The following is a 115343-nucleotide window of genomic DNA, read 5'->3' on the forward strand; positions in this document are numbered from 1 at the left end:
CCGCTGGTGGCGAAAAAGAAACGCCGCCAGCGCACAAAAGCTGCTCCCGATGCCGGCGAGCCGCAAATCATCCCGGCTGTACAGCTGGATGCTTCAACCTGACCGCAAGGTTCAGGCCAATACTATGGAGATAACTCTGTCATGAGCGATAAGAAAACCACTATAGAAGCAGAAAAAGCCGGCCTTAGTCGCCGTGGCTTTCTCGGTGCGACAGCCGTAACAGGAGCAACCCTGGCAGCTGGCGCTGCCACCATGGGCGGTACCGTGATGACACGTGAATCCTGGGCGGCAGCCGTCAAGGAATCACAGCTGAAAACTCATGTCGGCCCGGGTGAACTGGACGAATACTACGGCTTCTGGAGTGGCGGTCACTCCGGTGAAGTCCGCGTCCTAGGTGTTCCGTCCATGCGTGAGCTGATGCGCATTCCGGTGTTCAACACCTGTTCCGCCACCGGCTGGGGCCTGACCAACGAGTCCCGCGAAGTGCTGGGCGACAGCGTCAAGTTCCTCAACGGTGACGCGCACCACCCGCACATCTCCATGACCGATGGCAAATACGACGGCAAATACCTGTTCATCAACGACAAAGCCAACAGCCGCGTTGCCCGTATTCGTCTGGACATCATGAAGTGTGACAAGATCACCACCATTCCGAACGTCCAGTCCATCCACGGTCTGCGCCTGCAAAAGGTACCGCACACCAAGTATGTCTTCTGCAACGCGGAATTCATCATTCCCCAGCCCAACGACGGTTCCGTCAACTTCGAGAACTGGGACAAGTCCGAGAAGTTCACCATGTTCAACGCGGTTGACGCCGAGACCATGGAAGTGGCCTGGCAGGTGATCGTTGACGGCAACCTGGACAACTGTGACATGTGCTACACCGGCAAGTACGCAGCGTCCACCTGCTACAACTCCGAAGGCGCCACCGACCTGGCCGGCCAGATGCGTAACGAACGTGACTGGGTCACCGTGTTCAACATTCCGCGCATCGAGGAAGAGATCAAGAAAGGCAACTTCACCACCATCGGTGACTCCAAGGTGCCGGTGGTTGACGGCCGCAAGAAGGACGGCAAGAACGCCCGCGTAACCCGCTACGTTCCGGTTCCGAAGAACCCGCACGGCCTGAACACCTCGCCAGACGGCAAGTACTTCATTGCCAACGGCAAACTGTCTCCGACCTGCTCCATCATCGCCATCGACAAGCTGGAAGACCTGTTCAACGACAAGTTCGCTGACGAGCGTGAAGTGATCGTGGGCGAGCCGGAGCTGGGCCTTGGTCCACTGCATACCACCTTTGACGGCCGCGGCAATGGTTATACCACGCTGTTCATCGACAGCCAGGTGGTCAAGTGGAACATCGAGGAAGCCATCCGTTTCTACAACGGCGAGAAGGTCAACTACATCAAGCAGAAGCTGGATGTACACTACCAGCCCGGCCACAACCACGCCTCCCTGACCGAGTCCAGCGAAGCTGACGGCAAGTGGCTGGTGGTACTGAGCAAGTTCTCCAAGGACCGCTTCCTGCCGGTTGGCCCGCTGCACCCCGAGAACGACCAGCTGATCGACATCTCCGGCGACGAAATGAAGCTGGTGCATGACGGCCCGACCTTTGCCGAGCCGCACGACTGCATCATGGCCCGCCGTGACCAGATCCAGACCAAAAAAGTCTGGGATCGCAATGACCCCTACTTCGCCACCACCCGTGCCATTGCCGAAAAAGACGGCATTGACCTGATGAAGGACAACAAGGTCATCCGCGACGGCAAGAAAGTCCGTGTCTACATGACCTCCGCCGCCCCGACCTTCAACCTCACCGAGTTTGAAGTCAATCAGGGCGACGAAGTGACCGTATTCGTTACCAACCTCGACATGATCGAAGACGTAACCCACGGTTTCTGCATGGTCAACCATGGCGTGAGCATGGAAATCAGCCCGCAGCAGACGTCCTCCATCACCTTTGTGGCGGACAAGCCCGGCATGTTCTGGTACTACTGCAACTGGTTCTGCCATGCCCTGCACATGGAAATGGCCGGTCGCATGTATGTAAAACCTGCCAACTGAGTGTAAACTCCAAAACGGCCTGCCCACGGGCGGGCCGTTTTCATGATTGTATCCATACCATAAGGCTGTACATGAACATAAAGTTGGCTGTTTTTAGCGTAGTGTTGGCGTGTTCAGTACCGGTCCTCGCCAGCGAAACTCCCGACTCCCTCAGCAACTTGAACCTGCATGCCATCCAGGCACCGCCGGATGCCGATGCAACCCTGCAATCAGTCACCACACTGCCATTGCAGCAGGTCAGCGATACCCACTGGCGCTTGCCGGCCGGTCGCTATACCGGAAATTTCGTACTCGACGTTCCTATCCGCCTGACCTGTGATGAAGGTGCGGTCCTGGATGGCAACGGCGAGAAAAACACCCTCAATCTCCGCGCCGCCGATGCCACGCTGGAAGGCTGCCGCCTGGAGAACTGGGGCAAAAACCTGACCAACATGAATGCCGGCATCTTTATCGAGCGTACCGCCGAGCGGGTACAGGTGCTGGGCAACTCCCTGCAGGGCCCCGGCTTTGGCGTGTGGGTGGATGCCACACCGCATGTCAGCGTGATTGGCAACAAGGTGCAGGGCGACAACAGCCTGCGCACCCAGGACCGTGGCAACGGCCTGCATTTCTTCGCTGTACGCTATGCCACCATCAAGGACAACGAAGTCTGGCACGTGCGTGATGGCATCTATATCGACGCTTCCAACGACAACGTGATCGACGGCAACCGCCTGCGTGACATGCGCTACGGTATCCACTACATGTTTTCCAACCGCAACCAGGTCATCAACAACGAAACCCGCCGTACCCGTACCGGCTATGCGCTGATGCAGAGCCGCCAGCTGACCGTCCTGAACAACTATTCCGATCACGACGAGAACTACGGCATCCTGATGAACTATGTCACCTACTCGACCCTGCAAGACAACTTTGTCACTGCAGTGCAGGCCGGAGTTGGCGACGGCATCCATATCTCCGGTGGCGAAGGCAAGGGGCTGTTCATCTACAACTCGCTGTTCAATACCGTTTCCGGCAACCACTTCGAGAACAGTGCGCTGGGTATCAACCTGACCGCCGGCTCGGAAGACAACAAGATTTATGACAACAGTTTTGTCAGCAACCAGCAGCAGGTGAAGTACGTGGCTCTGCGCTACCAGGAATGGTCCCACGAAGGGCGGGGCAACTTCTGGAGTGACTACCTGGGCTGGGACCGCAATGACGACGGCATCGGTGATGTGCCCTACGAGCCCAACGACAACGTGGACCGCCTGCTCTGGACCTATCCGCAGGTACGCCTGCTGATGCACAGTCCCGGCATCGAGGTGCTGCGCTGGGTGCAGAGGGCCTTTCCTGTGGTCAAATATCCCGGCGTCCAGGACAGTCATCCACTGATGCGGCCCGTAAAAATCATGCAAGTCCGGCCAGAAGGAAAACATTAATGTCAGCGGTAGTAGAGCTCAACAAGGTATGCCAGCACTATGGCAAATTTCAGGTGCTGCACGATATCAGCTGGAATCTGCAGCCAGGCGAGATCATGGGGTTGTTCGGCCATAACGGTGCCGGCAAGACCACCACGGTACGTCTGATTCTCGGCCTGATCCGTCACAGCGGCGGCGAGCTGAAGGTGCTGGGCGGGCAGGCACAGGATGCCAAAATCCGCCAGCAGATCGGTTTTCTGCCGGAAAACGTGATGTTCTATCCGCAGCTGACCGGGCTGGAAACCCTGCAGCACTTTGCCCGCCTCAAGGGTGCCAGCATGGCACAGGTGGAACAGCTGCTGGAGCAGGTCGGCCTGACTGCCGCCAGCCGCCAACGGGTCAAGGCATATTCCAAGGGCATGCGCCAGCGTCTCGGCCTGGCGCAGGCGTTGCTGGGCAACCCGAAACTGCTGATCATGGATGAGCCGACAGTCGGGCTGGACCCGATTGCCACCCAGTCGCTGTACCGGCTGATGGAAAAGCTGCGCAATGAAGGCACCAGCATCATCATCTGTTCGCACGTGCTGCCCGGTGTCGAGTCCTATATCGACAAGGCGGTGGTCATGGCGCGTGGCCATCTTGAAGTGGCCGGCAACCTGTACGAATTGCGCGAGCATGCCGGTTTGCCGGTGCGCCTGCGCGTGCGCGGCCTGGCCGGGCGCGAGATTAGCCACCCGGCGATCGACAGCCGCAGTACGCTGCACGACGGCTGGGAAGAGCTGGCGGTGCGGCCGGATGCCCGTCTTGAGGTGGTCGGCCAGTTGTTGCAGCAGCAGCCGCTGGACCTGGAAGTACGGCCTCCCTCGCTGGAAGACCTGTATTGTTATTACACGGAAAAAGCCGGTGCCGTGGGTGTGGCAGGAGTACAACAATGAGACAGATTTTCAATATTGCCCGCAAGGAGTTCAGTGACGGCCTGCGCAACCGCTGGATGCTGGCGATCAGTCTGCTGTTTGCGGTGCTGGCAGTCGGCATTGCCTGGTTTGGCGCGGCGGCTTCTGGGCAGGTCGGCTTCACCTCGATTCCTGCCACCATTGCCAGCCTGGCCAGCCTGGCCACCTTCCTGATGCCGCTGATCGCCCTGTTACTGGCCTACGACGCAATTGTCGGGGAAGAAGAGGGTGGTACCCTGATGCTGCTGCTGACCTATCCGCTGAGCCGCAGTCAGTTGCTGACCGGCAAGTTTCTCGGTCATGGCATGATCCTGGGCCTGTCCACCCTGCTTGGTTTTGGCAGTGCGGCGGTGGCGATTGCGGTACTGGTGCCGGATGTTTCCATCAGTTTGCTGGTCTCGGCATTTGTCCGCTTCATCCTCTCATCGACTCTGCTGGGGCTGGTGTTTCTGGCCTTTGCCTACGTACTGAGCAGCCGGGCCACGGAAAAATCGACCGCAGCGGGCCTTGCGCTGGGCGTCTGGTTCCTGTTTGTGCTGGTGTTCGATCTGGCGTTGCTGACCATTCTGGTGGTCAGTGAGGGCAAGATCAGCCCGGAACTGCTGCCCTGGCTGCTGCTGCTCAACCCGGCGGATATCTATCGGCTGATCAACCTGGCCGGCTTCGAGGCAGGGGCCCAGGGGCTGGGCGTGATGTCGCTGGCCGGTGACTTGCCGATGGGGCTGACTGCGCTCTGGCTGTGCCTGCTGGTCTGGCTGGGCGTGATTCTGGGCTGGGCCCATCTGGCCTTTGCCAAGCGGGTTGGATGATGCAAACGGCCCCGGGTCCGCATTACCGGGGCCGTGCCACGTAAAACGCAGGCACTGCCTGTGCTGTCTATCACTGACACACCAAAGGAACACAAGCCATGTTGAAACTGAAAAAAACCGGCCTGAACTGGCTGCTGGCCGTGGCTGCTGCCGTCATGCTGACTGCCTGCAGCGATGAGCCGAAAAAAGAGATCAATACCGACCCGGTCGCTTTTCATTCCGGTGACGAGTGCCATGTGTGTGGCATGCTGATCACCGAGTGGCCCGGCTCCAAGGGCCAGAGCATCAACACGCAAAATGGCGAAACACACAAATTCTGCTCCACGGTAGACATGTTCAGCTGGCTGCTGCAGCCCGAGAACAAGACCCTGCAGGCAAAGATCTATGTGCATGACATGGCAAAGACCCACTGGGACCAGCCGGAAGACGAACACCTGATGGATGCACGTGAAGCTTGGTATGTGGTTGGCAGCGGCCTGATGGGCGCCATGGGGCCGTCCATCGCTTCCTATAGCGACCGTGCCGCCGCCGACAAGCTGGCGGAAGAAACCGGTGGCCGTGTGCTGGCCTATGGCGAAATCGGCCTGGAAGTGCTGCAGGAAATCGCCCGTGCCGGTCACGAGCATGCCGCCGAAATGGGCGAGATGCTGCAGCACCAGATGCACGGCGGTGACGATCATGCCGAGCCGGAGCACGGCTCCCATGGCGAGGCTGACCATGAGGATGAGCATGATGACCACTCAGCTGGTGAGCATGCAGAGCACTAAGTAACAAGCAACAAAAAACGCCACGCTGGCAGCCCGGGTTGTCAGCGTGGCGTTTTTTTGTGTGTATGTAGGTACGAATTTATTCGTACATGAAATGGATGCGCTGGAGTTGTGCGAATGAATTCGCACCTACATACCCTGCGCGAAGGCTTAACCGACACACGCTTGTAGGTTCGAATTTATTCGAACACATCAGGTATGTCCTGGCAGGCTATTGTTTGTGTGCGAATGAGTTCGCACCTACAGTTGTGGTTAATACAGCCTGGCGATTAGCGCCGGTACGGCGGTTTCGACACGAAGGATGCGCGGACCGAGCTGCACCGGCGCAAAATCTGCCTTGCGCAGCAACTCGACTTCATAGGGAATCCAGCCGCCTTCGGGGCCAATGGCCAGAGTGAGCGGCTGTTCGCCCAGCGCACGCGGGCATTCGGGATGTTCGCCGGGGTGCGCCACCAGTTTGAGGTTGGCGGCCGCCAGTGCCGGCAGACGATCCTCGACAAAGGGCTTGAAACGCTTCTCCAGTATCACCTCGGGCAACACCGTATCACAGGCTTGCTCCAGCCCGAGCAGCAGTTGCTCGCGGATGCTGTCTTCCTGTAGCCAGGGTGTTTGCCAGAAGCTCTTTTCCACCCGGAAGCTGTTGACCAGCACCAGGCGTTGCACGCCCATGGCGGCGATGGTTTGCAGGGTGCGCTTGAGCATCTTCGGGCGCGGTAGTGCCAGCACCAGTGTCAGCGGCAATTTGGCGGGCGGGGGCTGATCTAGCAGCAGGGTCAGATGTGCCTGGTGGCTGTCCAGCTGCTGCACCGTGGCCTGGCCCATCAGGCCGCCCAGCAGCCCGGCACGCAATTGCTGGCCGGGCTCGACCCGCTGCACCTGCAGCATGTGTTGCAGACGGCGGTCTTCGACAACGGCGCTACCGTCTGCGCGCAGGTCATCAGGAGAGAGCAGCAGCAGGTTCACTATGGGTTAGTCGCGGGAGGCCGGCAGGTCGCTGTGGTCGTCGGCGAGCTGCTCTTCGGCGTCTTCCCGCTCGGTCCGGGCGTCGCGCTCTTTTTGCACCATGTTGCTGAAGATCAGCCCCAGCTCAAACAGGAACCACATGGGAATGGCCAGCAGGGTCTGCGAGAAGATGTCCGGTGGTGTCAGGATCATCCCCACCACAAAGCAGCCGAAAATCACATAAGGACGGCTTTTACGCAGGTTTTCAACGCTGACCACGCCGGCCCAGACCAGCAGGAAGGTTGCCACAGGGATCTCGAAAGCGACGCCGAAGGCGAAGAAAATGGTCAGGACAAAGTCCAGGTACTGGTTGATGTCGGTCATCATGTCGACACCTTCCGGCGTCACGGCGGAGAAGAAACCGAACATGATGGGGAAGACGACAAAATAGGCAAAGGCCATGCCGCCGTAGAACAGCAGTACGCTGGAAGCGAGCAACGGCAACGCGATGCGTCTTTCATGCTGGTACAGGCCGGGTGCAATGAAGCCCCAGATCTGCGCCAGAATGTAGGGTACCGCCGCGAACAGGGAAATCACCAGCGTCAGCTTGAACGGGGTCAGGAAGGGCGTGGCAACACCGGTGGCAATCATGCTGGCACCGGCCGGCAGCTGTGCCCGCAGCGGGGCTGCGACCAGTGCGTAGATTTCCTGGGAGAAATAGAACAGGCAGGCAAAAATGACCAGTACCGCGATGACGCAGCGCAACAGGCGGGTGCGCAGCTCGGTCAGGTGGGCAATCAGCGGCATTGAGCCGTCTTGGGATGCAGGTGAATTCATTGCTGCTGTTTGTCTTGCTCAATGGAGGCAGGCTCGGGTTTGGAGTCGACGCCGTTTTTCTGCTCGGTGTCGGACACTGCCGGGCTGTTCAGGATGGAAGTGGTTTCGCGCAGCTTCTGTTCAAAATCCGCGCCGACACTGGTGGCTTGCTTGAGGGTGTCTTCCAGCAGTTTGCGCTCCTTGGCCAGGATTTCCTCGTTGCGTAGCTGCAGCTTGATCTGGTCGGCACCGATCTCGCGCTCGACCTCCTCGCGGACGCTGTTGATGCCGCGTTTGACACGGCCCAGCAGCAATCCGATGGTTCGCGCAGCGGTCGGCAGACGTTCCGGCCCGATCACGATCAGGGCCACCAGGCCGACCATCAGCAGCTCGGAAAAACCAATGTCAAACATGGACCCGGTCAGCCTTTGTTGTTGTCTTCGACCTTGTGCGCTTCCGCTTCATAGGTCTGGCCGCCGCTTTCCTTGGTTACCGATGGCTTGTCGTCGTCGGTTTCCATTGCCTTGCGGAAGCCCTTGATCGCGCCGCCAAGGTCGCCACCAATGTTTTTCAGGCGTTTGGTGCCGAACAGCATCACCACGATCAGAAGGACGATCAACAACTGCCAAATGCTAATACCCATAATGTTTTCCTGTAGTAGTCAGAATCAGTCTTGCTTGCGTGATGCTTTTTCCACATGCCCGGAAACACCGAAACGGCGCTCCAGCTCGTCAATCACGGCCTGTGGATGCACATCCAGTGCGGAAAGCATAATCATACTATGAAACCACAGGTCAGCGGTTTCATAAATCAGGTCATCAGTGTTACCTGATGTTTGCGCATCCTTGGCGGCAAGAATGGTTTCGGTGGCCTCTTCGCCGACCTTTTCCAGAATCTTGTTCAACCCTTTGTGATACAGGCTGGCCACATAGGAACTATCGGCAGATGCCTGCTTGCGTTGGGCCAGGACTTGCGCAATGCGCTCAAGAGTATCGGTAGTCATGCACCAGTGCCTTGATAAATGTCAGTGGGATCTTTCAGGACCTGCTCGACGGCTTGCCACTGGCCGTCCTGCAGGCTGCGGTAAAAGCAGCTTTGCCGGCCGGTATGGCAGGCAATGCCGCCGAGCTGTTCGACCAGCAGCACGATGGCGTCACCGTCGCAGTCCAGTTGTATGTCATGCAGTTTCTGGATGTGGCCGGACTCCTCGCCCTTGCGCCACAGCTTCTGGCGCGAACGCGACCAGTAGATGGCACGGCCTTCGGCCACACTCAGGCGCAGGGATTCAGCATTCATCCAGGCCATCATCAGCACGCGGCCGCTCCGGTGATCCTGGGCGATGGCCGGTACCAGCCCGTCGGTGGTCCACTTGATTTCGTCTAGCCAGTTGTCGTTCATGCAGGCTCCTTACTTGCGGGCTATCAGGTACAGGCCGGCAACCAGTGCCAATGCGGCGGGCCAGGCTTCGCTGTTCAGGGCCACGCCCTGATGCAGGGCAGCGAGTACCAGGGCGCCGCCGAGCAGCCAGTCGTTGCGGTTCTTGCGCGGCCGGGGTGCTTTGGGTGCCTCAAGCCGCTGCTGCAATGTAGTGGCCAGATGGGGCAGCTTCTCGATCTGCTGTTGCAGCTGGCCGGCAATGTGCTTCGGGGTGTAACGCTGGCGCATCCAGCGTTCCAGATAGGGCTTGGCGGTGCTCCACAGGTCCAGATCGGGATACAGCTGACGGCCGAGGCCCTCGATGTTGAGCAGGGTCTTTTGCAGCAGCACCAGCTGAGGCTGCACTTCCATGTTGAAACGGCGGGCAGTCTGGAACAGGCGCAGCAGCAAAAGGCCAAAGGAGATGTCTTTCAGCGGCTTCTCGAAGATCGGCTCGCATACGGTACGGATTGCCGCTTCCAGCTCGTTGACCCTGGTGGTGGAAGGCACCCAGCCGGAGTCGATGTGCAGCTGGGCCACCTTGCGGTAGTCACGCTGGAAGAAGGCCAGCAGGTTGCGAGCCAGATAGTCCTGGTCTTCATTGGTCAGGCTGCCGACGATGCCGCAGTCGATGGCGATGTATTGCGGGTCCCAGGGCGTTTTGGTGCTGACGAAAATGTTGCCCGGGTGCATGTCGGCATGGAAGAAACTGTCACGGAACACCTGGGTGAAGAAGATCTCGACGCCGCGTTCGGCGAGTTTTTTCAGGTCGGTGTTCTGGTCGCGCAGGGTATCCAGCTCGGTGACCTGGATACCGTAGATGCGCTCCATCACCAGCACCTTTTCACGGCACAGATCCCAGTGGATCTTTGGCACATACAGCAGCGGCGAGTCGGCAAAGTTGCGGCCCAGCTGGTTGCAGTTGGCAGCTTCACGCAGCAGGTCGAGCTCGTCGTAGATGGTTTTTTCGTAGTCGGTGACCACTTCCACCGGGCGCAGGCGGCGGGCGTCGGCAGACAGCCGCTCGGCAATGCGCGCCAGCAGGAACAGCCAGGCGATGTCCTGGGCGATCACCGGTCTGAGGCCGGGGCGAATGACCTTGATCACCACGTCTTCGCCGGTTTTCAGGCGGGCGGCATGTACCTGGGCAATCGAGGCCGAGGCCAGTGGCTGCTCGTCAAACCAGGCGAAATGCTGTTCGACCGGGCCACCCAGCTCCGCCTCGATGCGGGCGCGGGCTTCGGCGGGCGGAAAGGGCGGCACGTTATCCTGCAACTTGGCCAGTTCGTCGGCCATGTCGGGTGGCAGCAGGTCGCGACGGGTAGAGAGGATCTGGCCAAACTTGACGAAGACCGGGCCCAGGTCTTCCAGCGCCAGGCGTACCGCTTCGCCACGGGGCTGGCGGGTCATGTCGTTGCGCAGCCAGCGCCAGGGCAGCAGGCGTTGCCAGATGGCCAGATACCAGGGCAGGTTCAGGGCAAACAGGTAGTCGTCGAGGCGGTAACGGATGATCACGCGCAGAATGTTGAACAGGCGGCGCACGGCAAGGAATTTCATTCGGAATCAGGCTCCAGCTGGCGGCGGACCAGTGCGGCACGCGCTTCGAGGCGGTCCAGTTGCAGTTTCAGACGGTCCAGCTCGGTAAAGCGGCTTTCGGCTTCATTGTTGCCGACCAGCAGGCGGGTTTCTTCGGCGAGCCAGTCCTGCAGGCGCTGTTGCAGGCTGGCCAGATTGGCGGCGCTCCACTGGCCACGCTGGCGCAGGTGGCTGCCGATCAGGCCGGCAGCGACCGGGCCGAACCACTGTTGCAGACGGAATTCCCAGTCGATGTCCATGTTCTGCATGATGTCGGCCAGCTCGACCAGCAGCGCGTTGCTGCCCTCGATGCTGACACCGGGCTGATACAGGGCGGCGGCCTTGTCGGCAGTGGTTGCCAGCTGCCACAGCTCGGCGCAGGTGGCGCTCAAAGTGCAATCGGCCGGTGCCTGCCATTCGCGGGCCAGTTGCAGGCCGTCCCGATGCAGGATGACAAACAGCGTAAAAGCGGGCTCACGCGCGTGAACGGCCAGTACCTGCCCGCTCAGCGCACGGATGCGTTTCAGGCTGGGCGGGTCGAGTTCGAGCAGGGCGTTGATGCCGCTATCGGCGCCGGCCAGCAACAGTTGGGTGAGCATCAGGGCTTGATGCCCCGGTGCAGGGCGACAATGCCACCGGTCATGTTGTGGTAGGTGACACCAGCAAAACCGGCGGCTTCCATCATCGCCTTGAGGGTTTCCTGGTCCGGGTGCATGCGGATCGACTCGGCCAGGTAGCGGTAGCTGTCGGCGTCGTTGGTGATCAGCTTGCCGGCCAGCGGCATGAAGTTGAACGAGTAGGTGTCGTACAGTTTGGACAGCAGCGGGTTGCCGGGCTTGGAGAACTCAAGGATCAGCAGGCGGCCACCGGGCTTGAGTACACGCAGCATGGACTCGATGGCGCGGTCTTTATGGGTGACGTTGCGCAGGCCGAAGGCGATGGTGACTACGTCAAAGTGGTTGTCGGGGAAGGGCAGACACTCGGCGTCGGCCTGCACGAAGCGCACGTTGCCGGCTACACCCTTGTCCAGCAGTCGGTCGCGGCCGACCTTGAGCATGGAGTCGTTGATGTCGGCCAGCACCACCTGGCCTTCCGGCCCGACCAGGCTGGAGAACTTGCGGCTCAGGTCGCCGGTACCGCCAGCGATGTCCAGTACCTGGTTGCCACGACGCACGCCGGACAGTTCGATGGTCTGACGCTTCCACAGGCGATGCATGCCGCCCGAAAGCACGTCGTTCATCAGGTCGTAGCGCGAGGCCACGGAGTGGAAAACTTCGGCGACTTTTTCCGCTTTGCGGCTTTCCTCGACGGTCTGGTAACCGAAATGGGTGGTGGAGTCCTGGCGTGTATCGTTCATGTTCCTGCACCTTTGCGAAATTGGTGCACATTCTACTGCCACGGGCCGTCTTTGTCTTGCCCGGGCATGACGCAGGTCAGGCTTAGAGCATTATCTTGACGGCCGACTGGCTGGGGTCGCGAAACTGGTTGGCGTTGCGCAGCTGCTCCAGATAATCCTGCCACAGCTCCTGCTGTCGGCTGCCCAGCCGGTACAGATAGTCCCAGGTGTAGAGGCCGCTGTCGTGACCGTCGTCGAAGGACAGCTTGAGAGCATAGTTGCCGGCGGCTTCGACATTGGTCAGACGTACGAACTGCTTACCGGTCTGCAATACGGGGTTGCCGTGACCCTGCACTTCGGCCGAGGGCGACAGCACGCGCAGAAACTCGGCAGGCAGGGCGAACTCTTCGCCGCTGGCGTAACCCAGCTCCAGTTGCTGGTCGGTGATGTTGAGGCGGATCTTGTTGGGGATTTTCATCATGCGGGTCCAAGGTCTGCAAGCGGGTGACGGGACACCATGATAATCAAAATGATCTGCTTTGTTTGCCTTCATCAGGCAGGTGTCGAAATGGCTTCACTTTTCAAGGTCAGTCAGGCATGCCTATACGAGATTTCCAGCCGTGCGAAGAAACAATGACCGGGACAGCCTGATAGTGACTGGAATGTTAAAGGGGTCAGGTACATTTGCAAGCGTACCTGACCCTTTAGCCGGGTGTGCGAATGAATTCGCACCTACAACGGGTGAATAAAGCGGTATGGCTTACAGGATGTAGCGTGACAGGTCTTCGTCCTTGGCCAGTTCGCCCAGGTGCTGGTCGACATAGGCGGCGTCGATGTCGATGCGGCCTGTGCTGTTTTCGCCGGCATTGAAGGACAGCTCTTCCAGCAGGCGCTCGAGCAAGGTATGCAGGCGGCGGGCGCCGATGTTCTCGGTCTTTTCGTTGACCTGCCAGGCGATCTCGGCGATGCGCTGGATGCCGTCATCGGTGAAGTGGATGTCCTGGCCTTCGGTGGCCAGCAGCGCCACGTATTGCTCGGTCAGCGATGCATGGGGTTCCTTGAGGATGCGCTGGAAGTCCTCCGGCGTCAGGGCCTTCAGCTCGACACGGATGGGCAGGCGGCCTTGCAGCTCGGGTACCAGATCGCTGGGCTTGCTCAGGTGGAAGGCGCCGGAGGCGACAAACAGGATATGGTCGGTCTTGACCGTACCCAGCTTGGTGTTGACGGTGCAGCCTTCGATCAGTGGCAGCAGGTCACGCTGGACTCCCTCGCGGGAGACATCGGCACCGCCAACGTTGCCGCGCTTGGCGATTTTGTCGATCTCGTCAATGAACACAATGCCGTTTTGCTCGACCGCTTCCAGGGCTCGGGCCTTGAGTTCTTCCTCGTTGACCATGCGTGCGGCTTCCTCGTCGCGGATCTGCTTGAGGGCATCGGCGACGCGCATCTTGCGGGTTTTCTTGCGGTCCTTGTGCATGCCGGAAAACAGGTTTTGCAGCTGGCTGGTCATTTCTTCCATGCCGGGCGGTGCCATGATTTCCACGCCCATTGGCGCTTCGGCCACTTCGATGTCGATTTCCTTGTCGTCCAGCTGGCCTTCGCGCAGACGTTTGCGGAACAGCTGGCGGGTGGCGTTGTCCGCACCACGGGCCTCTTCTTCGAAGCCGCTGCGGGCGGCTGGCAGCAGGGCGTCGAGGATGCGTTCTTCGGCGGCGTCTTCAGCGCGGTGACGCAGTTTCTGCATTTCCTGTTCGCGCAGCATTTTGATGGCTGCATCAGCAAGGTCGCGGATGATGGATTCGACATCGCGGCCGACGTAGCCGACTTCGGTAAATTTGGTTGCTTCGACCTTGATGAAGGGGGCGTTGGCCAGACGGGCCAGGCGACGGGCGATTTCGGTCTTGCCGACGCCGGTCGGGCCGATCATCAGGATGTTTTTCGGGGTGACTTCGGCGCGCAGCTCGGCGGGCAGCTGCATGCGCCGCCAGCGGTTGCGCAGGGCGATGGCGACGGCGCGCTTGGCTTCGTCCTGGCCGATGATGTGGCGGTTGAGTTCGTGAACGATTTCACGGGGTGTCATGGACATGGGGAGTCTCCGTTGACTGGTTTTGCCGGAAGATGTTGGTGTCGGCAGTGGCGGGTAACAGGTTCCGCAGGGTCGCTGCAAGTACGTCCCTGTAAGCTCCATGCCGCCATCCATGGCGGCAAAGCCCTGCTTCACCTGTCACCCGCCGCTGCTGCTGACTCCGCAGTAGTGTTCGGGTCTGCATCTGTCCGGCAGATAAAAAGCTATAAGCGTGCAGGACAGGACTTAAACGTCGCTGTCCTGCTCTTCGATGGTCAGGTTCTGGTTGGTGAACACGCAGATCGAGCCGGCGATGTTGAGGGCTTTTTCGGTGATCTCACGGGCGCTCAGTTCGGTGTTTTCCAGCAGGGCCAGGGCGGCCGCCTGGGCAAAGGCGCCGCCGGAGCCCATGGCGATCAGGCCGTGTTCCGGTTCGACCACGTCGCCGGTGCCGGTGATGATCAGCGAAGCGTCCTTGTTGGCGACTGCCAGCATGGCTTCCAGCCGGCTCAGGCTGCGGTCGGTGCGCCACTCTTTGGCCAGTTCGACGGCGGCACGCACCAGATGGCCCTGGTGCTTTTCCAGCTGGCCTTCAAAACGCTCGAACAGGGTGAAGGCATCGGCGGTGGCACCGGCAAAGCCGGCCAGAACTTCGCCGTGATAGAGGCGGCGGACCTTTTTGGCGTTGCCTTTCATGACGGTATTGCCCAGGGACACCTGGCCATCGCCGCCCATGGCGACCTTGCCGTTGCGGCGAATGGATACGATTGTAGTCAAGGGAGTGTCTCCAGCAGGATTGACAGTATCAGCAGGAGTTGGGGGCGGGGCAGGCGAAGTTCAAGGGCTGGCCGGGGGATTAAGCCTTTCTCGAAGTGATTATCGCATCAGGCCGGCAATCATGATGGTTGCCGGCCTGGTGCGTGAAAAGATGTGGGTACGGCCTGCTGATTGCACAAGGCCGGCAGTGTAGAAGGCTATATCCGTGCCTTGCGTTGCTGCAGCAGCAGATTGTTGAAGCCGCTTTGTGACAGCTGGGTCTGCGCCTGGTTGAGCTGTTCGCGGCTGGCGAACGGCCCGACCAGTACCCGGTACCAGGTCTTGTTGGCTACCTGTCCCGGTTCGATGTGGACATTCTGGCCGGTCAGCAGCAGCCGGGCACGTACCGCTTCGGCTTTTTCCCGCTCGGGAAAGGAGCCCGCCTGCAGGTAGAACTGGGTCACCTCCTTGCGTGGCGGTGCCGGTGGCGGTTGCTTGCCATCCAGCAGCGCCTGGGCGCGGGCGGCTTCGGCCTGGCGTTTGGCTTCAACCTCCCTGGCGCTGGGCGGCGGCGGTGCTTTTTCCGGCAGGGCGTCGGGTGGAACGATCACCTCGGACTCCGGCAGCAGGGTATAGAATTCGTACTTCGGCTTGTTGGCTGCCGGCTCGCTGGCAGGCTTGCCTGGTGGTTGGCTGGTTGCCGGTTTGGTGGCGGCAGGCTTGGCGGTTTCACGCTTGACGTTGTCCTTGCCAGGTTCCAGCTTGAGCAGCGACATCACAAAAACGCCCAGAACCAGCCCACAGACAATCCATACCAGTGGATGCACCGGTTTGCGGACAGGCTCCTGATAGCGGGTGGCTCCCCGCTTCGGCGGGGCGGCTTTTTTGCGTGCTGCCATGGTTACATGCGCTCCAGGGTGTTGATGCCCAGCAGGCCGAGTCCGGTTTGCAGGGTGCGGCCACTGAGGGCGGCCAGACGCAGGCGGCTGTCACGGATGTCAGCCTGTTCGGCCGACAGCACCGGGCACTGTTCGTAGAAACTGGAAAATAGGCCGGCCAGCTCATACAGGTAGGTACACAAGATGTGCGGTGTGCCCTTGTCGGCCAGGTTGCCCAGCACTTCGCCAAAGCGGGCCAGGGCTGCGGCCAGATCCTGCTCGGCCGGATGTTGCAGCTGGATGCAGCCGCCCAGGCTGTCGTGCATTGAGGTCTCCAGGCGACGGAAAATGCTGGCCACGCGGGTATAGGCATACAGCATGTAGGGTGCGGTATTGCCTTCGAAGCTGAGCATCTGGTCGAAGTTGAAGCTGTAATCGCTGGCGCGATGCTTGCTGAGGTCGGCGTACTTGACGGCACCAATGCCGACGGTGCGGGCAATGTCCTGCAACTCGCTCTCGTCCAGTTCCGGGTTCTTTTCTTTGACCAGGCTGTAGGCGCGTTGTTCGGCTTCGTTGAGCAGGTCGACCAGTTTTACCGTGCCGCCGTCACGGGTCTTGAAGGGGCGGCCATCGGCGCCGTTCATGGTGCCAAAGCCCATATGCTCCAGCTGCATGTCCTCGCTGGCAAAACCGGCCAGCCGGGCAGCGGCAAATACCATCTGGAAGTGCAGGGCCTGGCGCTGATCGACAAAGTACAGCACACGATCCGCCTTGAGCTGGCCGTGACGGTAGCGGATGGCGGCCAGGTCGGTGGTGGCGTACAGGTAGCCGCCATCGGCTTTGCGCACGATCAGTGGCAGTGGTTCGTTTTCGCTGTTCTTGAACTGGTCCATGAAGACGCACTGGGCACCCTGGTCTTCGGTGAGCAGGTTTTTATCCTGCAGTGCGTCAATCACATTGGCCAGGTCGTCGTTGTAGGCGCTTTCGCCGTGCACGTCATCCATGCCCAGTTTTACGCCAAGGCGGTCATACACTTGCTGACAGTGGCTCAGGGAGATGTCATTGAAGCTGCGCCACAGCCGCAGGCATTCGGCGTCGCCGGCCTGCAGGCTGACCACCAGCTCGCGGGCACGGTTGGCGAAGGTCTCGCTCTCGTCAAAACGCTGTTTGGCAGCGCGATAGAATTCTTCAAGGTCGGCCAGCCCCTGTTGCTGTGCGTCGGGGTTTTCTTCCAGAAAGGCCAGCAACATGCCGAACTGGGTACCCCAGTCGCCAACATGGTTCTGGCGGATCACGTCATGGCCGAGAAACTCCAGCACCCGTGCCACGGCATCGCCGATGATGGTGGAGCGCAGGTGCCCGACATGCATTTCCTTGGCCAGATTGGGCGAGGACAGGTCGACCACTACCCTTTGTGCGGTAGCGGCCACGGGTAGCCCGAGCCGGTCGCCAGCCAGTGCGGCATCCAGGCGGCGGGCCAGGGCGGCATGGTTCTGGTAGAAATTGAGAAAGCCGGGACCGGCGATTTCGACCTGGCTGACCTGTTCGTCCTGCGGCAGGGCGGCAAGGATTTTCTCGGCCAGGTCGCGGGGTTTCATGCCGGCGGGTTTGGCCAGCATCATGGCGATGTTGCTGGCAAAGTCACCATGGGTCTTGTCGCGGGCGTTCTCCACCTGGATATTTGGTTGCAGGCCGGCGGGCAGGCTGCCGTCGGTGACAAGTTGCTGCAGGGCGGATTGAACAAGCTGGCGAATGTGGTCTTTCATGGAGGTTCCGGATGTAAAACAGGCAAAAATAGTCGGGTATTATCGGCTTTTGTCCGGCGTGGCTCAAGGGGCGGCATTGGCAGGGCAGGCGGGCCGGATACCATTGGTTATTGTGCGAATAAATTCGCATCTACAAGAGGGGCGCCTGTGATCGCACTATTTTTTGTGCGCACCCTTGGGCAGCTGGACGGTGACGCTTTCCGAGTAGGTATCGTGCCAGGTGGCCTTGTTTTTGCTCCACAGCTGCCACCAGAAACCCAGCCCCAGGCACAGCCAGGAAAAGATCGAGATGATAAAGCGCAGCAGTGCCTGGGTCAGGCTGATGCGGCTACCGTCGGCGTTCTGTACGCGGATGTTCCATGCCTGCATGCCCAGGGTTTGGCCGCTGTGGGTCCAGAATTTGGCAAAGAAGGCAAACAGGCTGAGCAGCACCAGGCTGGACAGGACAGGGTCGTGGTCCATGGCGCCGCCTTCAGCCATGGCCTTGAGTTGTTCCGCGCCGTAAATCAGGCGTAGCAGGCCCTGCTGGTAAATCCAGGTCACCACCATGATCAGCGCCATGCACAGCATGAAGTCGTAGAAAATCGCGGCAAAACGGCGGATCAGGCCGGCCCTGGGAAACTGGCCTTGCGGCTGTAGCATGGGTCTGGACATGGCAACCTCGTAACGGAAAGCGGTCAAATTCTAGCCGCTTGGCAGAAAAATACCCAGCCCCAACGAAAAAAGCCCCTGCAGCTGGTGAACTGCAGGGGCTTGTTCGCGACAGGGGGATCAGCTGATGGCCTGAACCTTGTCTGCCTGCATGCCTTTCTGGCCTTCAACCGCTTCGAAAGTGACCTGCTGGCCTTCTTTCAGGGTTTTGAAGCCGTCGCCTTCGATGGCGCGGAAGTGAACGAACAGGTCAGGGCCGTTTTCCTGGGTGATGAAGCCGAAGCCTTTTTCATCGTTGAACCATTTGACGGTACCGGTCTGGCGTGTGGACATAACGTGGATCCTTTGTATCTGAAATGAAAACCTGCGCCAAAAGCGCTTTGCTACTGGTTGCAGATGAAGCAGTCGAGCCGGAACGGCCTTGCACGTGCTCTGTGCGCCGGGGTACGGGCATCCGGGGTGACGGCAGCGGGTATGTTGCCTCCCGGAAAGCGGCTCTGGTAAGTGCAGCAAAAGCCGGGCTATCACAAAAATGCTTGTTTAGCCGGTGCGCCAGGTCTTGATTCAACAGCGACCCATGCAAACTCAGTGGGCAACCACTCTACGTGATGGGCGGAGCAAAACCAAGATTGCGCTTTGCGACCAAGGGCTAATGGGGAGGGTTAAAAAAGATGCCTTTTGATGCAAATCAAGAACCGTCGGGCAAACAAAAAGGCACCGAAGTGCCTTTTTGGAGCGGGGTTATTTGGCCCGGCGTATTTCCCGGGGCAGGCTTTCTTCGGCGTCCTTGAGCTGACGCTGGATTTCCCTGTCGGCCTGGGTGCGGGCCGGTGGCAACTCCAGGCGGTTATCTTTACCCAGCAGGCCGAAGCTGGCCTTGTTGAGCCAGGAGCGTGACGCCGGCTCTTTGTAGTTGGGGTTGAAGTTGTCTTCCCTGGCCAGTTTTTTGCTGCGTTTTTTGCCGCGCTTGGTCAGGCTGGCGTGCTCAGGATAGTTGGCCTGCAGGGTGGCCAGGCTGTCATCGGCCAGTTCGTCCAGCCCCAGAATGCGGTAGCTCTGGACCATGATGGCCAGACCGTCGGGTACGGCCGGAGTGCCCTGGAAGTTTTCGACGATGTAACGGCCACGGTTGAGGGCCGCGACATAGGCTTTGCGCTTGATGTAATAGCGGGCGGCGTGCACCTCATAGTCGGCCAGCAGGTTGCGGGCGTAGATCATGCGCTGCCTGGCATCGGGTGCGTACTGGCTGTTGGGATAGCGCTGGATGAGGCGGGCGAATTCGTTGTAGGAGTCGCGGGTGGCGCCGGGATCACGCTGGGTCATGTCCAGCGGCAGGAAGCGGGCAAGGATGCCACGGTCCTGTTCGAATGCTGACAATCCCCGCATGTAGTAGGCGTAATCGGCATTTTCATGCTGCGGGTGCAGGCGGATGAAGCGGTCGGCAGTGGCGTTGACCGCTTCGTAATCACGGTTCTTGTAATGGGCGTACATCAGTTCCAGCTGTGACTGTTCGGCATAGCGGCCAAACGGATAGCGTGATTCGAGCGCCTGCAGCTTGCGGATGGCGGATGAGAAGTTGTTCTTGTTCAGGTCGGTCTGGGCTTGCTCATAGAGCTCGCGTTCGCTGAGGTTTTCTTCGACAACCTTCTTGCCGGAGCAAGCGGCCAGGACAGTAAAAAGAGCCAGAAAAAGCAGGTGCTGTACGCGCATGGTTCGGTTTCGCCTAAATCAAGAAGCGGGCTGGCGGTTGTCTGTCAGGAAGGACAGGCAAAAGTCCGCCTGACTGCAGCAGTTTGACAGCCGCCCTGTTATAGTTGCTCCCCCGCAAGCGTTGCGGGAAATGTGTGCATTTAACCATAACCTGCACGTGGAAACCAAAGGATTCGCAACCGGAGCGCGCATGATATCGGCACAGGCCGGTTACCGGTGCTGTGCGGCCGCCCAGGAAACAGAAATTTTATGTCGACAGTAACAGAACAGATTGAACTTGATGCCGTGGTACCGGACGAGCTGGGCGGCCAGCGGCTGGACCAGGTGGCGGCGCAGGTGTTTGCCGATTTTTCCCGTTCGCGGCTGACCGGCTGGATCAAGGATGGCAGCCTGACCGTGGATGGCGGGCAGTTGCGCCCGCGTGACGCCGTATACAGCGGGGCACGGCTGCGCCTGCAGGCCACGCAGGAAGCCCAGGGCGAATGGCTGGCGCAGGATATCGAGCTGGATGTGATCCATGAAGACGAGCACCTGCTGCTGATCAACAAACCCGCCGGGCTGGTGGTACATCCGGCTGCCGGGCATGCCAGCGGTACGCTGCTCAATGCCTTGCTGCACCATGCACCACAGCTGCGCGAGGTGCCGCGTGCCGGAATCGTTCACCGGCTGGACAAGGACACCAGCGGCATCCTGATGGTGGCCAAGACCCTGCAGGCGCATACCCGGCTGGTGGAACAGTTGCAGGCGCGAACGGTAGGCCGTACCTATGAGGCGCTGGTCTGTGGTGTGGTCACCTCGGGCGGTACCATTGATGCGCCGATTGGCCGGCATCCGCAGCAGCGCCAGAAAATGGCGGTCAATGAAGGCGGTAAGCAGGCCGTCAGCCATTTCCGCGTGGTACAGCGCTTTCGCAGCTATACCCATGTGCGGGTGCAGCTGGAAACGGGCCGTACCCACCAGATTCGTGTGCACATGGCCCATGCCGGTTTTCCGCTGGTGGGTGACCCGCTGTATGGCGGGCGTTTCCGCATTCCGCCGGCGGCCAGCCCGACACTGGTGGAGGCGCTGAAGACTTTTCCGCGCCAGGCACTGCACGCCTGGAAGCTGGAGCTGGACCACCCGGCCACCGGCGAGCGCCGCAGCTGGCAGGTGGATCGCCCCGAGGACATGGACTGGCTGCTGCATCTGCTGGAAGAAGACGCACAGGACTTTGGTGCATGAGGCTGCCGCATGACTGGCTTGAGCCGGGCTGGCCGGCTCCGGCCCGAGTGCGGGCCTGTTCGACGACCCGCAGTGCGGGCGACAGCCAGCCGCCATTTGATCGCTTCAATCTGGGTGATCATGTTGGTGATGACCCGCTGCAGGTGCAGGCCAACCGCAGCTGGCTGGCGCAGCAGCTGAATTGCAGCCCGGCCTGGCTGGAGCAGGTGCATGGTGTGGCGGTGGTCGAGGCGCGGCCCGCTGTGGTGGCCACTGCCGATGCCTGCTGGAGCCGTACACCGGGCGTGGCCTGCACGATCATGACCGCAGATTGCCTGCCGGTGTTGCTGGCTGCCCGCGATGGCAGCTGTGTGGCAGCCGTGCATGCCGGCTGGCGCAGCCTGGCGGGTGGAGTACTGGAAAATACGCTGGCCGCCATGGCGGTGCCGCCGGATGCGGTGCTGGCCTGGCTGGGGCCGGCCATCGGGCCGGAGGTCTACGAGGTCGGTCCCGAAGTGCGTGATGCCTTTGTTGTCCGGCATGCGGCTGCTGAAGCTGCCTTTGTGCCCTCGGGCCGAGCCGGACACTGGCTGGCGGACTTGTACCGTCTGGCCCGTATCCGTCTGGCCGCTGCCGGAGTGCAGGCCGTGTATGGTGGCGGGTTTTGCACCCTGACGGATGAGCGTTTCTACTCCTATCGCGGTGATGCGGTGACCGGGCGGCAGGCCAGCCTGATCTGGTTGCAGGATGAGTGAGGGGCTGCGTTTGCAACGCCGGAATGGATCAGAAGGATGCAGGTTAGAACTTGTAACCCAGACCCAGCATGTACACGACGGGTTTGACGTCCAGCTTGACCTTGGCTGTCTGAGTGCCATCAAGAGCATCAACGCGGGCCTTGGTGCTCATGTCGATGTAACGGACCTGGCCGTTGAGCATCAGGTTGTCGGTCAGCATGTAGTCGGCACCGACCTGTGCTGCCCAGCCCCAGGTGTTCTGTACGCGCATGGCGCTGTAACCGCCGGATTTGTTGGCTTTTTCATTGAAGAACAGGGTGCGGTTGACGCCAAGGCCGACATAGGGCTGGAAGGCGGATGCCTTGTTCATCGGGTAGTAGACGGCGCTCAGGGTTGGTGGCAGGGCTTTAAACTTACCCAACTTGGAGTCTAACCCCATACCCTGTAAAGTTCCTTTTTGCTTGGCGGTCAGCTCAAAGGGGCTCGCGGCCAGCAGTTCGATACCGATGTGGTCGGTGACCATGTAGGCGAAGTTCAGGCCCAGCTGGGTGTCGTTGTTGAGAGTGGCTTTTGTTCCCGGAATTTTTTGGTTGCCGCTGAGCGGGTTTACCTTGATCTTTGAAGAACTTTCATTGGTGCTCAGATGAATCGCACCGGCACGAACGATGATGTCACCGGCCTGGTGGGCGAAAGCGGCGGGAGTGGCTGCGGCGGTGGCCAGCAGGGTGGTAGCGATAAGGGTCTTGCGCATTGTTATGCTCCATAACGGGATAAGACAGGGGTTGAACCAGTAGTTGTGCGCAATCATATTCCCTGCTTTTCAAAGGTTATTGACTCACGTCAATTACCATGCTCACTACGTGGGCATTTCTGCCCTGTTCAGGAACCCATATCAACTTTTACGGCAGCTTTATGTGTCGAAAACGAGTAGAATTCACACATATCCTGTTTTTATGCTGAGGTCATCATGTCTTCACGTACCACCCTGAGTCGTTTTCTGATTGAACAAACCCGTGCCCACCAGACACCTGCCGAGCTGCGCTTCCTGATTGAAGTAGTGGGACGGGCCTGCAAGGTCATCAACTACCATATTGGCAAGGGTGAACTGGGCGGGGCGCTGGGCAATCAGGGTACCGAAAACGTCCAGGGCGAAATGCAGAAGAAGCTGGACGTGATTTCCAACGAGATCCTGCTGGAAGCCAACGAGTGGGGCGGGCACCTGGCCGGCATGGCGTCGGAAGAAATGGAAAAGCCCTACCAGATTCCCGGCTGTTTTCCCAAGGGTTCCTACCTGCTTGTGTTTGACCCGCTGGACGGCTCCAGCAACATTGACATCAACGTCTCCGTGGGCACCATTTTTTCCGTACTGAGCTGTCCCGAGCGTGCCGATATCTGCGGCATCCTCGAGGACGAAGACTTCCTGCAGCCGGGCGTCAAGCAGGTTGCTGCCGGCTACGCCATCTACGGCCCGCAGACCATGCTGGTGCTGACCCTGGGCAATGGCGTCAAGGGCTTTACGCTGGACAGCGAGATGGGCTCGTTCGTGTTGACTCATGACAACATGACCATTCCCGAGGCATCGGCGGAGTTTGGCATCAACATGTCCAACATGCGCCACTGGGAAGAGCCGGTACAACGCTATGTCAACGAAATGCTGGCCGGCAAGGAAGGCCCGCTGGGCAAGGATTACAACATGCGCTGGACGGCTTCCATGGTGGCTGACATTCACCGCATTCTGGTGCGTGGCGGCGTCTTCATGTATCCATGGGACCGGCGCATGGACAAGGACAAGGGCAAGCTGCGCCTGATGTACGAAGCCAACCCGATGGCCATGATCGTCGAGCAGGCTGGCGGTGCCGCCACCAATGGCCGGATCCGCATCATGGACGTGCGCCCGGAAAAACTGCACGAGCGTGTCCCCGTGTTCATGGGCTCGAAGCAGGAAGTCGAGCGCATCACCAAGTACCACAAAGAAAAGGCCTGATTCTTTTTTGCAGTTTTCAAACACCCGGCGTACGCCGGGTGTTTGCTTTGGGCGCATGCCTGCGGTTGTGCGCGGCATGCATGAACGGGCAACGCAAAATTTTCAGCAAGTATTGGCAACAAGGCAGGGTGATTGATGAAGGTGTTGATTCAGCGGGTATCTGCGGCACGGGTCGAGGTGGCCGGGGAAACCGTTGGCGAGATCGGGCAAGGCGTGCTGGCGCTGGTCGGCCTTGAGCCGGAAGATGGCCGGTCGCAGCTGGAAAAAATGCTCAACAAGCTGCTCAATTATCGTATTTTTGCCGACAGCGAGGGGCGCATGAACTGCTCGCTCCGGGATATCAATGGCGGCTTGCTGCTGGTGTCCCAGTTTACGCTGGCGGCTGATACACGCAGTGGCCTGCGGCCGGGCTTCTCCACGGCGGCTGCGCCACAGTTGGCGGAGCAGCTGTTCGGGCAGTTTGTTGCCATGGCGCAAGAGGCCTGGCCACAGGTGGCAACCGGCAGTTTTGGTGCCGACATGCAGGTTAGCCTGACCAATGACGGGCCGGTGACCTTTTTGTTGCAGGTTTGACGTGGGTTGGCTTTGTGCGAATGAATTCGCACCTACGATTTAGGCGGAGCTTGGCGCTGGCCTTGTAGGTTCGAATTTATTCGAACTTTTTGCTGCAGGTTTAACGTGGTTTTGCCGGGTGCTGTTTGTGCGAATGAATTCGCACGTGTGGCGGGGTTGGCTTTGTGCGAATGAATTCGCATCTACGCTGGAGCCGTGCCTGGTTTTTATGCGATAAAATTTACGTCGGCGGCGGAACCGGGTTTGATGCTGGGCTGTAGGTTCGAATTTATTCGAACACCCCGTGGCGGCCGCGGAAATACGCTTGGCAGAATGCGCGCGACAAGTCGCATCCGGCAGCGGGATTTGCTATAATCCCGCCTCTTTTTTGCTTGTCAAGCCTTTGTCGACCCTGTCCCCATGAAGTTCTTTGTCAAACCCTTTGCTGAAATCACCATCAAGAGCCGTCCGGTGCGCCGCCAGTTCATACTGCAGCTGGGCCGCAACATCCGTAACGTGCTCAAGGATCTGGACCCTGAAATCCGCACGTCTGGCGAGTGGGACAATATTGATGTGGTCAGCAGCCTGACCGACCCGGCACTGCAGCAACAACTGGTCGAACGCATGCGTCACCTGCCCGGCATTGCCCACTTTTATCAGGTGCTGGACTTCGACCTGCCTGACAGCATGCAGGACATTGCCGATCGCTGCGCCGAGCACTATGCGCCGCTGCTCAAGGACAAGGAATTTGCCGTGCGCTGCAAGCGGGTGGGCAAACATGAATTCACCTCGATGGACGTCGAGCGCGAAGTCGGCAGCCTGCTGCGTCAGCAGTGTGGCGCTGCCGGTATCAGGTTGAACCGGCCGGATGTCGAGGTGCGGCTGGAAATCCGCCATCGCCGTCTGCTGGTCGAGTTCAACCGCCAGGAAGGGTTGGGCGGCTATCCGCTGGGCTCGATCGAGCAGGCACTGGTACTGATGTCCGGCGGCTTTGACTCCACCGTTGCCGCCTACCAGCTGATGCGCCGTGGCCTGCTGACTCATTTCTGCTTCTTTAATCTGGGTGGCCGTGCCCACGAGTTGGGCGTGATGGAAGTGGCGCAGTTTTTGTGGCAGAAATTTGGCCGCTCGCACCGCACCCTGTTCATCAGCGTGCCCTTTGAAGAAGTGCTGGGCGACATTCTGCAAAACGTGGACAACAGCCAGATGGGGGTCATTCTCAAGCGCCAGATGCTGCGTGCGGCGGAAAAAGTGGCCGACAATCTGCATCTGGACGTGCTGGCGACCGGTGAGGCGATTTCCCAGGTCTCCAGCCAGACGCTGATTAACCTGTCGGTGATCGACAAGGCGACCGACAAGCTGGTGCTGCGTCCGCTGGTGGCTGCGCACAAACAGGACATTATCAACACCGCCGAGGCGATCGGCACTGCCGAGTTTGCCAAGCACATGCCGGAGTATTGCGGCGTGATCTCGGTGAATCCGACCACCAAGGCCAAGCTGGGGCGGATTGTCCACGAAGAGGAGAGCCTTGACCGGCAGCTGCTGGAGCGGGCGGTGGCCCGTGCCCGCTTTGTCACTGTCGACAAATTGCTGGAAGAATTGAGTGAAGACGTGCAGGTGGAGATGGTCAGCGAAGCGCTGCCCGGCCAGGTGGTGATCGACATCCGTCACCCGGACGAAACCGAGGATGCACCGCTGGCGCTTGATGGCATCGAGCAGATCAGCCTGCCGTTCTATGCCGTCAACAGCAAGTTTGGCGAGCTGGACAGCAACCGCCAGTACCTGCTGTATTGCGACAAGGGTGTGATGAGCCGCCTGCATGCCCATCACCTGCTGCATGAAGGGCATACCAATGTGAGGGTTTATAGGCCCTGACTGGCTTTTGTTTGTTGTGTTTGCAGCTTCGGGGTATGGGTCTGCAAACACGCCGCAAGTACATCCATGTAGGCTCTTCAACGCCATCCATGGCGTTGCAAGGTTTGCCAACCCATACCCCGAAGCTGCTTTCGGTATCCTGCAATACGCAAGCACGTCAGGGCCGGGTGGAGATGGAAAGAGTCTGCGGCGGGAACGGATTTGATCAGCCGGTCTGTTGCATATGGAGTAAAGCCTCGGCGGCAAGGATGCCGCCGTGGAGCCTACATGGATGTATTCACGGCGACTTTACGGAATATGCAACAGACCGGCATGACACAGAATTTATTGATACAAGAATCGACAATTTAACCTAGAGAAAACCATTGTGATTGAGAAACTGAGAAACATTGCCATCATCGCCCACGTGGACCATGGCAAAACCACCCTGGTTGATGCCCTGCTGCGTGCTTCCGGCACCTTGGACCGCAAGGAGCTGGAATCCGATCGTGTGATGGACTCCAACGACCAGGAAAAAGAGCGCGGCATCACCATTCTGGCGAAGAACACCGCGATCAAATGGAACGACTACGCCATCAACATCGTTGACACCCCCGGCCACGCCGATTTTGGTGGCGAGGTGGAGCGCGTACTGAGTATGGTGGACTGTGTACTGCTGGTGGTCGATTCTATCGACGGCCCCATGCCACAGACCCGCTTCGTCACCCAGAAAGCCTTCCAGGCCGGTCTCAATCCGATTGTGGTGGTCAACAAGATCGACCGCCCCGGCGCGCGTCCTGACTGGGTGATCGACCAGGTATTCGACCTGTTCGACAACCTTGGCGGCAGCGATGAGCAGCTTGACTTCCCGATTGTCTATACCAGCGCACTGAACGGTATTGCCGGCATGGACCCGTCCGAAATGGCGGACAACATGGACCCGCTATTCCAGGCCATTGTTGAGTATGTCCAGCCGCCCAAAGTGGACGTGGACGGCCCCTTCCAGATGCAGGTTTCCGCACTGGACTACAACAACTTCCTCGGCGTGATCGGCGTTGGCCGCATCACCCGCGGCAAGATCAAGACCAATACCCCGGTCACTGCCATCGGTACCGATGGCAAGAAGCGTAATGGTCGCATCCTGAAAGTCATGGGCCACCATGGCCTGCAGCGGGTGGAAGTGGAAGAAGCACAGGCCGGTGATATCGTCTGCATCAGCGGCTTTGAGCCACTGTTCATCTCCGATACCCTGTGTGACCAGCAGCACGTTGAAGCGCTGCCACCGCTGACAGTCGACGAGCCGACCGTAAGCATGACCTTCCAGGTCAATGACTCGCCTTTTGCCGGCAAGGAAGGCAAGTACGTCACCAGCCGCAACCTCAAGGAGCGCCTGGAAAAAGAGCTGCTGCACAACGTGGCCCTGCGTGTTGAAGAAACCGGCGACCCCGACAAGTTCAAGGTCTCCGGTCGTGGCGAGCTGCACCTGTCGGTACTGATCGAGACCATGCGCCGCGAAGGTTTCGAGCTGGCCATTTCCCGCCCCGAAGTGATCATCAAGGAAGAGGATGGTGTCAAACAGGAGCCGTTCGAGTTCGTCATTTTCGATATCGAGGAAGATCACCAGGGCCCGATCATGGAACAGATCGGCCTGCGCAAGGGTGATCTGAAAGACATGGTGCCGGACGGCAAGGGCCGCATCCGCCTGGAATATGAGATTCCGGCCCGCGGCCTGATCGGTTTCCGCAACCAGTTCATGACCATCACCTCCGGCACCGGCATCCTGACCAGCACTTTCAGCCACTATGGCCCGATCAAGAGCGGCGAGATGTCCAGCCGCCTCAACGGTGTGCTGGTCTCCATGGCCAGCGGCAAGGCGCTGAGCTACTCGCTGGAAACCCTGCAGGACCGCGGCAAGCTGTTCCTGTCACCCGGTGACGAGATCTACGAAGGCCAGCTGGCCGGCATCCATGCCCGCGACAACGATATGGTGGTCAACCCGACCAAGGCCAAGAAACTCGACAACATGCGTGCTTCCGGCAAGGACGAAACCATCGCGCTGGTGCCGCCGGTGCGTTTCACGCTGGAGCAGGCGCTGGAGTTCATCGAGGATGACGAACTGGTCGAAGTCACGCCGGTGTCCATTCGCCTGCGCAAGAAGCTGCTGACCGAAAGCGACCGCAAGCGTGCCGATCGTAGCAAGTAAGCGCGATTGATGCGCCAGAAAGCCGGGCCTGCACAGCCCGGCTTTTTTGTACATGCGCGAAAAGCCCGAAGCTGGCCAGTGTTGTGCGCACATGCCGGATGCAGGCTATACTCGGGACAAACAGTTGCCAACACCGGAGGGCGGCCATGCATGTTTCATCTGCCAGCCATGCTTATACCCCTTATGCCCATGTGTCTGTCCGGCAGCCTGAAGATGCTGAAAAAACGACGGGTTTTACGGCGAATCGGCAAGCGGACAAATCCAAAAGCGAGCCGTGCAGGACTATCAGAATGTTGCCAGTGACCACTCCAGCAATAGTGGCAGTCTGTTGTTGCTTGCTTAGGTAGTTCCATGACCCGGTCATCCAGCACCCTTTTTTACGTTCACGATCCCATGTGCAGCTGGTGCTGGGCCTTTGTGCCGGTCTGGCAGCAAGTGCGGGATGCGCTGCAAGAATTGCCGGTGCAGGTCGAGTATCTGCTTGGCGGGCTGGCACCGGACAGCGATGCTCCCATGCCGGCGGACATGCAGCAGATGCTGCAGGCCACCTGGCAGCGCATTCAGCAGCATGTGCCCGGTACCGAATTCAATTTCGCTTTCTGGACCGGCTGTCAGCCGCGGCGCTCCACCTGGCCTGCCTGTCGCGCCGTGCTGGCCGCTGGTAATCAGCAGCAGGCAAAAGAAATGATTCTGGCCATTCAGCACGCCTATTACTTGCGGGTGATGAACCCGTCGGATGATGCCACGCTGATCGCGCTGGCGCAGGAATTGGGGCTGGACAGCGGGTGCTTTGCCGCCGACCTCAACAGCGACGAAACCCGCCAGCGCCTGCAGCAGCAGATGCAGCGGGCGCGCAGCATGCCGATCAACGGCTTTCCCAGCCTCGTGTTGCAAACGGAAAACGGCCAGCAGCCGATACCGCTTGATTACAACTCGGCAGACAACATTCTCGCCGCGATCAGGCAAGTGCTGGCACGCTAATGGCCGTCAGGAGTGGCTGGCAAGCGGGCAGGTTGCCATCAGAAATACCCATGATGGACGGGCTTGTTCGGCGGCTTATTTGCCAACATGAAATAAATTCATGACCATGAGCAGGTAATATCATTTTTCTTGAGCGGTCAGGCTGCGTATAAAGGTCGCCAGCTTTGGCTCCGGGCAATTCTTGCTGTCTGAAAAGCAGCAGCGCCAGCCGGGAGCACATCATGATTTTGAAATGGATACCTGTTTGCAATGAGTAACGACTTTTCCTTTGCCATCAGCAGCATCGCTTTTGACGAAAACTATCAGCCGCTGGAGCACACCCGCATCACCACCAACTTTGCCAACCTGGCCCGGGGGGAAAGCCGCCAGCAGAACCTGCGCAACACGTTGCGCATGATCAACCAGCGCTTCAACCAGCTGGCCAGCTGGGACAACCCAAGGGGCGACCGTTACTCGGTCGAGCTGGAAATCATTTCCGTCGACATGGATGTCGAAGGCAATGGCAAGGCCTTTCCGAGCATTGAAATCCTGAAAACCCACGTTGTCGATCACCGCACCAACAAGCGTATTGAAGGCATGGTCGGCAACAACTTCTCGTCCTACGTACGTGATTATGATTTCAGTGTGAGGCTGCAGGAGCACAACAAGGGCCGCGAAGGCTTCAGCGTGCCGGATGACTTTGGTGACCTGCACGGCAAGATTTTCCAGAGCTTTGTCCATTCCGACAGCTACCGTCAGCACTTTGCCAAGCTGCCGGTGATCTGCCTGTCGGTATCCGACAGCAAGCAATATCACGCTACTGACAACAGGCATCCGGTGCTGGGCATCGAGTATCAGCCCAATGAAACCTCACTGACCGAGGCCTACTTCAAGAAGATGGGGCTGGATGTACGCTACTTTATGCCGCCGGGCAGCGTGGCGCCCTTTGCCTTTTACTTCTTTGGCGACCTGCTGAACGACTACAGTAACCTTGAACTGATCAGCACCATCAGCACCATGGAGACCTTCCAGAAAATCTACCGTCCGGAAATCTACAACGCCAAAACCAAAGCGGGCGATGTGTATCAGCCAAGCCTGAACAACCCGGACCACGAGCTGACCGACATTGTTTATGACCGCGAAGAGCGCAGCCAGTTGGCGGTCGAGCAGGGCAGGTTTACCCAGGAGCACTTCATCAAGCCTTATCAGGCCGTGCTGGAAAACTGGGCGGCCAATTACGCGCTGTAACCGGGCTTTATCCGGGACTGGGGCAGGGTAATCCTGCCTCTGCTCCGGACTGATATCGCAAATCTTGTCCGGATAAATCCGGACCTACAGAAAAGCCGTCACCAATGCACAATCGCTGGGCCAGCAATCGGAATTGATGAACCCCCACCCGTAGGTGCGAATTTATTCGCACAAAAATGGTGAATTCCCACCCGTAGGTGCGAATTTATTCGCACAAAAATGGTGAATTCCCACCCGCAGGCGCGAATGTATTCGCACAAAAATGGTGAATTCCACCTGTAGATGCGAATTTATTCGCATAAAAGAACAAATTTGTAATCTCCCCCATTTAATTCAAATTCTTATAAGACAGACACTCATGAGCAAACTACTCCCTACATCCTCGGCAGGCAGCCTGCCCAAACCCTCCTGGCTGGCAGAGCCGGAAAAACTCTGGTCACCCTGGAAGCTGGAAGGTGAAGAGCTGCTTGCCGGCAAGCAGGACGCCCTGCGCATTGCCCTGCAAGAGCAGCAGCATGCAGGCATCGATATCGTCAGCGATGGCGAGCAAACCCGGCAGCACTTTGTCACCACCTTCATCGAACACCTGAACGGGGTGGATTTTGAAAACCGCCAGACAGTGAAAATCCGTAACCGCTACGAGGCCAGCGTGCCCTCGGTGCTGGGGGCGGTCAGCCGCGAGCGTCCGGTATTTGTCGAGGATGCGAAATTTTTGCGTCAGCAAACCAGCCAGCCGATCAAGTGGGCGCTGCCCGGGCCCATGACCATGATCGACACCCTGTATGACGGCCACTACAAAAGCCGCGAAAAGCTGGCCTGGGAGTTTGCCAAGATTCTTAATCAGGAAGCGCGCGAACTGGAAGCGGCAGGCGTCGACATCATCCAGTTTGACGAGCCGGCGTTCAACGTGTTTTTTGACGAGGTCAACGACTGGGGCATTGCCGCGCTGGAGCGGGCGATCGAAGGCCTCAAGTGCGAAACTGCAGTGCACATTTGCTACGGCTACGGCATCAAGGCCAATACCGACTGGAAAAAAACCCTCGGCTCCGAGTGGCGCCAGTACGAAGAGGTGTTCCCCAAACTGCAAAAATCCGCGATCGATATCGTTTCGCTGGAATGCCAGAACTCGCACGTGCCCATGGAACTGATCGAACTGATCCGTGGCAAAAAGGTCATGGTCGGTGCCATTGACGTGGCCACCAACCAGATCGAAACCCCCGAGCAAGTGGCGGACACCCTGCGCAAGGCGCTGGCGTTTGTCGATGCCGACAAGCTGTATCCCTGCACCAACTGCGGCATGGCCCCCCTGTCACGGGAAGTCGCGCGCGGCAAGATGAATGCCCTGAGTGCCGGTGCAGCCATTGTGCGGGCGGAGCTGTCGCGTTAACAACTGCCTGAAATTTGTAAAAACCAACCGTTGAGCCAGCATGCTGGCCCAACGGTTTTTCAGGTCAGGCGCTACACTCTTGCCAGCTCTTGGGTGGTCAGACAGCTCAAAGGCATGCGCCCCGGACAGGTCATTGCGCTGGAAGGTTATCTGGTCGATGCTGCGGCACCGGATGGCTGGCGCTGGAACACCTCACTGACGCGCAAGGATACCGGAACCGGTGCCTGCGAGCTGTTCTGGGTCGAGAATGCATATGTTGTTCGCTAAAGAGCACCGAAAGTTATCAGAGCCTGTTCCCGGATATCAGTCGAGCTGAAAGATAAAGGGAAGCTGTCACAGTACTTGTCTGGCCGTATTTATGGAACGGGTTTTGACACCGGTTTCAGACTAAGAGCAAGAAGGCCAGGTGGAGTTGCAGTATCATTGGACTAGATTGCTAGCTTTACATTTGGCCCGATAAAACGTCTTTCTGATATTGAACCAGGTAAATACATAATGCGTAGTGCTACATTTTTTGTTGGTTGCCTTGCTTTTATTACAACGCTATCCGGGTTATCACGTGCAGCTGTGGCAGAAGGCTTCCCGGAGAGTTATGTGGAAAGCAGTATGGCTGAAGTTATGCGGGGGTTAACAGTTGATGTTGGTGCTCTTGCAGAGGGAGAAATGATCAGGGTCCAGTTCGCAGGAAGACCCGTTTATATATATCGCCGCACAGAAGCTGATCTTGCTTCTCTTCAAAGGGGCTCGGCGGGGGGAGCTGAAGATCCGGGTCAAGAAGTATTGAGAACGGTCCGCAAGGAATATAGCTCGGCCAGCGCAAAGGCTTGGGCCCGTTTGTTGTTGGCTGCGGAGCCCATTTCCACAAGACCCTTGCGCACGCTGGATAGCAGGTTTTTTGTGGGGGCAGGCTGGGCGCCAATGTCGGGTTGTGCCCTGATCCTGGCTCAATCAAAGAAAAAAACTGATACAGCGGCGGGTTTTTATGATCCATGTACTACCAGTGCATATGATACGGCCGGTCGCCTTCTTCAGGTGAAAGGTGCACCAGATCATGACGCGTTGAATATTTCCATACCGCCTTATGAAGTGGTGGGGGATAAGATTGTACTTGGCTATGCGGATGATTTTCCAGAGCTGCCTTTTTCTCGTGAGGAGCTATACAGTGCCGGCTCTGTGACGGAACGACTGATAGATGCCGCCCGCTACAATGACATCGATGAGGTCAGGAAAGCCATTGGGCAGGGAGCGGATGTTAACTATTTTGCGCCTGGCAAGGGGAGCCCGATTGGCGCGGCAATAATTGGAGGCTCTACACCGCTTGTTGAGTTGCTTATTCAGCATGGCGCCAGGCCCCAGTGGAACTCTGAAGCAATCGCCCGCAGTTTAGGGCGCAATGACGTGCTGGAGCTGCTTCAAAAGCTGAAATAGTCTGCAGACAGCTGTACTTGCCACAATGTCAGTCGAGCTGAAAGAAGAAGGGAAACCGTCCCAACGCCTGCCTGGCCGTTTCGGCCGAGGCGCCCGGCGCAAGCTGCACATTGACCACCACACCCTTTTGACCGTCGTTGACCGCCTCGATGGAACGGGTTTTGACACCGGCCTCTTGCAGGGCCAGGGCCAGCACCTGGCTGATCTCCCGGTTCTTCAGTTCGGGCTTGAAGATCTTGCCCACGCCGGTCAGCGGCATGGCGTCTATGATGTGAACCTGCCTGGGAATGGCGGCCCGCTCGTTGATCTGCTTTGTCAGGTACGCCAGCAGCTCGTCTTCGGTTGCGCTGGCGCCATCCTTCAACTGGACATAGACCACCGGCAGCTCTCCGGCGTATTCGTCGGGCCGGCCGATGGCAGCGGCCAGTTCCACCGCCGGGTGGCGGTACAGTGGCTCCTCGATCACCAGCGGGTCGATGTTGTGACCGCCACGGATGATCAGCTCCTTCTTGCGGCCGACCAGCCAGAAATAGCCGTCTGCATCCTGTCTGGCCAGATCGCCGGTATTCAGCCAGCGCTTGCCGTCGCCACAGTCCACCCACAAATCACGGTTCTGTTCCGCGATCCGGTAACCGATAAACACGTTGGGGCCGGACACGATCAGCACGCCGGCCTCGTCGGCGGCGCAATCCCTCTCATAGGCACCGGAGTCATCCAGCACGACAGTTTTCATGTCCTGAAACGGCAGGCGCAAGCCGATCGAGCCGATTCTGCGCTCGCCATGGGGCGGGTTGATGCTGCTGATGCAGGTGGCTTCGGTCAGGCCATAGCCTTCCAGAATCTTCAGGCCGGTCTGCTGCTGGAAGTTGCGGAATACCTCCACCGACATGGGTGCGGCACCGCACAGGCCGTACTGCAACGAGTCCAGCTTGCGACCCGCAATGGGCACCTGCAACAGGGCAGAGTAGAGCGTGGGCACACCGCTGAAAAAGTTGACGCCATAGTGTTCGACAATCTCCCAGAAGCGTTTTACCACGCCCTCGCCACGGTAACCCTGCGGGGTTCCGAGCACCACATGTGCTCCCTTGGAAAACGGCAGCAGCCCGGTCGCCATCACCGCATTGACATGAAACAGCGGCAGGCCGCAGTAAACGACGGTGCGGGGTGCTATGTCGTCGCCGATGAATTTACCCCCGCTCCAGGCATCGAACACCTCGTTGCGATGGGTGCGCATGGCGATTTTGGGCAGGCCGGTGGTGCCACCGGTACAGAAGAAGGAAGAAGCATCATCCGGATGGATCACACGGCCATTATCGAACCGGTCCGGGTTTTCGTTGGCGATGGCCTGCTTGAAATGGTGCAGCGTGATGGAAGCAGGCACAGCACCGCGCAAGCCGGCGCTACCGTGCAGGCGTCTGGTTTCACGTGCCTGCATGAAGCGGGTGGCGTAATGCTTGAGCCCACGCACACGGTCCGGCAGGTCAACCAGTACCAGATGGCGCAGCGACTCGACGGAATCAAGGTGCGGTTGTAGCTTGCTCCACAGGTCTGTGCCGGGAAACGGAGCCAGCGTGACCAGCACATGGGCGTTGGCTGCCTTGAGCAGTTCGGCCAGTGCCTCTCCTTCCAGCAACGGATTCAGTGCGGCAACGATGCCGGCAGCCTGGCCGCCCCAGATCACGAAATGGGTTTCCGGCAAGTTGGGCAGCACATAGGCGACCACCGTATCCTTGTCCACACCGATGCGGTGCAGAAAGTTCGCCGTGCGGGTGATCTGCGCCAGAAACTCGCGATAACTCCAGGTCTCGGGCTTGTGCAGCTCGGCCGCAGAGAGGAAAAAGCTCAGCGCTGGGCCGTCCGGGTCCATGGCGGCACCCTGACGGATCATCTCGTAGGTGCTGACCGGCAACTCGGGCAAGCCAGCCCGTTCAATGGCTTCAATGTCGGCAGTGGTGGTGATGCCCTGACGGGCAGAAGCTGCAGCGTGCGGAGTATCCATCCAGGCCTCATCAATCCGGAACAGTGGTGCGGGTTTTCATCAATGTACCCGATGCTTCCGGTACAGGCCCGTGACTTTAGGATTAAACGGTTTGCCAGCTACCTGTCGCAAACATCAGCCGTTCCGTATCGCGCCGCCATACAACAGCATCCTGCTGCATAGCCTACCATCAGGTTCGCTTGGGTGACGCCATTCATGTTGCATGGCACAACTTTAGTCTGTGCCTGCTCCGGGCAGGGTGTTGCAGGGGGCTATCCTGTTTTTCGTCCTTCGGTGTTGCCGGTGCCGGCCTTTGCGGCCAGCTCGCCCTTCACCGCCGACTACCTGGATTACATGGCCGAATGGGCGCGTCGCATCGAGGGCGAGATCATCACCAGTGACCGGCCCAACGAGCAGATCTTCCTGCAGCGCAAGCCGGTCGGTGTGGTGGCCGGCATTTTGCCGTGGAACTTGCCTTTCTTCCTGATCGCCCGCAAGATGGCGCCCGCGCTGGTGACCGGCAAAACCATCGCCATCAAGCCCAGCGAGGAAACGCCCATCAACTGCCATGCTTTCACCGAGCTGCTTGCCCAGCTGGTGACCGGCGGCACCATTGCCGACCTGGGTGCCGGTTTCCACTATCAGCCGACGGTGCTGAGCGGCTGTACGGCCGATATGGACGTGATGACGAAAGAAGTCTTTGGCCCGGTGCTGCCGATCCAGATTGTCGATGATCTGGACGAAGCCATTGCCCTGTCCAACAGCAGCGATTACGGCCTGACTTCATCCGTCTACACGCGTAACCTGTCGAAGGCCATGCACGCAATGCGCGAACTGGAGTTTGGCGAGACCTACATCAACCGTGAAAACTTCGAGGCCATGCAGGGCTTCCATGCCGGTGTGCGCAAGTCCGGTCTGGGCGGTGCCGGCATGGATGATGCCTCCATAGTTCAAATGGCAGTCACATCCTTGGGCACGGCTACTAGCTTCACACCCAGCGCACCCAGCACGCGGTTGATGGTATCGAAGCGTGGGCTGGCGCCACTGCGCAGGGCTTTGTAGAGCGACTCCCTGCCAATACCGGCATCCCGTGCAATTTGGGTCATGCCTTTTGCCTTGGCAATGTCACCCAGCGCCTCGGCTAGCAAGGCGTCGTCGTTTTCTTCCAGGATGGCATTCAGATAAGCAGTAATGGCCTCTTCGCTGTCGAGGTAATCGGCTGCGTCAAAACTGGGCAGATCAGAAATCTTCACCATGATTCAATCCTCAAATCATTTCGACATTGAAGCTCTGTATTCTATCGAATACATTTTTGGTGATCCATTCTTAATTCCAGCATTTTGTCCCGGCCTGGGCTTCGTTGGTTCCATAGCCAGGGTGTGACTGGTTTTGTTGAATCGTCAGGCTGAAGTATTACAGTAGGAGTAAAACTGCAATAAATCTTGACAGAGGTTTGCTGTAGAGGCATAGTGCAAGCCAATGACTTAACGGTACAGGCCTTACTGTGATTTTTCTGTGAAGACGAGCACATGAAATACACCACAAAGCTGTCGGATATTGCCACAGTGCGCACAGGTTTTACCTTCCGCTCCAGGCTGGCAGAGCAAGCCAGCGGCAATGCGTATGTGCTGCAGATCAAGGATTTGCGGGCTTATCACGAGCAAACGGGGAGTGATCTGCTACACCGAGCCTGCCTGCCGCAAATCCAGTGGGAAGGGAGAGACAACGCATTTGTAGCGCCTGGCACCATACTCTTGCCCTCCAAAGGCGGCTACTTTCGCGCAGCCTGCCTGTCTGCCGAGAACAACGAACTGCCGCTGGTTGCCAGCAGCCAGTTTCTGCTGGTATCTCCAGTCTCAAAAAACCTGATACCGGAATTCTTGTGCTGGGCACTCAACCGGCCACAGATGCAGCACTATCTTGAAGAGATAGCCAGCCAGGGAACCAGCATGCCCATGTTGAGCCGGGCCGCAGCAGAAGAGCTCGAACTGGATATTCCCGATCTCGCCACCCAACAAAAAATTCTGCGCCTCAATCAGCTGTGGGAAAAAGAACAGCGATTGACCCGCGCCCTGCTCAAGAATCGAGAAACCATGCTACAAGGCATGTTTCGGCACCTACTCACGGAGAACCACTGATGAACAGCACCATCAACCAGGACAGCATCAACAAAGCCTTGTGGGCAGCCTGCGACACCTTTCGTGGCACCATCAGTGCAGATACCTACAAGGACTACATCCTGACCATGCTGTTCCTCAAGTACATCTCCGATGTGTGGCAGGACCACTACGAAGGCTACAAAGCCGAATACGGTGACGAGCCGGAACTGATTGACGAAATGATGAAAAACGAGCGCTTTGTGCTGCCGCAAAGCGCCAGTTTCTACACGCTCTATGAGCAGCGTCATGAGCCGGGTAATGGTGAACGTATCGATCAGGCTCTGCATGCCATCGAAGAAGCCAACGGTACCAAGCTGAAAGATGCCGGCAAAAGCGTGTTCCAGGACATTTCGTTCAATACAGACAGGCTGGGTGAGGAAAAGCAGAAGAACATCATCCTGCGCCACCTGCTGGAAGACTTTGCCAAGCCCGATCTCAACCTCAAACCCAGTCGTGTTGGCACGCTGGATGTAATCGGCAACGCCTACGAATATCTGATCAAAAACTTTGCCGCCAGTGGCGGACAAAAAGCCGGCGAGTTCTACACCCCGCCGGAAGTGTCAGAACTGCTGGCCGAACTCTTGTCTCCAAAGCCCGGTGAAAGCATCTGTGATCCTGCCTGTGGCTCCGGTTCACTGTTGATGAAGTGTGGCCGTAAAGTTGTTGAGCATCATGGCAGCAAGGAATACGCCCTTTATGGCCAGGAAGCCATCGGCTCCACTTGGTCACTGGCCAAAATGAATATGTTTCTGCATGGCGAGGACAACCACAAAATCGAGTGGGGTGACACCATTCGCAATCCCAAGCTGCTCGACCAGAATGGCGATCTGATGTTGTTTGATGTGGTAACAGCCAACCCGCCGTTCAGCCTCGACAAGTGGGGGCATGACGAAGCCGAAAATGATCGTTTTAGTCGTTTTCGCCGTGGGATTCCACCCAAAACCCGTGGTGATTACGCTTTTGTCTTGCACATGATCGAAACCCTCAAGCCAGGCTCTGGCCGCATGGGTGTCGTAGTACCTCATGGAGTGCTGTTCCGTGGTGCAAGTGAAGGACGCATCCGTCAAAAGCTGATTGAAGAAAACCTGCTCGAAGCGGTTATCGGCCTGCCGGAAAAGCTCTTTTACGGCACAGGCATCCCTGCTGCCATTCTGATGTTCCGTAAGAACAAGAGCGACAACTCGGTACTGTTCATCGACGCCAGCCGCGAGTTTAAATCCGGCAAAAACCAGAACCAGCTCACCCAGGAAAACATCGACAAAATTGTCAGCGTATTCCGTGCTGGACGCAGCGAAGATAAATACTCCCATCTCGCCAGCCTTGACGAAATCAAAGCCAACGACTTCAACCTCAACATCCCCCGCTATGTGGACACCTTCGAGGAAGAGGAAGAAATCGATCTGATGGCTGTGCGTGCCGAGCGCCTCAAGCTCAAGGCTGAACTGGCCGAGCTGGAGCAGGAAATGGAGGGCTACCTCAAGGAACTGGGCTATGTGGCAGATTGAGACCACTACCCATGTAACCACACATGTAACCACTCATGTAGCTACCCAAGCTGAGCTGCTTACTCTCACACTCAAGGACTAGCCCATGCCTCTTTTTGCACAACTCGACCAACTCAAGGCCCGGCTAGACGCACACCGCCCCCTGCCCAAAGCGGTGGTGGCGAACCTGCATGAAAACCTGCTGCTGAACTGGACTTACCATAGCAATGCCATTGAGGGAAACACGCTTACGCTTAAAGAGACCAAAGTGGCGCTGGAAGGCATCACTGTCGGCGGCAAGACCCTGCGCGAGCACTTTGAGGCCATCAACCATAGGGATGCCATTTTGCTGGTCGAAGAACTGGTGCAGACACAGCAGCCGCTCGACGAATGGACGATTAAATCCCTGCACCAACTGGTGCTAAAAAACATTGATGCCGACAATGCCGGGCGCTATCGCCAGCAGAACGTGATGATTGCAGGTGCCGACCACCGCCCGCCCGATGCCTTGCTAGTACCTGAACACATGCAGGCATTTATTCACTGGTGCCAACAAGATGCCGCGAAACTGCACCCCGTAGAACGTGCCGCCCGCGTGCATGGCGAATTTGTCAAAATCCACCCCTTTATCGACGGCAATGGGCGAACCGCCCGCTTGTTGATGAACCTGGAGCTGATGAAGGCCGGCTTTCCCGCCACCATCATTCAGGTTGAACAGCGGCTGGCCTACTACGAAGCACTGGATCAGGCGTTTTGCCAACAGGATTACCAGCCCTTTATCCGGCTGGTCGCGGACTGCGTGGAGCAGAGCTTTGCGCCCTATTGGTTTGCGTTAGGAATCAAGGAGTAGGCATGACTAAACAAACCCCCGGCATCAGCCGTTCGTCGGCAGCGGAGTATCTGACCTACGTCGCCGCCTCCGGTGATCAGCAAACCAGCGTGGAAATGCGCTACGAGAATGAAAACATCTGGCTGACGCAAAAAATGATGGCCGTGCTCTATGACGTGGATGTACGCACCATCAACTACCACCTGAAAAGCATCTTTGCCGATGGCGAGCTGATCGAAAATTCAGTTATCCAGGATTTTCGGATAACTGCCGCCGACGGCAAAACCTACCGCACCAAGCATTACAACCTGCACGCCACCGCCTTTGACTACGACCGCAGCGCACCCACCACCCGCGACTTTTTCGCCCTGGTGCAAAACAAACTGCACTGGGCGGTACATCGCCACACCGCCGCCGAACTGATTGTGGCCCGCGCCGATGCCAGCCAGCCCAATATGGGACTCACCCACTGGCAGGGCGCACCCCAGGGCAAAATCATCAAAACCGATGTCAGCATTGCCAAAAACTACCTGAGCAAAGACGAGCTGGACTATCTGGAACGCATCGTCAGCCTGTATCTCGACTTTGGCGAGCTGCAAGCCCAGCGCAAAATCCCCATGAGCATGGCCGACTGGGCCACACGGCTGGACGGTTTTCTGGAGTTTAACGGCAATGAAATCCTCACCGGCTCCGGCAAAATCTCCCACGAACAGGCCAAACTGCACGCCGAAACCGAGTTTGAAAAATACCGCGTGGTGCAGGATCAGCTGTATGCCAGTGACTTTGACCGTTTTCTGGAGGATCAGGCGGCCAGTTATGCGGTGCCGGCAGAGGCAGATAGTGGTGCGGATACAGAATTAACTGATTTGATTAAGGAGAGTGGTTATGCAGGTGCCTGAGGGGTGGATCAAGGAAACAACTGGGAGTCTATGCATCTCAATAGTACCCGGCAGAAACAAGCCTAAATCATTTACAGGTGAGATTCCTTGGGTAACAACGCCTGATATTACTGCACGCTATATCCCAACAAAAGAGCAAGAGCTATTTGTATCAAAAGCTGAAATGCAAGAGTGCGGCGGAAAGCTTGTCCCTGTGGACTCTGTCATTATGGCTGCTGTTGGCGATCTAGGATTAGTAGCAATTAACTCTGAGCCAGTAATGTTAAATCAGCAGCTTCATGCTTTTGTTCCGAAGCTAAAAATAACTACCGAGTTTCTAGCATATTGGTTGTCTACCCAGCAGCAATATATGCTTGCCCGAGCCTCGAAAACAACAATACCGTACTTAAATAAATCCAACTGTGAAAGTATTCCTGTTTTAGTCCCCCCCTTGAAGGAACAACAAAAAATCGTCCAAATCCTGTCTGCCTGGGACAAAGCCATCACCACCACCGAGCAACTGCTCGCCAACAGCCAGCAGCAGAAAAAAGCCCTGATGCAACAACTGCTCACCGGCGCTCATCCCTCCAAGCCGCGCCTACTGGATGACAATGGGCAAAGGTTTAGTGGAGAATGGGAATTCAAAACCATATCTCAAATGGGCAAGGTGCTTTCAGGCGGCACTCCAGACACTAATAGTGCTGAATATTGGGATGGAAGTATAAACTGGCTTACACCAACTGATGTAACTGCATTGAAATCTCGTTTTGTCGAAGAAACAGCAAGAAAGATCAGCAGTGAAGGTGTGAAAAATAGCTCCGCAAAATTATTGCCAGCAGGTAGCCTCATGGTCTGCACACGAGCAACTATTGGTGCGCTTGCAATTTCAACATCTGAAATCTGTACCAATCAAGGCTTTAAAAACATTGTTCCTGGTAAAGGCTTTGATGTTAACTTTATTTATTACTTGCTTTTAAATAATATAAAAGAGTTTGTTCGCAAAGCGTCGGGCTCAACCTTTCTTGAAATATCGAAAAAAGACTTTGAGAATGTGAAGCTGCTTTGTCCTGAGCTTCAAGAACAACAAAAAATCGCCACCGTCCTCACCACCGCCGACAATGAAATCACCCGGCTACAACAAAAACTCGACCAACTAAAACAAGAGAAAAAAGCCCTGATGCAGCAGCTGCTAACCGGCAAACGCAGGGTCAAGGTTGAGGAGGTAGCCTGATGACAGACAACAGCCTGACTCAGGCACCAGCAGGCGAGCTGGTAATGTTTTCGTCCGAGGACGGCAAAGTGCATATCGAATGCCGTTTCGAAGGCGACACCCTGTGGCTATCACAAGCCATGATGTGTGAGCTCTACGGCAAAGCCAAAGCCACCATCAGCGAACACGTTAAAAACATCTTTGCCGAAGGCGAGCAAAGTGAAGATTCAGTTGTTCGGTTTTACCGAACAACTGCCGCAGATGGCAAAAACTATAGCGTGCAGTATTTCAGTCTGCCGCTGGTGCTGGCCGTGGGTTATCGCGTGCGCTCAGTGCGTGGCACCCAGTTTCGTAGGTGGGCGACCCAGGCTCTTGAGGAGTATTTGATTAAAGGCTTTGTCATGGATGACGAGCGCCTGAAAAACCCGCCCGTTGGCCCCTCAGTGGTTCCTGACCGCTTTGATGAACTGCTGGAGCGGATTCGCGACATCAGGGCCAGCGAACGCCGCATGTACCTGCGGGTGCGTGAAATTTTCGCGCTGGCTGCGGACTATGAGCCCAGCTTTAAAGAGACCACTGTTTTTTTTCAGATTATCCAGAACAAGCTGCACTTTGCCTGCACGGGGCAGACTGCTGCCGAGCTGATTTATAGCCGGGCAGATGCTGCGCAACCCCATATGGGGCTGACCAGTTTCAGAGGCGATGAGGTGAGAAAGGCAGATGTCACCATCGCCAAAAACTATTTGAGTGAGCTGGAAATTGATGAGCTCAACCGAGTTGTCAGCATGTGGCTTGATTTTGCTGAAGATCAGGCCAAACGCCGTAAGCAAATTTTCCTGCGGGACTGGCAGCTTAAACTCGAGCAGTTTTTGGAGTTCAACGACCGTGATGTGCTGGATGGTGCCGGAAGCATCAGCAAGCAGCAGGCCGATAAAAAGGCACAGGGAGAATATGAGCAATACTCCAGCTTGCAAAGACAGCTCAAAGAGCAGCAGGGCGAGCAGGATATTTCTGTTTTGCTTGGCTGGCAAAGTACTCGTGCTGACAAAAAGTAGCTGTTGTCACCATCTTTGCCGAAGCCGGATGTCAAAGCAGCACTGCAATAGTCCAACAAGCTGTTGGACTATTGCCAGTTACACCCAAACTGCACAAACCACCCAATCCCAATGCTGCAACAGGCTGTTGCACAATTACATTGGCACCACAGCTTGGTGCTGCTGACCAAGCTGAAAGATCAGAATGTGCATCTGCTCTACACAAGCTGCGTTCTGTGCCGGAACCATCCGGGTGAAAATAAATTTACCAAAGTGGTAAAAATAGATAAGATAGTCAGCCATGGAAATCCTCTACGCCAGCAAGAAATGGCAGCAGCTTTGTGAAAGCCGCAAGGAAGCAGAAAAGAAACTCGGCACGGATTGCGCCAGAAAGCTAAGGGCAAGGCTGGCAGATCTGGAGGCAGCACGTCGAGTTGGTGACCTCGCAGCAGGCAACCCGCACCCGCTAAAAGGCGACAGGAGCGGGCAATTCGCCCTCAATTTGGCAGGCGGGTATCGTTTGGTTTTTAGCGCTGCCAATGATCCCGCGCCCTTGCAACAGGACGGCAGCATCCACTGGTACGCCGTCACAATAGTCTGTATCGAATTTATTGGTGATTATCATGGTTGATGCTATCGCAGAGTTTAAGCCTGACTGGGCCTCTCCGCCCGGCGAAACCATTCTTGATCTGGCCGAGGAGAAAAGCTGGACGCAGAGCGAGCTGGCCAAACGGCTGGGCTACAGTGACAAACACTTAAGCCTGCTGGTTAATGGCAAGGTCAGCCTGACGCTGGATGCTGCTGCGCGTCTGGAGCGGGTGTTGGGCGGAAGTGTTGAGTTCTGGATGAACAGGGAGGCTCACTATCAGCGTCACAATGCCCGACTGGAAGCCGAACGCAATTATCATGCCTGGTCGGACTGGCTGGAGCAGCTGCCGGTCCTCGAACTGATGAAAATTGAAGCCATCCCGAAACTGCGGAATGTGGCAAAAAACAAACCCGCCATAGTGGAGCACTGCTTGCGTTTTTTCGGCATTGCCAGTCCGGGCGAGTGGCAGGCCCACTATGCGGGCATGGAGTTTTCATTTCGTCGCAGCCAAACCTTGAGTGCTGATGTAGGTGCTGTTTCGGCTTGGCTACGCCTGGGTGAGCAAACAGCGGAACGCCTTGAGCTGCCTAAATACAACAAACGCAAATTTGAGTTGGCTCTAGAGCAAATCCGTTCCATGACGCTGCTGAAACCGGATGAATTTATACCGCAAATGAAGGCTCTGCTGACTCAGGCGGGAGTGTGTCTGGCATTGGTTCCTGCCATTCCAAAAGCTAGAGTAAGCGGTGTGGCTCGCTGGCTAAACCCCAGCAAGCCTTTGATTCAGCTGTCACTGTATGGAAAAACCAACGACAAATTCTGGTTCACTTTTTTTCACGAAGCAGCTCACCTGCTACTTCATGCAGAAGCAGGCAAAGGCAAACAAGCGATTTTTCTGGATGATCCGGGCGCCGGGCGCTCGGATAACGAGCAAGAACATGAGGCCAATCTGTGGGCAGCTCATTATCTGATACCGGTTCAGTATGAGCCTGAGCTCAGACTCTTAAAAAGCCGTGCTGATATTTTAAGCTTTGCAAAAAAAACTCAAATTCATCCCGGTATTGTGGTTGGTCGTTTGCAACACGAAGGGTTAATGGATTTCAGACAGCTGAATGGGTTGAAAACCACTTATGAGTGGGAGTGAGCGTAGGTTGCCTGTTCAACTACCTTTACCCCGAAGTGATCAATTACCGGCAGCAAACCTATGTCATCACCGAATAAGGCAAAGCCTGGCTGAAAACCCATAAGGAATAACCCCATGCACACCCTCCCCAAATTCCAGGAAGAATACAGCGCCAAGCTACCCGCACTGACTCTGCTGGCCAATCTGGGCTGGCAGTTTATGCCGCCGGTACAGGCGCTGGCCGCTCGTGGTGGACGCATGGATCAGGTGGTATTGCGGGAGGTACTGCGGGAGCAACTGGGCAAGCGTCGCTTTCAGTTTGCCGGTGGCGAGTATCCGCTGTCGACCAAGTCCATCGACAACCTGATTGCCGAGGTGTGCAGTCCGGCGTTAAATGAAGGACTGCAACGCGCCAACGAGCGGCTGTATAACCACCTGCTGTACGGCATTGCAGTGACCGAGTTTGTCGATGGCAAGAGAACCAGCGCAACCATTGCACTGATTGACTGGGACAACCCGGCCAACAATAGCTTTGTCTTTACCGAAGAGTTCAGCGTTACCCGTGCTGGCGGTGTGGATAGCCGCAGGCCGGATATTGTCTGTTTTGTGAATGGCATTCCGCTGGTGGTGATCGAGGCCAAACGCCCGGATGCCAACGTCAACAAGGGGCCAACGATTGACGAGGGTATTTCTCAGTGCCTGCGTAACCAGCGTCATGATGAAATCCCGCAGCTCTTTGCCTATAGCCAGTTGCTGCTGTCGATCAACGGCACCGATGCCCGTTACGGTACCTGCGAGACACCGGCCAAATTCTGGGCTGCCTGGCAAGAAGAAGATATTTCTGATGCGCAAATGCACGCCATCAAGAATGGCAAACTGTCGGCTGCCGTGCTGGATGCCCTGTTTGGTCATCGCCCCGCTGCTGACCGACGCTGGTATGACAGCCTGCTGGCTGGTGGACAACTGGCAGTGTCTGGTCAGGACAAAGTGTTAATCAGCCTGCTCAGCCCAGAGCGATTGCTTGAAATGACCCGCTTCTTTGTTCTGCATGACCAGAAAGTTGGCAAGATTGCTGCCCGGTATCAGCAGGTGTTCGGCATCAAGCGGCTGATTGAGCGCATCAATACCCGCCGCGCCGATGGTGGCCGCGAAGGTGGTGTGATCTGGCATACCACCGGCTCCGGCAAGAGCTTCACCATGGTGTTTTTAAGCAAGGCGCTGATTCTGCATGACAGCCTCAAACAGTGCCGCTTGCTGGTGATTACCGACCGGGTGGATCTGGAAAGCCAGTTGAGCAAAACCTTTGCCTCTGGCGGTGAGCTGGCTGGCAAAAAGGACAAGGAAGCGGCCATGGCCACCTCCGGCACACGGCTGGCCGAACAGATTGGCCGGGGCAATGAGCGTATCGTGTTCTCGCTGATCCAGAAGTTCAACACTGCCACTAGAATGTCTGAGTGCCACAACGACAGCGCCGACATCATTGTGCTGATTGACGAAGGTCACCGCAGCCAGGGCGGGGAAAACCATATCCGCATGCGTCAGGCGCTGCCCAATGCTTCCTTTGTTGCCTTTACTGGCACGCCCTTGTTGCAGGATGACAAAACCACCAACAAGTTTGGCCCCATCGTGCATGCCTACACCATGCAGAGGGCGGTGTCTGACGGCACGGTAACGCCGTTGCTGTACGAAGAGCGCATCCCCGATCTGGATGTGAACGAGCGTGCTATCGATAGCTGGTTTGAGCGCATTACTGAAGGACTGTCAGACGAGCAAAGAACCGATCTCAAGCGCAAGTTTGCTCGCAAGGGACAAGTCTATGCCGCCGATGACCGTATCCGCCTGATTGCGCTGGATATCGCCAATCACTTTGTGAAGAACATTGATGAGGGGCTGAAAGGTCAGCTGGCCTGTGACAGCAAGCAGTCGGCTATCAAATACAAAAAGTATCTGGATGAGGCAGGGCTATTTGAATCTGCCGTGGTGATGAGCCCGCCGGATACCCGTGAGGGCAATACCGCCGTGGATGAGTCGGCCATGCCGGAAGTCACCCGCTGGTGGAAGGACAACATCGGTAATCAGGACGAGCAGGCGTACACCAAGGCGGTGGTGGAGCGTTTCGACAAAGACCCGGCGCTCAAGCTGCTGATTGTGGTGGACAAGCTGTTGACCGGTTTTGACGAGCCGAAAAATACCGTGCTCTACATCGACAAGCCGCTTAAGCAGCACAACCTGATTCAAGCCATTGCCCGGGTCAACCGCCTGCACCCGCAGAAGAAGTTTGGCTTGCTGATCGACTATCGTGGCATTCTGGCTGAGCTGGATACCACCATCCAGAAATATCAGGATTTGGCTTCGCGCACCCAGGGCGGCTACGACCTCAGCGACATTGATGGCCTGTATAGCCAGATGAGCACCGAGTACAAGCGCCTGCCGCATCTGTATAAACAACTGTGGGCAATTTTTGACGGGGTGAAAAACCGCAACGACATCGAGCAACTGCGTCAGGCGCTGGTGCCCCGTATGGAAGACAGAAGCGGTGAGCTGGTGGATGTGCATTTAAAAATCCGTGAGGACTTTTACGAAGCTCTGACCGCTTTTTCCAGTTGTCTGAAAGTGGCGCTGCAATCAGCCACTTTCTTTGAAGATACCGCCTTTAGCGAGCAGGATCGCCGCCATTACAAGGAAACCGTCAAGCAATTGTCCAGCCTGCGCCAACTGGTGCAACGGGATGCCGGTGAGAAAATCGACTACGACGAATACGCCAGCCAGGTGAAAAAGCTGCTCGACAAGCATGTGGTCGGCGTGGATGTGAAAGATTCCAGCGGTGTGTATGAGGTCGGCAAGATGGGCCAGCAGCAAAAGCCCGAAGACTGGAGCGAGGATAAAACCCGCAACGAAACCGACATCATCAAAACCCGCATCGCCCGCACCATTGAGCAGGAGTTGCGCGACGATCCCTACGCTCAGGAGGCTTTCTCCAAGCTGCTGCGCCAGGCGATTGCAGAGGCAGAAAAGTTGTTCGAGCATCCGCTCAAGCAGTACATGCTGTTTCATGAGTTTGAACAACAGGTACAGCAGCGTCGCCTGGATGATATTCCCGATGCTTTTGATGGTAATCACCATGCACAGGCGTACTTTGGCGTGTTCAAGAAGCAGCTACCCGAGGTGTTTGCTGTTACCGACGAGCAGGTGGTCAACAAGTGGGTCAAGCTGGCCTTTGCCATCGACCAGATTGTCGATCAGGCCGTGGCTGAAAACTCGATCAATCCGCAAAACATCGAGGCCGATATCCGCAAGCAGTTGCTGCCCATGCTGTTCAGAGAGTGCAAGGCGATAGGTGCAGGTATGGAGCAAGCGAAGAAAATCGTCGAGACAGTAGTACAAATTACCCGTGTTGGCTTGAGCGGGGTGTAAACCGTGCGTGCTCTGTGCGATCCAGACCAGCCGCCGCTGAGCTTTGTCTATGGTGACGAGCGTATTGCCTTTGAGCGTGTGCCACGAAGGAAAACCAGCGACAGGGTGCTGATCAAGGTACACCCGGATTGCCGTGTGGTGGTGTCCGCTCCGCAGGATGCAAATAACGAAGAGGTCCTGGCTGCCGTCAAGCAGCGTGGGCGCTGGATTTACCAGCAACTGCGCGAGTTTCGCCAGCAGCAAGAACACATCACCCCACGCCAGTACATCAGTGGTGAAAGCCACCTGTACCTGGGCAAGCAGTATCTGCTGAAAGTAAATGTTGAACCCAATCAGCAGCAAGGCGTAAAGCTGTTACGTGGCAAGCTGGAAGTCTTTGTGCGCAGCCGTGATACCGAACGGGTTAAAAAACTGCTGGCTGATTGGTACAAGGAGCGTGCCCGTGAAGTCTTTGCTCGCCGACTGGAAGTGCTGCTGGAACAGGCACTTTGGGTCGATAAAAAACCGCCACTGCGCTTGCTGGCCATGCGAACACAGTGGGGCAGCTGCTCGCCCAATGGCCGCATAACTCTCAATCCCAACTTGGTCAAAGCTCCCCGAGACTGCATCGACTATGTGATTTTGCATGAGCTATGCCACTTGGCCGAGCACAACCATAGTGAACAATTTTACCGTCTATTGGGACAGGTCATGCCCGGCTGGGAGCCAGTAAAGGAGCGGCTGGATGGGATGGCAAGCCGGATACTATCGACACAGATTTAGCTAAGCGACTGAAAAAGAAATTTGTCACATTTCTATCGTCAGTGAATCATCTTGACCGTACCGGTTAACAGGTGCTATTAAATGGTCTGTTTTGTTATGGAGCCGATGATATGCAGGTCAAGTTTTCTGAAGATGTAGTTCCTCTTTCTGATCTGAAAATCAATCCAGGAAAGGTGGTCAATCGAACGCAGGAGACGCGTCGTCCAATTTTGCTGACCAGCCGTGGCCGGGGAGTGGCGGTTGTTCAGGGGCTTGAGGATTTTGAGCGGGCCGCCGAGGAGCTGAAATTCGTCAAGGCGGTGGCTCGGGGGCTGTCCGATGTGCGTGAGGGTAACACTGTGTCTTTGGCTGAAGCCAGGCAAGCGTTGGGTCTCAGTTAAATGGAGCTACGTCTGGCGCAGTCTGCGCTTGAGGATTTGCAAGCCATTCAGCAGTATTACTTTGAGCAAGGCGCTGCGCATATCGGCCAAGCCTATGCGGTGGCTATTCTTGAGCAGGCTGAAATGCTGGTGTCTCACCCGGATGCTGGCCGGATGGTTCCCGAGTTTGGTGTTAAGCACATTCGTGAACTGATCCATTCACCCTTTCGGGTTGTTTATCTGAGGCAGGCTGGCGAGGTTGTGCTGGTTCGGGTATGGCGCAGCGAGAGGACGTTGGAGCTTCCAGACAGTGCTGGCGATATTTAATTAATGCCTCGCGCCTTGGAAATGTCGCCCAGTGCCTCGGCCAGCAGGGCATCGTCGTTTTCTTCCAGTATGGCGTTCAGGTAGGTGGTGATGGCTTCCTCGCTATCCAGATAGTCCGCTGCGTCAAAGCTTGGTAGGTCAGCAATTTTGACCATGATTTAATCCTCCAGTGTTTTCGCCAGGCCAATTGCCTTGGCTAATGCGCTCTTTTTGGCGTATTTGCTTGATACGTTCGGCGGTCATGTTTTCGGGTTCCAGTCCAGCCGAAAGCGCCTCGATCTGGCGCAGGGTGATTTGATCAACCGAGCCGTTATGGCTGAATCGTTCGGCCATATTTTGCATTCTTTGTAAGCGTTCATCAGTCATTGGGCACATCTCTTAGCAGACCTGCCTGAATGTTTTCTGTTATTTGCGCTGTGGTGAAACTGCGAAAACTTGCTCCTAAAAGCCGGTGGGCTTCCATGAGTTTGTCGGGTATTTCTTTACCGCTTTTGGGTATGTCAGAGCTAATTTAGGTTTGACGCACATTCTGCGCTAGTGACGCATCTGCGATTTAGGAATGCGCTCACGGCTTAGGTTGCCTGACTCAGCCTGTAACCGAATGGTTTTGTTGTCCCAAGAGATTGAGTTGGCTGACCGGTTTATGCCAAGGGTGATTGGCTCAACCACTTTATAAGCCTGGCCGGACTGAATTTCTAAAACTTTGAGCTGATAAGTGCCAGGTGTGACGGCTGTTAACTCGAATGAATCATTGCGGCGTACATAGATTTGGCGAACCGGACTGTCACTTTGTAACAGCTGTACATAGGCGTCTTGTTTTCCGTTTCTATTATCTATGGTTATGCTGCCGCGACCTTCGGTAGCTAACACTGGCTGTCCGGGCAGATAACCGGTTTTTTCAGGCCAAGCACTTCCGTTTGGAGCGGTGCTTAACAGCTTGCCCAGACCAAGGGTTTCCAGAAAGCTTTGCACGCTAAGGTCTTCTTTGCCAAGAGTGACCTTGATTGCCATGGCGCTCGCAAAAGATAGAACTAAAAACAGGGCTATATTTTTTGCCAGCTTTCCAGTCTTGTTCTTTCTGTTAGCTGCATCCAGCTTGCTTTGCCATTGGTTTTTTTCACTATTTGACCAAGCGCGGCCCGGGTTATTTTGCTGGTTGGTTTTTTTGTATCTTTCCTTGTACCAATCCCTGTCATGCATTCCCATAGACTTACCTCCAGTTATTTCGAATATCAGTGTGCTGGCTGTGCAGCCTGTAATCAGTATTTATTAAACCCGCTCCAACACCACCCCCGCCTCAATATGCTCCGTCCACGGAAACTGGTCAAACAGCGCGCAGCGGGTAATGCGGTGGGTATCACTTAGCTGGCGGATATTCTCGGCCAGCGTCTCCGGGTTGCAGGAGATATACAAAATCCGGTCAAAGCGGCGTACCAGCTCACAGGTATCTGGGTCCATTCCGGCACGAGGTGGGTCTACAAATACGGTGCCGAACTGGTAGTCATCTAGCTCGATACTCGCCAAACGGCGGAATTCACGCACGCCGTTGAGTGCCTGGGTCAGCTCTTCGGCGGACAGGCGTACCAGTTCGATGTTGCTGATGCTGTTGTCGTCCAGATTGGCCAGTGCCGCATTGACCGAGGTTTTGCTGATCTCGGTGGCCAGTACTTTGCGTACGCGGGTGGACAGCGGCAAAGTGAAGTTGCCGTTGCCGCAGTAGAGTTCCAGCAGGTCGTCGCTTTGCTGGCCTAATGCTTCATAAGCCCAGTTCAGCATGTGTTGGCATACGCCGCCGTTGGGCTGGGTGAAGGCACCTTCGGGCTGGCGGTAGCTGTATTCGCGACCTGCCACAGTGAGTCGCTCGGTTACATAATCTTTATCCAGTACCAGGCGTTTGCCCCGTGAACGGCCAATCAGTTGCACGCCCAGTTGCTCGGCTACGGGTTGCGCAGCGGCCAGCCATTCGTCGCCCAGCGGGCGGTGGTAGCACAGGGTAATCAGTGCCTCGCCGGATAATGTGGTTAAAAACTCGACCTGAAACAGCCGGTGTGACAGTTCGCTGTTGGCTTGCCATGCGGCTTTGAGTTTGGGCATCAGCTGGTTGATCAGCTGGCTGGCAATTGGCAGTTGCTCCATCAGGATCGGCGTGCGCTTGTCGCCAGGGTTGAACATGGCGTAGTGGCCGATGCCGTTGTCAAACCAGATGCGAAACTCGGCGCGCAGGCGGAAGTGCTGCGGGGCCGAGGCGAATACTTCCGGCTGTAGCTCGGTAAATGGAGCCAGCAGCTGTTGCAGGCGCTGCTGCTTGGCCTGCAACTGGGCGTTGTAGGCGTCCATGGAATAATCGGTGCTGGAAGGCATGGCAGTCATTACTCCGTGACGGTCAGGGGAAGAAGCCGAGTTTGACGACAAACAGGATCGACAATATCCACAGCGCCGGGTTGAGGTCGCGGTAGCGGCCGGCCAGCAGCTTGATGGCGGTCCAGCTGATGAAGCCGAAGGCGATGCCGTTGGCGATGGAGAAGGTCAGCGGCATGGTCAGCGCGGCGACCACCACCGGGGCGGATACGGTCAGGTCTTCCCAGTCGATGCGGGCCAGACCTTCGGTCATCAGCACGGCGACAAAGAACAGCGCCGGTGCGGTGGCATAGGCGGGAATGGTGGCCGCCAGCGGGGCGAAGAACAGGCTGAGCAGAAACAGTCCGGCTACCACGCAGGCAGTCAGGCCGGTACGGCCACCGACGGCAATACCTGCAGCGGACTCGACAAAGCTGGTGGTGGTGGAAGTACCCATGCAGGCACCGGCCATGGTGGCGGTACTGTCGGCCAGCAGCGCCTTGCCCAGCTTGGGCATCTGGCCTTTGTCATCCATCAGGCCGGCACGCTGGGCCACGCCGATCAATGTGCCGGAGGTGTCAAACAGGTCGACGAACAGGAAAGCGAAGATCACGCTGACCAGACCCACGTCCAGCGCGCCGGCAATGTCCAGCTGCATCAGGGTAGGCATCAGGCTGGGCGGCATGCTGACGATGCCTTGCAGCTGTGACAGTCCGAGCAGCACGGACAGGCCGGTGACCAGCAGGATGCCGATCATCACCGCGCCGGTGATCTTGCGGTAGACCAGCGCGACAATCACGGCGAAACCGAGCACGGCAAGGATCGGGCCGGGCTGGCTCAGGTCACCCAGGCCAACCAGAGTGGCTTCGTTGCCAACGACGATGCCGGCGTTTTTTAGCGCGATCAGCGCCAGAAACAGGCCGATACCGGCACTGATGGCCGAGCGCAGTGGTAACGGGATACTGTTGATGATCCATTCGCGCACCTTGAACAGCGACATGGCAAAGAAGATCAGGCCCGACAAAAATACTGCACCCAGCCCCACCTGCCAGCTGTAGCCCATGGTCAGTACTACGGTGTAGGTAAAGAAGGCGTTGAGGCCCATGCCGGGGGCCAGGGCGATGGGATAGTTGGCCAGCAGGCCCATGATCAGCGAGCCGATGGCGCCGGCCAGGCAGGTGGCGACAAAGACCGCGCCGATGTCCATGCCCGTTTCTGCCAGCATCGGCGGGTTGACGAACAGGATGTAGGCCATGGTGAGGAAAGTGGTGATGCCGGCGATGATTTCGGTACGGACCGTGGTGCCGTGCGCCTGGAGCTGGAAGATGCGTTCGAGCATTGTGCTGGGACCGGTGAAAAACAAGGCGCAAGGATACCAGCCCGTGGCCGGAAAAGTCATGTGGGCAGGGTGGGCGAGCTGGGGTATTCTTGCCTTTTAAATAAGGTATCGATGCTGATGCCGATAAAAATGCATGAATACTGACAGGAACAAGAACAATGAAGCCCAAGGGTATTTTCCTGCTGGCAGGTGCGCTGCTTGCCGTGCTGCTGGCGGGTTGTGAGCAGCCGGGTGAGCAGGCATTGCCGCCACGGCCCGTACTGGTGGTGCATCCGCAACCGGCCCATGAGGGCTCGGGCATTTATCCGGGCGAGGTGCTGGCACGCTTCCAGCCGGAGCTGGCCTTTCGCGTCAGTGGCAAGATCATCCAGCGCACCGTGCAGACGGGGCAACGGGTCAGGGCTGGCGAGCTGCTGGCCGAACTCGATCCGGCCGACCTGAGGTTGCAGGTGCAGGCGATGCAGGCGCAGCAGGTGGAGGCGCAGGCCGGCCTTGCTCTGGCCCGTGACGAGTTGCAACGCTATCAGACATTGTATGAGCGCGGCCTGCTGAGCCAGTCGCAACTGGACAGCCTGCGCACGACGGAGAAAAGCGCCCGGGCTCGCTTGCAGCAGGCAGAGGCGGCGCTCGCCAATGCTCAAAACCAACTGGAATACAGCCATCTGCGGGCGCCGGAAGATGGCGTCATTGCGCGGGTTCTGGCCGAAGCCGGGCAGGTGGTGGCGGCTGGTCAGCCGGTGTTTGTGCTGGCGGCTGATGGCCCGCGCGAGGTGGAGTTCAGCGTTCCCGAGCAGGCGTATGCGGCTTTTTCCATTGGCCAGCCGGTTGAGGTGACGTTGCTCAACCAGCCGGATACGCGCCTGCCGGGCATGATTCGCGAACTGGCGCAGGTGGCCGATCCGCGTTCGCGCACCTATAGCGCCCGGGTCAGCCTGGCGGATGCCATTGTCGAGCTGGGCCAGAGCGCCCGGGTGCATGTCAGCGGGCCGGCCGGTCCGTCCTGGCTGCTGCCCCTGTCGGCGATTGACGGAGAGGGGGAGCAGGCGGTTGTCTGGCGTTTCCTGCCGGAGAGCGGGCGTGTCCAGCGCCAGCAGGTGCGGATGACCAGTTTTGACGAGCGTTTTGTGCGGATTGATGATGGGGTGCAGGCCGGCGACTGGCTGGTGGCCGCCGGAGTTCACCTGTTGCAGGACGGGCAGCAGGTGCGGGGGCTGGATGCGGATAATCGCGCGGTTGCGGCCGGCAGTGAGGACTAGGCCATGAAGTTTAACCTGTCGGCCTGGGCGTTGAGCAACCGCCCGCTGGTGCTGTTCATCATGCTGGTGGTGATGCTGGCCGGGACGCTGTCCTACGGCAAACTGGGCCAGAGCGAGGACCCGCCCTTCACCTTCAAGGCGATGGTGATTGACACCCGCTGGCCCGGTGCAACTGCGCAGGAGGTGTCGCGCCAGGTCACCGAGCGTATCGAGAAAAAACTGATGGAAACCGGGGAGTACGAAAAAATTACCTCGTTTTCCCGCCCGGGCCAGTCGCAGGTGATCTTTGCCGCGCGTGACAGCATGCGCTCGAAGGACATTCCCGAGCTCTGGTACCAGATCCGCAAGAAAATCGCTGACATCCGCCACACCCTGCCACGGGAAGTGCAGGGGCCGTTTTTCAATGACGAATTCGGTACCACCTTTGGCAATATCTATGCGCTGACCGGTACTGGCTATGACTATGCCGTGCTCAAGGACTATGCCGAGCGTTTGCAGCTGCAGCTGCAACGGATCAGGGATGTGGGCAAGGTCGAGTTGGTCGGCCTGCAGGATGAAAAAATCTGGATCGAGATTGCCAATGCCCGGCTGGCCAGCCTGGGCGTGTCGCTGCCCCAGGTACAGCAGGCGCTGGATGCGCAAAACGCCGTGAGCAGCACCGGTTTTTATGAAACGGCCAGCGACCGCATCCAGCTGCGTGTCAGCGGACGTTTCGAGTCGGTCGAGGAGATCCGCGAGTTTCCGGTCAGGATTGGCGAGCGTACCCTGCGCCTGGGTGATGTGGCGGATGTCCATCGCGGCTTCAATGATCCGGCGGCACCGGGCATGCGCTTTATGGGCCAGGATGCACTGGGTATTGCCGTATCCATGAAAGCCGGCGGCGACATTCTAATGCTGGGCCGCACGCTTGAAACCGCACTGGCTGACATGCAGAACGAGCTGCCGCTGGGCATGGAGCTGCACAAGGTGTCCGACCAGCCGGCGGCAGTAAAGGAGGGGGTGGGCGAGTTTGTCCGCGTGCTGATCGAGGCGCTGGTGATCGTGCTGCTGGTGAGCTTTTTCTCGCTGGGTTTGCGCACCGGACTGGTGGTGGCGTTTTCCATTCCGCTGGTGCTGGCACTGACCTTTGCCCTGATGCATTACTTCGGCATCGGGTTGCACCGTATCTCGCTGGGCGCACTGGTGCTGGCGCTGGCGCTGATGGTGGACGACGCCATCATTGCGGTGGAGATGATGGCGATCAAAATGGAACAGGGCTGGAACCGTCTGCGCGCGGCCAGCTTCGCCTGGACCAGTACGGCATTTCCGATGCTGACCGGCACCCTGATCACCACCGCCGGTTTTTTGCCGATCGCCACGGCCCAGTCCAGTGTCGGCGAATACACCCGTTCGATTTTCGAGGTGGTGGCGATTTCACTGGTGGTTTCTTGGTTTGCTGCCGTGTTGTTCGTGCCCTATCTGGGCGACAAGCTGCTGCCTGATCTGGGGCGCATCATGGCGGAAAAGCACGGCAGTACCAAGGGCGAACACGACCCTTATGCCACACCCTTCTATCAGCGCGTGCGTGCGGTGATTACCTGGTGCGTCAGTCATCGCTGGATAGTCATTGTGCTGACGGTGGCGGCCTTTGTCGTGTCGATTGCCGGATTCAGCCTGGTGCCCAAGCAGTTCTTTCCGGATTCCAACCGGCCCGAGCTGCTGATTGACCTGAAGTTGCCGGAAGGCAGCTCGCTGCAGGCGACCCGGCAGCAGGTTGAACGGCTGGAGGCCGAACTGGCCAGACAGGACGGGCTGGTCAACTATGTGGCCTATGTCGGTACCGGCTCGCCGCGCTTCTATCTGCCACTGGACCAGCAGTTGCCGGCCACCAGTTTTGCCCAGTTCGTGCTGCTGACTGAAGACCTGGAGGCCCGTGAGGCCGTGCGCAGCCGGCTGATCGCGCTGCTGCATACAGACTATTCCAGCCTGCGCGGGCGGGTGGTGCGTCTGGAAAACGGTCCGCCGGTGGGCTATCCGGTGCAGTTTCGCGTCTCTGGCGAGCATATTGACGTGGTGCGCCGGCATGCCCGCGAGGTGGCGGCGGTGATGCGTGAAAACCCGCATCTGAGCAATGTGCATCTGGACTGGGAGGAGCCGAGCAAGGTGGTGCGGCTCAATATCGACCAGGACCGTGCCCGCGCACTGGGTGTCAGCAGTGCCGAGGCCGCCCGCTTTCTGCAGGGGGCGCTGTCGGGTACGCCGGTCAGTCATTATCGTGAAGACAACGAGTTGATCGAGATTCTGTTGCGTGGCTCGGCGGACGACCGCGAGCAACTGGGCAATCTGGCGCAGCTGTCGATTCCGACCACCCTGGGTACCCATATCCCGCTGTCGCAGGTGGCCGAACTGGAGTACGGCTTTGAGGAAGGCATCATCTGGCACCGCGACCGCCTGCCCACCATTACCGTGCGTGCCGATGTCTATGGCGGGCAGCAGGCTGTGGACCTGACGGCGCAGATACTGCCGCAACTGGAGCCAGTGCGGGCCAGCCTGCCGGCCGGCTACCTGCTAGAGGTGGGCGGCACGGTGGAAGACTCCCAGCGCGGCAGCAAGTCGGTGGCCGCCGGCATGCCGCTGTTCTTGCTGGTGGTGATGACCCTGCTGATGATCCAGCTGCGCAGTTTCTCGCGCATGTTCATGGTGCTGCTGACCGCGCCGCTGGGCATGATCGGTGTGACGCTGTTTCTGCTGTTGTTCGGCAAACCGTTCGGGTTTGTCGCCATGCTGGGCACCATTGCCCTGTCGGGCATGATCATGCGCAACTCGGTGATTCTGGTGGACCAGATCGAAACCGACATCGCTGCCGGCCATACACAATGGCAGGCGATCATCGACGCCACGGTACGGCGTTTCCGGCCGATCGTGCTGACTGCCATGGCGGCGGTGCTGGCGATGATTCCGCTGTCGCGCAGCGTGTTCTTCGGCCCGATGGCGGTGGCCATCATGGGCGGGCTGGTGGTGGCCACGGCGCTGACCCTGCTGTTCTTGCCGGCGCTCTATGCCGCCTGGTTCCGCGTCAAGGAGTAGGTGCGAATTCATTCGCACACGCACCCCTGCCGCCCGGCGCTGCCTGGCTTTGTCCGGATAAATCCGGACCTACAGTTGGCCAGTCCCCTGTAGGTGCGAATTCATTCGCACACGCACCCCTGCCGCCCGTCGCTGTCTGGCCTTGTCCGGATAAATCCGGACCTACAGCTGGCCAGTCTCCTGTAGGTGCGAATTTATTCGCACACGCACCCCTGCCGCCCGGCGCTGCCTGGCCCTGTCCGGATAAATCCGGACCTACAGTTGGCCAGTGTCCGGTCAAGCTGGTGTAAGATAAGCAAATTTGCCGTAGCGACAGGTACTCTGGAAACGATGAATATTCTGGTGGTGGGCCCCAGCTGGGTGGGTGACATGGTGATGGCGCAAACCCTGTTTATCTGCCTGAAACAGCAGCATCCCGGCTGCAATATTGACGTGCTGGCGCCGGACTGGAGCCGGCCGCTGCTCGAGCGTATGCCCGAAGTACGCCAGGCGCTGGGCTTTCCGCTGGGTCATGGTGTGTTTGACCTGACGACCCGCCGCACCATTGGCAAGCAGCTCAAGGGCCAGTACGACCAGGCCATCCTGTTGCCCAACTCGCTTAAATCTGCGCTGACGCCATTTTTTGCCCGTATCCCCAAGCGTACTGGCTGGAAGGGCGAGATGCGCTATGGTCTGCTCAATGATTTGCGCATCCTCGACAAAGAGCGCTACCCGCTGATGATCGAGCGTTTCATGGCGCTGGCCTACGAGGCGGATGCCGAGCTGCCGACACCCTATCCGCGCCCCAATCTTGTTGTGGAAGACGACAGCCGTGCTGCCGCCCTTGCAGCATTTGGTTTGAGCACCGCTCAGCCGGTGCTGGCGCTGTGTCCTGGTGCCGAATTTGGCGAGGCCAAACGCTGGCCGGCGGCCCACTACGCGGTGGTGGCCGATCACATGGTACGCCAGGGTTGGCAGGTGTGGATTTTCGGCTCGGCCAAGGACCGCCCCGGTGGTGAGGAAATCCGTGATGCGCTGATCCCCGGTTTGCGTGAGGAGGTTACCAACCTGGCTGGGGAAACTTCCATGGCCCAGGCCATCGACCTGATGTCGTGTGCCACGGCTGCCGTCAGTAACGACTCCGGCCTGATGCATGTGGCGGCGGCACTGGCGGTGCCGCTGGTGGCGGTATACGGCTCGACTTCGCCCGAGTTCACCCCGCCGCTGGCCGAGCAGGTGGCCATTGTGCGTACCGGCATCGAGTGTAGCCCCTGCTTCGACCGCACCTGTCGCTTTGGTCATTATGACTGCCTGCGCCTGCTCAAGCCGCAGCTGGTAGTGGACGCGCTGGAGCAGCTGGTCGGCGTGCCGGTTGTCTTGCAGGAGCAAGACTGAATGCGCGTCCTGCTGATCAAGACTTCGTCGATGGGTGACATCATCCATACCTTGCCGGCGCTGACCGATGCACAAAACGCCATGCCCGGCATCCGTTTCGACTGGGTGGTGGAAGAGGGCTTTGCCGATATTCCGGCCTGGCATCCGGCGGTGGATCAGGTCATTCCGGTCGCCATTCGCCGCTGGCGCAAGCATCTCTGGCAGACCTGGCGCTCCGGCGAGTATCGCCGTTGCAAACAGCGATTGCGGGAAGGGCAGTATGACCTGGTGCTGGACGCGCAGGGCCTGACCAAAAGCGCCTGGCTGACCCGTGGCCTGCGGGCACCGGTGCACGGGCTGGACAAGCACAGCTCGCGTGACGGTTTTTCGCAGCGTTTTTACGATCACTGCCATGCCGTGAGCTGGGACCTGCATGCGGTCGAACGGTTGCGCACATTGTTTGCCAGCGTACTGGGCTATGAAAAGCCGGCCGGCACAGGTGATTACGGGCTGGACCGTGCGGCGCTGGCCGCCAGGCTGGATAATCCACCGGCACAACCATGGCTGATGTTCCTGCATGGCACCACTTGGCCCAGCAAGCATTGGCCGGAGCACAACTGGCGGGCACTGGCCGAACATTACAGTGCCGCCGGCCAGCTTGTCCGCCTGCCCTGGGGCAGTGCCGAAGAACAGGCGCGGGCGTTGCGCATTGCCGAGGGTCTGCCCGGTGTCGAGGTGCTGCCGAAATTGCGGATAACCGAGGTCGCCTGCTGGCTGGCCGGAGCCCGTGCCTGCGTGGCGGTGGATACCGGTCTGGGTCATCTGGCGGCAGCGCTGGATACCCCCTGTGTGTCACTGTATGGCCCGACCCTGCCGCGCAAGGTGGGTGCCTATGGTCGTGGTCAGGTTCATCTGTGCGCCAGTGGCCCCCATGCGGGCAAGGGTGACAAGCACCAACCCTGTTTTGACAGCCTGGGCGTGCAGCCGGTGATTGCCGCGCTGGACGGGCTGTTGACCGATACTGCGGCGGAGTAACGCATGCAACTGGCTTTTGTTCTGTACAAGTATTTTCCGTTTGGCGGCCTGCAGCGGGATTTTTTACGCATCGCGCTGGAATGCCGGCGGCGGGGGCACCGTATTCGCGTGTATACCCTGAGCTGGCAGGGCGAGATTCCGGACGGCTTTGATGTGCGCATCGCGCCGGTCAGGGCGCTGTTCAATCACCACAAGTACATCCGCTTTCAGCGGTGGTGGCAGGACGATGTGCGGCAGCATCCGGTTAGCCGGGTAGTGGGTTTCAACAAGATGCCGGGGCTGGACGTCTACTATGCTGCAGATGCCTGCTACGAGGACAAGGCGCAGTCGCAGCGTTCGGCGCTGACGCGCATGAGCGGTCGTTACCGGCATTTTGCCGCTTATGAAAAAGCTGTATTTGCACCGGAGTCCAGCACCCGGATCCTGATGATTTCCGCCTTGCAGCAGCCGATATTCCAGCGTCACTACGGCACGCCGGCAGAGCGTTTCCACTTGCTGCCGCCGGGCATCAGCCGTGACCGCAAGGCTCCGGCCAATGCGGCGGAAGTTCGCGCCATCTTCCGGCGCGAATTCAAGCTGGCTGATGATGAGCTGCTGGTGTTGCAGATCGGTTCGGGCTTCAAGACCAAGGGGCTGGACCGCAGCCTGAAAGCGGTGGCCAGCCTGCCGGGAAACCTGCGCAACCGGGTGCGCATGCTGGTCATCGGGCAGGATGATCCCAAGCCTTTTCTGGTGCAGATCAAGGCGCTGGGGCTGGGCAAGCAGGTTGAAATACTCAAGGGGCGTGACGATATCCCGCGCTTTTTGCTGGGTGCCGATGTGCTGATCCATCCGGCCTACAACGAAAACACCGGCACTGTGTTGCTGGAGGCGCTGGTAGCCGGCCTGCCGGTACTGGTCACCGATATCTGTGGCTATGCTCATTACATTGGTGACGCCGAAGCTGGCCTGGTGCTGGAAAGCCCGTTCGAACAGAAAGCGCTGAATCACGCCCTGGCCGGCATGTTGCAGAATCCGCAACAGCGTGTACTCTGGTCACAAAATGCCCTGCATTATGCGCGGGATGCCGACCTGTATTCGATGCCCGAGCGGGCGGCCGACATCATTCTGCAATAACCGCCGGGACGACCGCTGCGCCGCCTGCTGGCGCCGGCAGTCGTCCCAACATTTGGTGCAAAATTCAGGTAAACTTGCCTGCTTGTCATTTCTGCCACTCCCGATATCCGCCGCCATGCCCAAGATCTACGAAGAAATTCCCGTTGAACGTCCGGAAACCCCCCTGCTTGACCGGGTTGATACCCCGGACCAGCTGCGCGGGCTGGCGGAGAAGGATTTACGGGCACTGGCGGACGAGCTGCGTCACTATCTGCTGTGGAGCGTGGGACGTACCGGTGGCCATTTTGCCGCCGGACTCGGCGTGATCGAGCTGACTGTTGCTCTGCATTATGTATTCGAAACGCCGGTTGACCGGCTGGTGTGGGATGTCGGCCATCAGGCCTATCCGCACAAGATCCTGACCGGCCGCCGCGACCGCATGCTCAGCATGCGCCAGAAGGGCGGCCTTAGCGCTTTCCCCAAACGCGATGAAAGCGAGTACGACTGCTTTGGTGTCGGCCATTCCAGCACCTCGATCAGTGCCGCGCTGGGCATGGCGATTGCCGCCCGTGCCGCTGGTGACGCGCGCAAGCACGTGGCCATTATCGGCGATGGCGCAATGACCGCAGGCATGGCCTTCGAGGCCTTGAACCATGCGCCGGACACCGGTGCCGACATGCTGGTGATCCTCAATGACAACGACATGTCGATCTCCAATAATGTCGGCGGCCTGTCGCAGCATCTGGCCAAGCTGATGAGCGGCCGTACCTATACCAGCATGCGCGAGGGTAGCAAGCGCATCCTGTCGCTGGTGCCGGGTGCCTGGGAGCTGGCACGCAAGACCGAGGAACATGCCAAGAACATGATTTCCCCCAGCATCCTGTTCGAAGAGCTGGGCTGGAACTACATCGGGCCGATTGACGGCCACGACCTGCCAATGCTGATCGCCACCCTGCGCAACATGAGCACATTGAAGGGCCCGCAGTTTCTGCACGTGATCACCAAGAAGGGCAAGGGGCTGGCGCCGGCACAGGAGTCGCCGATTGCCTATCACGCCATCAACGCGCACGACCACGTCAAGGACAAGGCACCGCGTTACTCGCATATTTTTGGCCGCTGGCTGTGCGACATGGCGGCTGCCGACCCGCGTCTCTTCGGCATCACGCCGGCGATGAAGGAAGGCTCCGACCTGATCGCCTTCAGCGAGCAATATCCCGAGCGCTACTTCGACGTGGCCATTGCCGAACAGCATGCGGTCACCCTGGCCGCCGGCATGGCCTGTGAAGGCGGCAAGCCGGTGGTAGCGATCTATTCCACCTTCTTGCAGCGTGCCTATGACCAGCTGATCCACGATGTGGCGCTGCAGAACCTGGACGTGCTGTTTGCCATCGACCGCGCCGGTCTGGTCGGCGAGGATGGTGCGACTCACGCCGGCAGCTTCGACCTGTCCTACATGCGCTGCATCCCCAACATGGTGATCATGACGCCCAGTGACGAAAACGAGCTGCGTCTGCTGCTGAATACCGGTTACCACTACCGGGGTCCGGCAGCAGTGCGCTATCCGCGTGGTACCGGGCCGAATGTGGCGGTTAGCGAAACACTGGAAGGCGTCGAAATCGGCAAGGGTGTTGTGCGCCGCGAAGGCGAGCAGGTTGCCCTGCTGGTATTCGGCACCCAGCTGACCAATGCCCTGCAGGCAGCCGAGGCACTGAATGCCACCGTAGCCGACATGCGTTTCGTCAAACCGCTGGATGAAGAGCTGGTCCTGCGGCTGGCGCAAAGCCACAGCCTGCTGGTGACCGTCGAGGAAAACGCTGTTCAGGGCGGGGCAGGCAGTGCAGTGACCGAACTTCTGCATGAATGGGGTATTGTTTTGCCAGTCCTGCAACTGGGACTGCCGGATACCTACATCGACCACGGTGACCAGACGCAGATGCTGGCGGATTGTGGTTTGAGTGTTGATGGTATTGCCACGGCTGTGGCGGAGCGCTTGCAGAATTTGAGTTAATTTTTTGCCTGCGGTGTGGGGTTTTTGCCTGTGTTGTGTGGGTCGTGGTCAAGGCACTTCGCAAAGCTCCGCTGCCACGGTCGCAAGCGCCCATGTCGCTAAACGTTTTGCTACGGCCTTGACCGCTCCCATACACATCGTGGCGGTTGAGAGGGGGTGGCCCGGCCATGCCGGGCTGCTGACGCGTGAACTGGCTGGTTTTTATTGCAGGTCTTCACGCTTGTCATCCTGCCGTATTTTCAATTATTGCTGGATTGCAGGTGTTTGAGCTGAACAGCTTTGACTGCAAGTTTTTATATTCGTCATCCTGCACGCAGCGAAGCTGCAGGATCCACAACCTGCTAGATTCCGCGACTCCACTACGTTCCGCGCGGAATGACAGTCTTTTATAAATATTCCAACCAGACACGGCGACAGCAGTCCGGCGCAGCCGGACCATCATCCCTCCACCCGCACAAGGTTTAGTGGGTCGGGTGGTGTGTCATGCGAAGCATTAGCGCTCGTGCCGAAGCTTGCTTCGGTGCGGGCAGCGTCAGCTTTGCATGGCACACCGCCCGACCCGAAACACCACAGTGCAAAACCCCTTACCGATCACAATAAACTTTCAAAACCCTCAAACGCTCCCGATACAAAGCCTCCCCCAGCTCCGCCCCCTTCAATCCCTTCTCAAGCAACGGCTGCACATCAACCTGACGAATACACCCGGCCGCACCGCGCAAGTACTCTGCCTGTGGATAGTCACGCTCGGTAAAGCCCAGCCGCCCACGGGCATCCATTTCACAGGCATTGATGAAGTCTTCCAGACGGGCTGGCCGGCGCAGGCAGTCTAGCCGCAGCAGCAGCTTTAGCAGCGAAGACGGCCTCAGTTCCAGCGCACGATGGCTATGCAGGTGATATTCACCGACCAGCAATGCCAGCTCGGTGGTTTCGCGGGGCACGCGCAGGCGCTGGCAGACTGCCGTGATCAGGGGAATGCCACGGGCTTCATGACCCAGATGACGGGGCAGGATGTCTTCGGGAGTGATGCCCTTGCCAAGATCGTGCAACAGACAGGCCCAGCGCACATTGAGGTTGTGACCGAAGCGGGCGCATTGCTGTAATACCATCAGGATATGCACTCCAGTATCGATTTCGGGGTGGAACTCGGCCCGTTGCGGTACACCGAACAGCCGGTCAAGCTCCGGCAGCAGGGCCCTGAGTGCACCGGTATCATGCAGCACCTGTATGAATACATCCGGTGCCGGCTCCATCAGGGCGCGGGCGAATTCCTGCCAGATCCGCTCGGCGGCCAGATGCTGCAACTCGCCGGATGTGGCCAGTTGCCGCATGAGATCCAGTGTTTCGTCAGCGATCACGAAGCCCAGGCCGGCATAACGGGCAGCAAAGCGGGCCACCCGCAGCACCCGCAACGGGTCCTCGGCAAAGGCCGGTGACACATGTCGCAAGACCCGGGCCTGCAGGTCGGCCTGGCCGCCGTGCGGGTCAATCAATAGGCCCTGGCTATCCATGGCCATGGCGTTGATGGTCAGGTCGCGGCGCAGCAGGTCCTGTTCCAGCGAGACCGTGGGCGCGGCATGGAAGATGAAACCGCCGTAGCCGTGGCCCGTTTTGCGTTCGGTGCGGGCCAGGGCGTACTCTTCGCCAGTTTGCGGATGCAGGAAGACGGGAAAGTCGCCGCCCACCGGACGATAGCCACGCTCCAGCATCTGTTCAGGCGTTGCTCCCACTACCACCCAGTCAATATCCTGGACTGGCAGTCCGAGAAGCTGGTCGCGTACGGCACCGCCAACTTTGTACACTTGCATGGTTTCTGGCCTGTAAATGCAAAAGCGACATAATGACAGTAGCCGGACAGGCGGGCAAACCGGATACTTGTCGGCGGTCCTTGAAAAAATACTTTATGCCCCCATATGTGGTGGGCAACCCCGATTTCACGGCTTTTGTGATGGTATTGGCAAAATCTATCGGTATAATTTTGTCAATCAATTATGCCTAACGATGCTTTTCACCTAACATGGGCCCCGTACAGTTCTTCAACCCACTGGAGTAATACAGATGGCTTACATCAACAGCGAAGTAAAACCTTTTAAAGCAACCGCCTACCACAACGGCGAGTTCATCGACGTGACCGAAGCCGACCTGAAAGGCAAGTGGTCCGTAGTATTCTTCTACCCTGCCGACTTCACCTTCGTTTGCCCGACCGAGCTGGGCGACCTGGCTGACAACTACGCAGAATTCCAGAAGCTGGGCGTAGAGATCTACTCGGTCTCCACCGACACCCACTTCACCCACAAAGCCTGGCACGACAGCTCCCCCGAAATCGGCAAGATCAACTACCCGATGATCGGCGACCCTACCGGCCAGATCACCCGCAACTTCGACGTGATGATCGAAGAAGCTGGCCTGGCTGACCGTGGTACCTTCGTGATCGACCCGCAGGGCGTGATCCAGATCGTTGAAATCAACGCCGGCGGTGTTGGTCGTGACGCTCAGGAGCTGCTGCGCAAGGTTAAAGCTGCCCAGTACGTTGCTGCCCACCCGGGTGAAGTCTGCCCTGCCAAGTGGAAAGAAGGCGACGCTACCCTGGCTCCATCCCTGGACCTGGTCGGCAAGATCTAAGCCCGAGCGCTTGAGTCTGCCCAGCCTGCCGGCTACCCGCCGGCAGGTACCCACGCCCGGGCTTACCCGTCCGGGCGTTTTTGTATCCGAATTTTGTCGTTGCCAGAGCTAGGTTCATAAAACCGGTGCAGCTGGCAGTTATTCCCGGTAAACACAGCACTGAGGTCAATCATGTTGGACGCCAACCTAAAAGCACAGCTTCAAACCTATTTACAGAAGGTGACGCAGCCTTTCGAAATTGTTGCGTCCCTTGATAACAGCGCCAAATCCACCGAGCTGAAAAGCCTGCTGGAAGAAATCGCCAGCCTGAGTGACAAGATCACCCTCAAGCTGGATGGCAAGGACGAGCGCAAACCTTCCTTCGCCCTGAACCGTATCGGCGAGAACATGGGTGTGGTATTTGCCGGTATCCCCATGGGTCACGAGTTCACCTCTCTGGTACTGGCGCTGCTGCAGGTGGGTGGTCACCCGTCCAAGCTGGCCCAGGAAATGATCGAGCAGATCCAGGGGCTGGACGGCCGTTACGAGTTTGAAACCTACTTCTCCCTGTCCTGCCAGAACTGCCCGGACGTGGTGCAGGCGCTGAACCTGATGGCGGTACTGAACCCCAACATCCGCCACGTCGCCATCGATGGCGCGCTGTTCCAGGAAGAAGTGGAGCAGCGCCAGGTGATGTCGGTACCGATGGTATTCCTCAATGGCGAAATGTTCGGCCAGGGCCGCATGGGCGTCGAGGAAATCGTGGCCAGGCTGGATACCGGCTCCGCCGACCGCGCCGCCGAGAAGATGAATGAGCAGGCTCCTTTTGAGGTGCTGGTGGTGGGTGGTGGTCCTGCCGGCTCTGCTGCGGCGATCTACTCTGCCCGTAAAGGCATCCGTACCGGTGTTGCCGCCGAGCGTTTTGGTGGCCAGGTGATGGATACCCTGTCGATCGAGAACTTCATCTCTGTAAAAGAGACCGAAGGCCCGAAACTGGCCCGTGCGATGGAAGAGCACGTGCGTGAGTACGGTGTCGACATCATGAACCTGCAGCGTGCCAGCAAGCTGATTCCTGCGGCCGAACAGGGTGGCCTGCATACCGTCGAGTTCGAGTCCGGTGGCAAGCTGCAAGCCAAGACCGTGATTCTGGCCACCGGTGCCCGCTGGCGCGAAATGAACGTACCCGGCGAGCAGGAATATCGCACCAAGGGTGTTGCTTACTGCCCGCACTGTGACGGCCCGCTGTTCAAGGGCAAGCGTGTGGCGGTGATTGGTGGCGGCAACTCTGGTGTGGAAGCAGCCATCGACCTGGCCGGTATCGTGGCCGAAGTGACCCTGATCGAGTTCGATACCCGGCTGCGTGCTGATGAAGTATTGCAGAAGAAGCTGAACAGCCTGGCCAACGTCAAGGTGATCAAGAACGCCCTGACCACCGAAGTCAAAGGCGACGGCAGCAAGGTCACCGCGCTGGTGTACAAGGATCGCGCCACCGAGGAGCTGCACACCATCGAGCTGGAAGGCATCTTTGTCCAGATCGGCCTGCTGCCCAACAGCGAGTGGCTGAAGGACACCGTGGCTCTCAGCAACCGTGGCGAGATCGAGATCGACGCCCGTGGTGCCACCAGCGTTCCTGGCGTATTCGCAGCCGGTGACGTGACCACTGTGCCTTACAAGCAGATCATCATCTCCATGGGTGATGGTGCCAAGGCTTCACTGAGTGCCTTTGATCACATCATTCGCAACTCCTGATCTGATAGTTTCGTTTGATACAAAAAGCCCCGCAGCCGGAAGGTTAGCGGGGTTTTTTGTGTTTTTTGCACTTGTGGCTGGCGGGCCGGGTGAGGCGCTCCGCAAAGCTGACGCTACCTGCGCCGAAGCAAGCTTCGTCACAGGCGCTGATGCTTTGCTCCGGCCCCACCCGGCCCGCAATGGCCACGTGCGGGTGGGGGGAGGTGGTCCGGCTACGCCGGACTGCTGTCGCTGTGTTTGGTCGGAGTATTTCTAAAATGCTGTCATTCCGCGCGTAACGCAGTGGAGTCACGGAATCTGGCGGATATGGGTCCTGCAACTTCGCTTCGCTTCGCTGCGTGCAGGATGGCGATATGAAAATTTGCAATTAAAGCCGTTCGGTTCAAGTGACAACAACTGAGCCAGTTCACGCGTCAGCAGCCCGGCGTAGCCGGGCCACCCCCTCTCAACCGCCACGATGTGTATGGGAGCGGTCAAGGCCGTAGCAAAGCGTTTAGCGCCATGGGCGCTTGCGACCGTGGCAGCGGAGCTTTGCGAAGTGCCTTGACCGCGACCTCACACAGCACAGGCAAAAACATCACACAGAACTGGCAAAAACTATCCTCTTTTTACAAGATCAGGATATTTCGCAGCCCATTCAGTAAAACCACCATTCATGCTATACACCCGCTCAAACCCCTGACTGTGCAGGTAGGCTGCCGCACTCTGGCTGGCATGACCGTGATAGCACACCACTACGGTGGGCGTATCCATGTCAGCTTGCTGGATAAAGGCGGCCACGGAATGATTGTCGAGATGAAGGGCACCGGGCATGTGGCCCTGGGCAAAGCTGTCCGGGTCACGTACATCGACGATGACGGCATCTTCGTCCATCAAGTCGGCAGTTTCTTCTACGCTGAGGTAGCCAAAGGATTCCATGCTGTTTCCTGTCTGAAAATCATGTGTGAGAAAGAAGGCAGTCGGTTACTGGCGCTGGTCGCTGCAGTCGCGGCGGTGATATTCGCCGCTTTCAAGGTTGTATAGCGTCATGGCCGCGCCCCAGACACAGCCGGTATCCAGCGCGATGGCGTTGGTATGGGTGCTGCGGCCTTCCAGTGCGGCCCAATGGCCGAAAATGACCCGGTGCTGTTCCAGCGTCCGGCCGGGATGGACGAACCAGGGGGCATAGCCCTCGGGTGCCTGATCCGGGCCGCTTTTGGCTTTCAGCTGCAGTTTGCCTTCGGCATTGCAGAAACGCATGCGGGTGAAGTAGTTGGTGATCACGCGCAGGCGCTCGTAACCGTCCAGCGTATCGTTCCAGAGCTTGGGCTTGTTGCCGTACATGTTGAGGAAGAAGTCGCCGATACGCGTGTCGTCCTGCAAAACGGCTTCCACCTCGGCGGCACGGGCCAGCACCTGTTCCAGCGACCACTGTGGTGGTACACCGGCATGTACCAGCAGGGTGTCGAAATCCGCATCGTAATGGGCCAGTTTTTGCTGACGCAGCCAGGCCACCAGCTCGGCACAGTCCGGGGCGTCGAGGATTTCCTGCAGAGTATCGTGTTTCTTCAGGAAGTCGTGATGCCAGGCCGTGGCCAAAAAGTGCAGGTCATGGTTGCCCAGCACAATGCACAGCGAGTCGCGCATGCGGTACAGAAAACGCAGGGTTTCCAGCGAGGCCGGGCCGCGGTTGACCAGGTCGCCGACCAGCCACAGGCGGTCGCTTGCCGGGTCAAAATTGACGCGATCAAGCAGCTGTTGCAGCGGCGTGAGGCAGCCCTGCAGGTCGCCTACGGCATAGGTTGCCATCAGTGCAGTGCTCCGGGCTGGGCCAGGGTGAAGGGTGCGATCGGTGTGTTGAACTCGATGCCTTCCGCCGTCTGCATGCCGAAGCTGCCCTGCATGCTGCCCACTTCGGTATTGAGCAGGGTACCGCTGGTGTAGCGATATTCGGTGCCGGGCGGAATCACCGGCTGCTCGCCGACCACGCCTTCGCCGCGCACCTCCTGGGTCTTGCCGTCACCGTCGGTGATGATCCAGTGCCGTGTCAGCAGCTGGACCGGCTCGTCACCTTCGTTGCGCACGATGATGTCGTAGGCAAAGACGTAACGTTGCTCGTCCGGGGCCGAGTGATCGGGAATATAGCGGGTAGTGACTTCGACCCGTACGGGAAAATCGTGGTTCATGATTCTGCTTGCAAAGTATTCATGGCGGCAAAACGGTCAGCCAGGTGGACAAAGTCGGCCAGCTCCAGTTGCTCCGGGCGTAGCGCGGGGTCGACACCGACGGCTTCGATGTCTTCGCTGGTCATCAGGTTTTTCAGGGTGTTGCGCAAGGTCTTGCGGCGCTGGTTGAAGGCTTCGCGCACAACGCGGTCCAGCGCCCTGGCATCCTGAGCCGGGTGGGGCAGTTCGTCATGTGGCGTCAGCCGCACAATGGCCGAGTCCACCTTGGGCGGCGGGTTGAAGGCGCCGGGTCCGACATTGAACAGGTGCTCGACCCTGCAATGGTACTGCACCATGATCGACAGCCGGCCCCAATGGCCGCTACCGGGTTTTGCGCTCATGCGCTCGACCACTTCCTTCTGCAGCATGAAGTGCATGTCACGGATCAGTCCGGCATGGCCGAGCAGGTGGAAAATCAGCGGGGTGGAGATGTTGTAGGGCAGGTTACCCACGACGCGCAGGCTGTGCGGCTCCACGCCGAGAGTGGCAAAGTCGAACTGCAGGGCGTCGCCTTCGTGCAGGCAAAAGTTGGGTTTGAGGCCAAAGCGCAGCTTGAGCAGGGGGATCAGGTCCTTGTCCAGCTCGATCACGTCCAGTTGTGCGCCGCTGCTCACCAGCCCTTCGGTCAGGGCACCCTGGCCGGGTCCGATTTCCAGCAGGCGTTCGCCTTCGCGTGGAAAGATCGCCCGCAGGATGCGGTCGATGACGCCGGCATCATGCAGAAAATTTTGTCCGAAACGCTTGCGCGCCCGGTGTTGATAAAGTTCGGCCATGCTCAGCTCCGTAAAAACAGCAGGCTAGTGTAGCAAAGCAGGCGTAAAGGGGTCAGGTACATTTATCCCGGGACAAATGTACCTGACCCCTTTACGCCTGGAATTTGAGGAGGATCTGCTGCAGCCCCAGCCAGGGATCTCCGGTCTGTTGTCCCTTGGCCTGCTCGTCGATGATCTGGGCGCTTTGCAGCAGCTGGTTCCAGTGGCTTGCGCGCTGGCGCTGCAGGGCTTGCTGCACCAGCGGCTTGCGGGTGGCCGGCCAGACGCGGCTGGTTACCTGGCTGACTGACTGGCCCTGTTCGACCTGGGCTGCAAGGGTCGCCAGCTGACGGATCTCCCGTGCCAGTGCCCAGAGGATTACCGGCACCTCGTTGCCCTCGCTGCGCAGGCCGTTGAGGATGCGCAGACTGCGTACGCGATCACCGGCCAGCATGGCGTCGGTCAGGGTGAAGATGTCGTAACGTGCGCTGTCGGCAATCGACTGCTGCACGGTTTCCATGTCCAGGTGGGTGGCATCGGTGAGCAGGACCAGTTTTTCGATTTCCTGGGCGGCAGCCAGCAGGTTGCCTTCGACCCGGTCGCTGATGAACTGCAGCACTTCGGCATCGGCGCTCAGACCCTTTTTGGCCAGACGCTGGCTGAGCCAGGCCGGCAGCTGTTCGGCCGTGACAACGGGAATCTGTACAAAGCCGCAGACGGGGCTGTCCATGAGGGCCTTGGCCCACTTGGTCTTGAGAGTGCTGCTGTCCAGTCGCGGGACGGTAATCAGCAGCAGGGTGTCTTCGGCCGGGCGCTCCAGATAGTCCAGCAGCACCTTGGCACCGCTGTCGCCGGGTTTGCCGCCGGGCATGTTCAGCTCGAGAATGCGCTTTTCGGCAAACAGGGACAGGCTGGCACTGGCCTCGCGCAGGCTGTTCCAGTCGAAGCTGCGCTCGACATGAAACACCTGGCGCTCGCTGAAGCCCTGCTCTCGGCATGCCTGGCGGATGGCGTCACAGGACTCGCGCTGCAGCAGGGGATCATCGCTGCTGACCAGAAAGATCGGCAGCAGATCCTTGCGCAGCTGGGCACCCAGCTTGTCCGGATACAGGCGCATCAGTTGATCTGGAACATCTTTTCTTCTTGCTGCAGGCGCTGTTGCTCGGCTTCACGGGCAGCCGCCTCTGCATCGGCCTTGATCTGTGCCGCCTCACGCAGCTGCTCCAGCTGGGCCGGTTTGATCGCCTGCAGGCGCAGCATCAGCTGCATCACCAGCTCGTTGCGCATTTCGTCACGCAGCATGCGGGCTTCTTCCGACGAGGCGGAAACATGGTTCTGGTTGAATGACTGCGCACGCTGGATTTCGGCCTGACCCCTGATCAGGGCCGGCAGCTGGCCCGAGCGGATCTCGTAGTCCACTGTGCTGGTCAGCATCTGCTCTGAGCTGCGGGTGCCGGCGGTAAAGCTGACAACCCGCTGGCTCTGTGTTTCGCGTCCCAGATGCAGGCTGTATTCGGCGCTGTCGGTCAGCTCCACGCCCTGGGCACGCAGACGCTCCTGCAGTTGTGAAGCCAGGGGAGCAAGCCGGTCATCGGAGCTGAAACGCAGCTCTTTCAGGGAAAACTCGAAATTTCCGGTGCCGCGCAGCTGGAAGCCGCAGGCCGATAGCACCAGGGCCAGAGACAGGGTAAACAGGTGGGCTAGACGCATGGTGGAACCTATGTGAAATGTGGGTTTTCGATATCGGGAACCGGACAGGGGCTTGCTGTGCTCACAGTGGCTGCCTGGCCCGCTTGTGCAAGCAGCCCCGTGGGGGCTGCTGCAACCATGGCTCAGTTGGCGACAATATTAACCAGTTTGCCGGGTACTACAATCACTTTGCGGATGGTCTGGCCTTCTATGTGGCGCAACACGTTTTCGTTGCTGCGGGCACTGGCTTCGACTTCTTCGCGGCTGGCACTGGCCGGTACCTCGATATGGCCACGCAGTTTGCCGTTGACCTGCACTACCAGTTGCAGGCTGTCCTGCACCAGCGCGGCGGCATCGGCCACCGGCCATTGCTCGTCGATGATCGGCGTGTTATGGCCCAGCTGTTGCCAGATGACGTGGCTGATGTGCGGCGCAATCGGCGACAACAGCAGGCACACGCTCTCCAGACCTTCCTGCAACAGGCTGCGATCCAGATCGGTTTCTGTAGGCGCTTTTTCCAGCGTGTTCATCAGAGTCATCACCTGGGCGATGGCGGTGTTGAACTTGTGGTGCTGGCTGATATCGCGGCTGGCGTGTTCAATCGCAGCATGGATGCCACGGCGCAGCTCTTTCTGTTCGGCACTCAGGTTGTCCGGGGCAACGCGGTTCACCGGACCGGCGCTGACGTGCTTGTGCGCCAGACGCCAGACACGACGCAGGAAGCGGCTGGCACCCTCGATACCGGAGTCGGACCACTCCAGGCTCATTTCCGGTGGCGCGGCAAACATCATGAACAGGCGGCAGGTGTCGGCACCGTACTGGTCGATCATCACCTGGGGGTCAACGCCGTTGTTCTTGGACTTGGACATCTTCTCGGTGCCGCCGATCTGTACCGGCTGGCCGTCGGCCTTGAGGGTTGCGCCCAGAGCCTTGCCCTTGGCATCCAGCTCGACCTCGACTTCTTCGGGGTTGAACCACAGGCGGCCACCGTTGGGCTGCATGCGGTAGAAGGTGTCGGCCACCACCATGCCCTGGGTGAGCAGGTTGGTGAACGGCTCGTCACTGCCGATCAGGCCCTCGTCACGCATCAGTTTGTGGAAGAAGCGCGCATACAGCAGGTGCAAAATGGCGTGCTCGATACCGCCAATGTACTGGTTGACCGGCAGCCAGTAGTCGGCGGCTTGCTTGTCGACCAGACCAGTATCCAGCTTGGCCGAGGCATAGCGGGCGTAGTACCAGGACGACTCGACAAAGGTATCCATGGTGTCGGTTTCGCGACGGGCATCAGCGCCACACTTTGGGCACTGGCACTCGTAAAATTCCGGCATCTTGGCCAGCGGGTTGCCGCTGCCATCAGGGATGACGTTTTCCGGCAGCACCACCGGCAGCTGGTCCTCAGGTACCGGCACATCGCCACAGCCTGGGCAGTGGATGATGGGAATCGGGCAGCCCCAGTAACGCTGGCGGCTGATACCCCAGTCGCGTAGGCGGAACTGGGTTTTGCGCTTGCCGTGTGCTTTGGCTTCCAGATCGGCGACGATAGCGTCAAAAGCCGCCTGAAATGGCTGGTTGTCGTACGTGCCGCTGTTGACGGTCAGCACGTTGTCCTTGTCGGCGTACCAGTCCTGCCATTCCTTGTCGTTGAATGGCAAGCTGTCGTCGGTGCTGCGGTAGACTTGCTTGATCGGCAGGCCGTACTGGTTGGCAAACTCGAAGTCGCGCTCGTCATGGGCGGGTACCGCCATCACGGCACCTTCGCCGTAGCCCCAGAGCACGTAGTTGGCAACATACACTGCCAGCTTCTCGCCGGTGAGCGGGTGAATCACGAACTGACCGGTGGCCAGACCTTTTTTCTCCATGGTCGCCATGTCGGCTTCGGCGGTGGAGGCGGTCTGGCACTCTTTAATGAACGCGGCTACTTCAGGGCTGCTTTCGGCGGCGCGCTGCGCCAGCGGGTGTTCGGCGGCCACGGCTACATAGGTAGCGCCCATTAATGTGTCGGGGCGGGTGGAGTACACCTTCAGCTGGCCGTCGATGCCGACGCTGTCCTTGTCATAGTCGAAAACGATATCGGCACCAAAGCTCTTGCCGATCCAGTTGCGCTGCATGGTCTTGACCTGCTCGGGCCAGCCATCCAGCTTGTCCAGATCCGCCAGCAGCTCTTCGGCGTAGGCAGTGATTTTGAAGTAGTACATGGGGATTTCGCGCTTTTCTACCAGCGCGCCGGAGCGCCAGCCGCGACCCTCGATCACCTGCTCGTTGGCCAGGACGGTGTTGTCCACCGGGTCCCAGTTCACTGTGCCTTTTTTCTGGTAAATGATGCCTTTCTGGTACAGACGGGTGAACAGCCATTGCTCCCAGCGGTAGTAGTCGGGCTTGCAGGTGGCCAGTTCACGCGACCAGTCCAGTGCCAGCCCCAGCTGGTTGAACTGCTTCTTCATGTAGTCGATGTTCTGGTAGGTCCAGGCTGCTGGCGCTACTTTGTTCTGGATGGCGGCGTTTTCCGCCGGCATGCCGAAGGCATCCCAACCCATGGGCTGCATCACGTTCTTGCCCAGCATGCGCTGATATCGGCTGATTACATCGCCAATGGTGTAGTTGCGCACGTGGCCCATGTGCAGACGACCACTGGGGTAAGGAAACATGGAGAGGCAGTAGAAGGGCTCTTTGCTGCTGTCTTCTTTCACTTCAAAGGATTTGTTCTGTGCCCAGAATTCTTGCGCCTGGGACTCGACCGCGCCGGGTTGATACTGTTCGTGCATGATGCTGGCTGATATCTACAAGAAAAAAGAATGGAAATGATGCCGCTAGGATACATGAAGCGGGACGGTTTCGCCTATGTTCTGCCGGCATCCCTGCTGCTGGAGCGAAAGGATAAAACATTTAGCGTGCATACAGCACAGGGTACAGCCACAACCCCAGCAACTCGTTGAGCAACTGGGTGTTCTGCCAAAAGGCGCGGGATTCGGGTAGCCAGCCGCCCAATGGCTTGTCCGGGTTGGCGCTGTAAAAACCCTGCGGTGCCGGAATGACCTGGAAACCTGCCTGCTCGAAACTCCAGCGGGCCCGGCGCATGTGCCAGGCGTCGGTCACCAGTACAACGGTGGCAATGCCTTCGGGCTGCAAAATTTCAGCGCTGAAACGGGCGTTTTCCCATGTGGTGCGGCTGCGTTCTTCGAGCCAGCGGGCAGCTACCGAAAAATCCTGTTGCAGCGTATCGGCCATGATGCGGGCTTCACTGGGTGGGCGGTCAAAATGCAACCCGCCGGTGACCAGCACAGGCAGGCTGGACGCCCTGGCCAGGCGGGCACCGTAGCGCAGCCGCTGGACAGCAAACAGGGACGGCTGGTCGGCAGCCCAGGCAGGGTCGGCCGGCTCGCGGCCGCCACCGAGGATGATGATGGCGGATGCCTGGTCAGCCAGTTGCGGCCATCGGTCTTGTGTCAGGGCAGGCTGGTTTTCAAGATGACTGGCCAGTTGTTGGGTTACCAGTGGCATGCTGAGACCGTAAAGTGCTGCCAGTGTGATGAAAAACAGGCCGGTTGCCGTTTTCGGCATCCGTTTGCGCAGCAGCCATGCCATGAGCAGCAACAGGAGCAGACTGCCAGGCGGCATGCCCAGCTGCTTGAGGATGAAACGCCAGGTCATGGATGTGCCTTTTGATACTTTGGTCTATAGGGCGTTAGTGTGTCGTAAAAATGTGAACTATGCACGTTCTCTGTTCGGCGAACAGGCTAATGTAGTAACCGAATCAACAGGATGTTGGATGTTCCTGAAGGAGCATATGCATGGATGCACTCACTTTCTTGGGGAGAGCCCTTCTTTTCTGGACTTTCCTGATCACATTGCCAGTTCATGCGGTCACTCTACCCGGTGACCGCGACCTGGCTCGCGAGCGCCAGCAACGTCTGTTGCAGGAGCAGCAACAGCGGCTGGACGAACTGCAAAGCCTGCCCGGTGCCTTGCCGGGCCCCAGTGTTGATTCCCTGCCTGCCGATGGCCACTGCATTGACGTGCAACGTATTGAGCTGCTCGGCGTCACCCGGCTTGTCCACTCTGCACAAAGCAGGCTGTTGCACTCGTACCAGCATCAATGCCTGACGGCTGCCCGGCTTAACCTGCTGCTGCAGGATATTACCCATGCCTACCTTGAGCGCGGTTATGTAACTACCCGTGCCTACCTGCCGGCGCAAGACCTTGCCAGTGGCACCCTGCAGGTGCAGGTGGTCGAAGGCCACACAGAGGGGCTGGACGGTGCCGATGTACTCAGCCCGCACGAACTGCGCATGCTGGTGCCGCTCAACCCCGGACAGCCATTCAACATCCGTAATCTTGAACAGGCGGTGGATCAGCTCGGGCGTTTGCCGTCCCGGCAGGTGCAGTTCGACCTGCAGCCCGGCGAGGCCGCTGGTGGCAGCCGGGTCGTTGCCCGTGGCGAGCGCAGCAAACCCTGGCGTGCCGGCCTGAGCCGTCACAACGACGGCCAGCGCAGCACCGGTGAACAACAGTGGAGCACCTGGCTGAGCTGGGACAGTCCACTGGGGCTGGCTGACCAGCTCAGTGTCCGGGGCAGCAAGGATGCCGTCAGCGATCGTTATCGCCACTCGGCCAGTCATGGCCTGAGCTACCAGCTGCCCTATGGCTGGTGGACCTTCAACTACCATTACAACCACAGTTATTACCGTACCCGTACGCAGGGGCAGGGCTTCTCCTTTGTGCTGGATGGTGTCAGCACCACTCAGGCACTCACCGCCGAGCGTGTCATCCACCGTGACAGCACCAGTAAGACAGCCGTAAATATTGGCATCAGCCACCTGCGCAGTCGCAACTATCTGGACAATTATTTGCTGGATGTATCGAGCCAGCGCCTGACTGAATATCAACTGGGCTTTAACCATGGCCGGCGAGTGGGCAGCGCCTTTGTCAACGTCGACCTGGGCTGGCAACGCGGCAGCGGCGCACTGGATGCCCAGCGCAAAGGCTCACCCAAAGGCGGCCAGCCAGTGGCCCGCTATAACAAATACTCCCTGACCGCCAGCTACCTGCAACCCTTCCAGCTGGCCGGCGAGCGCTTCAGCTTCGACAGCCTGCTGAGTGCCCAACGTAGTGAAGACGTGCTCTACAGCCCGCAGCGTTTCAGCCTGGGCGGTTTGTATTCCATTCGTGGCTATAAAGACCAGAGCCTGACCGGCGACAGCGGCTACTACTGGCGCAATCAGTTGCGCTGGAACCGCCCGATCACCTGGCACTGGCTGCAACCCTTGCTGCAGCAATACAGCCTGCTGGCCGCCTACGATCTGGGCGCCATCCGTGGCGACACCTACAACCATGAAAGCAGTGGCCGCATGGCCAGCCATGCCTTTGAATTCAGCGCACAGGGCGAACACCTGGCGCTGTCCGTCACCAGTGCCCGCAGCCTGTCCCGCCCGGATGCCCTTGAACGCAAGGAAAGACCGGTTTATTTCCGCATCGATGTTTTCTTGTAAAGGACTACAAGATGAATACCCAAAGTCCCCTGTTCAAAACCATTGCCAAGCTACTGATTGCCGTGATGTGGGCACAGCCCCTGCACAGCATCGCTGCCAACCTGAACGTGGATCACCAGGGAGGCGGCAACACCCACGTGACCACGGCCAACAATGGCGTGCCGGTGGTCAATATCGCCACCCCCAACGGCAACGGGCTGTCACACAACAAGTTCACCGACTACAACGTCGGCCAGCAGGGGCTGATCCTCAACAACAGCACCGACAAGCTGACGCAAACGCAGCTGGGTGGCATCATTTTTGGCAATAGCCAGCTTAATGGCAAAGCCGCCAACACCATTCTCAACGAAGTCACCGGTGGCCAGCGCAGCCAGCTCAAAGGCTACACCGAAGTGGCCGGCAAAAAAGCCCACGTAATTGTCGCCAACCCGCACGGCATCACCTGTGATGGCTGCGGCTTCATCAACACCCCGCAAGCGACCCTGACCACCGGCCGGCCCATGATCGAGCAGGGCCGGCTGCACGGCTATGACGTCGACGGCGGCGATATCGACATTGTCGGTGCCGGCCTCAACGCCAGCAACATCAGCCGGTTTGACCTGATCACCCGTAGCGCGAAAATCAACGCCGAGCTGCACGCCAACGAACTCAACATCATCACCGGTCGCAACCAGGTGGAAGCGGGCACGCTCAAGGCCACCGCCAAAACCGGCCCGACCCATGAACAACCGCTGCTGGCCATCGACAGCTCGGCTCTGGGCGGCATGTATGCCGGAGCCATTCGTCTGGTTGGCACCGAAGCCGGCGTGGGTGTGAAACTGGCCGGCGACATGGCCGCCAGTGCCGGTGACATTCAGATTGATGCCAATGGCAAGCTGACGTTGGCGCGTGTTGCTGCCAGCAAGGACATACGGCTTGAGGCAGCGGAGATTCGGCTGGAAGAGGATGCCTATGCGGGCCAACAGGCGCAGCTGATAACACCGAAGCTTGATGTGCAGGGCAGTCTGGCTGCAGGCCAACAAATTGTTATCGAGGCTGGGCAGGTAAAAAACCATGGCATGGTTGAGGCAGGCATCAAGGCCGATGGCTCGCTGAACCCGTTTGCCCGGATGAGCATCCAGTCAGACCAGCTGACTAACAGGGGCCAGGTTTCCAGCCACGGTACCCTTGAGGTCGAAGTGCAAACTCTGGACAACCGGCAGGGCCATATTGCCAGTACCAGAGACAGTGAACTGAGGGCTGAACAGCTGCTTAATGCACAGGGCAGCATTGTCTCGCAAGGTGATCTGGCTGTTGATGCACGGTTTCTGGATAACGCCAGCGGAACGCTACTTGCTGAGAGCACCCTTGCCCTGCTGGCGCAGGATGCCAGCAACGGTGCAGATGGTCTGATGGCCGCCGGTGCAAATGCACATTTGGAAATAGCAGGTACGCTTGATAATGCAGGCCGCTTGCAGGCGGGGCAAGATCTTCAGATAGAAGCAAAGAAACTTGCCAATAGTGGCAGTCTGGGTGCGGGGCAGCATGTACAGATAGTGGCTGATGAGCTGCACAATGATCAGGGGCTGCTCTTGAGCGGCGGTGACATGTATCTGGCTGGCCGGGATATCGTCAATCGCAGGGGCAATATCTACAGTCTGGGCAGCTTGTTGATTTCAGCTGAAGCGCAAGATGATATCGGCGGCCGCTTCAGCAACCTGTCCGGTACGGTTGAGACGGTAGGCGATATATTGATACGTGCCGACCACATCGAGAATATCCGGGAAGAATTTGCTACCCGGACATACAAATATTCCGCACGGCTGGTACATGTGGGCTGTATTGATTGCAGCGGAACCAACGAAGATGCGTTGTTCCGACTGGATGAAATAGACCGTACTGAAGTGACTCGTAACAGCCCGCAGTCTGAGCTGCTATCGGGTGGTAACCTGCTGTTGCAGGCAGACCAGATCGACAACTGGTACAGCCTGCTCGCGGCTGCCAACAACATGCACCTTGTGGCTGGCCAGGTGGAAAACCGTGGTGCCCAGACCGGTGATGTGTTTCAGTCCAGGGTGTTGCATTCACACCGGGTGCGTGCGCACCGGGTGGGTTACCAGATCAATGATGCCAATGCTTTCACAGCACGTAACTGGCACGAACGCTCAAGTTATAACCCGGGCAATATCTCTGCCGAGCTGAACAGTTTCATCAATACCCATATCCAGGGTATACGCAGCAGCAGCGAGCCGGTGGTGAGCAATGTCGAATACCACCATGGCACCATCCAGGCAGGAGGCACGCTGCACATTGAAGCAGAAGAACAGATCAACAACAGCCTGATCCGGCCGTCCTTTGACTATGTGTCTGGTGGCAGCCGTGCAGATGGCGCTGTCGAAACACTGGTGCCGCTCAATCCGCAGCAAATGGCTGACCTGACACAGCAGCCGGCAGGCGTACCCGAGTTCACCTTGCCCCAAGGTAACCTTGGCCTGTTCCGGCTCAATACCCGTCCGGGCCATTCTTACCTGATTGAAACCAACCCCGCACTGACACAGATGCGTCAGTTCCTCAGCAGTGATTATCTGTTGGGCGAACTGGGCCTTAACCCGGACAACATGCAAAAACGCCTGGGTGACGGCCTGTATGAGCAAAAGCTGATACGGGAGGCACTGATCGCCCGCACCGGCCAGCGCTACATTGCCGGGCTGGACAGCGACGAGGCCCTGTTCCGCTATCTGATGGACAATGCCATCGCCAGCAAAGATGCACTCAACCTGTCGGTGGGCATCAGCCTGAGTGCCGAACAGGTAGCCGCCCTCACTCACGATATCGTCTGGATGGAACAGCGCGAAGTCATGGGCGAAACAGTACTGGTGCCTGTGCTGTACATGGCCCAGGCCGAAGGCCGCCTGGCCCCCAATGGTGCCCTGATTCAAGGGCAGGATTTGGCCCTGATCAGCGGCGGCGACCTGAGCAACCAGGGCACCTTGCGCGCCCGCAACAACCTTGGCGTGCAAGCACAAAACATTCACAACAGCGGCCTGATGCAAGCTGGTGAGCGCCTGAGCTTGCTGGCCGAAGGCAGCATCAGCAACCGTCAAGGCGGTATTCTGGCGGGCCGTGATGTAGACCTGACCGCCCGCACTGGCGATATTCTCAATGAGCGCAGCGTCACCCACCACGAAAGTGCCCTAGGCAACAGCCGCTGGGAAACCAGCTTTGCCGACAGTGCCGCCCGCATCGAAGCTGCCAACAGCCTGCGCCTGAATGCAGGCCGTGACGTGCAGAACCTGGGTGGAGCACTGCAAAGCGGTGGCGACCTGCAGATCAGTGCCGGACGTGACGTAAGCCTGTCCTCAGTAGAAGAACGGCACAGCATCAGCCGTGGCAGCCACTACCTGAACCGCCAGACCGCACAGCTGATCAGCGAAACAGTGGCCGGAGGCGCTCTGGCCATAGATGCAGGGCGCGACCTGACCGTCGTGGCCAGCCGCATCGAATCTGGCCAGGACATGCAGCTGATAGCCGGCAACAACCTGACACTGGCTGCAGCGGCCAATGAAAGTCATCACTACAGCAAGAGTAAAAAACGCACCAGCCAGCGCGATTTGGTACAGCAGCAAGGTACCGAGGTGGTCTCCGGCGGCCAGTTTTCCGCTGTGGCTGGTAATGACCTGATGCTGATCTCCAGTAACGTCACAGCCAACAACGAAGCCTACCTGGTAGCCGGCGGCAAGGTACAGCTGCTGGCCGAACAGGACGTGGACTACAGCTTCTCCGAGAAAAAGAAAAAAGGCAGCTTTGGACGCAAAAGTTACCGCATGAGTGAAAGCGATAACAGTACCGCTGTTGTATCGTCCATTCAGGCGGGTAGTAACTTGCTGATCCACGGCGCTGAAGCCATCGTCAGTCAGGGCGCACAGCTGCAAGCAGGACAGCACCTTGAGTTGCAGTCAGGCGGCGATATTTTGTTGCTAGCCGCTGAAAACAGCAGCAGCCAGGCCAGCGCCAAATCCAGGTCGGGCCTGCTCTCGAGCAAAGGCAAGACCAGCAGCCAAAGCCGGTCTCAGGTGCTTGGCACAACCGCCGAGGCTGATAGCATCCTGATCCGCGCCGGACAGGATGTGCGCGTAAACGCAGGCGACCTGCGGGCGCAGGGTGATATGGCGTTGCAGGCCGGCCGTGATCTTGAGCTGTCCAGCGCCCTGCAATACAGCAGCCAAAGCCAGAGCAAACACTCCAGCACGCTGGGCTTCAGTCATCATGCCTTGTTGACGCACACGCAAAAACAGCAAGCCGCCGAACAGGGCAGCGGTACAGCGGTGGGCAGCTATCTCAGCGCCGACAACCTGCTGCTCAGCAGTGGGCGTGATACCGCTATTCAGGGCAGTACCCTGAGCAGCGAGCGCGATATGCACATCAGTGCAGGCCGTAATTTGCATATTGTCAGTGCGGAAAACACCACACACAGCAGCCAGGTATCCCGAACAGTCAAAAAGGGTGAAATAGGCAAGTTTTGGGCACCGGATACCGGTCGCGCCATGCAGAACACCGAGACACAGCAACAAACCATTCGACAGCAGGGTAGTCAGCTGCAAACAGGTGGCGAATTCACTGCCATCGCTGGACAAGATCTGGGGCTGCTGGCCAGCACCATTGATGCCGGTAGAGGTGTCACTCTGGTGGCTGGTGGGGCGGTAGAGGTTCTGGCTGCCCAGAATCTCGATAATCAGCTATCCGATGGCAAGAGCAAAGGCAGCCTGGGCAGCAAAGGCATTAAAATTGACGAGCGTACACAAACCACCCATATCGGCAGCAGCATCACCAGTGGCGGCGATCTAGCCATTATCAGCGGTGACGGGCAGCGCTATCAGGCCGCGCAACTGACCAGCGATGCTGACCTGACCCTCGACAGCGGCGCAGGCATTGAGTTTGAAGGCGTCAAGGACCTTGAGCAGCAAAGCCGCATCCGCAGCAAAAACAGCTGGGTCTGGCAAAGCGCCAAGGGCAAGGGCCACACCGACGAGACCCTGATCCAGAGCCAGCTACAGGCGCAAGGCGAAATCGCCATTCGTGCCGCCGAGCGTATCCAGATTGACATCAAGGAAGTCAACCAGCAAAGCGTTAACCAGACCATCGACGCCATGGTACAGGCCGATCCGCAACTGGCCTGGCTCAAGGATATGCAGCAACGCGGCGATGTTGACTGGCGCCAGGTCAAGGAACTGCATGACAGCTTCAGCTACAGCAGCTCCGGCCTGAGCGGCCCGGCAGCCATGGTGATTGCCATTGTGGTGGCGTACTTTACGGCTGGAGCAGCCAGCGGTGCCATTGGAGCCGCTGCGGGAGCTGGTGCGGGTTCGGGTGGAGCAATGGCGGCTGCGGGAACAGCTACAGCCTCGGCAGTTGCATCTGGTGCTGCGGCTGGTTCCACCATTGCCGCCGGCTGGGCTAATGCAACCCTTTCCGGAATATTGGCCGGGGCAGCGGGCGGAGCCGCTGGAGCGGCCAGCCAGGGCCAAGACTGGCGCGATGCAGCATTGAGCGGGGCCATCACAGGTGGCTTTGCAGGCTATCTATCGGCAGGTACTTACTATAATAACCCGATAAATACAGCGGGAAAAATTACTGAATATGTGGGTAGTGGTGAATGGATGAGCTTAAGTAAGGAAGTTTCCAGACTAGGGATGAACCAGGCTTTTGGATATGTGCAGTCTAAAGTTGCCAAGGAGGTAGGCTTGAAGCCCGAAGAGCTGAACTGGGCTTTAATGGCTGGCTCTATTGCAGGGAACCGGTTGAAAAGTGTCGGGTCCAGGTTAAGCAAGAGTAACGAAGATTTTTATAAAAGTAATGGTGTCGGAATCCGTGGAGTTTTAAATAGAGAGATAAGAGGCTTGCCCTTTGATGCCATAGATATCGCCCTGGGCTACCAGGGGTTGCCCGACGCTACGGTTCAGAGTTATTTATCTAAACTTGGTTTGGATAATGACCTTTTGGCAGGGCACTCCTTGGGAACGTTGACTAATATTTATCTGGGTAGCAATGGACTGGCTGAAAAAGTTTATCTGTACTCCGTTCCGTTTGGTGCAGTGGCCCCAACCAATGCGGAGGTGATGATTGGATCATGGGATCTCGTCAATGGCGGTTGGGCCGGAAAATTGTTCAATTGGGATGCTGAGGTTGTCCCGTTAAAACCTTGGGAGCATGGCTATGAAAACTACAAACGATACATTAAGGATTAGCAGTATTCTGATACTGTTGACTATGGTTGGGTGTGTGCCTCAATCGGCTTACCATGCATACGAGGCGGGAGGGGACAGCTTTGCCCTGCACGACAGCTATCTTCGGGTTGATCCATTGGAGTATCCGGTTTTTTCTGCAATAAAGAATATAAAAGGACCAACGTCAAAATTTAATGAAGCGAGAGGGTGGTATAGGCCTGACATTCTGAAAGAGTATAAATGGGAGGTTTCGCATGCTTTTAATGGCAAGTATTTGATTTATTCTGAAGAATATAACATTAGGTATTGTCTATTTGTTGAGGAGGATACAAAAATTGCAAGTGAGATCTGTGAAAGTCAGGAAACGTCTTTCTGGGGCGGTTATAAAGGCAAGGGGGCAAGATCTAATGTGCATGTGTATATGCATGCGAATGGATCAGCCTATGGTTTCCAGTTTATAAGAAACCCCAAGCGATGGGTTCTCAAGTCTGACAAAATATCTTTTTTTCGAGTGGCTGATGAAGGGGATTGGTCTGGACAGCCTTGGTTCGAGTGCGTAGAGCGCTGCGAAAAGCTGGTGAATATGGTGGAATGAAAAATTAGGGCTCGAATAAAGGGCTCTTCGCATTTAATCGTATTGATGTGTATGCAGCCTGTGCATTCACTGGCTGCATATGGCGATGGCCTGTTTGAGCAACGCATGCTCCGTGAAGCCTGGACCGCCCGCACCGGCCAGCGGTTTATTGTCGGAATTCACAGTGACGAAGCGATCTATCGCTACTTGATGGACAACGTCATTATCTCAATAACCAGACCGAGCAGCTGGGTAGCGAAACCCTGGCCGGCGGCAATCTGAGCATAGAAGCCGGGCGCAACCTGACTGCCGTGGCCAGCCGCATCGAGTCCGGCCAGAACATGCAGCTGACAGCCGGCAATGACCTGACACTGGCCGCAGCGGCCAATGAAAGCCATCATTACAGCAAGAGTAAAAAGCGCACCAGCCAGCGTGACCTGATTCAGCAGCAAGGTACCGAGGTGGTCTCAGGCGGCCAGTTTTCCGCTGTGGCTGGCAACGATCTGACGCTGGTTTCCAGCAATGTTACAGCCAACAACGAAGCCTACCTGGTAGCCGGCGGCAAGGTACAACTGCTGGCCGAACAGGACGTGGACTACAGCTTCTACGAGAAAAAGAAAAAAGGCAGCTTTGGACGAAAAAGCTACCGCATGAACGAAAGCGACAACAGTACCGCAGTCGTATCGTCCATTCAGGCGGGTAGCGACTTGCTGATCCATGGTGCTGAAGCCATCGTCAGCCAGGGCGCACAGCTGCAAGCAGGACAGCACCTTGAGCTGCAATCAGGCGGCGATATTTTGTTGCTGGCCGCTGCAAACAGCAGCAGCCAGGCCAGCGCAAAATCCAGGTCGGGCCTGTTTTCAAGCAAAGGCAAGACCAGCAGCCAAAGCCGGTCTCAGGTGCTTGGCACAACCGCCGAGGCCGACAGTATCCTGATCAGCGCCGGACAGGATGTGCGCGTAAACGCAGGCGACCTGCGGGCGCAGGGTGATATGGCGTTGCAGGCTGGCCGTGATCTTGAGCTGTCCAGCGCCCTGCAATACAGCAACCAAAGCCAGAGCAAACATTCCAGCACGCTGGGTTTCAGCCATCATGCCCTGTTGACGCACACGCAAAAACAGCAAGCCGCCGAGCAGGGCAGCGGTACAGCGGTGGGCAGCTATCTCAGCGCCGACAACCTGTTGCTCAGCAGTGGGCGTGATACCGCTATTCAGGGCAGTACCCTGATCAGCGAGCGTGATATGCGCGTCAGTGCAGGCCGTGATTTGCATATTGGCAGTGCTGAAAACACCTCATATAACGCCACATCATCCAGCAGCAAGAAAACAGGTGAAATCGGTAGCTGGTGGCAACCAGCCACTGGGCAGGTGAAACAAAAAGTCAAAACACAGGGTGAAACCCTTCAGCAAAGCAGCAGTCAGCTGGCTTCATTGGCTGGAAATATCCATCTGCAAGCGGGAGAAACCTACCAGCAAACGGCCAGCGGTGTGCTGGCACTTGAGGGAGATATTCATATCCGCGCCAAGCAGGTCAATATTGAGGCCGGATATGACCAACTTAGTCATTCCGAGACGCGCAGCGCCAACCGCACTGCGGTGGGTGGCACTGTCAGCATTCCGGTTGTCAATGCAATCCAGAGCATGCAGCAGGTTAACCGGGCGCGTGAACGCACCGATGATCCACGCATGCAGGCGCTGGCCGCCGCCACAATGGCCATGCAGGGCAAAGCTGTATATGACAGCGCCCAGGCCATGGCTGGCGGCAATGCTGGAGGTATTAAAATCAGTATTAACCTGAGCAACAGTAACAGTAAAAGCACAACTGCCCAGGAAGGTCGTAATGTTGTCGCCAGCAGTGTAATTGCTGGTGGCGATGTTCACATCCAGGCTACCGGTACTGAGGAAAGCGACATTAATATTATTGGCAGCCGTGTGTCTGCCGGACAGGATGTCACGCTACAAGCTGATAGAAATATTTTTCTGGGTGGTGCACAGAACACCGCACAGCAAAATAGCAGGGATAATGGCGGCGGTTGGAGTGCGGGGATTGGCTTTGGCTTGGGTGGTTCGCAAAATGGCTTCACTCTGGAACTGGCCGCCAACCAGTTCCGGGGCAAAGCCGATGGCAGCGATATTATGTGGAGCAACACCCAGGTAGAGGCTGGCCGCCGTGTACACATGGAGTCTGGTGCAGATACCGAATTGCATGGTGCAGTAGTCAAGGGCGAGCAGGTTACAGCGGATATCGGCGGTAATCTGATAGTGAAAAGCTTACAGGATCGCAGCACCTACCAGTCCAGACAGAGCAGTTCCAGTGCTGGTGTCAGCCTGTGCATTCCGCCGTTTTGCTACGGCGGAATGAGCACTGTCAGCGCCAGCCAGAGCAATAGCAAAGCCAAAGGCGACTATGCCAGCGTCAACCAGCAGAGCGGCATTCAGGCGGGCGATGGTGGTTTCCAGCTAACGGTTGCCGGTAAAACCGAACTGACCGGCGCAGTGATTGCCAGCAGTGAACAAGCAGTGCAGGACGGCCTCAACCGTCTGGAAACCGGCACATTGGTGGTGAGTGATTTGTATAATCACAGCGACTATAAGGCCAGCTCCGCCGGTTTGGTGGCCAGCTATGATTTTGGTATAGGCAAAGACAACAAGGCAGCAATGGCCGAGGCCAATCAGGGTAAAGCCTATAGCTCTGACCTGACGGGTTCAGCAGTGAGCAGGATATCCGGTAGCGATAACAGCGTAACCCGCTCCGCTATCAGTCAGGCCGACATCGTTATCACTGACTTGAAGGCACAGCAGGAACTGACCGGCCAGACTGCGACAGCTTTGCTGGATAAACTGAATGATGCGGTACGTTCCGGCGATAGTTCGGGCGGCATTGCCAAGAACTGGGATGGCAAAAAGCTAGAACGTGTGGTGCAAGCCAATGCTGAAATCATGACGGCTTTTAGCCAGCAGGCTACCTATTCGGTAAATGCTTATGTTCATAGCAAGCGGGAAGAGTTACTGGAACAGAAACGCAATGCTGACAACACCGCAGCACAGGAAGAGATTCAGGGACAAATTAATGTGCTCAACACTCAAGAGCGGGTCATGAACGTTGTGATTGGTGCCTTAACTGGCCAACTGGACACTGCTGTTGCCCATTCCGTATTGCAAGAAGCGGCGGATCAGATGCGCCAGTACAGCATCGACAGCTCCAGCCGTTTTGCTGGGGTGATTATCGGAGTAAATGAAGATGGCACTGACAAAATTTTAAGCAATCTTTCCGGCGACAGCGCCGGTGTGCGTGGTGATGGCAAAAAACTGGGCGGTGTACGGGTGGATTTGGACTTGATTTGCGGTAAGGATAATAGCCGTTGTGTAACCCTGGAAGATGACAATGGCAAGCCAGTTTTAGACATTAATGGTATTCCAAAGCTGAAGTGGGAAAATGACATGGTTAAGTTTGATGAAAAAGGAGCAGGAATGGACTTTGATAAGTTTTTGACAACCAAAGAAGGCAAGGAAATGAGCGGCCTAACTGGTGGTGTTCAGGGGCTGGAGGGAACTATTGCCGGTAAACCCTACGCGCCAAACGGCTTCTGGGATCATGTGATAGAAAGCTTTGCAGGAGCCCACGATGCAATTGGCGGTGATATTACTGGCTTGTATGACGATACGGGTAATACCACACGTGGCTTAACTGAAACTCAAAAAATAGCTTATAACGCATGGAGTGTTATAGCGATTGTTCCTTCTGCCTTTTTTGCCATGCCGGAAGCACTACCGACTGAAGCTTGGCAGGTGTTGGAAGTTTTACTGAAAGGTGGGCAGTAATGAGAACTATATGGGTGCTTTGCCTTTTACTGCCTTTATTAAGTGGCTGTTTGCTTGGCGGGATAAGCGTGTTTGAACCCGGCCCTCCACGAATAGAATCCTGGATAAAGCCAGACACCAGTGCTGAGCAGCGAGTTTTGGACTCCATTGATTGCAAAGGTAATGAGAACGGTGATCCGGTTTTTAGTCAGGTAAATATCCAAGAAGCTATGCAGCCAGAAGATAAAGATCAATGGGCTGCAAGAGGCAGGCTATACGATAACTGGGAACGATGCATGCTAAACAAAGGATATCAATATATAGGCAAGTGCTATCCCGATGACTCTGTTTCACGCTCAAGACCAGCCTGCGGTGCGCCATGAGTTCTGCTTGGTTTTTTAGCCATGCCGGAAGCGCTACCGGCTGAAGCTTGGCAGGTATTGGAAGTTTTACTGAAAGGCGGGTAGTAATGAGAACTATATGGGTGCTTTGCTTTTTATTGCCTTTATTAAGTGGCTGTTTGCTTGGCGGGATAAGTGTGTTTGAACCAGGCCCCCCAGAAATAGAATACTGGATAAAGCCAGATACCAGTGCTGAACAAAGGGGGCAGGATTCCAAAGAATGTGGTGGTTCAACTCTTGGTGCAAACTTCAGTGAAAAACAGATGGAAGCTGAGCGGCAACCTAGTGAAAGTTTTTTGAGTTTGCTCAAAAGGTTACATCATAAATGGGAAAGATGTATGTTGAGCAAAGGTTATCAGTACACTGGGCAGTGTTTGGACAATTCAGTTTCACGTAGTAGCCCAGCCTGCGGTGCGCCATGAGAACCGTATGCGCTTAGTACTGGTACCAGCACAGCCAGCGCCAGCCAGAGCAATAGTAAAGCCAAAGGCGACTATGCCAGCGTCAACCAGCAGAGCGGCATACAGGCGGGCGATGGTGGTTTCCAGCTAACGGTTGGCGGTAAAACCGAACTGACCGGCGCAGTAATTGCCAGCAGTGAACAAGCAGTACAGGACGGCCTCAATCGTCTGGAAACCGGCACATTGGTGGTGAGTGACCTGCACAATCACAGCGACTATAAGGCCAGCTCCGCCGGTTTGGTGGCCAGCTATGATTTTGGTATAGGCAAAGACAACAAGGCAGCAATGGCCGAGGCCAATCAGGGTAAAGCCTATAGCTCTGACCTGACGGGTTCAGCAGTGAGCAGGATATCCGGTAGCGATAACAGCGTATATCGGGCGGTGGGGGAGAAAAGCCGGGAAGAGTTTTGGGCCAATAAACTGCAAACCGAAGACTCGGCAGAGTAGGTGCAAAAAATCGACCGGCTCATCACCGGCAGATGACCGGCTTAGCGGACCGGGCCTGCAACGGGCCCGGTTATCTGGGAGGGAGTCTCAGCCGGCCTCAGCCTTCTTCCTGCAGCTGATTACGCAGATGACTGATTTCCTTGTTCATCAGGTCGATGCGGCGCGCCATGCTTTCGATCAGGCTGTGGGCAATGCGCGGGTTGCTTTGCATCAGGGTCAGGAACTGGTCTTTGGGAATGGTCATGACCGTGCAGGGCTCGGTGGCGATCACGGTGGCCGTGCGTGGTTCGTTGATGAATACAGCCATGGCACCGAAGATTTCATCTTTCTGTACGTCGCCGACTTTTTGTCCATCCACCCAGGCTTCGGCATGGCCTTCGATGATGACGAAGACATGCTCGGCGTTGTCGCCCTGCCGGATCAGTTTTTCTCCGGGAGCAAAGTGCTCGAACCCGGTTGTGGGGCTGACTTCCATTTGTTTGATGCGGGCGAACGCCTCGGTCAGCAGGGTGGTTTGTCCCAACAGGTAGAATGTGAACAGCTCCTGACGTTGCTCTGAGCTGTAAATATGCTGGAAGAAGCTGCGTCGCTCGTAGGGGATCAGTTTGACGGGTTCATTGTGGCTATACTGCCAATGAGGCAGGTTCAGGCCATGACGCAGTCCGATCAGGCTGTCTTGCTGCAAATAGAACAGCTGCCGGCCGTCAGTCGAGGTGTCAATGACACCTTGCTCCAGCAAAAACAGCTGGTTTTCCGGCAGGATTGCATTCAGATCGGTGTTGCTGTCGAACTCCAGGGCCGGGCCGCAGGGCTCCAGTCCATCAAGCAACTGTACCGGGATTTCCTGCAAGCGCGTGAGCAGGGGCTGGGCATAGAGGGGCACATCACCAAGCAAGTACATGATTTATGTCCTGTGCAATCACTTTACTGGCTGCAGTATAAAGCACTTGGCCATATCCGGCGCGAATTGCCGCACAAGTTGACGGCGGGTTCACAGTTTTGTGGTGAAGATGGCGGCCTGGCGCCCTGAAACGGTGTTTTGGTTTGCGAATTTACGGGTCGCTGAGCATAATCGTGCCAGATTGATAGGAGGACACTGGGCGTGCCCGCTTGCGAATATAAATCAGACTGCCATACGCTGGTGCAGATCACGGACAGCCACCTGTTTGCCAGCCCGGATGAAAGCCTGCTCGGGCTGCCAACCGGCGAGAGTCTCAAGGCCGTGGTCGAGCTGGTACGTGCCGAGCAGCAGAATGTGGACCTGATACTGGCGACCGGTGATGTCTCGCAGGATGCTTCGGTCGCGGCTTACCGCCGTTTTGTCGAGCTGACCGGCCCGATTGGCGCTCCCATGCGCTGGTTGCCGGGCAATCATGATGATGCAAGAACACAGCTGGCCTGTAGTGCCGGGCAGGACTGGATGCAGGCGGTGACTGACCTGCCCGGCTGGCGGGTCCTGTTTCTGGATTCGGCGGTGCCCGGCAGGGTCCATGGGTATTTGGCGCCAGAACAGCTTGACCTGCTGGAGCAGGCGCTGGGTTCTGCCGGCGAGCGTCATGTGCTGGTATGCCTGCATCATCACCCGGTACCCACCGGAAGTACCTGGCTGGATGCCATCGGCTTGCGCAATGCGGATGAGTTCTTTGCCGTGCTTGACCGCTTCGCCGGTGTCAGGGCAGTACTCTGGGGGCATATTCACCAGGAGGTGGATAGGGTGCGCAAGGGTGTCCGGCTGCTGGCAAGCCCGTCCACCTGTATCCAGTTTGCACCGGCCAGCAGTGACTTTGCCCTGGATACGCAGCTGCCGGGCTACCGCTGGTTGCGGTTGTATCCGGACGGGCGCATCGAGACTGCCGTATCCAGGCTGCAGCAACTCGATTACACAATCGATTATTCCGGGAGTGGCTATTGAGCCGGTGTCAACCGATGGCTGACGGCCCGGCCAGTGTGCTGTATCTGCACGGTTTCAACAGCTCGCCCCTGTCCTTCAAGGCGCAGCAACTGATCAGTCACTGGCAACAGGCCGGTTTGCCGCCGGACCTGCTATTCGTGCCTGCCTTGCCCAATGAACCGCGCGCCGCCATTGCCTTGCTGGAGGGTTGGCTGACGGAGCAGGAGTCGGTGGTGCTGGTTGGCAGCTCGCTTGGCGGTTACTATGCGACCTGGCTGGCGGAAAAATATTCATGCAAGGCATTGCTGATCAATCCGGCGGTGCGACCACATCTGCGCTTTCAGCAGTACCTCGGGCCGCAGCAGAACTTCTCTACCGGCGAGCGCTGGGTTTTGACGCCTGAACATGTACAGGCGCTGGCTGTGCTGGAAACCCCGCCGCCACAGGATGCGGCCCGTTATTGGGTGTGGCTGGAGAGCGGTGACGAAACGCTGGATTACCGCGATGCAGCAGAGTTCTATCAAGGCTGCCGGCTGGATATCCGCAACGGCGGGGACCATGGCTATCAGGCCTTTGTCGAGCGGATTCCGGAGTTGCTGGCTTTTGCTGGTCATGCCTGAAACAGATTTATCGCTGGTCATTTATACAGTGGCAGTGCTTGTGCTATTCTTTCCCTCCTATTTACGTTCCCATTGCTCTACAGGGCCCGCATGACCAACTCCACCTATACCGCTGATGCCATTGAGGTTTTATCCGGCCTGGACCCGGTGCGCAAGCGCCCCGGCATGTATACCGACACTACCCGTCCCAATCACCTGGCTCAGGAGGTCATCGACAACAGTGTGGATGAGGCACTGGCCGGCCATGCCCGCAACATTCAGGTGGTTCTGCACGAAGACCAGTCGCTGGAGGTGGTGGATGATGGCCGCGGCATGCCGGTGGATATCCATCCCGAAGAAGGCGTACCTGGGGTCGAGCTGATCTTTACCCGCCTGCACGCCGGGGGCAAGTTTTCTAACAAAAACTACGAGTTCTCCGGCGGTCTGCATGGGGTGGGCATTTCGGTGGTCAACGCCCTGTCGACCCGGCTGGAAGTGCGGGTGCGGCGCGATGCCCAAGAATATCTAATGCACTTTGCCGATGGTTTCAAGGCCAGCGAGCTGGAGGTGGTCGGCACGGTAGGGCGACGCAATACGGGCACCAGTGTGCGCTTCTGGCCGGATGGCAAGTATTTTGACTCGGCCCGTTTTTCCATCAGCCGCCTCAAGCATGTGCTCAAGGCCAAGGCGGTGCTCTGTCCGGGGCTGACTATCAGTTTCACCGACAAGAACAGCGGCGAGAAGCTGGAGTGGTTCTATGAGGACGGTCTGCGTTCCTATCTGGCGGATGCGGTCAGCGAGTGGGAGCGTCTGCCGGACGAGCCGTTTTGTGGCAGCCATGTCGGCCAAGGCGAGCGGGTTGAGTGGGCGCTGTTGTGGTTGCCGGAGGGCGGTACCAGCATTCAGGAGAGCTACGTCAACCTGATTCCCACCGCGCAGGGCGGTACCCACGTCAACGGCCTGCGTCAGGGCCTGCTGGATGCCATGCGTGATTTCTGCGAGTTCCGCAATCTGTTGCCGCGTGGTGTCAAGCTGGCGCCGGAAGATATCTGGGAGCGCATCAGCTTTGTGCTGTCGCTGAAGATGCAGGAGCCGCAGTTTTCCGGCCAGACCAAGGAACGCCTGTCTTCACGTCAGGCGTCGAACTTCGTCAGCAGCGTGGTCAAGGATGCCTTTAGCTTGTGGCTCAACGCTCATGCCGAGCAGGGCATGCAGCTGGCGGAAATGGTCATCGAACAGGCTGGCCGTCGCCTCAAGTCGGCGCGCCGGGTCGAGCGCAAGCGTGTTACCCAGGGGCCGGCGTTGCCTGGCAAGCTGGCTGATTGCGCCGGTCAGGACCCGATGCGCGGCGAGCTGTTTCTGGTGGAAGGTGACTCGGCCGGTGGCAGTGCCAAGCAGGCGCGCGACAAGGAGTACCAGGCCATCCTGCCGCTGCGCGGCAAGATCCTGAATACCTGGGAAGTGGATGAAAGCCAGGTGCTGGCTTCGCAGGAAGTACACAACATTGCTGTGGCCATTGGCGTTGATCCGGGTGCAAAGGATCTGGAACAGCTGCGTTATGGCAAGATCTGCATCCTGGCCGATGCCGACTCCGACGGCCTGCACATTGCCACCTTGCTGTGTGCTCTTTTTGTCCGGCATTTCCGTGCGTTGGTCGAGGCCGGGCATGTTTATGTGGCGATGCCGCCGCTGTTCCGTATCGATGCCGGCAAGGAAGTGCATTACGCGCTGGACGATGAAGAGCGTGAGGCGATCATGCAGCGGATCGAGTCCGCCAATAAAAGGGCCAAGATCCAGGTAACGCGCTTCAAGGGGCTGGGTGAGATGAATCCGCCGCAGCTGCGTGAAACCACCATGGATCCTAATACCCGCCGGCTGGTACAGCTGACGCTGGAAGAAGGCGATGGCACCGGCGAAATTCTCGACATGCTGCTGGCGCGCAAGCGGGCAGGCGATCGCCGGGCCTGGCTGGAGACCAAAGGGGATCTGGCGGAAATCGAGGTTTGAGTTTTTGGCTGGTGCCGGGGATGGCTCCCGCAAGGTTGCGCGAATATTCCCTGCAGGTTCGAATTTATTCGAACATGATTTTTGGATGCAACGCAGGTATGCGAATGAATTCGCACCTACAGCGTGGTTCGCAACGTACAGAACATGTTGAAAGTATATGAATGATTTAACCGAAATGAGTTTTGAAGGCGTCGAGCGCCAGTCGCTTGCGGAGTTTACCGAGCAGGCGTATCTGAACTACTCCATGTACGTGATCATGGACCGGGCCCTGCCGCATGTCGGTGACGGCCTCAAACCGGTGCAGCGGCGCATTGTCTATGCGATGAGCGAGCTGGGGCTGGATGCCGACTCCAAGCACAAGAAGTCGGCCCGTACTGTGGGTGATGTGCTGGGTAAATACCATCCGCACGGTGACAGCGCCTGTTACGAGGCCATGGTGTTGATGGCGCAGCCGTTCAGCTACCGCTACCCGCTGGTCGATGGCCAGGGTAACTGGGGGGCGCCGGATGATCCCAAATCCTTTGCCGCCATGCGCTATACCGAGGCGCGGCTGGCGCGTTATTCCGAGGTGCTGCTGTCCGAGCTGGGTCAGGGCACGGTCAACTGGATTCCCAACTTCGACGGCACCATGAACGAGCCGGAAGTATTGCCGGCGCGCCTGCCCAACCTGCTGCTCAACGGCACCACCGGTATTGCCGTGGGCATGGCCACCGATGTGCCGCCGCATAACCTGCGTGAAGTGGCCGCTGCCTGTGTGCAGCTGCTGGACAAGGCTTCGACGACCACAGAAGAGTTGTGCGAGCTGGTGCCGGGCCCGGATTATCCGACCGAGGCGGAAATCATCACGCCACGGGAAGACCTGCTGAAAATCTACCAGACCGGCCGCGGCTCCATTCGTGCCCGTGCCGTGTATGAGGTGGACGATGGTGATGTGGTGGTTACCGCGCTGCCGCACCAGGTGTCCGGTGCCAAGGTGCTGGAACAGATTGCCGCACAGATGCAGGCCAAGAAGCTGCCGATGGTCGCCGACCTGCGTGACGAGTCCGACCATGAAAACCCCTGTCGCATTGTCATTGTGCCGCGTTCGAACCGGGTCGATGCCGACGAGCTGATGCAGCACCTGTTTGCCACTACCGACCTGGAAGCCAGTTTTCGCGTCAACATGAACGTGATCGGGCTGGACAACAAGCCGCAGGTGAAAGACCTGCGCAGCATGCTGCTGGAGTGGCTGCAGTTTCGGGTGGAAACCGTACGCCGCCGTTTGCAGTTCCGTCTTGATCGTGTGGAAAAGCGTCTGCACCTGCTGGAAGGCCTGTTGATTGCCTTCCTCAATCTGGACGAAGTGATCGAGATCATCCGCACCGAAGACCAGCCCAAGCCGGTCTTGATGGAGCGTTTCGGCATCACCGAGATACAGGCCGATTACATTCTGGATACCCGCCTGCGTCAGCTGGCGCGTCTGGAGGAGATGAAGATCCGTGGCGAGCAGGACGAGCTGAGCAAGGAACGTGACAGCCTGCTGGAGCTGCTTGGCAGCGAGAGCAAGCTCAAGCGCCTGGTGCGCCGGGAAATTATCGAAGACGCCAAGACCTACGGTGACGAGCGCCGTTCGCCGCTGGTCGAGCGTGGCGAAGCCAAAGCCCTGTCCGAGACCGAGCTGGTACCGTCCGAGCCGGTCACAGTGGTGGTATCGGAGCAGGGCTGGGTACGCAGTGCGCGTGGCCATGAGGTGGATGGTGCCGCGCTGTCATATAAAACCGGCGACGCTTTCAAGGCGTCGGCACCCGGGCGCAGCAACCAGCAGGCGGTCTTCATTGACAGCACCGGGCGCAGTTATTCGTTGCCGGCGCATACCCTGCCGTCGGCCCGTGGCCAGGGCGAGCCGCTCAGCGGGCGGCTGACCCCGCCGGCAGGTGCCACGTTCGAGCATGTGTTGCTGCCGGCCGATGAGCAGCTTTATATTCTGGCATCGGATGCCGGTTACGGCTTTATCGTCAAGGGTGAGGACATGCAGGCGAAGAACAAGGCCGGCAAAGCGCTGCTGAACGTGCCGGCAAATGCCAAAGTAATGGCACCCAAGCCGCTGCACAGCCTGGACGACGTGCTGCTGGCGGTGACCAGCAATGATGGCCGCCTGCTGCTGTTTCCGGCGGCCGACCTGCCCCAGTTGAGCAAGGGCAAGGGCAACAAGATGCTGGGCATTCCCGCCGACCGTGCCAGCAAGCGGGAAGAATGGGTGGTGGATTTTGCCGTGGTTCCGCCCGGAGCGAGCTTGCAGATCGAATCGGGTCGCCGTACCTTGACCCTGAAAAGCAGCGATCTCGAACATTATCGTGGTGAACGGGGCCGCCGTGGCAACAAACTGCCACGGGGCTTTCAGCGGGTTGATGCCCTGGATGTCATTCCGGGTTGATCAGAGCAGAACGGGAAACAGGCATGCAGCAACAAACCGCAGGGCTGGACTGGCAGCAGGAAGGGCAGCTTTCCTGCCTGCATGTGACCGGACACTGGACATTGCACCAGCGCAAACCCGACTTGCTCGAGGTGTGGCGCAAGGGCGGGCGCCTGCCTGAACAGCTGTGTGTCAGGGTCAATGTCACGGCCTGGGACAGCAGTTTGCTGGCATTGTTGCGCCGTATCCGCTATCTGGCCTACGAGGCCGGCATCGAGGTCAACCTGCAAGGCCTGCCCGCAGGTGTCGGACAGTTGCTGGAGATGGCGCAGACGCCATCGACCCAGGCACAGGCCGAGCCGAAGACTCCCCTGAACCGGGTGGCGCAGTTTGGCGCGGGCGCATTGCGGGTGATGGGCAGCATGGGCCGCAGCTGTACATTCATCGGTCAGGTCACCCTGGCCCTGCTGGCGACAGCACGGGGAAAAGGGCGCATGCGGGCCAGTGATTTCTGGCTGGCACTGCAACAGAACGGCCCGGGCGCATTGCCGATCGTGGCCCTCATTGCGGTACTGGTCGGCCTGATCTTGGCCTTTGTCGGCGCGGTGCAGCTGGAAGCCTTTGGCGCACAAATCTACATTGCCAACATGGTGGCCATCGGCATGACCCGCGAGATGGGCGCCTTGATGACCGCCGTGATCATGGCCGGGCGCACTGGCGCGGCCTATGCCGCCGAGCTGGGCAGCATGCAGGCCAACGAAGAAATTGACGCCCTGCAGACCTTTGGTTTTCCGCCGCTGGAGTTTCTGGTCACCCCGCGTATTCTGGCGTTGCTGGTCAGCATGCCGATCCTGACCTGCTTTGCCGATGCGTTGGGCATACTGGGCGGCTTTGTCATCGGCTGGGGCATGTACGATATTTCTGCCACCCAGTACATCAACCAGAGCCTGGTGATGGTCAGCAGCATCGATTTCTTTATCGGGTTGTTCAAAAGCCTGGTGTTTGCCCTGCTGATCGGCATGATCGGCTGCTATTACGGCCTGAACAGCGGCCGCAACGCGCAGGCAGTGGGGCAGGCCACCACCAACGCGGTGGTCAGCATCATCGTTGCGCTGGTGGTGAGTGACGCGATGATCACCGTGCTTTGCACGCAGTTGGGGATCTAGCCATGAAAGAAGCCGTGCTGGTTGCGGAAAACCTCAGTGCCGGTTATGGCCAGCTGGTGATCCAGCGCGAGCTGAATTTCAGCATCCGCCAGGGCGAGGTGTTTGTCGTCATGGGCGGCAGTGGCTGTGGCAAGAGCACATTGCTGCGCCACCTGATCGGCCTGCAGGCACCGCTGGCCGGGCGCATGCTGTTCCGGGGTGATGATTTCTGGGCGCACAGCAGCGAAGAGCGGGCCTTGCTGCAACAGCATTTTGGTATCCTGTACCAGAACGTGGCCCTGTGGGGGGCCATGACCCTGCGTGAAAACATCTGCCTGCCGCTGGAAACCTGGCGGCCAGAACTGAGCCGGCTGGAGCGCCATGAACTGGCTTCGCTGAAGCTGGCACTGGTCGGGCTGGCCGGAACCGATCATCTGTACCCGGCCGAACTGTCCGGCGGCATGCGCAAGCGTGCCGGGCTGGCACGGGCACTGGCGCTGGACCCGCAGGTACTATTTTTTGATGAGCCGTCCGCCGGGCTGGACCCGCTCAGCTCCATGGCGCTGGACGAGCTGATTTTGCAGCTGCGCGACAGCCTCGGTGCCAGCATCGTGCTGGTCACCCACGAGTTGCCGAGCATTTACCGGGTAGCGGACACCTGCCTGTTTCTGGATAATAAAACCCGCACCCAGATTGCTCTGGGCAGTTTGCAAGAGTTGCTTGATCATGGCCCCGAACAGGTACAGCGGTTCCTGCGTCGTGGTAATTCCTTTGCGGCCGGAGGGCATGCATGAACGAAACCCGCAAACCCTTCTGGATTGGCGTTTTCTTGCTGAGCGGCATTGTTCTGCTGGTTGGCGGCGTGCTGGTGTTGGCCCGTGATAGCGTCTGGAGCAAACCGGTTGAATACGTGGTGTACTTCACCGGTGCGCTGGATGGCCTGGACGTGGGTGCCGATGTCACCTACCGTGGCGTCAAGGTCGGCAGCGTGCGGGATATCCGGTTGTCATACGACCGCAAGATCAACGATGTGATCATGCCGGTGGTGATCCGCATCAACAGCGGATCGGCCACCCGGCCCAGCACCAGCCCACAGCTGGACCGCTCCATTGCTCGGCTGCTTGAGCGCGGTTTGCGTGCCCAGTTGCAGGTGCCCAGCCTGTTGACCGGCAAAGCGATTGTCGCGCTGGACTTCTTTCCCGGCCAGCCCGGCTATGTGCGTGACGAAGAAGTCACCGGGCTGGTCGCCATACCCACTGTACCTTCGCGCATTGACCAGGCTGCCGACTTGCTGCGCGACCTGGCTGACGGCTTGCGTGCGGTTCCCCTGAAGGAAACCCTGGAAGCGGCCAACCGCACCATGGAAAGCCTGGACCGGTTGTTGAGTTCGTCCGAGCTGGAGGGCAGCATTGGCCAATTCAGCGCCTTGCTGGGCAATCTGGATGCCGTGGCCCGACAGCTGGACCAGCAGCTGCCGGTGTTGCTCGGCAATCTCAACCAGGGCAGCGAGGAATTCAAGCAGGCCCTGACCGGAGTGCACCAGATTGCGGACAATGCCCGTGAGGTGCTGGACAGTGCTGGTCGGCTGGTCGAAGAAGGGCAGCGCAGCCTGAGCCCGCAATCAGAGCTGCAATATGAATTACTGCAAACCTTGCGCAACATATCCCGGGCCAGCAAATCGCTGGAACGCACCGCACAGGCGATTGAACAGCAGCCACAGTCCTTGATTTTCGGCAGGAAAGAATGAACAAGTTAACAACCCTGTATCGACCCTTTCATCTCATATTGGCAAGCGCCATCGCTCTGGGCGCGGGTTGCAGCCTGGTTGCGCCCGGCGAATTCTATCAGCTGCAGGCTCCTGCCGAAGCCTCGACCAGTGTGCATGCCGACCTGGCGGTGCTACTGGGGCCGGTCAAACTGGCCGACTACCTGCAGCGTGAACAGATCTTGCAGCGCCAGCCGGACGGCCGCCTGACCGCCAGCCGTAATGGCCGCTGGGCCGGCAATCTGGAAGACGAGGTTGGCCAGCTGCTGCTCAGGCAAATGGCCATGCGCCTTGGCAGCAGCCACGTCGCGCTGTATCCGGACCGGGTCGGCGTCAAGGCCGGCGCACAAATTGTGCTGAGCATCAGCCGGCTGGACTCGGGCGAAGGCGAGCCGGCCGTTCTGGAAGCGCAATGGCGCTTGCTGGATACCGATGGCGAAGTGCGTGACAGCCGGGTAGTGACCCTGCAAGCTGCCCATGAAGACCAGCTGGCCAGCCAGGTACGGGCGCAGAGCGAGCTGTTGGTACAGCTGTCGGAGCAGCTGGCTGGCGCAGTCAGGCAGCTGCAGGACAACTCGCGCAAGGTGGCCAAGGCCCAGCCGGCACGCGGGCAGGAAAATCGTCAGGACAGCTTGCCCCAGGAGCGGGGCATTCCGATGGCCGAGCCGCTGCCGGAACTCGAGGTCTATCGCTTCTAGCGATTGCAGCCCTTACCGGGAGATATCCGGAGCCTGCGAGTCCCGCATCAGCAGCATCAGGTCCTGCAGCTGGTCATCCAGCTGTTCGGGCCAGGGTGACAGCAGGCGCTCGACACAGCTGGCCCCGGCGGGCCGGGCAATGCTGCGAATGCTGGCACAGGACGTTTGCGGATGGCCGGCTGCTGATTGCCCCACCAGCACCAGATTGCGGCTATGACGGCCCAGCTCCAGGGCTTCGGCAATGGCCGGGTGCTGCAACAATCCTTCTTCACTCAGATCGCTGACGGTTGACCCGCAGGCAATGCCCAGTTGCATGCCAAGTGTCGTTCCGCTGTCGGCAATCTCCATTTGCAGCGTGTGGGCAAAGGCCCGCAACAGTTCGGCCGCACACAGTGCGTGGCAGACATGGGCTTCATCATCGTCATGGAACAGCATCAGGACCTGCCCGTCAGCCAGCTCCAGCAGCTGGCCCTGATAGGCCGCGGCAACTTCCTCCAGGGCTTGGCCGTAATGATCCAGCAGCTGCTCGTAGCGCTGCTCATCCAACTCGTAGATGCCCCGCTCCAGTCTGAGTTCGACGGCAAGCACCGCGCAATGCTCCGGCAGTGAAGCTTCCGGTTCGGGGCTGGCCTCCGGGACATCATCCGGCAGGGTATCGTCTTCTGGCTCAGCTTCTGCTTCGGCATCCCCGGCGTTGGCGGAGAAAGGCGTGGTTACCGGCTGTACATGGATGGGCAAGCTGAAATGCTGGCCCAGTGTACGCGCCAGTAGACCGATTTCGTCGTTGCGTTGCTGGTGCGGAACCTGACCTATCGGCTGGGCCAGCCAGCGTCTCAGGTCCTCCAGCGGCTGGCTGATTGAACGGGCCAGGCGAGACAGCAGCATGACCGCCCCCAGCAGCAGTACAACACCCAGCAGCATCAGCCCTTGCAGGCTGGCAGACAGGGGTTGTTGCAGGCGCTTGACATCAATGTTGACGTGCAGCTGGCCGGCAATCACCTGCTCGAAGGCAATCGAGCGGGTGTACAGGCTGTTGATCTTGCCGGCTCTCGGCCGTTGGCCAGCCTCGGCCAGGGTACGGTTGTCGACGCTGTACAGCGCGGCATGGGCAACATAGGGGTTGTCTACCAGTTCGCGCAGCACCGCAGCGAGGGCCAGCGAGTCAGACAGGGCCAGCGGAGCCGCAACGGCCTGTGCAGTGTGTGTCACCAGTGCCTCGCCCAGGGCGTCGGCCTGTTGCTGGATGGAAGCATTGAACTGTCGTGCGGTCATGGCCACCATGGCGGCAATCACCAGGGCAATCACCAGCAGACCCAGACCCAGAATGCGTTGAGTGAGGCTGATGCCGGAAGCGGACTGTGGAGCGTGCTGAGCCATGAAGCGTTCCTGAGCGGGTGGCGAAACGGGGGCGAAGTATAGCAAAGTCGTGCACTGTGCAGCAGTGCAGGCTGCACAACTGGAGGATTCAGGCTAGAATACCGGCGAAAATATTTCCCGGCCGGTCTGGTAACAGCCATCGGTCGTCGCTGTCCTGGAGGCTGGTGTCTTGCGTGAAATTGTCCTGATAAATATCACCGGTGAGGACCGCCCCGGTCTGACCGCCGCCATCATGGGGGCGTTGTCACAAAGCGAAGTCAACATCCTCGATATTGGCCAGGCGGTGATTCACGATACCCTGTCCTTCGGTATTCTGGTCGAGATCCCGGCCGGCAGCCAGTCGGCTGACGTTCTGAAAAACGTTCTCTTCACCGGCTACAAGCTGGACCAGCAGGTGCGTTTCACTCCGGTGGCCGAGCAGGATTACCACAGCTGGGTCGCCGGGCAGGGCAAATCCCGCTACATCGTTACTCTCCTCACCCGCAAGGTTAGCGCCGAGCAGTTGCAGCGGGTTAGCGCCATCACCGCCAAGTACAACCTGAATATCGACCATATCGACCGCCTGTCCGGACGCATGCCGCTTGACATGCCGGCGGACCAGGGCAAGGGCTGCATCGAGTTTTCCGTACGGGGTGAACCCGGTGACGTGGATGCGCTGCGCGCCGAGTTTCTCAGCGTGGCGCAGGAGCTGAACGTGGACATCGCCTTCCAGCGCGACAGCGTTTATCGCCGCAACCGCCGGCTGGCGGTATTCGACATGGACTCGACCCTGATCGAACACGAAGTGATTGACGAGCTGGCCATCGCTGCCGGTGTCGGCGAGCAGGTCGCGGCCATCACCGAGCGGGCCATGCAGGGCGAGCTGGACTTCAAGGCCAGCTTCCGTGAGCGTCTGGCCCTGCTGGAAGGGCTGAGCGAGGACGTGCTGGAAGAGATCGCACAATCCCTGCGCCTGACCGAAGGCGCGGAAGTGCTGTTTGCCGAACTCAAGCGGCTGGGCTACAAGACCGCCATCCTGTCCGGGGGCTTCACCTACTTTGCCCGCCACCTGCAAGACAAGCTGGGCATTGACTATGTCTATGCCAACGAGCTGGAAATCGTTGATGGCAAGCTGACCGGCCGTGCCATTGACCCCATCGTCGATGCCCAGCGCAAGGCCGATCTGCTGCAAGAACTGGCAACCCGGGAAGGCCTGCGCCTGGAACAAACCATTGCCGTCGGCGATGGTGCCAACGACCTGCCCATGCTGGGGCTGGCCGGGCTGGGTGTGGCCTTCCGCGCCAAGCCGCTGGTCAAGAAAAGCGCCCGCCAGGCCATCTCCACGCTGGGGCTGGACGGCATCCTCTATCTGCTCGGTTATCGTGACCGCGACGGGCAGGACCAGTAGCCACTAATACAGATCAATCGGGTCCACATCCAGCGACCAGCGTGCCTGCCGGGCGCTGGTCAGCTGTTCCAGATTGAAACACAAGCCGTGCAGTAAACGGTGCAGCGGCTGGCGCTGGGCGCTGATGAACAGCAGCTGCGCCCGGTAACGCCCGCTCCGGCGTTCCATCGGAGCGGCTACTGGCCCGAGCAGCTCTACCTCGCTATCCTCGTAATGCTGTTGCAACTGCTGCGCCAGGCTGACGGCATCGCGCAGGAAATCATCCGCATGCTGCGGGTTCAGCGCTTCCGCCCGTAGCAGGGCCATGTGCGTGTAGGGCGGCAACTGCGCTACCCGTCGCTCGTCCAGCGCCTGCCGGGCAAAGGCGAAATAGCCTTCTTCGGTCAGCTGGATCAGCAGGGGGTGGTCCGCGACATGACTCTGGATGATCACCCGGCCCGGTTGCTCCGCCCGTCCGGCGCGGCCGGCCACCTGGATGACCAGCTGGGCCATGCGCTCGCTGGCACGGAAGTCGGCAGAGAACAGGCCACCATCAGCATTGAGAATCGCTACCAGCGTCACCGCCGGAAAGTGGTGCCCCTTGGCCAGCATCTGGGTACCCAGCAAAATACAGGGCTCGCCACGCTGCACCAGATTGAGCATGGCATCCAGCGAGCCCTTGCGTGCGGTGCTGTCACGGTCGATGCGCACCACCGGAATCTTCGGAAACAGGATTTGCAGCCGCTCTTCGGCCCGTTCGGTTCCGGCCCCGACCGGGTGCAATTGCAGGCTCTGGCACTTGGGGCAGGCATGCGGTCGCTGCTCGATATGGCCGCAGTGGTGACAACGCAGTTCGTTGTAACGCTGGTGCAGGGTCAGGCGGGCATCGCAGGCATGACAATCGCCCATCCAGCCACAGTCCTGGCACATCAGCACCGGCGCAAAACCGCGTCGGTTGAGGAATACCAGCACCTGCTGGCCGGCCGCCAGCGTCTGCTCGATGGCTTTTTGCAGCGGCAGGCTGATGCCCGAGTCGAGCGGCAGGCTGCGCACATCCAGTCGCATGAAGGTTGGCGCCTGTGCGGCCCCGGCCCGCCGGTTCAGGCGCAGCAGGGCATAGCGGCCACTTTGCGCATTGTGCAGGCTTTCCAGCGAGGGCGTCGCCGAGCCCATGACCACCGCAATGCCCAACCGCCTGGCCCGGACCAGTGCCAGGTCGCGGGCATGGTAGCGCAAGCCGTCCTGCTGCTTGTAGGAGCTGTCATGTTCCTCGTCGATGACGATCAGGCCCAGATCCCTGAAGGGGGTGAATAGTGCTGAGCGGGTACCGATGACGATCTCGGCCATGCCGTCGCGTGCCGCCAGCCAGGCATTCAGGCGCTCGCGGTCATTGACTTCCGAATGCAGCAGCGCCACCCGCACATTGAAGCGCTGGCGGAAGCGGTTGATGGTTTGCGGCCCCAGGTTGATCTCGGGAATCAGCACCAGCACCTGCCGGCCCTGCTTGAGCACCTGCTCGATCAGGTGCAGGTATACCTCGGTCTTGCCGCTGCCGGTGACACCCGCGAGCAGAAACACCTGATGCCGATGCAGCGCCTTGCCCACGGCATCGACCGCCAGCTGCTGCTCGGCATTCAACACCAGCGACGGCTGGGCCAGCAGGGGGCCGCCGGGACGGGCAGGTTTCTGGCTGCGCAGTTCCTGGAACAGCAGCCCTTTTTCCACCAGCGCATCAATGCTGGTTTTCTGGATACCCAAGTTGTGCAGCTGTGCGTGAGCCATGCCCTGGCGGTGCTGCAACACGGCGGCCAGCGCCTGCCGCTGACGTGGAGCGTTCTTGATGCGCTCGTCGGCGATATCGGCATCGGCGGCGGCTTGATAGAACAGTTTTTTCTGGGCAGTGGCCGGTTCGCCCTGGCGCAACAGGGCGGGCATCGCCCAGCTGAAGGTGTCACCCAGGCTGTGCTGGTAATAGCTGGCCGTCCAGCGGATCAGTTCCAGCAACGGCGGCTCGAACAGCGGGCGCTCGTCCAGCAGCTCAAGGGCGTCGCGCACCTTGCCGGCAGGGATATCAGTGGTGGCTGTGGTCTCCACCAGAATGCCCACCACCTTGCGGCTGCCGAACGGAACCCGTACCCGCACCCCGGGCTGCCAGTGCTCGGCAGGAACCCCGCGTGGTGCGCGATAGTCGAACAAACGACGCAGCGGAGTGGGCAGGGCGAGACGTAAGTAGAGATCGGGCACGGGGCATTCCTTCAGGCAATGGTGTTATCTTAGCTTGAAAGAAGATTTTGGTTTTGTGTTTGCACCATCAGAGTGCAGGCTCAACTGTAGGTCCGGATTTATCCGGACAAATGTGCGAATAAATTCGCACCTACAGGAGCGGGCACTGTGCATGAGCAACACCGGTAGTACAGAAAGAAAGGAGCGAACAATGAGCAAGAAAGTAGCAATGATTTTGTCCGGCTGTGGCGTGTATGACGGCTCTGAAATCCATGAGACGGTCCTGACCATGCTGCGCCTCAGCCAGCAGGGTGCGCAGGTGCAGTGCTTTGCACCGGACAAGCCGCAAATGCATGTCATCAACCACCTGACCGGCGAAGAAGCTGATGAAACACGCAACGTGCTGGTGGAGTCGGCACGTATTGCCCGTGGCGCGGCAAAGGATGTGCGAGAACTGAAAGCGGCAGACTTTGATGCAGTGATCCTGCCTGGCGGTTTTGGCGCAGCCAAGAACCTGTCCGACTTTGCCGTCAAGGGTGCGGACTGCACCGTGGACCCGGACGTGCTGGCCGCCATCGGCGAATTCCGTGATGCGAAAAAGCCGATTGGCCTGATGTGCATCGCCCCGGCGCTGTCGGCGCGGATCTTTGGCGAAGGCGTGACCTGCACCATCGGTAACGATGAAGGCACTGCCGAAGCCCTGGAAGCCATGGGTGCCAAACACCAGGTCTGTACCGTGGACAACATAGTGTTTGACGCTGGCAACTGCCTGGTCACCACGCCAGCCTACATGCTGGCCCAGTCCATTGCCGAAGCGGCTACCGGTATCAATGCGCTGGTGGACAAGGTGCTGGAGCTGGCCTGAGCCGGCTGAACCTGAACAGAAAAAGCCCCCTTCGGTGCAATGCAAGAAGCCGTGGAAACATCCTGTACGACCACACACCCTGTGTAGCCGCACGACTCTTGCACTGCCCAAAGGGGGCTTTTCGTCATTACCGGGCTTGACCCGGTAACCTTTTTATCCCTGTCGCCGACTTTTGATAGCAGGTGGCAGGGATAGAAGATGCTATCAGAACAGCTTCGGCGTCCAGGTTACGCTGGCCTGGATGGTGGCACGGTCTTCGCGGTAGCCGTGGTTTTTACCACCATAGGGATACACTGCACGACTGTACTTCTTATCGAAGATGTTGCCTAAGCGCAGGCCAAAATTTAGCTCCTCAGTAGCTGCCCAGCTGCCACGCAGGTCGACAATACCGTAACCGGCTATACGCTGATCATTATCAGCATCTTGGAAACTGTGGCTGGAAGCACGCCAAGTCGCACCAGCAGAAAAGTTGCCCAGTTGCTTATCGACGTCAAAACTGATTGTACGACGGGCGCGAGCTGGCAGGAGATTGCCGCGCTCGGAGTCACGGTCACGAGCATCAATGAAGCTCAGGTTGAGTGCGGTGCGTACGGTGGCAAACTGGTGGATGACCGATGCCTCAAAGCCGTTGATGCGGGCATTGTCGATGTTTTCCAGTTTGTTGAGCGTGGTATTTTTCAGAATGGCATTACGAATGTTCGTACGGTAAGCAGAAGCCTCTAAAGAAACTATGTCGGTGAGTCTACTGCTCCACCGAAGTTCGTAAGTTTTGGAAGTTTCAGGTTTTAGGTTAGGGTTAGAATCGCTGGGGAAGCATCCCCACAATGGATCGCAAAATTCAGGATAGAAAAGATCGTTAAAGGTGGGCGCTCGAAAACCTTCTGCATAAGACAGGGAGAGGCTGTTGTCCGGATTGACTGGAACAGTCAGAGCAGCATTCCAGCTATTTCTGCTGCCGTAATGCTGGTTGTTGTCGTGGCGCAGGCCTAGCTCGGTGTTGAACCAGTCGCTGGTGAAACGGTGTTGGGCGAAACCTGCCTGATTCCAGCGGTCTTTTTTGTCGTAATCAGTAGTGCTACGAACTTTATCTTTATGATAGTCAACACCTAGCAGCAACTCATTTTGTTTGTTTAGACTGATGGTGTTTAACCATCCGATGCTGTTGCGGTAAGTATTGATATCGTATTGATGTTTTGGGTTTGAAAGCTTGTCATATCCTGCAAGCTTATCTTGACTATGTCCAAGCTCCAAGCGTGTTTTCCAGAAGTCTGTGATTTGCAGTGTGGAGAATACAGATGCTGAACTGGTTATGGTTTTGGAAAAATATTTAGCATTTGCACCTAAACCTGCGCTGTCATATTCCGATTTTGCATGTTGCTCCAGCAGAGTGGCACCGACCGAAAATTGTTCGTTGAATTTGTGATCCAATGCCAGACTGACCGACTTGTTGCGGTAGGTATCATGGTCTTTATCCGCGCTATCAGAGCGTGTTGTACGGTCGAAACCTTTGTCATCATCAAGACTAAGTCCAAAGCTAAAATTGGTCTTTTCGTTACCGCCGGACAAGCCAATGCTGCGTTCCTGTACGCCCTTATTACCAATGGCGTAACGCACACGTGGAGTCAGGCCTTGGCCGTCGCCGCGACGAGTGAAGATTTGAATAACACCCCCGATGGCGTCAGCACCGTATACGGCAGAACGAGAGCCACGCAGCACTTCAACGCGCTCTATCTGGTCTATGTTGAGATGTTCCAGTGCACCGTTGGCACCACCTGCGGTGGCGGAGCCGACACGGACGCCGTCAATCAGCACCAGGGTTTGTGCGGTAGAGGTACCACGAATGAATACACCGGTTGCGCTGCCGCGACCGCCGTTCTGGCGGATTTGCACACCAGGCACACGATTCAGCAGATCAGCGACGTTAACTGGCTGCAGGCGGTCGATATCTTCGCGGGTAAAAACGCTGACGGCAGCAGTGGTATCCGCCTTGCTTTGGGCGCCACGATTGGCGGTGATGACGGTATCGGACAGCTTGAGCGCAGCTTCTGTATCAAGGTCGGTGGCTGCAGACGCAACCAGTGGCAGTGCGGCAACAGCCAGCGCCAGTCGGGAAAGTTTCATCGAGTGGAATCCTCAAAAGTGAAAATGGCTTTTGAGGAGGGCAGGGGCAAGCGAAGACGGTGCACAGGGCAAGCTACGCTTGACGGTGCAGCCCTCCGCAACACCTGTCGTGCGCATCAGGCAGGTCTCCGGGCTGACGATGAACCTGGGCACCTTCCCGGTGTGAACCAGTGGTGTCTTGCGCAGGCGTGCGACTTATGCAGAAAAACAGGTCGCGTCGTGTACCGTTGCGGGGGCAGCGCGGGCGGATAGTTCCGCCTGACTTCCCTTTTAAGGCTGTAACAGCCACCTTGAATGCAGTGCAGGTGGCCACGATGGCTCGCCTGCGTTGGCTGGGCACATTAAACGGCAAAGGGTTGCCGGTCAAGCAGGCCGGCAGTTTTTGTTGATTGTCGTTATGGCACCGGATTGTGCTGCTGTCTGGATAAAAAGCAGGCGCAAAAGTACAAGGCTTTCAAAGGCACGGGCCGGCGGTATAATCGCCGCTTTATCGTTACCGTCATGTGTTCACTGTGATCATCAAAAACCGGCAAGACGCTTTCCTGCATGCATGCAAGCAGGTAGTCAGACGTTCGTCACCCGGCCCGGTAACGGGTCAAGACGGCAGGCGCGTATTGTGCCGTGCCGGAGCGCCGAGCCGATTGTTGTGGCTGCTCAGCCTGTTGTCGGGTTTGTTTTTCACGCTATCGGCCGCTGCCGCAACACCGCAGCGCATGCTCTCCCTCGATCTGTGTATGGACTGGACGCTGGCCTACCACGCCGATCCGCAGCGGGTGGCGGCATTGTCACCCATGCTCAAGCGTTATCCGGTGGACTGGATTGGTGACAACTGGCCGGGCCATGACGGCACGCTGGAACAGATCGTGCAGCTGCAGCCGGATCTGGTACTGGTCGGGCAATTCAGTGCATTGATGCTGCGTGGGCGTTTGAGTGATCTGGGCTATAAGGTAGCGGTACTGCCGCTGCCGGGCAGTCTGGAACAGGTGGTGGATTACGAGCGCCAGCTGCTCGAATTGATGGGTGAAAATCCGGACAAGGCCCGGTCTGCGCCGGAGTGGCGTATACCGGCAGCGAATGCCAAACGTTTGTTGTTGCTGGGCTCCAATGGGATAGGTACCGGCCGGGACACCTTTGAGCACCAGATCATCGAGCAGGCCGGCTGGCGCAACTACCTTGAGGTGTCCGGGCATGTGGCGCTGGATCTGGAGCAGATCGCCAGTGACCCGCCGGATGCCATTTTGTTTGCCGCGCCGGAGCATCAGGCGCTGGCCAACCGTTTTGCCGATCATCCGGTGCTGCGTCGTAGCGTTCCGCCGGAGGGCTGGCTGACCACCGATTACTGGCGCTGGCAATGTCCCGGCCCCTGGACCTGGGATCTGATAAGGCAACTGAATCAATGGCTCGACTGATAACTCCCGCTCTGCTGGTTTTACTGGTGCTGACGACGCTGGCCTCGCTGGCGGTCGGCTCGACTAGCGTAGATGTGCTGGGCGGGCTATATGGCTTTGTGACCGGCCAGACCAGTCTGGACACCATAGTGATTGGCGAGGTCCGCTTGCCGCGCACTTTGATCGCCCTTGCGGTCGGGGCCGCACTGGGCCTGAGTGGCGCTGCCTTGCAGGGGCTGCTGCGCAACCCGCTGGCCGAACCGGGGCTGACCGGAGCCAGCCAAGGCGCGGCGCTGGGGGCCGCCAGTGTTTTCTACTTTGGCTTGTTTCCCGCGCTGGGCGCGGCTGCACCCAGCGTGGCAGGTCTGATCGGCGCCGGCGTGGCACTGGTGCTGATGCTGGCGCTGGCGGGCTCGGCCCGTTCGCACATGGTGATCATGGCCGGCTTGGCCATTACCACGCTTTGTGGTGCGGCACTGGCCACTGTGCTGAACTTCGCACCCAACCCCTATGCCATGCAGGAGCTGGTGTTCTGGCTGCTGGGCTCGGTGTCCGAGCGTGGTCTGGAGCACCTGTGGTTGCTGTTGCCGCCGCTATTGGCGGGCAGTCTGCTCATCATCAGCCAGCGCCGCTTGCTCAGCGGCTTGAGCCTGGGGGACCAGGTGGCCCGCAGCATGGGGCTGAACTATCGACATGGCAGCTTCATGATCGTGCTGGGTGCGGCCCTGCTGGTTGGCAGTTCGGTGGCGGTGGCCGGCAGTATCGGCTTTGTTGGTTTGCTGGTGCCGCACTTGCTGCGTCCGCTGGTGCAAAACCGGCCCGAACGGCTGCTGATTCCGGCAGCACTGGCCGGAGCCATTTTGGTGTGTCTGGCGGATGTCTGTGTGCGCATGCTGCCGCCCGGACGTGAGCTGAAGCTGGGCGTGCTGACCTCTTTGCTGGGTGCTCCGCTGTTCATCTGGCTGGTGTGGAAGGAGCGCAAACGATGGAACTGATTCGTATTCACCAGCTTGGCGTGGATCAGCGCTTGCAGGATGTCAGCCTGAGCCTGCACAGGGGCGAGGTGTTGGGCATTCTGGGGGCCAACGGGGCCGGCAAGTCCACCATGTTGCACTGTCTGGCCGGCATCGAGGATTACCGTGGCGAGATTTTTCTGCATGATCAGCGGTTGGACAAGATTCCTGAACGGCGGCGGGCACAGCAGATCGGATTCTTGCCGCAAAGCAGCCAGAGTGCCTGGGCCCTGTCCGTGCATGACGTGATCAGTCTGGGGCGCTTGCCCTGGGGTGATACCAATGCCGAAGCTGTTGCGCAGGCCGCCGCCGCCACTGGTGTGACCGACTGGCTGGAGCGTCCGATTGACCGGCTGTCAGGCGGCCAGCAGGCCAGGGTCTGGCTGGCGCGAGTATTGGCCGGGCAGCCCAGAGTGCTACTGGCAGACGAGCCTGTCGCCAGCCTTGACCTGAGCCAGCAACAGCATGTGCTGCAAATGCTGCGAGACTATGCACGCAACGACTGTGGCGTGATGCTGTCGATCCACGACTTGTCACTGGCGGCGCGTTACTGTGATCGCCTGTGCCTGCTGCACGAAGGACGGCTGCTGGCGCTGGGTCCGGTGGCCGAGGTATTGACCCACGATAACTTGCAACGAGCGTTCGGGATTGATGCCCATATTGACCTTGAGAGCCAGCCGCCCATTGTCATGCCCAGGTGATTTGCAGCGGGGTTTGCCCCGGAAAAAGATTGAGCCGGGGCGGGGTGGTGGTGCTGGTGGCTGGAGTTATGCTCCCTCGGGATAATAAATAGAGGGAGCAAAAACATCCGGGTCAGGCAGACTCCTGACCGTTCCCGTTCCCGTTCCCGTTCCCGTTACGTTCGATGGTTTTGCGCATCTTGATGTTGAGAATTTCCACGCCAAACGAGAACGCCATCGCGAAGTAGATGTAGCCCTTGGGTACATGAACGTCGAAGCCTTCGGCGATCAGCAGCGTACCGACCATGATCAGGAATGACAGCGCGAGGATCTTCAGCGTCGGGTGCTCCTCGATGTACTTGCTGATGCTGGCGGCGGAAACCAGCATGACGATCACCGAAGCCATGATCGCCGCGACCATCACCGGGATATGCTGCACCAGGCCGACTGCGGTGATCACCGAGTCCAGCGAAAAGATGATGTCGATGATGGCGATCTGGACCAGCACGAGAAAGAAACTGCTGGCACCCTTGATATCGGGCAGATCATCGCCGCTGCCTTCGACGCTATGCCAGATTTCCAGCGTACTTTTCAGCAGCAGGAACAGGCCGCCGCCAATCAGGATGATGTCACGCCCGGAAATGCCGATGCCAAAGACGCTGAACAGGTTGTCGGTCAGGCGCATTACCCAGGTCAGTGACAGCAGCAGCAGGATGCGGGTAACCATCGCCAGCATGATGCCGAAGAAGCGGCCTTTGGCCTGCAGGTGCTTGGGCAGACGGCTGACCAGGATGGAGATGAAGATGATGTTGTCGATGCCGAGGACGATTTCCAGGGCGGTCAGGGTGAAGAATGCTATCCAGATTTCAGTGTCGGTAAGCCAGGGCCACATGGCGGGGTTCCAGAATTGAGGAAAAAGGAGCGGGCATTTTAGCGCGAAAAGCACAGGGTTCGTGATTTTATTGTCGGGGGTGAGTGCAGCCGAGCCGGGGTTTTGTGTGCGAATGAATTCGCACCTACGGTGGTGGTGCCGGGCGGGCTGTTGTAGGTACGAATTCATTCGTACATGGGTGCAGCCGAGCCGGGGTTTTGTGTGCGAAGGAATTCGCACCTACGGTGGTGGTGCTGGGCGGGCTGTTGTAGGTACGAACTCATTCGTACATGGGTGCAGCCGAGCTGTGTTTTTGTGTGCGAATGAATTTGCACCTACGGTGGTGGTGCCGGGCGGGCTGTTGTAGGTACGAACTCATTCGTACATGGGTGCAGCCGAGCTGTGTTTTTGTGTGCGAATGAATTTGCACCTACGGTGGTGGTGCCGGGCGGGCTGTTGTAGGTACGAACTCATTCGTACATGGGTGCAGCCGAGCTGTGTTTTTGTGTGCGAATGAATTTGCACCTACGGTGGTGGTAGCGGGCGGGCTTTGTAGGTACGAATTTATTCGTACATGAAACAGCTCTCCGGGGCGCATGTATGCATGTGCACACATGAAAATATCAGCCCTGTATGGCCAGCTGCAGCTCAAGGCTTTCCAGCTGCTCCATGCTTTCCAGCCACTGTATTTCCAGCTCCTCACAGTCCTGTTTGAGGCGGGACTGGTCGGCCAGTAACTGTTTCAGGCGATCCTTGGCATCGGCTTCATACAGGCTGTTGTCACCCAGTTGTTGCTCAATGGCGTCCAGCTCGGCCTGTTTCTTGCCCAGTTGGGTTTCCAGTTTTTCCGCCTGCTTGCGATGCGGCGCCAGTTGCTGGCGTATCGCGGCTTCGGCCTGGCGCTGGGCCTTGCGGTCGATGCGGATGTCGACACCGGCGCTTGCGTTATCGGTATCGGCCAGTGAGTTGCGCTGCTGGCGCTGGCGGAATTCCTGCAGCCAGCGGCCATAGTCATCCAGTTCGCCATCAAAGGGCGTCACGGCACCATCGGCGACCAGCATGAACTCGTCGACGGTGGTTTTCAGCAGGTGACGGTCGTGGGAGACCAGCAGCATCGCACCTTCATAGTGTTGCAGTGCCTCACCCAGCGCATGGCGCATTTCCAGGTCCAGGTGGTTGGTCGGTTCGTCGAGCAACAGCAAATTGGGTTTTTGCCAGGCGATCAGTGCCAGCGCCAGCCGGGCTTTCTCGCCACCGGAAAAGTTCACCACCGGCTCGTCGCAGCGATCGCCACGGAAGTCGAAACCGCCGAGAAAGTCGCGCAGCTTCTGTTCGGTCTGCTCCGGAGCGATGCGTTGCAGGTGCAGCAGCGGGCTGGCCTTGGCATCCAGACTGTCCAGCTGGTGCTGGGAGAAATAGCCGATGGCGAGGTTCTCGCCACGCACCATCTCGCCGCTAAGCAGTGGCAGCTCGGCAGACAGGCTCTTGATCAGGGTGGACTTGCCGGCACCGTTGGGGCCGAGCAGCGCCATGCGCATGCCGGGTACCAGCTGCAGGTTGACCTTGTGCAGGATGCATTTGTCGCCATGGCCCAGCTCCGCACCACGCAGGCTGATCAAGGTGGCAGAGGTTTTGTCGGCTTCACGGAAGCTGAAATGGAATGGTGAGTCGAAGTGGGCCGGAGCCAGCTCTTCCATGCGTTCCAGTGCCTTGACCCGGCTTTGTGCCTGCTTGGCCTTGCTCGCCTTGGCCTTGAAACGGCGGATGAAGTCCTGCATGTGGGCGCGTTCGGTCTGCTGCTTTTCGTAAGCCTGTTGCTGCTGGATCATGCGTTCGGCGCGGGCACGCTCGAAGGCGCTGTAACCGCCGCGATACAGCACCAGTTTCTGGCGCTCGAAATGCACGATCTGCTGCACCACCGCATCCATAAAGTCGCGGTCGTGGGAGATCAGCAACAACGTGCCGGGATATTGCTGCAGCCAGCCCTCCAGCCAGAGGATGGCGTCCAGGTCCAGGTGGTTGGTCGGTTCGTCCAGCAACAGCAGGTCGGACGGGCACATCAGTGTGTGAGCCAGGTTGAGGCGCATGCGCCAGCCACCGGAAAAGGATGAAACCGGACGCTGCATTTCGTCTTCGGCAAAACCTAGCCCGGCCAGCAGCTTGCTGGCGCGGCTTTCGGCGGTCCAGGCATCGGCGGCGTCCAGTTCGGCATTGAGCCGGCCCATGGCGGCACCATCCTGGCGCTGTTCGGCCTGTGCCATTTGCTGTTGCAGCTCGCGCAGGCGGGTGTCGCCATCCAGTACATAATCCAGCGCCCGGCGCTCCAGCGCGGTGATTTCCTGCTGCATGTGGGCAATGCGCCACTGGGCGGGGATCTGGCAGTCGCCGCTGTCGGCTTGCAGCTGGCCCTGCAACAGGGCGAACAGGCTGGATTTGCCCGCACCATTGGCTCCTACCAGGCCCACTTTATGGCCCGGATGGATAGTAAGATCAACATGGTCGAGCAGCTGCAAGGGGCCGCGTTGCAGGCTTAGATTGTGCAGGCGAATCATGGGCGGGAGGTCAGTCCGGGAAAGGAAAACAGGATGCGCATGGTATCTGTATTACCTGTCTGCTGCCAGTGCCGGGCGAGCACTGCTCCGATGCTGGCTAGTGGCCTGTACGGCTAATTCCATTAGTCAATTTCGGCGTCTGAGGCTCCGATGCTGCGTTGCTGCTCCTCGCCATAGCCCCGCTATGACTCGTCACAGCGCCTTGCCTCGAATCCCCAGCCATCCGAACTTGAGTTAACGAACTAGCCGTTCAGGCCACTAGAGGCTGTCAGCCTTGCCTGCGGACGTTGGGCCTGCGGTCAACGTTGCTGCTTGCAATGCTCCAGAACATCGCTGTCACCGCTGGCGTTGCGTTGCAGCAGGGTACCTTCTGTGCCCTTGGTCCACCATTCCAGCAGGTCGCCAACATAGCGGGTACCACTGGCGGATACATCAACCCGCATGCTGTGTTCGCGTCCGAGGTAGGTGACGCGGGCAGAGTCAGTGTCGGGGTAAGTTGCGGTCACGCGCACCCCGCTGTCGCAGCTGTAGCGGTAGGTGTCGGGCGTGGCTGCAGCATTGTGGCAGCCAGCCAGCAATCCGCTGCCGGCAAGGATGAAGAAGGCAAGTACTCGCATGAGTCGTGCTCCCGAGAGTGGATACAGGTGATTTGAGCCGGTGATGATCGTTGGGTTCCGTCAAAAATGTGAAAATTATCACAAAAACAGAGCTTGGCGGTTTGTGTTTCCTGGCGTGGCGTTGATCACTGTCACGACAGCGGCAAGAAACAATAGTGGTGGCGAACGGCGGCTTTACCCTACAATTGTGGCCAATATGGGCCAGGTGGTGTGCGGTGACATGCCGGGTATGAAAATGCTGCTGTTGGCCTGGTTGCAGCGTTTTGGCCGATTCTTGCTTATCGGGAGACATTAAATGTCGGGAAAATACATTCTGGTCA

99 protein-coding genes, 2 pseudogenes and 1 riboswitch (1 of these 102 running past the window's edge) are annotated in these 115343 nt (G+C 58.4%); of the genes and pseudogenes, 58 read left to right on the forward strand and 43 right to left on the reverse strand.

Annotated elements, in window-relative coordinates; all coding sequences use genetic code 11:
• The first annotated feature begins 141 nt into the window (after nucleotides 1-141).
• The 5 genes from nosZ (at nucleotide 142) to AR306_RS00370 (ending at nucleotide 5993) form a co-directional block, all read left to right on the forward strand.
• A complete protein-coding gene (nosZ, locus tag AR306_RS00350; RefSeq protein ID WP_101495568.1) occupies nucleotides 142-2064 on the forward strand; it encodes a TAT-dependent nitrous-oxide reductase in 1923 nt (640 codons plus the stop codon).
• 71 nt (nucleotides 2065-2135) lie between these two features.
• Nucleotides 2136-3485 carry a nitrous oxide reductase family maturation protein NosD gene (locus AR306_RS00355; protein ID WP_101495569.1) on the forward strand — a complete coding sequence of 450 codons (1350 nt, stop codon included), beginning with the start codon at nucleotides 2136-2138 and terminating at the stop codon, nucleotides 3483-3485.
• Nucleotides 3485-4399, forward strand: coding sequence for an ABC transporter ATP-binding protein (locus tag AR306_RS00360; RefSeq protein WP_101495570.1), 915 nt, complete (start codon nucleotides 3485-3487; stop codon nucleotides 4397-4399). Before AR306_RS00355 ends, AR306_RS00360 begins: the two co-directional genes overlap by 1 nt.
• Nucleotides 4396-5226, forward strand: a complete 831-nt coding sequence (locus tag AR306_RS00365) for an ABC transporter permease (protein WP_101495571.1) — start codon at nucleotides 4396-4398, stop codon at nucleotides 5224-5226. Before AR306_RS00360 ends, AR306_RS00365 begins: the two co-directional genes overlap by 4 nt.
• 98 nt (nucleotides 5227-5324) lie before the next feature.
• The gene (locus AR306_RS00370) at nucleotides 5325-5993 is read left to right on the forward strand and encodes a nitrous oxide reductase accessory protein NosL (RefSeq protein WP_101495572.1); all 669 of its coding nucleotides are present in this window, start codon (nucleotides 5325-5327) and stop codon (nucleotides 5991-5993) included.
• 252 nt (nucleotides 5994-6245) lie between these two features.
• On the opposite strand, the gene AR306_RS00375 is transcribed toward AR306_RS00370, so the two are convergent.
• The 17 genes and pseudogenes from AR306_RS00375 to AR306_RS00455 form a co-directional block, all read right to left on the reverse strand.
• Nucleotides 6246-6956: a 16S rRNA (uracil(1498)-N(3))-methyltransferase gene (locus AR306_RS00375; RefSeq protein WP_101495573.1), complete on the reverse strand. Its 711-nt coding sequence runs from the start codon at nucleotides 6954-6956 to the stop codon at nucleotides 6246-6248.
• Between the two features lie 6 nt (nucleotides 6957-6962).
• Nucleotides 6963-7772 (reverse strand): twin-arginine translocase subunit TatC, encoded by an 810-nt coding sequence (gene tatC / locus AR306_RS00380; protein ID WP_101495574.1) that lies wholly within the window; start codon nucleotides 7770-7772, stop codon nucleotides 6963-6965.
• Nucleotides 7769-8164 carry a Sec-independent protein translocase protein TatB gene (gene tatB / locus AR306_RS00385; protein ID WP_101495575.1) on the reverse strand — a complete coding sequence of 132 codons (396 nt, stop codon included), beginning with the start codon at nucleotides 8162-8164 and terminating at the stop codon, nucleotides 7769-7771. The genes tatC and tatB overlap by 4 nt, the downstream gene beginning before the upstream one ends.
• 8 nt (nucleotides 8165-8172) lie before the next feature.
• Nucleotides 8173-8394 (reverse strand): twin-arginine translocase TatA/TatE family subunit, encoded by a 222-nt coding sequence (gene tatA, locus AR306_RS00390; RefSeq protein ID WP_101495576.1) that lies wholly within the window; start codon nucleotides 8392-8394, stop codon nucleotides 8173-8175.
• A 24-nt stretch (nucleotides 8395-8418) separates the two neighbouring features.
• Nucleotides 8419-8754, reverse strand: coding sequence for a phosphoribosyl-ATP diphosphatase (locus AR306_RS00395; RefSeq protein ID WP_101495577.1), 336 nt, complete (start codon nucleotides 8752-8754; stop codon nucleotides 8419-8421).
• Nucleotides 8751-9149, reverse strand: a complete 399-nt coding sequence (hisI, locus tag AR306_RS00400) for a phosphoribosyl-AMP cyclohydrolase (protein ID WP_101495578.1) — start codon at nucleotides 9147-9149, stop codon at nucleotides 8751-8753. The genes AR306_RS00395 and hisI overlap by 4 nt, the downstream gene beginning before the upstream one ends.
• Nucleotides 9150-9158: 9 nt before the next feature.
• The gene (ubiB, locus tag AR306_RS00405; protein WP_101495579.1) at nucleotides 9159-10724 is read right to left on the reverse strand and encodes a ubiquinone biosynthesis regulatory protein kinase UbiB; all 1566 of its coding nucleotides are present in this window, start codon (nucleotides 10722-10724) and stop codon (nucleotides 9159-9161) included.
• On the reverse strand, nucleotides 10721-11341 hold the full coding sequence (locus AR306_RS00410) for a ubiquinone biosynthesis accessory factor UbiJ (protein ID WP_101495580.1): 621 nt from the start codon (nucleotides 11339-11341) through the stop codon (nucleotides 10721-10723). Before AR306_RS00410 ends, ubiB begins: the two co-directional genes overlap by 4 nt.
• Nucleotides 11341-12099, reverse strand: coding sequence for a bifunctional demethylmenaquinone methyltransferase/2-methoxy-6-polyprenyl-1,4-benzoquinol methylase UbiE (ubiE, locus tag AR306_RS00415; RefSeq protein ID WP_101495581.1), 759 nt, complete (start codon nucleotides 12097-12099; stop codon nucleotides 11341-11343). Before ubiE ends, AR306_RS00410 begins: the two co-directional genes overlap by 1 nt.
• A gap of 82 nt (nucleotides 12100-12181) precedes the next feature.
• On the reverse strand, nucleotides 12182-12559 hold the full coding sequence (locus AR306_RS00420) for a gamma-butyrobetaine hydroxylase-like domain-containing protein (RefSeq protein WP_101495582.1): 378 nt from the start codon (nucleotides 12557-12559) through the stop codon (nucleotides 12182-12184).
• 279 nt (nucleotides 12560-12838) lie between these two features.
• Nucleotides 12839-14164 carry an ATP-dependent protease ATPase subunit HslU gene (gene hslU / locus AR306_RS00425; protein ID WP_101495583.1) on the reverse strand — a complete coding sequence of 442 codons (1326 nt, stop codon included), beginning with the start codon at nucleotides 14162-14164 and terminating at the stop codon, nucleotides 12839-12841.
• A gap of 225 nt (nucleotides 14165-14389) precedes the next feature.
• Nucleotides 14390-14920, reverse strand: coding sequence for an ATP-dependent protease subunit HslV (gene hslV, locus AR306_RS00430; protein WP_101495584.1), 531 nt, complete (start codon nucleotides 14918-14920; stop codon nucleotides 14390-14392).
• A gap of 197 nt (nucleotides 14921-15117) precedes the next feature.
• Nucleotides 15118-15798, reverse strand: coding sequence for an SPOR domain-containing protein (locus tag AR306_RS00435; protein WP_101495585.1), 681 nt, complete (start codon nucleotides 15796-15798; stop codon nucleotides 15118-15120).
• A 2-nt stretch (nucleotides 15799-15800) separates the two neighbouring features.
• Nucleotides 15801-17543: an arginine--tRNA ligase gene (gene argS / locus AR306_RS00440; protein WP_101495586.1), complete on the reverse strand. Its 1743-nt coding sequence runs from the start codon at nucleotides 17541-17543 to the stop codon at nucleotides 15801-15803.
• A gap of 156 nt (nucleotides 17544-17699) precedes the next feature.
• Nucleotides 17700-18197: an RDD family protein gene (locus tag AR306_RS00445; RefSeq protein WP_101495747.1), complete on the reverse strand. Its 498-nt coding sequence runs from the start codon at nucleotides 18195-18197 to the stop codon at nucleotides 17700-17702.
• Nucleotides 18198-18314: 117 nt separating this feature from the next.
• On the reverse strand, nucleotides 18315-18527 hold the full coding sequence (locus tag AR306_RS00450) for a cold-shock protein (RefSeq protein WP_101495587.1): 213 nt from the start codon (nucleotides 18525-18527) through the stop codon (nucleotides 18315-18317).
• 420 nt (nucleotides 18528-18947) lie between these two features.
• A pseudogene (locus AR306_RS00455) lies at nucleotides 18948-19904 on the reverse strand (outer membrane protein assembly factor BamD); the annotation flags it as partial.
• A gap of 249 nt (nucleotides 19905-20153) precedes the next feature.
• Between AR306_RS00455 and rluD the strand changes: the two are divergent.
• Both rluD and pgeF read left to right on the forward strand, forming a co-directional pair.
• Complete coding sequence (gene rluD / locus AR306_RS00460) at nucleotides 20154-21125, forward strand: 23S rRNA pseudouridine(1911/1915/1917) synthase RluD (RefSeq protein WP_101495589.1); 972 nt, start codon at nucleotides 20154-20156, stop codon at nucleotides 21123-21125.
• Nucleotides 21122-21859, forward strand: a complete 738-nt coding sequence (gene pgeF / locus AR306_RS00465; protein WP_101495590.1) for a peptidoglycan editing factor PgeF — start codon at nucleotides 21122-21124, stop codon at nucleotides 21857-21859. Before rluD ends, pgeF begins: the two co-directional genes overlap by 4 nt.
• A 43-nt stretch (nucleotides 21860-21902) precedes the next feature.
• On the opposite strand, the gene AR306_RS00470 is transcribed toward pgeF, so the two are convergent.
• Nucleotides 21903-22589 carry an OmpW/AlkL family protein gene (locus tag AR306_RS00470; protein WP_101495591.1) on the reverse strand — a complete coding sequence of 229 codons (687 nt, stop codon included), beginning with the start codon at nucleotides 22587-22589 and terminating at the stop codon, nucleotides 21903-21905.
• Nucleotides 22590-22805: 216 nt separating this feature from the next.
• Here AR306_RS00470 and AR306_RS00475 point away from each other — a divergent pair, with 216 nt between their 5' ends.
• From AR306_RS00475 to AR306_RS00495, 5 genes are all read left to right on the forward strand, one after another.
• Nucleotides 22806-23822: a class 1 fructose-bisphosphatase gene (locus tag AR306_RS00475; RefSeq protein ID WP_101495592.1), complete on the forward strand. Its 1017-nt coding sequence runs from the start codon at nucleotides 22806-22808 to the stop codon at nucleotides 23820-23822.
• Nucleotides 23823-23957: 135 nt separating this feature from the next.
• A complete protein-coding gene (dtd, locus tag AR306_RS00480) occupies nucleotides 23958-24395 on the forward strand; it encodes a D-aminoacyl-tRNA deacylase (RefSeq protein ID WP_101495593.1) in 438 nt (145 codons plus the stop codon).
• 399 nt (nucleotides 24396-24794) lie between these two features.
• Entirely contained in the window at nucleotides 24795-26249 is a 1455-nt protein-coding gene (gene thiI, locus AR306_RS00485) for a tRNA uracil 4-sulfurtransferase ThiI (RefSeq protein WP_101495594.1), read from the forward strand.
• A gap of 367 nt (nucleotides 26250-26616) precedes the next feature.
• Entirely contained in the window at nucleotides 26617-28431 is a 1815-nt protein-coding gene (typA, locus tag AR306_RS00490) for a translational GTPase TypA (protein ID WP_101495595.1), read from the forward strand.
• Between the two features lie 351 nt (nucleotides 28432-28782).
• A complete protein-coding gene (locus AR306_RS00495; RefSeq protein WP_101495596.1) occupies nucleotides 28783-29412 on the forward strand; it encodes a DsbA family protein in 630 nt (209 codons plus the stop codon).
• On the opposite strand, the gene AR306_RS13095 is transcribed toward AR306_RS00495, so the two are convergent.
• Complete coding sequence (locus AR306_RS13095; protein ID WP_133539759.1) at nucleotides 29390-29662, reverse strand: hypothetical protein; 273 nt, start codon at nucleotides 29660-29662, stop codon at nucleotides 29390-29392. The genes AR306_RS00495 and AR306_RS13095 overlap by 23 nt on opposite strands.
• Between AR306_RS13095 and AR306_RS00500 the strand changes: the two genes are divergently transcribed.
• The 4 genes from AR306_RS00500 (at nucleotide 29662) to AR306_RS00510 (ending at nucleotide 33454) form a co-directional block, all read left to right on the forward strand.
• The gene (locus tag AR306_RS00500; protein ID WP_101495597.1) at nucleotides 29662-30639 is read left to right on the forward strand and encodes a DUF1852 domain-containing protein; all 978 of its coding nucleotides are present in this window, start codon (nucleotides 29662-29664) and stop codon (nucleotides 30637-30639) included. The genes AR306_RS13095 and AR306_RS00500 overlap by 1 nt on opposite strands.
• Before the next feature lie 358 nt (nucleotides 30640-30997).
• Nucleotides 30998-32026, forward strand: a complete 1029-nt coding sequence (locus AR306_RS00505) for a methionine synthase (RefSeq protein ID WP_101495598.1) — start codon at nucleotides 30998-31000, stop codon at nucleotides 32024-32026.
• 114 nt (nucleotides 32027-32140) lie between these two features.
• A complete protein-coding gene (locus tag AR306_RS13270) occupies nucleotides 32141-32293 on the forward strand; it encodes a hypothetical protein (RefSeq protein WP_166627906.1) in 153 nt (50 codons plus the stop codon).
• A 228-nt stretch (nucleotides 32294-32521) separates the two neighbouring features.
• Nucleotides 32522-33454 (forward strand): hypothetical protein, encoded by a 933-nt coding sequence (locus AR306_RS00510; RefSeq protein WP_133539761.1) that lies wholly within the window; start codon nucleotides 32522-32524, stop codon nucleotides 33452-33454.
• A 28-nt stretch (nucleotides 33455-33482) separates the two neighbouring features.
• Here the strand turns inward: AR306_RS00510 and AR306_RS00515 are convergent, their stop codons facing one another.
• Entirely contained in the window at nucleotides 33483-35453 is a 1971-nt protein-coding gene (locus tag AR306_RS00515) for an acyl-CoA synthetase (protein WP_101495600.1), read from the reverse strand.
• A 309-nt stretch (nucleotides 35454-35762) separates the two neighbouring features.
• Here AR306_RS00515 and AR306_RS00520 point away from each other — a divergent pair.
• A pseudogene (locus AR306_RS00520) lies at nucleotides 35763-36359 on the forward strand (aldehyde dehydrogenase family protein); the annotation flags it as partial.
• A 23-nt stretch (nucleotides 36360-36382) separates the two neighbouring features.
• On the opposite strand, the gene AR306_RS00525 reads toward AR306_RS00520, so the two are convergent.
• Nucleotides 36383-36688, reverse strand: a complete 306-nt coding sequence (locus AR306_RS00525) for an addiction module antidote protein (RefSeq protein WP_101495601.1) — start codon at nucleotides 36686-36688, stop codon at nucleotides 36383-36385.
• A gap of 273 nt (nucleotides 36689-36961) precedes the next feature.
• Between AR306_RS00525 and AR306_RS00530 the strand changes: the two genes are divergently transcribed.
• From AR306_RS00530 to AR306_RS00555, 6 genes are all read left to right on the forward strand, one after another.
• Nucleotides 36962-37570, forward strand: coding sequence for a restriction endonuclease subunit S (locus AR306_RS00530; RefSeq protein WP_101495602.1), 609 nt, complete (start codon nucleotides 36962-36964; stop codon nucleotides 37568-37570).
• Nucleotides 37570-39096, forward strand: a complete 1527-nt coding sequence (locus AR306_RS00535) for a type I restriction-modification system subunit M (RefSeq protein ID WP_101495603.1) — start codon at nucleotides 37570-37572, stop codon at nucleotides 39094-39096. The genes AR306_RS00530 and AR306_RS00535 overlap by 1 nt, the downstream gene beginning before the upstream one ends.
• 85 nt (nucleotides 39097-39181) lie before the next feature.
• Entirely contained in the window at nucleotides 39182-39925 is a 744-nt protein-coding gene (locus tag AR306_RS00540; protein WP_101495604.1) for a Fic family protein, read from the forward strand.
• A 2-nt stretch (nucleotides 39926-39927) separates the two neighbouring features.
• Nucleotides 39928-40803, forward strand: a complete 876-nt coding sequence (gene rhuM, locus AR306_RS00545; RefSeq protein ID WP_101495605.1) for a RhuM family protein — start codon at nucleotides 39928-39930, stop codon at nucleotides 40801-40803.
• On the forward strand, nucleotides 40790-42013 hold the full coding sequence (locus AR306_RS00550; protein WP_101495606.1) for a restriction endonuclease subunit S: 1224 nt from the start codon (nucleotides 40790-40792) through the stop codon (nucleotides 42011-42013). The genes rhuM and AR306_RS00550 overlap by 14 nt, the downstream gene beginning before the upstream one ends.
• Nucleotides 42013-43047 carry a virulence RhuM family protein gene (locus AR306_RS00555; protein ID WP_146002278.1) on the forward strand — a complete coding sequence of 345 codons (1035 nt, stop codon included), beginning with the start codon at nucleotides 42013-42015 and terminating at the stop codon, nucleotides 43045-43047. Before AR306_RS00550 ends, AR306_RS00555 begins: the two co-directional genes overlap by 1 nt.
• Before the next feature lie 135 nt (nucleotides 43048-43182).
• Here the strand turns inward: AR306_RS00555 and AR306_RS13275 are convergent, their stop codons facing one another.
• Nucleotides 43183-43329, reverse strand: a complete 147-nt coding sequence (locus tag AR306_RS13275; protein WP_166627907.1) for a hypothetical protein — start codon at nucleotides 43327-43329, stop codon at nucleotides 43183-43185.
• Between AR306_RS13275 and AR306_RS00560 the strand changes: the two genes are divergently transcribed.
• The 6 genes from AR306_RS00560 (at nucleotide 43328) to AR306_RS00585 (ending at nucleotide 49600) form a co-directional block, all read left to right on the forward strand.
• Nucleotides 43328-43657 (forward strand): type II toxin-antitoxin system RelE/ParE family toxin, encoded by a 330-nt coding sequence (locus tag AR306_RS00560; protein ID WP_101495607.1) that lies wholly within the window; start codon nucleotides 43328-43330, stop codon nucleotides 43655-43657. The two genes, AR306_RS13275 and AR306_RS00560, sit on opposite strands and share 2 nt — an antisense overlap.
• Nucleotides 43650-44759, forward strand: a complete 1110-nt coding sequence (locus AR306_RS00565; protein WP_101495608.1) for a helix-turn-helix domain-containing protein — start codon at nucleotides 43650-43652, stop codon at nucleotides 44757-44759. Before AR306_RS00560 ends, AR306_RS00565 begins: the two co-directional genes overlap by 8 nt.
• 114 nt (nucleotides 44760-44873) lie before the next feature.
• Nucleotides 44874-48152, forward strand: a complete 3279-nt coding sequence (locus tag AR306_RS00570) for a type I restriction endonuclease subunit R (protein WP_101495609.1) — start codon at nucleotides 44874-44876, stop codon at nucleotides 48150-48152.
• 3 nt (nucleotides 48153-48155) lie between these two features.
• The gene (locus tag AR306_RS00575; protein ID WP_240622444.1) at nucleotides 48156-48914 is read left to right on the forward strand and encodes a M48 family metallopeptidase; all 759 of its coding nucleotides are present in this window, start codon (nucleotides 48156-48158) and stop codon (nucleotides 48912-48914) included.
• 110 nt (nucleotides 48915-49024) lie between these two features.
• Nucleotides 49025-49294 (forward strand): type II toxin-antitoxin system Phd/YefM family antitoxin, encoded by a 270-nt coding sequence (locus AR306_RS00580; RefSeq protein ID WP_101495610.1) that lies wholly within the window; start codon nucleotides 49025-49027, stop codon nucleotides 49292-49294.
• Entirely contained in the window at nucleotides 49295-49600 is a 306-nt protein-coding gene (locus AR306_RS00585) for a type II toxin-antitoxin system RelE/ParE family toxin (protein ID WP_101495611.1), read from the forward strand.
• Here AR306_RS00585 and AR306_RS00590 read toward each other — a convergent pair.
• The 5 genes from AR306_RS00590 to AR306_RS00605 all read right to left on the reverse strand — a co-directional run bounded on the left by AR306_RS00590 (nucleotide 49597) and on the right by AR306_RS00605 (nucleotide 53276).
• Nucleotides 49597-49755 carry a helix-turn-helix domain-containing transcriptional regulator gene (locus AR306_RS00590; RefSeq protein WP_206167932.1) on the reverse strand — a complete coding sequence of 53 codons (159 nt, stop codon included), beginning with the start codon at nucleotides 49753-49755 and terminating at the stop codon, nucleotides 49597-49599. The two genes, AR306_RS00585 and AR306_RS00590, sit on opposite strands and share 4 nt — an antisense overlap.
• Complete coding sequence (locus AR306_RS13100; protein WP_133539762.1) at nucleotides 49739-49966, reverse strand: hypothetical protein; 228 nt, start codon at nucleotides 49964-49966, stop codon at nucleotides 49739-49741. Before AR306_RS13100 ends, AR306_RS00590 begins: the two co-directional genes overlap by 17 nt.
• A 168-nt stretch (nucleotides 49967-50134) precedes the next feature.
• Nucleotides 50135-50806, reverse strand: coding sequence for a hypothetical protein (locus AR306_RS00595; protein WP_101495612.1), 672 nt, complete (start codon nucleotides 50804-50806; stop codon nucleotides 50135-50137).
• Between the two features lie 63 nt (nucleotides 50807-50869).
• Nucleotides 50870-51937 carry a tRNA (uridine(54)-C5)-methyltransferase TrmA gene (trmA, locus tag AR306_RS00600; protein ID WP_101495750.1) on the reverse strand — a complete coding sequence of 356 codons (1068 nt, stop codon included), beginning with the start codon at nucleotides 51935-51937 and terminating at the stop codon, nucleotides 50870-50872.
• Between the two features lie 46 nt (nucleotides 51938-51983).
• Nucleotides 51984-53276 carry an NCS2 family permease gene (locus tag AR306_RS00605; RefSeq protein WP_101495751.1) on the reverse strand — a complete coding sequence of 431 codons (1293 nt, stop codon included), beginning with the start codon at nucleotides 53274-53276 and terminating at the stop codon, nucleotides 51984-51986.
• Nucleotides 53277-53434: 158 nt separating this feature from the next.
• Between AR306_RS00605 and AR306_RS00610 the strand changes: the two genes are divergently transcribed.
• The 6 genes from AR306_RS00610 to dxs all read left to right on the forward strand — a co-directional run bounded on the left by AR306_RS00610 (nucleotide 53435) and on the right by dxs (nucleotide 63089).
• Nucleotides 53435-54532 carry an efflux RND transporter periplasmic adaptor subunit gene (locus AR306_RS00610; RefSeq protein WP_101495613.1) on the forward strand — a complete coding sequence of 366 codons (1098 nt, stop codon included), beginning with the start codon at nucleotides 53435-53437 and terminating at the stop codon, nucleotides 54530-54532.
• A gap of 3 nt (nucleotides 54533-54535) precedes the next feature.
• Entirely contained in the window at nucleotides 54536-57598 is a 3063-nt protein-coding gene (locus AR306_RS00615) for an efflux RND transporter permease subunit (protein WP_101495614.1), read from the forward strand.
• 330 nt (nucleotides 57599-57928) lie between these two features.
• A complete protein-coding gene (gene waaF, locus AR306_RS00620) occupies nucleotides 57929-58972 on the forward strand; it encodes a lipopolysaccharide heptosyltransferase II (protein ID WP_101495615.1) in 1044 nt (347 codons plus the stop codon).
• Nucleotides 58973-59986, forward strand: a complete 1014-nt coding sequence (gene waaC, locus AR306_RS00625; RefSeq protein ID WP_101495616.1) for a lipopolysaccharide heptosyltransferase I — start codon at nucleotides 58973-58975, stop codon at nucleotides 59984-59986.
• Between the two features lie 3 nt (nucleotides 59987-59989).
• The gene (locus tag AR306_RS00630; protein ID WP_101495617.1) at nucleotides 59990-61102 is read left to right on the forward strand and encodes a glycosyltransferase family 4 protein; all 1113 of its coding nucleotides are present in this window, start codon (nucleotides 59990-59992) and stop codon (nucleotides 61100-61102) included.
• Nucleotides 61103-61217: 115 nt separating this feature from the next.
• Nucleotides 61218-63089 (forward strand): 1-deoxy-D-xylulose-5-phosphate synthase, encoded by a 1872-nt coding sequence (dxs, locus tag AR306_RS00635; RefSeq protein ID WP_101495618.1) that lies wholly within the window; start codon nucleotides 61218-61220, stop codon nucleotides 63087-63089.
• A gap of 584 nt (nucleotides 63090-63673) precedes the next feature.
• Here dxs and AR306_RS00640 read toward each other — a convergent pair.
• Nucleotides 63674-64894: a multifunctional CCA addition/repair protein gene (locus tag AR306_RS00640; RefSeq protein WP_101495619.1), complete on the reverse strand. Its 1221-nt coding sequence runs from the start codon at nucleotides 64892-64894 to the stop codon at nucleotides 63674-63676.
• A gap of 250 nt (nucleotides 64895-65144) precedes the next feature.
• Here AR306_RS00640 and ahpC point away from each other — a divergent pair, with 250 nt between their 5' ends.
• Together ahpC and ahpF are read left to right on the forward strand one after the other, a co-directional pair.
• Nucleotides 65145-65708: an alkyl hydroperoxide reductase subunit C gene (ahpC, locus tag AR306_RS00645; RefSeq protein ID WP_101495620.1), complete on the forward strand. Its 564-nt coding sequence runs from the start codon at nucleotides 65145-65147 to the stop codon at nucleotides 65706-65708.
• A 171-nt stretch (nucleotides 65709-65879) separates the two neighbouring features.
• Nucleotides 65880-67436, forward strand: a complete 1557-nt coding sequence (gene ahpF / locus AR306_RS00650; protein WP_101495621.1) for an alkyl hydroperoxide reductase subunit F — start codon at nucleotides 65880-65882, stop codon at nucleotides 67434-67436.
• Nucleotides 67437-68033: 597 nt separating this feature from the next.
• On the opposite strand, the gene glpE is transcribed toward ahpF, so the two are convergent.
• The 8 genes from glpE to AR306_RS00690 form a co-directional block, all read right to left on the reverse strand.
• On the reverse strand, nucleotides 68034-68354 hold the full coding sequence (glpE, locus tag AR306_RS00655; protein ID WP_101495622.1) for a thiosulfate sulfurtransferase GlpE: 321 nt from the start codon (nucleotides 68352-68354) through the stop codon (nucleotides 68034-68036).
• Between the two features lie 45 nt (nucleotides 68355-68399).
• Nucleotides 68400-69224: a symmetrical bis(5'-nucleosyl)-tetraphosphatase gene (locus AR306_RS00660; RefSeq protein WP_101495623.1), complete on the reverse strand. Its 825-nt coding sequence runs from the start codon at nucleotides 69222-69224 to the stop codon at nucleotides 68400-68402.
• On the reverse strand, nucleotides 69224-69604 hold the full coding sequence (gene apaG, locus AR306_RS00665; protein WP_407071172.1) for a Co2+/Mg2+ efflux protein ApaG: 381 nt from the start codon (nucleotides 69602-69604) through the stop codon (nucleotides 69224-69226). The genes AR306_RS00660 and apaG overlap by 1 nt, the downstream gene beginning before the upstream one ends.
• Nucleotides 69598-70413: a 16S rRNA (adenine(1518)-N(6)/adenine(1519)-N(6))-dimethyltransferase RsmA gene (rsmA, locus tag AR306_RS00670; RefSeq protein WP_101495625.1), complete on the reverse strand. Its 816-nt coding sequence runs from the start codon at nucleotides 70411-70413 to the stop codon at nucleotides 69598-69600. Before rsmA ends, apaG begins: the two co-directional genes overlap by 7 nt.
• Before the next feature lie 91 nt (nucleotides 70414-70504).
• Nucleotides 70505-71509 carry a DNA polymerase III subunit delta gene (gene holA, locus AR306_RS00675; protein WP_101495626.1) on the reverse strand — a complete coding sequence of 335 codons (1005 nt, stop codon included), beginning with the start codon at nucleotides 71507-71509 and terminating at the stop codon, nucleotides 70505-70507.
• Nucleotides 71509-72102, reverse strand: a complete 594-nt coding sequence (locus AR306_RS00680) for an LPS-assembly lipoprotein LptE (protein WP_101495627.1) — start codon at nucleotides 72100-72102, stop codon at nucleotides 71509-71511. Before AR306_RS00680 ends, holA begins: the two co-directional genes overlap by 1 nt.
• Before the next feature lie 122 nt (nucleotides 72103-72224).
• Nucleotides 72225-74843 carry a leucine--tRNA ligase gene (gene leuS, locus AR306_RS00685; protein WP_101495628.1) on the reverse strand — a complete coding sequence of 873 codons (2619 nt, stop codon included), beginning with the start codon at nucleotides 74841-74843 and terminating at the stop codon, nucleotides 72225-72227.
• A gap of 121 nt (nucleotides 74844-74964) precedes the next feature.
• Entirely contained in the window at nucleotides 74965-75729 is a 765-nt protein-coding gene (locus tag AR306_RS00690) for a YdcF family protein (RefSeq protein WP_101495629.1), read from the reverse strand.
• Nucleotides 75730-75869: 140 nt separating this feature from the next.
• Between AR306_RS00690 and AR306_RS00695 the strand changes: the two genes are divergently transcribed.
• The 6 genes from AR306_RS00695 (at nucleotide 75870) to AR306_RS00720 (ending at nucleotide 89453) form a co-directional block, all read left to right on the forward strand.
• On the forward strand, nucleotides 75870-77567 hold the full coding sequence (locus AR306_RS00695) for a ShlB/FhaC/HecB family hemolysin secretion/activation protein (protein WP_101495630.1): 1698 nt from the start codon (nucleotides 75870-75872) through the stop codon (nucleotides 77565-77567).
• Nucleotides 77568-77578: 11 nt separating this feature from the next.
• Nucleotides 77579-83791, forward strand: coding sequence for a two-partner secretion domain-containing protein (locus tag AR306_RS00700; protein ID WP_101495631.1), 6213 nt, complete (start codon nucleotides 77579-77581; stop codon nucleotides 83789-83791).
• Nucleotides 83760-84365 (forward strand): hypothetical protein, encoded by a 606-nt coding sequence (locus tag AR306_RS00705; RefSeq protein WP_133539692.1) that lies wholly within the window; start codon nucleotides 83760-83762, stop codon nucleotides 84363-84365. Before AR306_RS00700 ends, AR306_RS00705 begins: the two co-directional genes overlap by 32 nt.
• Nucleotides 84366-84628: 263 nt before the next feature.
• Nucleotides 84629-88165, forward strand: coding sequence for a hemagglutinin repeat-containing protein (locus AR306_RS13595; protein WP_240622446.1), 3537 nt, complete (start codon nucleotides 84629-84631; stop codon nucleotides 88163-88165).
• A gap of 448 nt (nucleotides 88166-88613) precedes the next feature.
• On the forward strand, nucleotides 88614-88967 hold the full coding sequence (locus tag AR306_RS13105) for a hypothetical protein (RefSeq protein ID WP_133539694.1): 354 nt from the start codon (nucleotides 88614-88616) through the stop codon (nucleotides 88965-88967).
• Nucleotides 88968-89195: 228 nt separating this feature from the next.
• Complete coding sequence (locus tag AR306_RS00720) at nucleotides 89196-89453, forward strand: hypothetical protein (RefSeq protein ID WP_133539696.1); 258 nt, start codon at nucleotides 89196-89198, stop codon at nucleotides 89451-89453.
• Between the two features lie 97 nt (nucleotides 89454-89550).
• Here the strand turns inward: AR306_RS00720 and AR306_RS00725 are convergent, their stop codons facing one another.
• Complete coding sequence (locus AR306_RS00725; RefSeq protein ID WP_101495636.1) at nucleotides 89551-90354, reverse strand: cyclic nucleotide-binding domain-containing protein; 804 nt, start codon at nucleotides 90352-90354, stop codon at nucleotides 89551-89553.
• A gap of 201 nt (nucleotides 90355-90555) precedes the next feature.
• On the opposite strand from AR306_RS00725, the gene cpdA reads away from it, so the two are divergent.
• The 8 genes from cpdA (at nucleotide 90556) to AR306_RS00765 (ending at nucleotide 99950) form a co-directional block, all read left to right on the forward strand.
• Entirely contained in the window at nucleotides 90556-91365 is an 810-nt protein-coding gene (cpdA, locus tag AR306_RS00730) for a 3',5'-cyclic-AMP phosphodiesterase (protein ID WP_101495637.1), read from the forward strand.
• A 14-nt stretch (nucleotides 91366-91379) separates the two neighbouring features.
• The gene (locus AR306_RS00735; protein WP_101495638.1) at nucleotides 91380-91964 is read left to right on the forward strand and encodes a YqiA/YcfP family alpha/beta fold hydrolase; all 585 of its coding nucleotides are present in this window, start codon (nucleotides 91380-91382) and stop codon (nucleotides 91962-91964) included.
• A gap of 90 nt (nucleotides 91965-92054) precedes the next feature.
• A complete protein-coding gene (parE, locus tag AR306_RS00740; protein WP_101495639.1) occupies nucleotides 92055-93950 on the forward strand; it encodes a DNA topoisomerase IV subunit B in 1896 nt (631 codons plus the stop codon).
• 157 nt (nucleotides 93951-94107) lie between these two features.
• Nucleotides 94108-96363 (forward strand): DNA topoisomerase IV subunit A, encoded by a 2256-nt coding sequence (gene parC, locus AR306_RS00745; RefSeq protein WP_101495640.1) that lies wholly within the window; start codon nucleotides 94108-94110, stop codon nucleotides 96361-96363.
• Between the two features lie 23 nt (nucleotides 96364-96386).
• On the forward strand, nucleotides 96387-97508 hold the full coding sequence (locus tag AR306_RS00750) for an ABC transporter permease (RefSeq protein WP_101495641.1): 1122 nt from the start codon (nucleotides 96387-96389) through the stop codon (nucleotides 97506-97508).
• A 2-nt stretch (nucleotides 97509-97510) separates the two neighbouring features.
• Nucleotides 97511-98281: an ABC transporter ATP-binding protein gene (locus AR306_RS00755; RefSeq protein WP_101495642.1), complete on the forward strand. Its 771-nt coding sequence runs from the start codon at nucleotides 97511-97513 to the stop codon at nucleotides 98279-98281.
• A complete protein-coding gene (locus AR306_RS00760) occupies nucleotides 98278-99234 on the forward strand; it encodes an MlaD family protein (RefSeq protein ID WP_101495643.1) in 957 nt (318 codons plus the stop codon). Before AR306_RS00755 ends, AR306_RS00760 begins: the two co-directional genes overlap by 4 nt.
• Nucleotides 99231-99950 (forward strand): PqiC family protein, encoded by a 720-nt coding sequence (locus AR306_RS00765; RefSeq protein WP_101495644.1) that lies wholly within the window; start codon nucleotides 99231-99233, stop codon nucleotides 99948-99950. Before AR306_RS00760 ends, AR306_RS00765 begins: the two co-directional genes overlap by 4 nt.
• Before the next feature lie 12 nt (nucleotides 99951-99962).
• Here AR306_RS00765 and AR306_RS00770 read toward each other — a convergent pair whose 3' ends face one another.
• Nucleotides 99963-101327, reverse strand: a complete 1365-nt coding sequence (locus AR306_RS00770; RefSeq protein ID WP_101495645.1) for a histidine kinase — start codon at nucleotides 101325-101327, stop codon at nucleotides 99963-99965.
• Nucleotides 101328-101496: 169 nt separating this feature from the next.
• Here AR306_RS00770 and serB point away from each other — a divergent pair, with 169 nt between their 5' ends.
• Nucleotides 101497-102714 (forward strand): phosphoserine phosphatase SerB, encoded by a 1218-nt coding sequence (serB, locus tag AR306_RS00775; RefSeq protein WP_101495646.1) that lies wholly within the window; start codon nucleotides 101497-101499, stop codon nucleotides 102712-102714.
• Nucleotides 102715-102717: 3 nt separating this feature from the next.
• On the opposite strand, the gene AR306_RS00780 is transcribed toward serB, so the two are convergent.
• A complete protein-coding gene (locus AR306_RS00780) occupies nucleotides 102718-104937 on the reverse strand; it encodes a primosomal protein N' (protein ID WP_101495647.1) in 2220 nt (739 codons plus the stop codon).
• A gap of 190 nt (nucleotides 104938-105127) precedes the next feature.
• On the opposite strand from AR306_RS00780, the gene elbB reads away from it, so the two are divergent.
• Nucleotides 105128-105781, forward strand: a complete 654-nt coding sequence (elbB, locus tag AR306_RS00785) for an isoprenoid biosynthesis glyoxalase ElbB (RefSeq protein ID WP_101495648.1) — start codon at nucleotides 105128-105130, stop codon at nucleotides 105779-105781.
• A gap of 204 nt (nucleotides 105782-105985) precedes the next feature.
• Here elbB and AR306_RS00790 read toward each other — a convergent pair whose 3' ends face one another.
• Nucleotides 105986-107902, reverse strand: a complete 1917-nt coding sequence (locus tag AR306_RS00790) for a TonB-dependent receptor domain-containing protein (protein ID WP_101495649.1) — start codon at nucleotides 107900-107902, stop codon at nucleotides 105986-105988.
• A 102-nt stretch (nucleotides 107903-108004) separates the two neighbouring features.
• Nucleotides 108005-108210, reverse strand: a riboswitch (cobalamin riboswitch).
• Between the two features lie 333 nt (nucleotides 108211-108543).
• On the opposite strand from AR306_RS00790, the gene AR306_RS00795 reads away from it, so the two are divergent.
• From AR306_RS00795 to AR306_RS00805, 3 genes are read left to right on the forward strand one after another with little or no spacing between them, the layout of a single operon-like run.
• Complete coding sequence (locus AR306_RS00795; RefSeq protein WP_101495650.1) at nucleotides 108544-109311, forward strand: ABC transporter substrate-binding protein; 768 nt, start codon at nucleotides 108544-108546, stop codon at nucleotides 109309-109311.
• Nucleotides 109299-110285 carry a FecCD family ABC transporter permease gene (locus AR306_RS00800; RefSeq protein WP_101495651.1) on the forward strand — a complete coding sequence of 329 codons (987 nt, stop codon included), beginning with the start codon at nucleotides 109299-109301 and terminating at the stop codon, nucleotides 110283-110285. Before AR306_RS00795 ends, AR306_RS00800 begins: the two co-directional genes overlap by 13 nt.
• Nucleotides 110276-111004 (forward strand): ABC transporter ATP-binding protein, encoded by a 729-nt coding sequence (locus AR306_RS00805; RefSeq protein WP_101495652.1) that lies wholly within the window; start codon nucleotides 110276-110278, stop codon nucleotides 111002-111004. Before AR306_RS00800 ends, AR306_RS00805 begins: the two co-directional genes overlap by 10 nt.
• A gap of 112 nt (nucleotides 111005-111116) precedes the next feature.
• Here the strand turns inward: AR306_RS00805 and AR306_RS00810 are convergent, their stop codons facing one another.
• The 3 genes from AR306_RS00810 to AR306_RS00820 all read right to left on the reverse strand — a co-directional run bounded on the left by AR306_RS00810 (nucleotide 111117) and on the right by AR306_RS00820 (nucleotide 115023).
• Nucleotides 111117-111875, reverse strand: a complete 759-nt coding sequence (locus AR306_RS00810; protein ID WP_101495653.1) for a TerC family protein — start codon at nucleotides 111873-111875, stop codon at nucleotides 111117-111119.
• A gap of 602 nt (nucleotides 111876-112477) precedes the next feature.
• A complete protein-coding gene (locus tag AR306_RS00815; protein ID WP_101495654.1) occupies nucleotides 112478-114406 on the reverse strand; it encodes an ATP-binding cassette domain-containing protein in 1929 nt (642 codons plus the stop codon).
• 299 nt (nucleotides 114407-114705) lie between these two features.
• On the reverse strand, nucleotides 114706-115023 hold the full coding sequence (locus AR306_RS00820; RefSeq protein WP_101495655.1) for an MliC family protein: 318 nt from the start codon (nucleotides 115021-115023) through the stop codon (nucleotides 114706-114708).
• A gap of 40 nt (nucleotides 115024-115063) precedes the next feature.
• On the opposite strand from AR306_RS00820, the gene AR306_RS00825 reads away from it, so the two are divergent.
• A complete protein-coding gene (locus AR306_RS00825; protein WP_133539698.1) occupies nucleotides 115064-115318 on the forward strand; it encodes a hypothetical protein in 255 nt (84 codons plus the stop codon).
• Nucleotides 115319-115343: the beginning of a UDP-glucose 4-epimerase GalE gene (gene galE / locus AR306_RS00830; RefSeq protein WP_101495657.1), read on the forward strand. The gene runs 992 nt beyond the window's last position; 25 of the gene's 1017 nt are visible here — the first part of the coding sequence; the start codon lies at nucleotides 115319-115321; the stop codon falls past the right edge of the window.

The organism is Thiopseudomonas denitrificans (assembly GCF_002866065.1).
Taxonomy (GTDB): domain Bacteria; phylum Pseudomonadota; class Gammaproteobacteria; order Pseudomonadales; family Pseudomonadaceae; genus Thiopseudomonas; species Thiopseudomonas denitrificans.

Excerpts from the sequence above, each read along its gene's own strand:
- AR306_RS00435 (WP_101495585.1), bottom strand. The coding sequence starts at position 15,798 with ATGGCAGCACGCAAAAAAGCCGCCCCGCCGAAGCGGGGAGCCACCCGC.
- AR306_RS00530 (WP_101495602.1), top strand. The coding sequence starts at position 36,962 with ATGAAATACACCACAAAGCTGTCGGATATTGCCACAGTGCGCACAGGT.
- AR306_RS00660 (WP_101495623.1), bottom strand. The coding sequence starts at position 69,224 with ATGGCAACCTATGCCGTAGGCGACCTGCAGGGCTGCCTCACGCCGCTG.
- AR306_RS00355 (WP_101495569.1), top strand. The coding sequence starts at position 2,136 with ATGAACATAAAGTTGGCTGTTTTTAGCGTAGTGTTGGCGTGTTCAGTA.
- dtd (WP_101495593.1), top strand. The coding sequence starts at position 23,958 with ATGAAGGTGTTGATTCAGCGGGTATCTGCGGCACGGGTCGAGGTGGCC.
- waaF (WP_101495615.1), top strand. The coding sequence starts at position 57,929 with ATGAATATTCTGGTGGTGGGCCCCAGCTGGGTGGGTGACATGGTGATG.
- AR306_RS00565 (WP_101495608.1), top strand. The coding sequence starts at position 43,650 with ATGGTTGATGCTATCGCAGAGTTTAAGCCTGACTGGGCCTCTCCGCCC.
- AR306_RS00805 (WP_101495652.1), top strand. The coding sequence starts at position 110,276 with ATGGAACTGATTCGTATTCACCAGCTTGGCGTGGATCAGCGCTTGCAG.
- hisI (WP_101495578.1), bottom strand. The coding sequence starts at position 9,149 with ATGAACGACAACTGGCTAGACGAAATCAAGTGGACCACCGACGGGCTG.
- tatB (WP_101495575.1), bottom strand. The coding sequence starts at position 8,164 with ATGTTTGACATTGGTTTTTCCGAGCTGCTGATGGTCGGCCTGGTGGCC.
- waaC (WP_101495616.1), top strand. The coding sequence starts at position 58,973 with ATGCGCGTCCTGCTGATCAAGACTTCGTCGATGGGTGACATCATCCAT.
- parC (WP_101495640.1), top strand. The coding sequence starts at position 94,108 with ATGAATGATTTAACCGAAATGAGTTTTGAAGGCGTCGAGCGCCAGTCG.
- AR306_RS00605 (WP_101495751.1), bottom strand. The coding sequence starts at position 53,276 with ATGCTCGAACGCATCTTCCAGCTCCAGGCGCACGGCACCACGGTCCGT.
- AR306_RS00445 (WP_101495747.1), bottom strand. The coding sequence starts at position 18,197 with ATGTCCAGACCCATGCTACAGCCGCAAGGCCAGTTTCCCAGGGCCGGC.
- AR306_RS00560 (WP_101495607.1), top strand. The coding sequence starts at position 43,328 with ATGGAAATCCTCTACGCCAGCAAGAAATGGCAGCAGCTTTGTGAAAGC.
- AR306_RS00770 (WP_101495645.1), bottom strand. The coding sequence starts at position 101,327 with ATGGCTCAGCACGCTCCACAGTCCGCTTCCGGCATCAGCCTCACTCAA.
- AR306_RS00810 (WP_101495653.1), bottom strand. The coding sequence starts at position 111,875 with ATGTGGCCCTGGCTTACCGACACTGAAATCTGGATAGCATTCTTCACC.
- AR306_RS00680 (WP_101495627.1), bottom strand. The coding sequence starts at position 72,102 with ATGCGTCTAGCCCACCTGTTTACCCTGTCTCTGGCCCTGGTGCTATCG.
- AR306_RS00585 (WP_101495611.1), top strand. The coding sequence starts at position 49,295 with ATGGAGCTACGTCTGGCGCAGTCTGCGCTTGAGGATTTGCAAGCCATT.
- AR306_RS00410 (WP_101495580.1), bottom strand. The coding sequence starts at position 11,341 with ATGCTCACCCAACTGTTGCTGGCCGGCGCCGATAGCGGCATCAACGCC.
- ahpC (WP_101495620.1), top strand. The coding sequence starts at position 65,145 with ATGGCTTACATCAACAGCGAAGTAAAACCTTTTAAAGCAACCGCCTAC.
- AR306_RS00555 (WP_146002278.1), top strand. The coding sequence starts at position 42,013 with ATGACAGACAACAGCCTGACTCAGGCACCAGCAGGCGAGCTGGTAATG.
- AR306_RS00695 (WP_101495630.1), top strand. The coding sequence starts at position 75,870 with ATGGATGCACTCACTTTCTTGGGGAGAGCCCTTCTTTTCTGGACTTTC.
- AR306_RS00450 (WP_101495587.1), bottom strand. The coding sequence starts at position 18,527 with ATGTCCACACGCCAGACCGGTACCGTCAAATGGTTCAACGATGAAAAA.
- trmA (WP_101495750.1), bottom strand. The coding sequence starts at position 51,937 with ATGGACGCCTACAACGCCCAGTTGCAGGCCAAGCAGCAGCGCCTGCAA.
- ubiE (WP_101495581.1), bottom strand. The coding sequence starts at position 12,099 with ATGAACGATACACGCCAGGACTCCACCACCCATTTCGGTTACCAGACC.
- AR306_RS00700 (WP_101495631.1), top strand. The coding sequence starts at position 77,579 with ATGAATACCCAAAGTCCCCTGTTCAAAACCATTGCCAAGCTACTGATT.
- AR306_RS00420 (WP_101495582.1), bottom strand. The coding sequence starts at position 12,559 with ATGATGAAAATCCCCAACAAGATCCGCCTCAACATCACCGACCAGCAA.
- AR306_RS00470 (WP_101495591.1), bottom strand. The coding sequence starts at position 22,589 with ATGCGCAAGACCCTTATCGCTACCACCCTGCTGGCCACCGCCGCAGCC.
- parE (WP_101495639.1), top strand. The coding sequence starts at position 92,055 with ATGACCAACTCCACCTATACCGCTGATGCCATTGAGGTTTTATCCGGC.
- rluD (WP_101495589.1), top strand. The coding sequence starts at position 20,154 with ATGTCGACAGTAACAGAACAGATTGAACTTGATGCCGTGGTACCGGAC.
- AR306_RS13100 (WP_133539762.1), bottom strand. The coding sequence starts at position 49,966 with ATGACTGATGAACGCTTACAAAGAATGCAAAATATGGCCGAACGATTC.
- AR306_RS00505 (WP_101495598.1), top strand. The coding sequence starts at position 30,998 with ATGAGCAAACTACTCCCTACATCCTCGGCAGGCAGCCTGCCCAAACCC.
- AR306_RS00525 (WP_101495601.1), bottom strand. The coding sequence starts at position 36,688 with ATGGTGAAGATTTCTGATCTGCCCAGTTTTGACGCAGCCGATTACCTC.
- pgeF (WP_101495590.1), top strand. The coding sequence starts at position 21,122 with ATGAGGCTGCCGCATGACTGGCTTGAGCCGGGCTGGCCGGCTCCGGCC.
- rsmA (WP_101495625.1), bottom strand. The coding sequence starts at position 70,413 with ATGGCCGAACTTTATCAACACCGGGCGCGCAAGCGTTTCGGACAAAAT.
- AR306_RS00820 (WP_101495655.1), bottom strand. The coding sequence starts at position 115,023 with ATGCGAGTACTTGCCTTCTTCATCCTTGCCGGCAGCGGATTGCTGGCT.
- argS (WP_101495586.1), bottom strand. The coding sequence starts at position 17,543 with ATGAAAGACCACATTCGCCAGCTTGTTCAATCCGCCCTGCAGCAACTT.
- AR306_RS00735 (WP_101495638.1), top strand. The coding sequence starts at position 91,380 with ATGGCTGACGGCCCGGCCAGTGTGCTGTATCTGCACGGTTTCAACAGC.
- AR306_RS00365 (WP_101495571.1), top strand. The coding sequence starts at position 4,396 with ATGAGACAGATTTTCAATATTGCCCGCAAGGAGTTCAGTGACGGCCTG.
- AR306_RS00590 (WP_206167932.1), bottom strand. The coding sequence starts at position 49,755 with ATGGTCAAAATTGCTGACCTACCAAGCTTTGACGCAGCGGACTATCTG.
- AR306_RS00630 (WP_101495617.1), top strand. The coding sequence starts at position 59,990 with ATGCAACTGGCTTTTGTTCTGTACAAGTATTTTCCGTTTGGCGGCCTG.
- AR306_RS00395 (WP_101495577.1), bottom strand. The coding sequence starts at position 8,754 with ATGACTACCGATACTCTTGAGCGCATTGCGCAAGTCCTGGCCCAACGC.
- glpE (WP_101495622.1), bottom strand. The coding sequence starts at position 68,354 with ATGGAATCCTTTGGCTACCTCAGCGTAGAAGAAACTGCCGACTTGATG.
- AR306_RS00610 (WP_101495613.1), top strand. The coding sequence starts at position 53,435 with ATGAAGCCCAAGGGTATTTTCCTGCTGGCAGGTGCGCTGCTTGCCGTG.
- rhuM (WP_101495605.1), top strand. The coding sequence starts at position 39,928 with ATGACTAAACAAACCCCCGGCATCAGCCGTTCGTCGGCAGCGGAGTAT.
- AR306_RS00595 (WP_101495612.1), bottom strand. The coding sequence starts at position 50,806 with ATGGGAATGCATGACAGGGATTGGTACAAGGAAAGATACAAAAAAACC.
- AR306_RS00705 (WP_133539692.1), top strand. The coding sequence starts at position 83,760 with ATGAAAACTACAAACGATACATTAAGGATTAGCAGTATTCTGATACTG.
- AR306_RS00515 (WP_101495600.1), bottom strand. The coding sequence starts at position 35,453 with ATGGATACTCCGCACGCTGCAGCTTCTGCCCGTCAGGGCATCACCACC.
- hslU (WP_101495583.1), bottom strand. The coding sequence starts at position 14,164 with ATGTCCATGACACCCCGTGAAATCGTTCACGAACTCAACCGCCACATC.
- dxs (WP_101495618.1), top strand. The coding sequence starts at position 61,218 with ATGCCCAAGATCTACGAAGAAATTCCCGTTGAACGTCCGGAAACCCCC.
- AR306_RS00690 (WP_101495629.1), bottom strand. The coding sequence starts at position 75,729 with ATGACCTGGCGTTTCATCCTCAAGCAGCTGGGCATGCCGCCTGGCAGT.
- AR306_RS00615 (WP_101495614.1), top strand. The coding sequence starts at position 54,536 with ATGAAGTTTAACCTGTCGGCCTGGGCGTTGAGCAACCGCCCGCTGGTG.
- AR306_RS00765 (WP_101495644.1), top strand. The coding sequence starts at position 99,231 with ATGAACAAGTTAACAACCCTGTATCGACCCTTTCATCTCATATTGGCA.
- AR306_RS00725 (WP_101495636.1), bottom strand. The coding sequence starts at position 90,354 with ATGTACTTGCTTGGTGATGTGCCCCTCTATGCCCAGCCCCTGCTCACG.
- leuS (WP_101495628.1), bottom strand. The coding sequence starts at position 74,843 with ATGCACGAACAGTATCAACCCGGCGCGGTCGAGTCCCAGGCGCAAGAA.
- thiI (WP_101495594.1), top strand. The coding sequence starts at position 24,795 with ATGAAGTTCTTTGTCAAACCCTTTGCTGAAATCACCATCAAGAGCCGT.
- AR306_RS13105 (WP_133539694.1), top strand. The coding sequence starts at position 88,614 with ATGAGAACTATATGGGTGCTTTGCTTTTTATTGCCTTTATTAAGTGGC.
- elbB (WP_101495648.1), top strand. The coding sequence starts at position 105,128 with ATGAGCAAGAAAGTAGCAATGATTTTGTCCGGCTGTGGCGTGTATGAC.
- AR306_RS00550 (WP_101495606.1), top strand. The coding sequence starts at position 40,790 with ATGCAGGTGCCTGAGGGGTGGATCAAGGAAACAACTGGGAGTCTATGC.
- AR306_RS00760 (WP_101495643.1), top strand. The coding sequence starts at position 98,278 with ATGAACGAAACCCGCAAACCCTTCTGGATTGGCGTTTTCTTGCTGAGC.
- AR306_RS13270 (WP_166627906.1), top strand. The coding sequence starts at position 32,141 with ATGCGCCCCGGACAGGTCATTGCGCTGGAAGGTTATCTGGTCGATGCT.
- AR306_RS00570 (WP_101495609.1), top strand. The coding sequence starts at position 44,874 with ATGCACACCCTCCCCAAATTCCAGGAAGAATACAGCGCCAAGCTACCC.
- AR306_RS00580 (WP_101495610.1), top strand. The coding sequence starts at position 49,025 with ATGCAGGTCAAGTTTTCTGAAGATGTAGTTCCTCTTTCTGATCTGAAA.
- AR306_RS00640 (WP_101495619.1), bottom strand. The coding sequence starts at position 64,894 with ATGCAAGTGTACAAAGTTGGCGGTGCCGTACGCGACCAGCTTCTCGGA.
- AR306_RS00750 (WP_101495641.1), top strand. The coding sequence starts at position 96,387 with ATGCAGCAACAAACCGCAGGGCTGGACTGGCAGCAGGAAGGGCAGCTT.
- AR306_RS00500 (WP_101495597.1), top strand. The coding sequence starts at position 29,662 with ATGAGTAACGACTTTTCCTTTGCCATCAGCAGCATCGCTTTTGACGAA.
- AR306_RS00510 (WP_133539761.1), top strand. The coding sequence starts at position 32,522 with ATGCGTAGTGCTACATTTTTTGTTGGTTGCCTTGCTTTTATTACAACG.
- AR306_RS00790 (WP_101495649.1), bottom strand. The coding sequence starts at position 107,902 with ATGAAACTTTCCCGACTGGCGCTGGCTGTTGCCGCACTGCCACTGGTT.
- ubiB (WP_101495579.1), bottom strand. The coding sequence starts at position 10,724 with ATGAAATTCCTTGCCGTGCGCCGCCTGTTCAACATTCTGCGCGTGATC.
- tatA (WP_101495576.1), bottom strand. The coding sequence starts at position 8,394 with ATGGGTATTAGCATTTGGCAGTTGTTGATCGTCCTTCTGATCGTGGTG.
- AR306_RS00755 (WP_101495642.1), top strand. The coding sequence starts at position 97,511 with ATGAAAGAAGCCGTGCTGGTTGCGGAAAACCTCAGTGCCGGTTATGGC.
- AR306_RS13275 (WP_166627907.1), bottom strand. The coding sequence starts at position 43,329 with ATGGCTGACTATCTTATCTATTTTTACCACTTTGGTAAATTTATTTTC.
- ahpF (WP_101495621.1), top strand. The coding sequence starts at position 65,880 with ATGTTGGACGCCAACCTAAAAGCACAGCTTCAAACCTATTTACAGAAG.
- AR306_RS00495 (WP_101495596.1), top strand. The coding sequence starts at position 28,783 with ATGACCCGGTCATCCAGCACCCTTTTTTACGTTCACGATCCCATGTGC.
- AR306_RS00535 (WP_101495603.1), top strand. The coding sequence starts at position 37,570 with ATGAACAGCACCATCAACCAGGACAGCATCAACAAAGCCTTGTGGGCA.
- AR306_RS00360 (WP_101495570.1), top strand. The coding sequence starts at position 3,485 with ATGTCAGCGGTAGTAGAGCTCAACAAGGTATGCCAGCACTATGGCAAA.
- AR306_RS00540 (WP_101495604.1), top strand. The coding sequence starts at position 39,182 with ATGCCTCTTTTTGCACAACTCGACCAACTCAAGGCCCGGCTAGACGCA.
- AR306_RS00370 (WP_101495572.1), top strand. The coding sequence starts at position 5,325 with ATGTTGAAACTGAAAAAAACCGGCCTGAACTGGCTGCTGGCCGTGGCT.
- AR306_RS00800 (WP_101495651.1), top strand. The coding sequence starts at position 109,299 with ATGGCTCGACTGATAACTCCCGCTCTGCTGGTTTTACTGGTGCTGACG.
- holA (WP_101495626.1), bottom strand. The coding sequence starts at position 71,509 with ATGCGCCTGTATCCGGACAAGCTGGGTGCCCAGCTGCGCAAGGATCTG.
- AR306_RS00815 (WP_101495654.1), bottom strand. The coding sequence starts at position 114,406 with ATGATTCGCCTGCACAATCTAAGCCTGCAACGCGGCCCCTTGCAGCTG.
- nosZ (WP_101495568.1), top strand. The coding sequence starts at position 142 with ATGAGCGATAAGAAAACCACTATAGAAGCAGAAAAAGCCGGCCTTAGT.
- AR306_RS00475 (WP_101495592.1), top strand. The coding sequence starts at position 22,806 with ATGTCTTCACGTACCACCCTGAGTCGTTTTCTGATTGAACAAACCCGT.
- tatC (WP_101495574.1), bottom strand. The coding sequence starts at position 7,772 with ATGAATTCACCTGCATCCCAAGACGGCTCAATGCCGCTGATTGCCCAC.